Below are 113,863 nucleotides of genomic sequence, written 5' to 3'. Positions count from 1 at the left end.
ATTAAAGATCTGGGTGATGCGCTGGACAAGGCAACGCAGTGCTCCTTCGGACGAGCTTGTTCTTCGGAAAATGGCGAAGAACAGAACCAACCAAATATTGGCAAAGATTTTTCGGATGCTGATAAAGCCGAATTGGGTGGAACGGGGTCCGGAACGCCTGGCGGTTGGGAGCCACAGGATGAGGAAAATGCGCGAGATAAGGAAAACGGTTCAAATAATAATTTTGACCGTTTCAAGAAAGATGATCTTATTTCGTCTGCGAACGAGCCAATTAACGAACAAGGTTTATCCGCTGCGGCCAGAGCATGGGAAAAATACGCAGGTAGACCTGGTGGTGTTTTTGAACCTTTAAAAGGCAATCCAACACAGAAAAGTGAAGCAGCGAATCAGTTTGTAAATGAAGTGCTGAATAATAAAAGTACTATAAAAACAGAACTTTCCAGAGGTGGCGTGGAATATAGGTTGCCTGATGGCAGAGGTGTGCGTTATAACTCAGATGGCTCATTTTCTGGTTTCTTAGATCCTAAAAAGCCGAGATAAATATATGAACAATGATTTTGAATTAACTTTATTCAGTGATTCTAAATATGAAGAAATTACAGCGGAGATCTCTTACAAAGATCAGATTCTTTGCCAACTAAACAAAGATAAAGGCCTGACAATATAGAAATAGAGTTTTTCTCAGATGCCAGGATACTTGCTGAACAGAATGCAATGAAATTTAGTCTAAGCAGTTTTTTGCAAATCCTGGCGGAAGCAACGGAAGAACTGAAAATATCTTAATCAGATAAAATCCCGGCCACCGAGCCGGGATTTTTACATTATTAGTCAACCGCCGGGCGGATGATCATCTGTTCCGGCGTGGTTATCACCTCGACCTTCTGCCCGATATCAAATCCCAGCTCGGCCATCCAGTGGCCGCGCAGGGTGATCGATGGTGAAGGCCAGTGCTTCAGGTGATCGCGGATAAATCCTACGGTATAACGTCTTGATTTAGTTGTGGGCGTGTCGGCCTCTGGCTAGTGATGCGTGCCAGCCATAATCAACTCCTCGTTAATTGCTTGCGGTCAGCGGGCTGGGGTATTAGAGCACCTCAGTTCCGCGCCTGTTAGCTGCTCCGTTTACCCATCACGTTATCCAGCATCTCGGAAATAAACTTCTGCTTCGTCATTGGCATCTGTCGGATCTCATCGATCTGCCTTTCCAGCCGAGGCACCCGTTCAGTGGTTCGTGTGATAAGATCGCGGGCAGCAGGAAACAGCGCGGCAGCAGGCGCGACCGATGCGGTCAGCGGAGAGCTGATGGGTCAGTTGATCATGCATTCGATATATCCGGGTAAACAGGTCAGTGACCTGCAGGAGTCGGATAAGCAGATCATCAGTGCACTGAGTACCCTGGCTGCAGGTCTGGCAGGCGGCGTGACCGGCGGCAGTAGCGCCAGTGCGCTGGCCGGCGCTCAGGCAGGGAAGAATGCGGTTGAGAATAATTTCCTCGGTTCAACATCTTCAGACAAACTCAACAAAGCCATTGAGAAAATTAATAACGGCGATAAAACATTAGCTACTGCTAATGAGCTTATTAAGCTGGAAAATGCTGACAAACGCAGTGATGCGCTGGTTTCTAAATTTACCAAAGACCCTTCTCAGATGAGTGGTACTGAACGTGCTGAACTGGCTGGTTATCTGCGGGTTTATGCATCTGAGATGGAGAAGGAATACGGCCCCGCTGTCTCACAGGAACTGGTTAAAGGTCTGCTGTCCGGGCAGGATTACGTTAAACGTACACCTGATTCTGAAGCCATGTCTAAAGCTCAGAGTATTATGAATACCTGGGGCTATCACAAGTCGAATGCCAGCATAGGCGATGCGCCGTTTATGTTTGGAAGCAGTGTGCTGGGGCTTACGGTGAAAGGTATGGCTGCTAATACAGCAATCGGTGTGGGAGTTAATGCTGGCGTTCAGCTTGCCGGAAAAGATCCGTTCAGTTATGTGGATGTGATTATGGCAGGGGTAACAGCGGCAGCAACGACGGGTAAAGGTATTATAGCTTCAACACCTATCAATATGGGCGGCACAGCAATTGGCAGTAGCATTAAGGGGGAAGAACCAACAAACGCTGTTGCAGGTGCTGGAGCGGGTACTGTTATTGGTGGTCTCGGAGGTGAAGTAATAAAAGGAGCCGCCTCAAAACTAGGAAAAGATGCTATATCTGATTTAACAGGTACAGTTATCGGGGGTTACATCAGTGAGAAAACAGGAAATGCTGTAAAAGATCTTCTCGATAAAAAGGATGATGCGAATGCTAAAAAATAACCTTATTACATTATCTAAGTTGATATTATGCTGCTTGGCTTTGTTTTTAGTTGCTGATACGGCAGTAGTACTTCTTGCATCATTAATTGTATATTTCAAAAAAGATTTTTTTTCATTCAGTTGGCAGGACGTTTTTTCATCCTTTTGTGAATCAGGATATGTTGGAGGCCTTATTTTAGGTGTTGGAATATGGATAAAGGTCACGCTAGAAGAACGTAAGGACCGAAAAAAGCCAGCCAAATAATTCTATAACAAAAATCCTGGCCCTAAAAAAGGCCGGGATTTTTTGCCTGCCAGTCCGAACCGCAGTAAAATCTCAATCACCAGCCGCTCGCGCTCGACGGTGACGAGAACGGACTGTTCGGTGTTAAAGGCCAGATCTTCGACCCAGCAGCCCTTCAGCATGAGTTGCGACAGCGGGTTGCCCTTCATGCCATTGGGGGCGTCGCAGACGGTGTAATGCCGTTGGGGTTCGTTTACTTCAGTTGCGCGGGGTTCTGCTTTAGAATTGCATCCAGCCTGCCGTAACGCATTTGGAAATGCTCACTTCTGAATTAGTATCGTGCTCTGCCATGATTAACCACCTCGTATAGTTGGTTGTGGTTAGCGGGTTGGGGTGTTGGCGCACCACAGCTCAGCTCCTGATATCTACTCTGTTTAACCAATCACATCGTCCAGAATCTCAGTCACAAACTACTGCTTCGCCATTGGCAGTTGCCGGATCGCATTGATCTGCCTTTCCAGCCGTGGCACCGTGCAGTGGTTAGTATGATAAGACCGCGGGCGGCAGGAAACAGCGCGGTAACAGGCGCGACGGGTGTGGTCAGCGGAGAGCTGATGGGTAAATTGATCATGCATTCGATGTATCCGGGTAAAGAGGTCAGCGACCTGCAGGAGTCGGATAAGCAGATCATCAGTGCACTGATTACCCTGGCTGCAAGTCTGGCAGGCGGCGTGACCGGCGGCAGTAGCGCCAGTGCGCTGGCCGGCGCTCAGGCCGGGAAGAATGCGGTGGAGAATAATGCGCTGAGTGATATTGCTGAAAACAAAGCCTCAGGAATATCGCAGCAGGAGAAATATCAGAAAGCGCAGGATTCGTTGGTGAAGGTTACTGAGGAATTCAAGGCTCAAAACTGTGCCGGAATGAGTGCCGAAGCCTGCGGTGCTAAAATGGATGCGCATCGTGATGAATTGCTGAGAGGTGCGGGTCTGGCCGGACTGGATTTTGTGCCGGTTGTCGGTGACATTAAGAGTTTTGCGGAAGCGCAGACGGCGCTGGATTATCTGGCAGCAGTTATCGGGATAATACCGGGTGCAGGGGATGTGGCAGGTAAGGCGATTAAGGCTGCGGAAACGGCGCTGAAGAAAGGGGATGTGGTTGAAGCTTCACGGCTGATTAATAAGGCCAGTGATGAGGTCTCTGCTTATAACGCAGCAGCCTATCCGAAGCTGAAAGACGATCTGATGCAGCAGAACCTGAACAATATCGCTAAGCAGGATCCGAGGTTGGACGCCGTTGTCAGGGGGTGATAATGGAAAACTGAATTATGGTGTTGGTTCTGGAAGCAGAGACGAAGCAGATCGATTAGGTAAAATCTGGGTAGGAGATGGGGCTATACCAACAACGGACGGAAAAGGTCTGGTTAGTGCTGATGGTTTAAGGATATACCGTTATCCTGATTCGAAGCCAAATGCTCCAGAGCATTTGAATCCAACAGGAGTGCAAGCCAACTTCGAAACCTACCAAATAAACCTATCAACTGGTGAAAGGATACGTATTGGTAATGGGCATATGAGTATTAAAAAATGAAAGCTGAATTGAAAACGCTAGGAAATGATTTATTTGATCTGAAACTTTATCTTCCAGAAGAAGCAGATAATTTCATTATGTCATTAACGTTAACAATTGGACCTATCGATGAAACTGGTAGCAATTATTTTTATGTAAAAGTCTGCACCCCCGAATGGCTCTGCAAACATCATTGGCTGCCGGAGTTAATGCGCCACACGCTTCTGGTGCGTAAATACGATCTGGATGAAATCAAAAAGACGATCACAGACTACATCGATCAGTGTGAAGGTGAAGACTGGATGGATATAGCGCAAAAGCTCTCCCGCGTCTTTTCCTGGGAATATGAAGATTACCAGCCCTTGAATGATTAACCAAAATATCCCGGCCACCGAGCCGGGATATTTTTACCTGCCGCTTACTCCACCGCCAGCCGGATGATCAACTATGCGGTGAATGCCAGTCAGGCGCTCAGCTTTGATAAAGAGTCTGTCAGACTGCCGGAAATCCGGCAGCGACTGCCAGCCAGTGATCGATAAATGGAAGCAGGTCAGCGATAAGCAAAGCGCAGACACCGATCAGAAACTGAAAGATAATCCGCTGGAAGCTGTCGTTGTTGATAAAGAACTGGCGCAGGGCGGCGTTGATATGGCGGCGCGTCCTGGCTGGGTAGGAAAGCTTCATGGTGTTGAGGTAATGACAAGCGATGAAGTCAAAGCCTATGTTTAGCAATGGAATGGACAGGATCTAAGAAATATAGATGTAAACAGTCCTGGCTGGACGAGTTTTGCGGCGTTTATATCCGATCCTGAAAATCAGGCTGCTGTAACTTCTTTGGGAATGTTGGGTAAAGACCTCGTCATAATTGCGAAGAATAGTTTGACAACTAAATCTTTGTTTAATGAGATGACCACACAAGGAATTAAATTTACACCTGGAAATGTTGTTAGTGCGGGAAAGGACAATGGCGGGAAAATTAATTTTCTTGAAAAGGAAATTCAAAAAAAGGATTACAACATATTGTGGAACAGAATTGGAGCCAATTTGCTCAAATAGGTGTATCATAAGCATGTATTCCTGATGTAATAATGAAAGCTGTCACTGATGGTAAAGTTGTTGGTTATCAAGGTCCTGGGATTGGCAGGCCCATCTTTGAAACCATGATAAATGGTAAGAAGTACAATATTGCTATCACTGAGGGAACAACCCCTACGTCGTAGGAGCTAACTTGCGAGGCTCGGTAAAATGAAAGAGATAAAATTAATGGCTGACTATCATTGTCATCCATTATGGGGAGGTGGTTCGGGCGATTTTAGTGATATATCACCCGAGGAATTACCAATATCACTGGAGCTGAAAAATAGCCTGAATGAATGGGCTAAACGATATGATGATATTCTCAATGTAGATGATCCTGCATCATCCAGTTTTAAAAGTGAAAAAGAAGAAAAGTTATTTATTGATGATGGGTGTATATTAGCCGAGCATCTTAAAAGAGAATTAGGAAACACATACAAAGTCACATATCACTCTGACTACTAATTAATACAATCCCGGCCAGCGAGCCGGGATTTTTACATTATCAGTCCGCCGCCAGCCGGATAATCATCTGCCCCGGCGTGGTGATCACCTCGACCTTCTGCCCGGTCGCAAAATCCCAGCTCGGCCATCCAGTGGCCGTGCAGGGTGATCGACGGTGAAGGCCGGGGCTTCAGGTGATAGTGGATATATCCCACGGTATAACGTCTTGATTTAGTTGAGGGCGTGTCGGTTTCTGACTTATGATGGGTACCAGCCATAAGCAGCTCCTCGTTAATTGCTTGCGGTCAGCGGGCTGGGATATTCGAGCACCTCAGTTCCGCGCCTGTTAGCTAATCCGTTTACCCATCACGTTATCCAGCATCTCAGAAATAAACTTCTGCTTCGTCATTGGTATCTGTCGGATTGCATCGATCTGCCTTTCCAGCCGAGGCACCAGTGCAATGGTTTGTATGATAAGATCGCGGGCGGCAGAAACAGCGCGGCAGCAGGCGCGACCGGTGCGGTCAGCGGAGAGCTGATGGGTCAGTTGATCATTCATTCGATGTATCCGGGTAAACAGGTCAGCGACCTGCAGGAGTCGGATAAGCAGATCATCAGTGCACTGAGTACCCTGGCTGCAGGTCTGGCAGGCGGCGTGACCGGCGCGGCAGCGCCAGTGGGCTGGCCGGCGCTCAGGCAGGGAAGAATGCGGTTGAGAATAACTCGCTGAGCGGCTGGGAAAATCTGCCGAAAGGCATGATGGATTATGGCCAGGCGATGGCGTCCTGGAATCAGTATGCGGTGGACAATAATCTGACGCCGGAGCAAAACCAGGCGGGGCTGGAGAAGATGGCGAAGGGGGATTTACCGGAAGGTGCCAATATTACTAAAGCTATTGTTGAAGGTTACCAGGATGGTGTGCTGGTAGCGGGCGCGTGGTATCTGGGACCTGCGGCATCAGTCGGTAAAGTTATTGGTGGTGGGGTGTTAGCGTGGAGTGCGAACGGCGGCTATCAAAACAACGATTTGAATAAGCCCGGTAATGAGAATAAATCATGGGATTATTTAGGAAGTGCTACATCATTTACGACAGGAATGTTAGCTCCGGGACGTGGTATATGAGCTAATACCGAAATAGCTATAGGAGGTGCTGTATTTACCGATGGACCTGATGTAGCCGCTCTTACAGGTGCAGGTGCGGGAGCATTATTTGGTGGTACATTTGGGAAATATGGTCCGTTCTCTGGTGAAATCAATGATATTTTTGGCTCTGTCGGTGGTGAGTTTATTAGCAATGAAGTGAAAGATGTCGGGAAGAAAAAATGATAGTAAATAAAATGCGGAAGCCGTCTTTAAAGATGTTTTTAATAAGTGTTATTTATTATTTTATTGCGTTTTTTATCTTTATGTTCACTGCTAAATGTTTGATAAAGATAGGGTATGAAGGGAAAATTGTCTTTATTAAAAAAGACGTCACTGACTTACTGGTAATTAGTGGAATTGTTGGTCTTGCTGCTGGTTCCAGGACGTGGCTCTTTGCTAAACTGGACGACCGTAAAGCCCGTAAATCCCCGCCATCAGATCCCAAAACCTGAATTTAGATCCCGCTCTTGCGCCGGGATCTATTTATCAGCCGTCAGACTTACCCGCAATGCCGTCCCCGCGCTTGATTACCGGCAGATCGCCGGTGTCGTTCAGCGCCCCCGGAAACCCTTCCAGCCACTGGAGCATCTTTGGCCTGTTGACATACGTCACGCTCAGCCTCTTGGCGCAGCCCCACAGCTCGCGACTGTTCTGGGTGGTGATGACTGCAGTCGGGCATCACCCGGATTTTAACCGGCATCCCGTCGGTAAATCCCGCCAGCGGTATCCACTCGCCGCGTAAAAATATTGCGTTATGCACGGTCCGGCTGTAATACCCGCAGCGGGTGGTCGGTTGCGGCGCTTCAGTTGCGCGGGGTTCTGACTTACAATCGCGTTTAGCTATAATAACTACTCCTAACTAGTTGTTGTGGTGAGCAGAGTTATTGGGTGCCAGCCCGACAGCCCTGCGCTGATAAAAATCGTCTATTCTGTAGTAAATCCCTTCTACGACGTCAGTAACTGCGTCATCTTCAAATGCTTAAGCAGGCTGTCCATCAGAACGATCAGCGCCTGCTGATCTTCATCCGATAACGAATCCATCTGCGTCACCAGCGCCTGTAAACGCGGGTTATGTATCTGCGGCGGCGTTATGGGTTCCAGTCCAACCAGCGAATCAAAGCTGGTCTGTAATACCTGCGCAATCCTGACCACGGCGTCAAGCTGGGGAACCGATGCCCCCCGTTCCCAGCGGTTGTAAACCCGGCGGTCAACCTCCAGTAACTCGGCCAGCCGGGCCTGAGTCATTCGCCATCTCCGCCCCGTGCTGCCCCCGCCGGGGGCCTCCCTGCTTAACCCTCTGGATGCGACCCCTGCCGGTTCGCGCTCCGTCCAACCCGCGCCCGCCGCACAAGCAAGTTGTGCAGCGTTCACGGGTTATTGGTAAACCCCGGTTGGGCAATGAAAGGTGGTTAATAAAAACGGTAATGGCAGGGTTGCAGGTACAAACAATCCCTAATAGCATCGATAAGTCAGGCGGCCATGACTTGAAGGTGAAATGATGAAACTTATTGATTATAAAAACAAATCAATCAAGAGGGGAACGGTCTTTAGGCTGCCTGCTGTTTGGCCATATGAAGAATGGGTTGATTTTATGGTCATAGATTTATTTGAAACTCACGGCTTAGTTGTATCTTCTGGTCACAAAGCTGGATTGATTTTAATATCTTTACCAATAGAAAGCGCATCAATCGAAGGTAGAGCATTAAGTACAGAATGGGTTATTACCAATTGGACTAAATGGATATATCCAGAATGTAATATTGAAGATGTTTATATCCTTGGTGAATATGTAGCAACTCCAATTAAATAAACAAAAATCCCGCCTTAACAGGCGGGATTTTTGGGCCTGTCACTCAGCCAGCGCCCGTATTATCAGCTGCCCGTGCTCCACGGCGACCGTCACCGGCTCACCGGTCATAAACCCCACCTCTTCGAGCCAGTCAAGCTTCAGGTTAAGGCTGGGGCAGCGGCTGTAACGGATGGTTCTGCCGGTACGGCGGCACTCATGGCGGATACTGGTATATCCGACCTTAAGCTGCCGTAACGCTTTGGAAATGCTAACTTCTGGCTTAGTCTCGTGCTCTGCCATGATTAACTACCTCATATAGTTGGTAGTGGTTAGCGGGCTGGGGTGTTGGCGCACCTAAGCTCCGCTCCGCGCCGGATATCTACTCTGTTTAACCAATCACATCGTCCAGCACTCAGCCACAAATTACTGCTTCGTCATTGGCAGTTGCCGGATCGCATCGATCTGCCTTTCCAGCCGTGGCACCAGTGCAATGGTTCGTGTGATAAGATCGCGAGCAGCAGGAAACAGCGCAGTAGCAGGCGCGACGGGTGCGGTCAGCGGAGAGCTGATGGGTCAGTTGATCATGCATTCGTTGTATCCGGGTAAACAGGTCAGTGACCTGCAGGAGTCGGATAAGCAGATCATCAGTGCACTGAGTACCCTGGCTGCAGGTCTGGCAGGCGGCGTGACCGGCGGCGGCAGCGCCAGTGCGCTGGCCGGCGCTCAGGCAGGGAAGAATGCGGTTGAGAATAATGCGCTGCACGCTGAGGACGATAAAAAACGGCAGGAGGCGAAATGGTCACTGCCGTATCTGACCGGTGAAAAGAAACAGCAGACAGAGAAACTCATCAGTGACCTGAACGCGAAGAGTGAAGCGTTTGATGCGAATCTGGACGCGGCCTGTAAGAATCTCTCATCGGCTCAGTGTCAGGGGATGCGTCAGGAGCTGGCGGCGATGGGCCGCAGCTATGATGAAAAGCTCGACGGCCAGTACGTCGGCACGATGGGCAGCGTTTATAAGGAAGGTAAAGGCCAGGTTGACGCCCTGCTGTGGCAGTACGCTACCGCTGATGTCAAAGCCGAACGTGATGCTAACGTTAACCGTATCGCTGAAAACTGGAGTGTGAGTAAGGAAACTGCTGCTAATCTGTATGACGGCATGGCGGTGGTGCATACGACGGCGGCGATTGGTGGGGCGGTGTATGGGATGAAAGGCATTAAAGAGCCGGCGGCGATTAAACCGGCAGGGAACGCTTCCTCATTTGATGCTAACGAAATCTGTTTTTCTCAAAATACCGTTTCTAATAATAAAACAGATCGAGGTACAGGTGTGAAATACACTTATGAGGATCTTGTTTCAGGCATGAAATAAGATGGCTGGAAAGGTGAGCCAGTAGATGTTATTAAAATGCCTGATGGAAAATGACCAGTATGGATAATACAAGAATCAGTGCTGCCAGAGAAGCAGGTATAAAGGTTGAAGCGAATGTTAGAAGTTATGATGAAAAATTAACGCCTTCCGAAATCGAGCGCTTTTCAGACAGGAAACGTGGTTTTGTGCCTCAGACTTGGGGAGAGGCGATAACAGGAAGAATAAATAAACAATCCGGCGGATTTAGTAATAGTAATCCTTATGGTTCAAATGAGCCTCCCAGAATTACAGGACGAGGAAAATAACAGATGGGTGTTTATTTATATACACAGAGTGAGCTTTCGGAAGGTTTTAAGTATCCTATTGCTTACACTGAAATAATGAATATGGATGTCATTCCTGATCTAGAACCCTGGTCATTTATTTGCGAATTTCAGGAGTCATCTTCCTTTTGGATGCGAGAAATAAAGGAAAAATATCCTGATAGGAAACTGGTGCCGTTTGCTAAAGTAAATTATTCCGACGATATAGCGTGTTTTGATGGCGGGGACGTATCTGGAAATCCGAAGGTATACTATGTTCATGCCTTTGCTTCCGCAGGCTGGGAGGGCAGAGGATACACAGATGATTTTGATGAATGGCTAAAAATGACACGTCTTGAGTCTGCCCGTTATAAAGCTGAGCGGGCAGAAGACGAAGAATAGCAGGCTATTCCTGGATAAACTGATAAGGAACAGAACTGGTTAACCAAACACCATTCTCAGCCTGAAAAAATTTAAAGCCCTGCTCATACATAGTCAGGGCTTTTATTTTTAGCACTAGCGGTTTTCCATGACGTTGCCCTACTTGTATTGCCGTAACTTCATCGGTGGAAAGGTGTACATACTGACGTGACATAGGTAGCAGACCTTGCTCCCGAATTTCAGATATAAACCGGGTGGCTGTTCCATGATATAAAATATCAGGGGGTGTCTTCTCTTGATAGGCTATATCGACTTGTTGCGTTGAATGCCCTTGGGCCGCCCGAATATGTAATCCATCGTCTGAAAGAATAAATCGTTTTTTATCACTACTGGTAATGACCGCCTGAATAATATCAGGATCAAGTATATAACCTTCCTGTTTTGCACACAGGATCAAATCAGTTATAACTGCCCATCCATCTTTATCCAGGGACAGGCCAACTGCCTCTGGCTGGTGACGCAATATATAGCTTAAAAATTTACTTATATCAGTGTATTTTTTACTCATATTAACAATCTCAAAGAAGTCCCAGCCCTTTCGGCTGGGATTTTACTTATTTGCCAGTCAGTAACCGCCCTGTCTTTGCGGCTTACTGATGACCTCAATCAAATCCGTGACCTGGCACTGCTTACGGGCGGAGAGCTTACAGACCTTCTTCAGGGCCTGCATCAGTGCCGGCTCTGGCTCCTGGGTGGTGAGTACCAGACAGCCGGGCATCACCCGCACCTTCAGCGCCGCCCCGGTCTCAAATCCCGCATCGTTCAGCCAGCCGCCCTTCAGGGTGATAGCCGTTGCCTTGTTACGGGTCTTCCAGTCGCGGATATACCCCACGGTATAGCGACGGTTTTTTAGCTTCGTCGCTTCAGTTGTAACAACTTCTGGCTTAGTATCATGTTCAGCCATAATTAACTCCCAATCAGTTAGTTGTGGTCAGCGGTGCCGGGGTGCTGTAACACTTCGGTGCCGCGCTACTCATCAGCGGTTAGCTGATAATCTGTTTTAATCTGTCCTGCTTAATCGCCATATCCATAACGCGGCAGATAACTTCCTGGTCGTTCGGCTTCAGTGAATCAGCCTGTTTACAAAGCTCTTTTAACCGCTTGTTTTTAATGTCAAAAGCAGGCTGTTTCTGTCCCTGTTCACCAAATACAAGGCGGTCTATAGAGACCTCAAGAACCTGAGCCAGTTTAATCACGTAGTCAAACTGTGGTTTGACCTTCCCCTGTTCCCAGCGGCCAACCATGCGGGGCTGAACTTCCAGCAGGCTGCCAAGTTCAAGCTGTGTAAGCTGGCGTTGCTTACGAATGTTGGAGAGATTTTTACCAAAGTCAGTCATGGATAAACGAAGCCAGTTAAGTTGTTTATGCCACATACTAATCCCTTCCTGAAAAAATCATCTTGAATGCATCATAATGTCCTGTATGGAATAGGTTAATAAAGACCTTGACGTGTTTTTGACAGGAGTTGTGACATGCCCCGCCTCCCGCAGAGAGAACTGGACGAGTTAAAGCGCAACGTGTCGTTAGCGACGCTGGCTGGATCACAGGGGCATAGGCTGCGTAAGCAGGGGCGTGACCTGCGCGGTGATGCTCACCGGGGCGGTAGCGTGTTCAGGCGAAAAAAGTGCGTCGGGGCAAAAAGTTGCTGCCCCGAAAGTGCAGCAGGAAAAACAGCTGTAACCGACTGTCTGCACAGGAAAAAAGGTTGTTCGCCGTCAGGCTTCGCGTCGGATAACGTTGTTGTGGAAAATAATGCGCTGAGTGATGGATTCCAGTTACCGAAGGGATCACAGACTACGGGATGGCGGTGAGATCATGGGGGCAGTACGTACAGGATAATAATATCTCTCAGGAACAGAATCAGGCTGGGCTGGATAAACTGGCAAAAGGTGATTTACCGGAAGGTGCCAATATCCCGAAAGTAATCGTTGAAGCTTATAAAGATGGCGTCCTGGCTGCCGGGGCGGCTTATCTCGGATCTGCTGCAACTTTAGGTAAGGTGGCAGTGAGCGCTGTTATTGCCGGTATCGCGAATGGTAGTTATCAGTTGCTTTATATGAGCAGTCCAGGCAATGAAGGTAAGACTTATGATTACTGGAGTACTGCGACAGCCGCTGCTACTGGTGCTATGGCTCCGGGACGGGGAATTTGGGCGAATACGGGAATTGCGGCCGGTAGTGCTGTGTTTACGGACGGGCCAGATGCTGGGGCTGTTGGTGGAGCCGTTGCAGGTGCGGTGGCCGGAGGATACTTTGGTGAATATGCGCCCAGTTTACTTAAACCTGCTTTAGGGACTTCGTCTGGTTTTTGAGCGGAAGTAGGTGGTGCTAATACATCAGAAATTTTGGGGAACGCAACTAAAGATGCAATTATTAGGGTGGGGGAATAATAAATGAATAAAAAAGCTACATTTTATCTTCTTATTTTAAGCATGTTATATGGGGTTGTCTGTTTTTTCTGCTTAGGAATTGTTTTACGGCTAATCGTTAATTATTTATATATAGGTAATTTTAAAATTGGTTTAGATGCAATATATAAAACTATAGTCATCAGTGGAATAGCTGGAGTAGCCGCTGGTTTTGGCTCATGGATCTTTGCCAGGATAGATGAACATAAAACCCGAAAATCACCGCCTTCCGACCCCAGACCCTGAATAAGAATCACGGCCACCGAGCCGGGATTTTTCAGTTTGATGAATTAGGTTTAAAAAACATAGAGGTGAAAATTACCCATGAATAGCTATGCTCGACTGGTAAAGATAATAGCTGACATGGCTATTTTTCTGGAGTTCTCTGATGAAGAGTCTTTGGATCCTGATATTGCCGTGGGAATGATGGAAAGTATTGCGGCTGAACTACAACTTATAAGCCTTGATGATAAAAAGAAAGTAGCAAATACTTTTTATCTGGTATCAAAAGTATATCAAGGAGATCGTGCAGTCTATATTAAACAACTTCCTGAATCACTTGGCTTGATATAATTGTATGGTAATCATTCCCGCCCATAGTTGGCGGGATTTTTTTTGCCTTGAATCCCTCCAACAGCAGGCAAGATGTGTTTTTAGAGCACCGCCATAATCGGCACGCCAAAAGCGATCCTGTCAGGGCGCAGCCCCGACACCCGAAAAAATGCCATACAAATACGCGGGCAACACTGTTTGTGAGCGTCAAAAATATCACCGCAAATCATCCGCCCTGGCGTAGTCATCACCTCGATCTTCTGTCCGGTCGAAATCTCAATCCGATCAACTAGTGGCCTTATAGAGTAATGATGGATGAAGGTTTGTGCTCCAGGCGATCGCGGATATTTACAGATGCGTGCTCAGCTAAGATGTATAAACAGCTTACTCAGGAGCTACACCAATCCAGTTGTTCGGGATAAATTCTGTTCCTGGTTCGGGTGCTATTGAAACCTTTCCAGCAGCCCTGTCGGCACTGGATTACCAGGCTGCAGCAATCGAAATTATTTCGGCTTCAGTTAACGCCGCCGCTTCGTCACTCAAAGCACCGTTCCTCACGCTGCGGTTACCAGCCCGAAATCCCTGACGTGCCGATCCACCCCGCAAATTTCTGCTCTCTGCCTGGTAAAGGCGCGCCTGCCTGACTACACCTTAAGCATCCTTGTTATCACTGTCCTTTCCGCTGTTTAAGCGGTTTTCAGCCTGCGCGACGGCATCCTGCGGCGCCGGCACCTTTAGCGGTCAGACATGACCTCTGGCCTGATTCGGAGTGAATGATGAAGAGTCGCAACCTGGCGCGATCGGCGGTCGCGTTTGCCACAGTGAGTTGCCTGTGTGTGCCGTTTAACGCTCTGGCGTGGGATAACCTGACGGTTTTCGGCGATAGCCTGAGCGACGGCGGTAATGTCGGGCGTTTTACTTATGATGGCGCGCAACATCCACTGTATGACGAGATCCTTGCTGCACAGTTCGGGCAAACGCTGCAGCCGTCGTCGCGCGGTGGCAGCAACTATGCACAGGGCGGCGGCGTTACCGTGCCGGCGCTGGATGCCAGCCTCAATACGCAAGACCAGCTGGCTACTTATCTGCAATCCACCGGCGGCCGCGCGGATAGCAACGGACTGTACATTCACTGGGTGGGCGCTAACGATATCGCGGCGGCGGTGACCAATTCGCTCACCGCGCGCGAGACTATCAGCAACAGCGCCAGCGCGGCGGTGTCGCAAATCAAAACGCTGTTGGATGCCGGCGCGGGGGCGGTAATCGTGCCAAACGTGCCGCAGCTTGGCTCCACGCCTTTCATGATGCAGGCGGTGCTGAGTGTGCTGGGCCCGGCGGCGCAGTCGGCGATGGTCGCGGCGTTTGCCTCGCTGGACAGCCATGCCACGCCCGACGTGGCTGCGCGCCAGCAGGCGGTGCGCGACGCATTCGATCAGGCCGCCGCACAGGTATCGACCATCCCGGCGCTGCGTGCCGCGCTGGCGCAGCAGCTGTTTTCGGCCTGGCAGTTGCTCAGCGAGCAGGCGACGGCCCTCTCCGATGGCTATAACCAGCAGGAAGAGGCCGGGCTGGTGGCGCTGAATGGCAACATTGTGCGTGCCGACATCGCCGGCCTGTTCAACGAGGTAATTGCCGATCCGCAACGCTATGGCCTGAGCAATACGCTGGGGATGACCTGTCCGGTCGGCACCTCCGCCGCCGAATGCACCTCGTCAACGCCCGGTTTCAGCAACGCGCAGGCCTATCTGTTTGCCGACCGGCTGCATCCCAGCCCGGCGGTACATGCCATGATCGCCGACTATATTCAATCGATCCTTGACGCACCCGCGCAGGTGGCGGCACTGGCACTGGCACCGCTAATGCTGTCGCGGGATATGCAGAACACCCTCGACGGCCATTTACAGCAGCAGCGTCAGCAACCGGCCAGCGCCGGTCAGGTCAGCGTGTTCGGCGGCTATGCCGGTCAGCATATTGATTATCGCGGCGACAGCTTGCTTAACGGCGACGCTGATACCGGCAGCCTGACGCTGGGATTGGGCTATCAGTTCACGGATAACTGGCAGGCAGGTCTGCTGTTGTCGAGCACCGCGCAGCACCAGCATCCTTCGGCGCACTATGATTACAAGCTGCGCGGCAATTTGCTGGCGCTGTATAGCCAGCTGACGCTGCTGGAGCAGGGCTGGATCAATGCGGATGTGCACTATGCCGATCTCGATTTTGACAGCATCGAACGTCGCATCAATATCGGCCCGGCAACGCGCACCGAACAGGGCAGTAGCAGCGGAAAAATGCTCGGGCTACGGGTGCAAACCGGCTGGGATCTGCCGATAGGCGAACACCTTTCCACCGGCCCGGTCGCCAGCTACGCACTGGATTATGTGCGGGCAGGGGGCTACAGCGAAAACGGCGACAGCAGCACCGCCATGCGCTTTTCCGATCAAACCCTGCATTCGCAAATCGGCGCGCTTGGCTGGCGTATCGACAGCAAACTGTGGCCGGTGAATCCGTGGGCGCAGCTCAGTTATAACCACCAGTTTGGCGATACGCAGAACGCGGTGCGCGCCGGGCTGAAGTCAACGCAGACCGGGTTTGTACGCAGCGTCAGCGCCGGTGATAAAAACTGGCTGGATATGTCGCTGGGGGCCAGCGTGCCGCTGGGTGAAACGGTCAACGCCTTTGCCGGGGTTTCAGCGATCGGCGGCAACAGCGCCTATCACCAGCTGAGCTGGAATATTGGCCTGAACGCGACATTTTGACGGCAACGCGCCAGTCGAAAATTTTCATCGGCGCGTTATCTCGCGTAAAAAATTAAACTGATGATCGCGGGAAATATTTTGATAATTCAAGCCATTCTTCTTCGTAAGTCAAATTAATCAGAACGTTCGTACCGGCGATTACCACAATTATTCTGCGATAAATCTGTAAAACGTATTTTTGTCGCTTCGCTTTCCTTCCGGAATCATATCGTTATTCTCTCTCGCCACATCACGCCGCTGAAAAGCTCCCGTATAAACTGGCACAGGTCAATATATTAATTTTCAATCACTTATACTGCTGGTGCTCTGTCGTATTACGTTAATAATTTATGGGGAACACCATGGCGAATACATCTGGCACCACCAGCACTACCACACCTTCCGCTACCGGGACGGTGATTCAATTACATACCATTGACGATTTACGTAAACAGGAACCTGTTTCGATTGGCGAAATTGCGTCGGTGCTGGAATACAGCCGTGGCAGTCGAATGGGCGGCGGCGTGTTTGTCTACGATGCCACCGACAACAGCACGCCCGATGACGGCGGGCTGAATTTCGTGACGTCCGGTAAAAAGCGCTGGAAAAGAGTGGTCCTCGATTACAGCGCGGTCACGGTGGTGGATTTTGGCGCGATAGCTGATGGCACCACCGATTGTATTGATGCGGTGATCCGCATGTTTAAATGGTCGCAGCGTGTATTACCCTCCGCGGGCATTCGCTTTACTGCCGGTGAGTTCAGCCTGTCCGGCTTTGATTTAGCGGAAGTGCTGGGCAGCGACAGAGAGATTAACCGCTTTAAAATTTCCGGCGCGCCGGTCAACTTCGGTTATTTCCCCACCACCACACTGAAATTTAACTGGGGACCGAAACCGCGCAAAACTCATTTCTTCAGCGTGCGCGCACGCTATGTGGAAATTTCCGGTTTTGTGGTGAAAGGCATGAGTTCTGACAGCGGCGAAGACGGCGGCACGGCGTTTAATAATGTCGGCTTCTTTACCAACAGTATTATCGGTGGCCAGTTTCTGCGCGTCAGCAGTATGGAGTTTCGCTACCTCGGCGGGCGGGCGCTGGAACTGATTGATACGCTGGACTGTAAAATCGACCAGTTTTATTCACGTGGCTGTCAGGGCAGTATTGTCTATGCGCGCTGGTCCGATCGGGAAAAAGGCGCCTGGGATCATTCGACCGCGATTGAACTCTCCAACTTTAATTTGCAGCGCAGCACCAGACAGCCGGTATTCGATCTGCCGCGCTGTACGCAATCGTTTATTCGTAATGGCTGGATCGAGCACTCCGAATTCGCCGGCGATCTCACCAATGGTCAGTGGACCATTGAAGGGCTGGTGATTGAATCGACGCAAAATCCCATGAAAATGGGCTATTGCCGCGCGATGATTATCCAGAAAAGCGTGCACCGCGACAGCGCGGGCTTTGATTTCAGCAAAGAGGGTATTGAGCCATGGACGCTGCTGGCGGAGGGCGATCGTGGCGTGATGGAGATTTCCGATCTCGGCGCGATCATTCAGGGATCGCTGAGTTATGACTTCACCACCTCGCAGCATCACATGGATAACCGTGGCAAAGACGCGAAATGGTTTTACGTCGGTGAATTTAATTTTTCCGACGCCACCTCACAAATTCACGTGCGCATTGTCGGCAGCGCGCAGTATGTTTCCCAGTCGGAAACGCAAACCGATTACAGCTACCGGACACCGGAAGGCGTGGCGCATATTTATCTGCAGGCGCGCAACGACGATAACACCATAGGCAGCTGGTACAGCGAAGGCTCCTCACCCGTAATTAAGGTGCATATTGAGGGCAAAGGCGCGCACACCAAACTGTACGTTAAAATTGCGGCCTATACCGGCTTCTCGATTGCGCTGGTGGAAACCAACGGGCGCGATCGCTATCAGTCCGGTCAGTGTTTTATTTTCCGCAAAAGTTTCACCGCCTGCAGTGCGGAAGAAGCCACGGTGCTGGACAACCAGCCGGTCGTCGCCTTTGAACAGCACTGGGTGGGCAATAAAGATGCCGGCTTTGGCTACAACAATAATAAAGAACTGCTGCTGCGTGGGCCGTTTTTTGAACGGCAGGAGCAGGATGCCGCGGGGAAGTGGATCACCCGCCGTTTTCTGAAAGTCCGCGTGAACGGCGTGCCGCGCAGTATTGAATTACTCGATCCGGATAATCCGCGCTAACGCTTCAGACCAGCAGTATTCCTCTGCTGGCCTGAATAATTCATTTTCCCCAGCGCTGACGTAAATAATCGACTGCCTGCTGCGTCTGCGGCTGATTAAGATAATCTTCGCGAAACAGAATGGTGCCGTCGATGTGCGGCAGCGATTCATTCAGATCGAGCTGTTTTTTCAGCTCGGGAACGCCGCCCTGAACCGTCCAGTCCGGCTCACTTTTTGAAGCTTCACCCACCTTATACAGCGCCACGCCAATGTACAGCCGGGTGTGCGTTGGCTGTACTACATTGGCCCACCAGCGCGCCAGGACGTCATAGCGCGCAGCCTGGCGGGCAAACGGCCAGTACAACTGCGGCGCGATGTAATCCAGTAGGCCAAGCTGCACCCAGCGGCGCGTGTCTGCATAAGCTTCATCATAAGCCGCCGCACCGCGCGTATCGGAGCCGGCTGCATCGTGCGACAGATTACGCCATACGCCCGCCGGGCTGACGCCGAACTCAACGCCCGGCTTGAGCTGCTTAATCGTGTGGGAAACCTGTTCGATCAGCAGCTGGGTATTGTGCCGCCGCCAGTCGGCTTTGCTGGCAAAGCCCGCGCCGTACTGGCGGAAGGTGGCGCTGTCATTGAGCGGCGATGCCGCGGTTTCGGTGTAGAAATAGTCATCGAACTGAACGCCATCAATGGCGTAGTTTGACACCACTTCCGCCACGATGCTGGTGATCCAGTCGCGCGCCGCCGGAATGCCCGGATCGAGCACGAAGCGGTCGCTGGCGGTGCGGATCCAGTCGCGATGCAGCACAAACACGCTGGCCGGCTGCAGCTGGAGCGTGTTGTTTAACGCCGTCACGGTGGCAGGTTTGGTATTGGTCGACACGCGATAAGGATTAAACCACGCATGCACCTTCATACCGCGTTTGTGCGCCTCGTCGAGGATAAATTGCAGCGGATCGTAACCCGGATCCTGCCCGATGTTGCCGGTCAGGGTATCGGACCATGGCAGGATGCGCGAACGCCACAGCGCGGTGCCATCGGGCTTCACCTGGAAAAATACCGTGTTAATCCCCAGGCTATGCAGCTTATCCAGTTTGGCCGTCAGTGCCTGCTGCTGCTGGCGGATACGCAGTGCCGGGCTGGCTGTGACGGAGGATATCGGCGGCCAGTCGAGGCGCGACACCGTGGTGAGCCAGACGCCGCGCACTGGTTCAGTCTGCGCTGCGGGTTTGGCCGGAACAGAAGGTTTGGTCGGCGACGGAAACGGGGTGACCAGCGATTTTGGCGGCTCCGAGGCACAGCTGGCCAGCAACAGCACGGCAGACAGCAGACGGGCGACGCGTTTAATGTGGGTAACAGAGAGGTAACGCGCTGAACAGGCTATGATAAACTCCGTTTCTTGTAGTCCGTTATTCGCAGGCGTTCATTCTCTGATCCTCAGACATAATGTCAAGACATTGGCTAAGATGAATGCCGCCGCGGCGCTGTCGCGCGTCCCGCATCTTACAGGAGTTCTCACTATGCAATACGAAGACCTTTATCGCCGCATTGGCCAGATCATTTTTAGCTGTGGCCCCGACGGCGCGCAGGTGCTGGTGGTGCAGGCGGAGCTGTTTGCCGATGAGGAGGGCGGGCAGTTTCAGTTTAACTACCTTGATGAAAACGGCGAACCGGACTGGTTCGAGCCGGACGCGCGCGCGATTGGCGATCTCAGTGCCGCGCTGAAAGACTTTCAGCAATACTTTATCGAACATGAGATGACTGAAGGGCAGCCGGTGTGGACGCACTGCACCGTGACGATTAACGTGGCGGAAGAGTCAATCAGTATTGATGTGCAGTAACGGCGGGCTTCCGTGCCCGTCATGGCGAGCGTTACGAACGCAGCGCTACCATCTCCTCGCTGTTTTTACGCGCCGCGCGCTTGCGGTGCACAATCTGGCTGGCGACCAGCACCAGCAGCGTTAACAGGCCGGTGGCGATAATTTCGGAACGATGCTGCGCATTGAACAGCATTGACGTCAGTACGCCGACAATGAACACCATAGTGGCCCACGTCAGACCCGGGAACAGCCACATGCGATAGCTGAGCTGCTCGCCGCGCGCCTCGCGCTTTTTCCGCAGCACCAGATGCGAAGCGGCAATGACCAGATAAACCAGCAGCGCAATGGCGCCGGAGCTGGCCAGCAGGAACTCAAACACCGCGCTTGGCGCCAGATAGTTGGCGATCACCGCCAGAAATGCTGCGGCGGTAGACATCAGCACTGCGACCCATGGCGTGCCGCTGCGCGTGGTGCGCGAGGCCGCCGCTGGCGCATCCTGACGACGCGACAGGGAATAGAGCATGCGCGACGCGGTGTAAAGCGCAGAATTAAGACAGCTGCATACCGCGATCAGCACCACCACATCGACAATCTGCCGGGCATACGGCACGTTCATCATCTCCATCGCCGTCTGGTAAGACCCGGCTTTCATCAGCGACGGCGTGTTCCACGGCACCAGCGCCACCACCAGAAAGATCGACAGCAGATAAAACAGCGCAATACGCCAGATCACCGAGTTGGTGGCGTGGGTGATTTGCTTGCGCGGTTCGTTAGATTCGGCGGCGGCAATAGTGACGATTTCCGTGCCCATGAAAGAGAACATGGTGGTAAGAATGGCGGCGAGCACGGCACTGATACCGTTAGGCATGAAACCGTGGGTGTCGTACAGATGTGAAATACCCTGCGTGCTGCTGCCGGGCAACAGGCCAAACAGCGCCAGGCTGCCGGCACCAAGAAAGGCGACGATAGCCACCACTTTCAGCAGCGCGAACCAGAACTCAAACTCACCGTAGTTTTTCACGCTGAACAGGTTACTGATGGTCAGGAAACTGGTGATCGCCAGCGTGTATTCCCACACCGCCACCTGCGGGAACCAGCCGTGCAGAATGGTGCCGGCGGCGTTGGCCTCCAGCGGGATCACCAGTACCCAGAACCACCAGTAAAGCCAGCCGATGGTAAATCCAGCCCAGCGGCCAAGGGATTTGTCGGCGTAGGTGGAGAAGGAGCCGGAGTCAGGTGAGGCGACCGCCATCTCCGCCAGCATGCGCATAATCAGCACCACCAGCGCGCCAGCGGCGATATAGGCCAGCAGCACCGCCGGTCCGGCTTCGGCAATCGCATGGCCGGAACCGACGAACAGCCCGGCGCCAATCACTCCGGCAATCGACAGCATGCGCACGTGGCGGGGTTTCAGGCTTTGTGCCAGTACATCGGCATTCTGAGCAGTCATCAATATCTCTCCAGATCGTCTCTCAGGCGGGGCAGGCCCCGCCTGTTATGCAGGTGAAACTTGCCTGCGCGCGGCAGGCAAGCGATCGGACAATGGGTGGAACGCTAAGGCTGGCTGAGCAGGCTGTCGAGAATATCCAGCGCCTGGCGGAACTGGGCATCCGGAATGGTGAGCGGATAGAGGAAGCGGATCACGTTGCCCTGCGGGCCACAGGTCAGCAGCAGCAGACCGCGCGCCATCGCCTGTTGCTGCAGCGCCTGCGCCTGCTGCGCACTGGCAAACTCCACGGCTACCATTGAGCCCAGCGCACGCACGTCGGTAATCGACGCGTTAGCGCGGCGCGCGCGGTGCAGCAGTTCGCTCAGCGTCGCGCCCAGTTCGCTGGCGCGCTGACACAGCTGTTCTTCGTCGATGACATCCAGCACCGCATGCGCGGCGGCAATCGACAGCGGATTGCCGGCGTAAGTACCGCCCAGCCCGCCCGGACCGGGCGCATCCATGATGTCAGCACGACCGCTCACCGCCGACAGCGGCATGCCGCCCGCCAGGCTTTTCGCCATGGTGATGAGATCGGGCTGCACGCTGTAATGTTCCATGGCAAACAGCTTGCCGGTGCGGCCAAATCCGCTCTGTACCTCATCGGCAATCAGCAGAATGCCGTGCTCATCGGCCAGCGCGCGCAGCTGCGTAAGAAACTCTGCCGGCGCGATGTGGAAACCGCCTTCGCCCTGCACCGGTTCCAGTACGATGGCGGCCACATCCTGCGGCGCGATGTCGTGGCTGAACAGATCGTGCAGGCTGGCGATAGCGTCCTCAACGCTGATGCCGGTGACCGCGTTAGGGTAGCGGGCGTGAAACACCGAGGCCGGCATCGGGCCAAAATCGCGCTTATAGGGGGCCACTTTGCCGGTCATCGCCATGGTCATGAAAGTACGGCCGTGAAAGGCGTTACCGAAGGTGATGATGCCGTGACGACGGGTGGCGGCGCGCGCCACTTTAACCGCATTCTCTACCGCTTCAGCGCCGGTGGTGAAAAAGGCGGTTTTGGCTTTACCGGCAATTGGCACCCGCTGATTGATGCGTTCCGCCAGCGCCACATAGCTCTCATACGGCGTGACCTGGAATGCGGTATGGGTGAATTTTGCTAACTGATCGGCAATGGCCTGCACGATGCGCGGATGACGGTGGCCGGTGTTGAGCACCGCGATGCCGCCGGCGAAATCAATCCAGCTATTGCCCTCAACATCACGCAGCGTGGCGTTTTCGGCCTGATCGACATACCACTGACAAAGATTACCGGTGCCGCGCGGCAGCGCGTCATCTTTGCGTTGTTGCAACTGGCTGTTTTTACCTTCCATAACCTTTCCTTAGCGATAAGCGTCTTTACAAATCACGACAAACACGCTTATTTATGCCTGCACTGAGCGCGGTTGCCAGAGCCAATTTCACTGAGAAGGATGGAGCCAATTGCGGAGTTTGTACGCCGATCATGTATTGGAACGACTACAGTTTGTCGCGGAAGGCACGCTGCAGCAGCGCCTGCTGCACTGCATGCAGGCGGCGATTGTAGAGGGCATTTTCCCGCGCGGCTCACGCCTGCCGGCGACGCGTGATTTAGCGCGCGAGCTGGCGGTGTCGCGTAATACGGTGCTCAACGTCTATGAAAATCTGGTCGCGCAGGGATATGTCAGCGCGCGCACCGGCAGCGGCACCTGGATTGCAGAAAACCTGCCGGAAGGGTGCCTCAACAGCGCGCCGGCGCTGCCGCTCAGTGAACCCCTGATGAGTAAACCGGCGGCGATTTCAAAACGTGGCGCCACGCTGCTCGGTCACGCCAATGCCTCGCCTTATCAGTGGGGTGCGTTTGTGCCCGGCGCGCCGGATGTGCGTGAGTTTCCGCATAAGTTGTTTAGCCAGATTCAGTCGCGCCTGAATCGCGAACCCGACATCGAGCGGCTGATTTACAGCAGTAACGGCGGCTGTCCGCAGCTGCGCCAGGCGCTGGCTGAATATCTCAGCGTGGCGCGCTCGGTGCGTGCCGACGCCGATCAAATCATCATTACTGAAGGCATTCATCAGGCGGTGGATCTGGTGACGCGCGTACTGTGCGACGCGGGCGATCCGGTGTGGATCGAGGAGCCAGGTTACTGGGGCACACGCAACCTGTTACGCATTAACGGACTAAAAATTCAGGCCAAAGCGGTGGATGAACAGGGCATTATCCCGGAGCTGGCACCGCGCAGCAAAGCGCCGAAGATGATTTTTGTGACACCGTCTCACCAGTATCCGCTGGGTGTTCATCTCAGTCTGGAGCGGCGCAGACAGCTGCTCGACCTGGCGCGCAAACACAAAAGCTGGCTGGTGGAAGATGACTATGACAGCGAATTTCGTTTCGCCGGCCAGCCGTTCCCCTCGCTGCAGGGCTTTGAACCGGATGCGCCGGTGATCTATATGGGCACCTTCAGTAAAACGCTCTATCCCGCGCTGCGTCTCGGCTATCTGGTGGTACCAAAAGCGCTGGCGCAGCCGCTGCGGGTGGCGGCGGCCGAACTCTATCGCGGCGGCCATCTGCTGGTGCAGCGGGCGCTGGCGGAATTTATTCAGAAAGGCCACTACATGACGCACATCCGCCGCATGCGCAAACTCTATAGTCAGCGCCGGCGCTTTATGATGACGCTGATTGAGCGCTACCTGGGCACAGCCTTTATGCCGGTGGTCAATCATGAAGCCGGGCTACATCTGGTGCTAAATCTGCCCCCGGGCTGCGATGATGTGGCGATTGCCGCGCTGGCGCTGCGACGCGGCGTGAAGGTGCGGCCGCTGTCGCAATACTACATGCATCCGCAGGAGCGACGCGGTCTGCTGCTCGGTTACGCCTGCGTGGATGAGCGCCAGTGCCAGGATGCGTTCGGTGTGCTCAAAGCCTGCCTGGTGGAAGCGGGCATCGCCGGGCGGGGATAGCCCCGGCGTATGCCTTACGCCCGGCCAATGCTGTCCAGTTGCGCAACCACCTCCGGGCTCAGCGTCAGCGCCGCGCTGGCCAGATTCTGCTGCAGATGCTGCGGCGAGGAGGTGCCGGGAATCAGCAGAATATTATCTGAGCGCTGCAACAGCCAGGCGAGCGCCACCTGCAGCGTACTGGCGTTGAGCGTGCTGGCCACCGCGCTGAGCTGTTCCGACTGCAGCGGCGAAAAACCGCCGAGCGGAAAGAACGGCACGTAGGGAATGCCCTGCGCGGCCAGCTGGTCGATCAGCGCATCATCCTGACGATTGGCGAGATTATACAGATTCTGTACGCAGGCAATCGGCGTCATCTGCTGTGCCTGCACCACCTGACTGGCGGTCACGTTACTCAGGCCAATGTGCCGAATCAGGCCACGTTGTTGCAACTTAATCATCGCCTCGATTTGCGGCTCCAGCGATCCTTCTGCTGGCCCATGAACGCTCAGCATCGAGCGTAAATTGACTACCTCCAGCACGTCGAGCCCCAGATTACGCAGGTTATCTTCAACCGCCTGCGTCAGCTCCTCCGGCGTGCTGGCGGGCAGCCAGCCGCCTTTGGCATCACGTCGGGCACCCACTTTGGTCACCAGCAGCAGATCGCTGGGGTAAGGATAGAGCGCTTTTTTGATCAGCTGATTGGTGATGTGCGGCCCGTAAAAATCACTGGTGTCGATGTGATTCACACCGGCAGCCACGGCATCGCGCAGCACCTGTAGCGCGCGGGCTTCATCTTTTGGCGGGCCAAATACGCCGGGACCGGCCAGCTGCATGGCACCGTAGCCGAGACGGGCAACCTGACGGTCGCCCAGCGTATAAGTAGTTGTAGCCTGTGACATGTAAACCTCCTTCATCGGATAGTGTTTAAATTGTAATCACAACGGTGCTGTGCGACTATCCGTGTAAATCAGGACAGACTGTACGGAGTGACGCACAATGGCGCTGGATATGGCGTTGCTGCATGCGGTAGTGGCGGTGGCAAAAGCCGGTGGATTTCGCGAGGCGGCGCGCATGAGCGGCACTAATCCGTCGCGTTTGAGTGATGCGGTGCGCCGCGCCGAACAGCAACTGGGCGTTCGGCTGTTTAATCGCACCACGCGAACGGTGGTGCTGACCGAAGCGGGCCGGGCGCTGATGTCACGGCTGCTGCCCGCCATGAACGAAGTGGATGCGGCGCTGGATGCCCTGAACACGTTCCGTGACACGCCGGGCGGCACGCTGCGGCTGAACGTGCCGGTCAGCGCGGCGCGGCTGGTATTACCGGCGATTGTGCCGGGATTTTTGCAGCGCTATCCGGACATCCGGCTGGAGATTGTGGCGGAAAGTAATGTGCAGGACATTTTTCGCGACAGCTGCGATGCCGGTATCCGTTATGACGATCATCTGGAGCAGGATATGGTGGCGCTGCCGATTGGTCCGCGCGTGCAGCGCTTTGCCGCGGCCGCGGCGCCAGCCTATCTGGCGGCTTACGGTACGCCGCAGCATCCGCGCGACCTGATGCAGCATCGCTGTCTGTATGGTCGTTATGCCACCGGGGTGACGGCCGAATGGGAGTTCAGCCGCGGCGCGGAACGCATCACACTACAGCCGCAGGGGCCGCTGATTTGCAGCATCGGTGCGGCGATGGAGTTGACGGTGTCAACGGCCATCGCCGGTGCCGGCGTGGTCTACCTGTTTGAGGACTGGCTGAAGCCGGCGCTGGCCAACGGTAGTCTGCAACCGATTCTTGCCGACTGGTGGCTCAGCTTTCCCGGCCTGTGGCTGTATTACAACGATCGCCGGCTGATCCCGGCACCGCTGCAGGCGTTTCTCAGCTGGATACGCGAACTCAATGCGACGCCGGGTTGACCAGCAGCCCGGAAACCAGCAGCCGGAAGGCCTGCACCGCACGCGGTAGCGCCGCGACCGGCTCATCGGCAGTGGCAATCCACAGCGCGGCATTGAGCGCGGCGCCGTTGACCAGTTGCGCCGCCGCTTCGGTATCGACCGGTTTCACCGTACCTTCCTCAATCAGCTCCGCCAGCATGGCGGCGGTGGTGCGCAGACAGGCGGTCTGATTAGGCCAGCGCGACGGATCGCCCAGCACCGCCGGGCCATCCAGCAGCATGATGCGCTGGACTTCCGGCTCCAGCGACATCTCGATATAGGTAATGGCTTCCGCCAGAAACGCGTGCCAGCGAGTGTGATACTGCTGCCCGGCTGCGCGCATCTGCTCAAGAATCTCACCATCAATCTGGTCAATAACCGCCTGCAATAACCCTTTCTTGTCGCCGAAATTATGATACAGCGCACCGCGCGTCAGCCCGGCGGCTGCCGTGAGGTCATCCATTGACGCTTCGCTGTAACCTTTCTGCGCAAACGCGCGTCGTGCAGCGGCAATCAGTTTGCCGCGCGTCTCTTCCACCTGGTCTGCCCGTCGTCTGGCTGCCATCGCTGTTCCTTAAATTTTGCATTGACATACGCCGCGTATGTAAAACATAGTAATACATACGCGGCGTATGTTAAAGCGAAAGCGGGCATAGCTAACCCGCTTTCTTCTCTCATCTTCAGGAGTACGATTATGAACAAACGCGATGCTGTTTTTCCAGCGGGCCGTCAGGCGTTGTACAACATCAATAAATACTCTGCGGCGATTCGCTCCGGCGACCTGCTGTTTGTTTCCGGCCAGGTAGGCAGCCGGGATGATGGCACCGCCGAGCCGGATTTCACGCGTCAGGTTAATCAGGCATTTACCAATCTCGCGGCGGTGCTGAAGGCCGCCGGTTGCAGTTTCGATGACGTGGTTGATGTCACTACGTTTCATACCGATCCGGAAGCGCAGTTCACCACGGTGAACGAAGTCCGGCTGCGCTTTTTCGGCGATGAGCCTTATCCCAACTGGACGGCGGTGGGCGTCAACTGGCTGGCGGGCTATGATTTCGAAATCAAGGTGATTGCACGTATTCCGCAGTGAGCCAGCGTGCGGCGATCAGTTTTTAACCTATAAAAAAAGCCGCTAACCGTTGCCGGTTAGCGGCTTTTTTACTTCACGCCTAATCAGGCGCTCAGCAATTGATCAGCAGTTTTTTCTACCAGCGCCAGCAGCAGCTTGATGTCTTCCAGCGTGACGGTCGGGTTCAGCAGCGTCAGCTTCAGGCAGGTCACACCTGCATGCTCGGTCACACCGACGTTAGCGCGGCCAGACTCCAGCAACGCATCGCCGATACGCTGGTTGAACAGGGCGATCTGCGCGCTGTCGCTCAGCTGGGCTGGACGATAGCGGAACAGCACGCTGGCCAGCTGTGGCTGCATTACCAGTTCCAGACGCGGCTCAGATTCAACGAACTGCGCGACGTCCTGTGCCAGGCTTACGCCGTGGTCGATAATCGCGGCGTACTGCTTCTGACCCAGCGCTTCCAGACCCATCCACAGTTTCAGCGCATCGAAACGACGCGTGGTCTGCAGTGATTTGGACACCAGGTTTGGCACGCCAGCTTCTTCATCGAACTCGGAGTTCAGGTAAGCTGCCTGATAACGCATCAGCTCATAGTGACGCGCGTCTTTCAGCAGGAACGCGCCGCAGCTGATGGTCTGGAAGTATTGTTTATGGAAGTCGAGGGTGACGGAATCCACCAGCTCCAGACCATCCAGGTAATGACGATACTTTTCAGACAGCAGCAGCGCACCGCCCCAGGCCGCATCCACGTGCACCCAGATGTTGTGCTCAGCGGCAATGGCTGCGATTTCACGCAGCGGATCGATGGCACCGGCATCGGTAGTACCTGCCGTCGCGACGATCGCCAGGATCTGTTCGCCGTTGGCTTCAGCCTGCGCCAGTTTGGCTTTCAGGTCATTCACGTCCATACGGGCGAACTGATCCGACTTCACCTGCACCACAGACTGATAGCCGTGGCCCAGCAGCGCCATGTTCTTCTGCACGGAGAAGTGGGCATTTTCTGAGCACAGCACTTTAATCTTGCGCAGATCGCCAGTGATGCCGTGCTGCTGCACGGAATGGCCCTGACGCGCATAGAAAGCGTCACGTGCCAGCATCAGGCCCATCAGGTTGCTCTGCGTACCGCCGCTGGTGAACACGCCCGCATCACCGGCCGGATAGCCAACCTGCGCACGCAGCCACTCAATCAGTTTGATTTCAATAATGGTGGCAGAAGGGCTCTGATCCCACGAATCCATGCTCTGGTTAGTGGCGTTGATCAGCACTTCAGCCGCCTGGCTTACCACCAGGCTCGGACAGTGCAGGTGCGCAACGCACTGCGGATGGTGCACCGCCAGACTGTCTTTGAGGAAATATTCAATCGCACGTTCAATCGCGGCCTGGTTGCCCAGGCCGTTTGGATTGAAGTCGAGCGTGATACGCTCGCGCAGTTCGGCAACCGTTTTGCCCTGGTACATCTCAGGCTGTTGCAGCCACTGCACAACCGCGGCGCTGCTCTGGGCAATCGCCTGCTGGTACGCCTCAATGCTCGGGGCCGAGGCGGCCAGAATCGGGTTTACTTCAGACATTTACTCTTCCAGTCAAACAGGTTTGACGCCAGCGCCCAGCAGCGCCTGCTCAAATTTATCCAGGAACACGGCCAGCTCTTCGTTGCTGATCAGCAGTGATGGCAGCAGGCGCAGTACCGCACCGTGACGACCGCCACGCTCCAGAATCAGACCGGCTTCGAAGCATTTTTTCTGCAGCAGTGCAGAGAGTTCGCCGTCGGCCGGGAAGCTGCCCATGTGGTCAGCTGGCTCGTGTGGCTTAACGATTTCGATACCGATCATCATCCCGAGGCCGCGTACGTGACCAATAACCGGGAAGCGTTTCGCCATCGCGTTCAGCTGGGCTTTCAGCCATTCACCCTGTTCTGCCACTTTGCCGGCGATGTTCTGCTCGGTCAGGATCTTCAGCGTCGCCAGACCGGTTGCCATCGCCAGCTGGTTGCCGCGGAAGGTACCGGTGTGGTGGCCAGGTGACCAGGCGTCAAACTGCTTTTTGATACCCAGCACGGCCAGAGGCAGACCGCCGCCCACCGCTTTAGACATCACGATGATGTCTGGCTCAATGCCCGCGTGTTCGAAGGCAAAGAACTTACCGGTACGGGCAAAGCCAGCCTGGACTTCGTCGAGGATCAGCAGAATGCCGTGTTCCTGGGTCACTTTGCGGATGCGCTGCAGCCACTCAGCTGGCGCCGGGTTCACGCCGCCTTCACCCTGTACCGCTTCGAGGATCACGGCCGCAGGCTTACGCACGCCGCTTTCAACGTCGTTGATCAGGTTTTCAGAGTAGTAGGTCAGGGCCTTCACGCCAGCTTCGCCGCCGAGGCCCAGCGGGCAACGGTACAGGTGCGGGTAAGGCATGAACTGCACTTCTGGCATCATGCCGTCAACCGCTTCTTTCGGCGACAGGTTGCCGGTCACGGACAGCGCGCCGTGCGTCATCCCGTGGTAACCGCCAGAGAAGCTGATTACGCCGCTGCGGCCGGTGACTTTTTTCGCCAGCTTCAGCGCCGCTTCAACGGCATCAGCACCGGATGGACCGGTGAACTGCAGGCAGTACTCTTTACCCTGACCTGGCAGCAGCGAGAGCAGAGATTCGGAGAACTGATCTTTCAGAGGCGTCGTCAGATCAAGAGTATGTAACGGCAAGCCGCTGGTAATGACATTTTGGATGCTCTGCAGAACATCAGGATGGTTATGACCAAGTGCCAGCGTCCCTGCGCCAGCCAGACAGTCAAGATATTGTTTGTTTTCAACATCCGTAATCCACACGCCATTGGCTTTGGCAATCGCTAAAGGCAACTTGCGCGGGTAACTCCTGACGTTTGATTCAAACTCAGCCTGACGGGCTAAGAATGCGTCGTTGTTTCCGTTGAATGAGTTGGCACCAAAAGTATCAATACGGACTTTATCCGTCATCATATCTCTCCTTCAACCGGGGCTCGAACAGGCTGGCCGATTGACTAGTTGAACAAAAAAGTATCAGTGGCTCAAAAAACGCGGCCAATATAGAGCCTTTTGACGCACATCACAATGATTAATTTTGTTTAGAATTGTTTATTCTTTTCATATAGGAATCAGGACGTTGGACAGAAACTGGCCACTTATTTTAGCGCCGCGATATGAACAGGCGATTAAATAATCGTGTGAATAAAAAGACTTATGCCCGCCAGTGCCAGCCAAGGACCAAAGGGCAGCACGTGATGCAGCTCGCGTTGCCAGCCTAATCGGGCCAGCAGAACAAATAAAATTGCGCCTGTGCAAGCCAGTAACAGCACAAAGGGTAAAAGCGCCCAGCCAAGCCAGGCACCCAGCGCAGCCAGCAGTTTGGCGTCTCCGCCACCGAGACCGGGGCGCTTTTTTATCAGCTGGTAGAGTCCACCCATTAGCCGCAGTGCGCTGTAGCCGGCTATCGCGCCGAACACCGCGTCATGCAGCGTTCCGGGCAGCCAGTGCAGCGCTTTGAACAGCAGGCCAAGCCACAGCAGTGAAAGGGTGAGAGCGTCCGGCAACAGCAGATGCTCAATGTCGATGAGGGTCAGCGCCAGCAGAATCCAGGCGAGCAGCAGGGCGGCAGGCAGGCGGCTATCGGGCGGCAGCAGCCAGGCCAGCGCCAGGCTGATCGCGGCGGTGAGCAGTTCCGTCAGCGGGTAGCGCAGGCTCACCGGGTGGTGGCAGTAGCGACAGCGTCCGCGCAATAGCAGCCAGCTGAGCAGCGGCAGCATATCGATCGCGCGCAGCGTGGTCTGGCAGTGTGGACAGTGCGAGCGCGGCAGCAGCAGGGTAAGGCCGGGTTGCGGGTTCATTACCTGCTGTGGCAGGCGATAAATGACTACGTTGAGAAAGCTGCCGACGCACAGCGCCAGCAGTGTACCGATCAGCCAGTAAGCGATTTCCATGAGGTTTTCTCCTGCTGTCCATGCAGCGTTGGGTTTTTCTGTCGCCATCAATGACGATCGTGCAGATCATGGCGCGGTTACCGTGGGGGCGCATTTGTGCGTACCGGTATAAACGGGGCGATTTTTTGCCAGGTTGCACGACAGGTTGGCATAAAGGTGCCGCGTAACCCGTTTGCGCGATAAATCGCGCCGCTACCAGTTCTGTGCGGTTTGACGAAAGGTCGCCATAAATGGCGACCCTACAGGTTTCACAGGGTGCGCATTTATGCGCACCGCGATCTGTCGCCAACCCTGGCCGGTGTGCGAGAGGCACAATACGCCGGCGGAGACGGCGTGGCGAGCAGCAAAGCGGCGTTGCAGCGATTTGCAGCAGGATTTACGAGCGGGTTCCAGAGAACAGCGGAGATATAAGCGGGGATGCGTGAATTTCACGGGCTGGCAATGACCAAATCGATGCGAAGACAGGCAAAAATCCATTCGATGGACCAGCTGAGGCGGGCAACAATCTAATCAATACGCCAGCGGAGACAGATAATAACCTTATCTATGCGCCAGCGAATTTACTGGCTCTGTTTAAACTGCTGCATGGCTTCCAGCACATTGCTGGTGGCGAGCGACATCACCCATTCGCTGTTGCGAAACACGTCGTAATGCCCGGCGTTATAGCGAAACACATACAGCTCACCGCGGAAACGCAATCCTTTTGTTTTCACGCCAATGTGATGCCGGCGCAGTGCTGCCTGTGAAAGTCTGTCAGTCGCGGTTCTCATCATCATTCTCCTGTCCAGCCTCTGGCGTCACTATCCCAGGGAAGAATAAGCAGCCAACCTTAGGATAACCTTAAGAACAGTATAGTCTCTTGGTTAATGCATTGAAAAATAGCAACTTTAATTGCCGTGTGTCGTCATGCAGACCCATGATGTCTGACCCGATGCTGATTTCCGGTCCCGGCGCGCAATCTTCTACCAATCTTCAACATCACGTAAAAAAGTCAGCGTGCCGCTTTGCCATTTAATGTTCAGTTAAGTTTTCCCCCGTATTTTGGTTTCTTATAGCGATAAAACAGACCTGCTTAAGTTTTGTTGCTCGCAGATGACAGCAGCACATCAAGCGCACTCGTTTAAGTAACGTTTAAACAAAAGGTTACAGCGTGTTTCATCAGGTTGTCATGCGAGGCAATAACGCTTGTTTTATTTTTCAGCATGTTTTCAGGCACAACAGTAAGGTTATCTTATGAGTTTCCTTCCGTTTTCGCGCCCGGCATTGGGTGAGGAAGAACTGGCCGCGGTGCAGGCGGTATTTGCATCGGGCTGGATTACCACCGGACCGCAGAATGCTGCGCTGGAGCAGGCGTTTTGCCAACTCACCGGCAACCAGCACGCCATTGCCGTCAGCTCTGCCACAGCAGGCATGCACGTCACGTTGATGGCGCTGGGTATCCAGCCCGGCGACGAGGTGATCACCCCGTCGCTGACCTGGGTTTCCACGCTCAATATCATTACGCTGCTGGGCGCCACGCCGGTGATGATCGATGTGGATCGCGATAACCTGATGGTGAGCGCAGAACAGATCGAAGCGGCTATTACGCCGCGCACCCGCGCCATCGTGCCGGTTCACTATGCCGGTGCGCCGGCGGATATCGACGCCATTCGCGCCGTCAGCGCGCGCCACAATATCCCGCTGATTGAAGATGCGGCCCACGCGGTAGGTTGTTACTACAAAGGCCGGCACGTCGGGCAGCAGGGCACCGCAATCTTTTCGCTGCACGCCATCAAAAACATCACCTGCGCCGAAGGCGGCATCGTGGTGACCGATGATGCGCAGCTGGCTGACCGCCTGCGCAGCCTGAAATTCCACGGCCTCGGCGTCGATGCCTACGATCGCCATACCCATGGCCGCAAACCGCAGGCCGAAGTGATCATGCCCGGTTTTAAATACAACCTGCCAGACATCAACGCCGCGATTGCGCTGGTGCAGCTGCAAAAGTTGCCGGCCATCAATGCACGTCGCGAGGCCATCGCCGCGCGCTATTTGCACGAGCTGGCAGATACGCCGTTGCTGCCGCTGGTGCAGCCGGCGTGGCCGCATCAGCATGCGTGGCATCTGTTTATCATTCGCGTGGACGAAGCGCGCTGCGGTATCAGTCGCGATGCGCTGATGGAACAGTTGAAAATCCATGACATCGGCACCGGTCTGCATTTCCGCGCCGCGCACACGCACAAATATTACCGTGAACGCTATCCGCAGCTCTCGCTGCCGGCCACCGAATGGAATAGTGAACGTATCTGCTCGCTGCCCCTGTTCCCCGACATGCTCGATGACGATGTAACGCGTGTGATTGCTGCCTTACGCCACCTTGCGGGAGCCTGAGATGCTGGAAGAAAAACCAATTCGCAAAGTCTCCGTGGTGATCCCGGTGTACAACGAAGAACAGAGCCTGCCGGAGCTGGTGCGCCGTACCGACGCTGCCTGCCGCACGCTCGGTCTTGACTATGAAATCTTACTGGTGGATGACGGCAGCGCCGATCGCTCCGCGCAGATGATCGCCGATGCGGCGGATATGCCGGGCAGTCACGTGGTCGGCGTGCTGCTGAATCGCAACTACGGGCAACACTCGGCGATTATGGCCGGTTTCAGCCATGTTTCCGGTGATGTGATCATTACGCTGGATGCCGATCTGCAAAACCCGCCGGAAGAGATCCCCAATCTGGTCAAAGCTGCGCAGCAGGGCTACGACGTGGTCGGCACCGTGCGTCAGAACCGTCAGGACAGCTGGTTCCGTCGCCGCGCTTCACGCACCATCAACCACCTGATTCAGCGCGTGACCGGCAAAGCGATGGGCGATTATGGCTGCATGCTGCGCGCCTATCGCCGTCACATTGTCGATGCGATGCTCAACTGCCATGAACGCAGCACCTTTATCCCGATTCTGGCAAACACCTTCGCGCGCCGCACCATTGAACTGCCGGTTACGCATGCCGAGCGTGAATTCGGCGACTCCAAATACAGCTTCATGAAGCTGATCAACCTGATGTATGACCTGGTAACCTGCCTGACCACCACGCCGCTGCGTCTGCTGAGTATTGTCGGCAGCTTAATCGCACTGGCCGGTTTCGCCTTTTCTCTGATCCTGATTGTGCTGCGCCTGTTCCTCGGTGCCAGCTGGGCCGGTGACGGTGTGTTCATGCTGTTTGCCGTGCTGTTTATTTTTGTCGGCGCGCAGTTTGTCGGCATGGGCCTGCTGGGCGAATACATCGGTCGTATTTATAACGACGTACGCGCCCGTCCGCGCTACTTCATTCAACGTGTTATCCATCCGCAACAAGATGCCCCGTCTGTACAGGAAATTAAGCAATGAAAACTATCGTCTTCGCCTATGCCGAAATGGGCTGTGCAGGCATCACTGCGCTGCTGAACGCAGGCTATGAAATCAGTGCCATCTTCACCCATGCGGATACCTCGCCGGAGAGCCATGCGTTTCCTTCGGTAGCACGCCTCGCGGCTGAGCAGGGCATTCCGGTTTATGCGCCGGAAGATGCTAACCATCCGCTGTGGGTGGATCGCATCCGCACCATGCAGCCGGATTTTATCTTCTCGTTTTATTATCGCGCACTGCTGAGCGACACGATCCTGAACTGCGCGCGGGTCGGCGCGTTTAACCTGCACGGTTCGCTGCTGCCTAAATACCGTGGTCGTGCGCCGCTTAACTGGGTGCTGGTCAACGGCGAGACGGAGACTGGCGTAACGCTGCACCGCATGGTGAAACGTGCCGATGCCGGCGACATTGTGGCGCAGCAGCGCGTGGCGATTGACCCGCAGGATAATGCGCTGACGCTGCACCGTAAGCTGGTGGCCTGCGCCGGCCAGCTGCTGGAAGGCGCGCTGCCGCCGATGAAGCGCGGTGAGATTGCCGCCACGCCGCAGAACGACGCGGAAGCGACCGTGGTCGGTCGCCGCACGCCGGAGGATGGCCGCATCAACTGGGAGCTGCCGGCGGCTAAAGTGAATAACCTGGTGCGCGCAGTCACCGATCCCTGGCCTGGTGCGTTTGCGTATGCCGGCACGGTGAAATTCGTGGTGTGGAAAGGGCGGGTGCACCAGGATGCGCCCAGCGTTAAACCGGGCACGGTGCTGTCGGTTGAGCCGTTCCTGATTGCCTGCGGCGAGGGCGCGCTCGAAGTGGTCACCGGGCAGAGCGACAACGGTGTTTACATGAACGGCAGCCAGCTGGCGCAAAGTCTGGGCATGGTGCCGGGGGCGCTGCTCTATTCGCAGCCGGTTGCAGCGGTGAAACGCCGCACGCGGGTGCTGATCCTCGGCGTAAACGGCTTTATCGGCAACCATCTCACCGAACGCCTGCTGCAGGATGATAACTTTGAGGTTTATGGCCTGGATATCGGTTCCGATGCCATCAGCCGCTTCCTGGATGAACCGCGCTTCCACTTCGTTGAAGGGGATATCAGCATCCACTCTGAATGGATTGAGTATCACATCAAGAAATGTGACGTGGTGCTGCCGCTGGTGGCGATCGCCACGCCGATCGAATATACCCGTAATCCGCTGCGCGTGTTCGAGCTGGATTTCGAAGAGAACCTGAAGATTATTCGTGACTGCGTGAAGTACAAAAAGCGCATCATTTTCCCGTCGACTTCCGAAGTGTACGGTATGTGTACCGATCAGCATTTCGACGAGGATCACTCCAACCTGGTAGTCGGGCCGATCAATAAACAGCGCTGGATCTATTCAGTGTCGAAACAGCTGCTGGACCGGGTGCTGTGGGCCTATGGCGAAAAAGAGGGGTTGCGCTTTACGCTGTTCCGTCCGTTTAACTGGATGGGCCCGCGTCTGGATAACCTCAACGCCGCGCGTATCGGCAGTTCTCGCGCCATCACCCAGTTGATCCTTAATCTGGTGGAAGGCTCGCCGATCAAGCTGATCGACGGTGGCGCGCAGAAGCGCTGTTTCACCGATATTCGCGACGGCATCGAAGCGCTGTTCCGCATTATCGAGAACAAACACAACAACTGCGATGGCCAGATCGTTAACATTGGTAACCCGGAGAACGAAGCCAGTATTAAAGAGCTGGCGGAACACCTGCTGGCCAGCTTTGAGCGCCACCCGCTGCGCGATCGCTTCCCGCCGTTTGCCGGTTTCCGTGAGGTAGAGAGCAGCAGCTATTACGGCAAAGGCTATCAGGACGTGGAGCACCGCAAGCCGTCGATTAAAAACGCCCGCCGCCTGCTCGACTGGACGCCAACCGTGGCGATGGATACCACCATCGATAACACGCTGGACTTCTTCCTGCGCACCGTTGAGCTACAGGAAAAGCCATGAAGCGAGTGGGTTTGCGTGTTGATGTCGATACCTGGCGCGGCACGCAACTGGGCGTACCGGCGCTGCTGCAGCAGTTCAGCCTGCATCAGCTGCAGGCCAGCTTCTTCTTCAGCGTTGGGCCGGACAACATGGGGCGCCACCTGTGGCGCCTGATGAAGCCGCGCTTTCTGTGGAAAATGCTGCGTTCGCGCGCGGCCTCGCTGTACGGCTGGGATATTTTACTGGCCGGTACCGCCTGGCCGGGCCGCGAAATAGGCAAAGGGCTGGCGTCGATTATTCGCGCCACGGCAGATCACCATGAAGTGGGGTTACACGCGTGGGATCACTTTGCCTGGCAGACCTGGGCTGGCGTCTGGTCGCCACAGCAGCTGAATGCGCAGATTGCGCGCGGTAAAGCGACGCTGGAAGCCATTTTAGGTGACAGTGTCACCTGCTCTGCGGTGGCAGGCTGGCGCGCCGACAGCCGGGTACTGGATGCCAAGCAGCCGTTTGGCTTTCGCTATAACAGCGACTGTCGCGGCAGCGGGCCGTTCATTCCGCGCCTTAACGATGGCAGCTTCGGCACGGTGCAAATTCCGGTAACCCTGCCGACGTGGGATGAAGTGGTGGGCCAGCAGGTCAGCGCGGAGGGGTTCAACGACTTTATTCTCGCGCAGATGCATGCCGTCAGTGGTACGCCGGTCTATACCATTCACGCAGAGGTCGAAGGCATCGTCGGTTTGCCCGCCTTTGCCGATCTGCTGACGCGCGCGCAGCAGCAGGGCATCCGGTTTTGTCCGCTGAGCGAGCTGCTGCCAGACGATCTCAGTACGCTGCCGCAGGGCCATGTGGTGCGCGGGCACATTGCCGGCCGGGAAGGCTGGCTGGGTTGCCAGAGTTAACATTTTACAGGACCCAAGTATGGAAACACCGATGCGCAGCCGCACCCGCATAGTGCTGCTGATAGCGCTTTTTGCTCTCTATTATCTGATCCCGGTGCCATTCCGTGATCTCTGGCAGCCGGATGAAACCCGCTATGCCGAAATCAGCCGCGAGATGCTGCTGAGCGGTAACTGGGTGGTGCCGCATTTTTTTGATTTGCGCTACTTCGAGAAGCCAATTGCCGGTTACTGGGTCAATAATTTTGGCCAGCTGTTATTTGGGCATAATAATTTTGGCGTGCGCGCCGGTGCGATTATCTGTACCACGCTGAGTGCCCTGCTGATCTACTGGCTGGGCAAGCGGATGTTCGCCAGCCGCAAAATAGCGCTCACCGCCAGCGTGATCTTTCTTACCTCGCTGCTGGTTTACGGCATCGGCACCTATGCCGTGCTCGATCCGATTCTGCTGCTGTGGCTGGTGGCGGCGATGTGCAGCTTTTGGTTTGCTGCGCAGGCGCACAGTACCTCACAGCGGCTGACGGGGTATGTGCTGCTCGGCGCGGCCTGTGCCATGGGGTTCATGACCAAGGGTTTTCTGGCGCTGGCGGTGCCGGTGCTGGCGATTGTGCCCTGGGTGCTCTGGCAGCGACGTTTTGGCGAACTGCTGCGCTGGGGCCCGCTTACTGTGCTGGTGGCGGCCGCGATCAGCGCGCCCTGGGCGCTGTCCATTCAGCATCAGGAAGGCGATTTCTGGCACTACTTCTTCTGGGTCGAACATATTCAGCGCTTCGCGGAGAGCGATGCGCAGCACAAAGCCCCGTTCTGGTATTACCTGCCGGTGTTGGTGGCAGGCTGTCTGCCGTGGCTCGGCCTGCTGCCGGGCGCGCTGAGCGGCGCATGGCGACAGCGTCAACCGCACACGGCCGCGATCTATTTGCTTAGCTGGGTTGTACTGCCGCTGCTGTTCTTTAGCATCGCCAAAGGCAAACTGCCGACCTATATCCTGCCGTGCTTTGCGCCGCTGGCGTTGTTGATGGCGCATTATGCGCACGGTAACACCGCGCGCCTGAAACAGGCGTTGGTGGTAAATGGCTGGATCAACCTGCTGTTTGGTCTGGTTGCCACGCTGCTGGTCGTGGTGGTGCTGGCACCCTGGGGGCTGGCGCACCATCCGGTGTACGCGCGCGATGAGTTGCTGCGGGTACTGTGCGCTGCGCTGGCATTTGCCGGCTGGGCGGTGATGGGCTGGCTAAGCCTGAAAACAGGCCGCTGGCAACTGGCTGCGCTTTGCCCGCTGGCATTGGCGCTGCTGGTCGGGTTGGCTATCCCGCAAAAGGTGCGTGATAGCAAACAGCCGCAGAGTTTCGTCAGCGCCGTGCGGCCTCAGCTGGCGCAGAGCCGCTATCTGGTGGTGGACAATTCCGGCATCGCTTCAGCGGTCGCATGGGAACTGCGCCGCAGCGATATCACTTTCTTCGATGAAAAAGGTGAGCTGGAGTACGGACTGGGTTATCCCGATGCAAAAACGCGCTACGTCGACGGGGAAGCCTTCGCCGACTGGCTGCGCCTGCATCGCCGACAGGGTCCGGTAGCACTGGTGCTGCTGCTGAATTCTGACGAAAAGCAAGCGGATGCGCATCTGCCGGTGCCGGACGATGTCTATCAGCAGGGACGGCTGGTCTACTACGGCTACAACGCGACACCATGAATCTGCTGCTGATCCTGCTGGTAAGCCTGCTCAGTTGTGCCGCCCAGCTGTGCCAGAAACAGGCGGCCCACTGCGGCGGGCACCGCCTGTTCGGCTGGCTGGGGCTCAGCCTGCTGCTGCTGGGGACGGCGATGCTGCTGTGGCTGGTGGTGCTGCGCACCGTGCCGGTCAGCGTGGCTTACCCGATGCTGAGCCTGAATTTTGTGCTGGTGGCGGTGGCGGCGCGCGTCATCTGGCGTGAGACCTACACGCGGCGGCAGTGGCTGGGTACGCTGGCGATCGTTGCCGGGGTTGCGCTGATGGGGAGCCATCTGTGAAGGGCTGGCTGCTGGCGCTGGCCAGCGTGCTGCTGGTGTCGCTGGCGCAGTTGCTGCTGCGCACGGCGATGCTCGTGCTGCCACCGCTGGATACATGGACCGCGCTACCGTGGCAGCACGGCCTGATACCGTTAATCGCCGGACTGGCCGCCTACGGCTGCTCAATGCTGTGCTGGCTGCTGGCACTGCGGCTGTTGCCGCTCAACCGGCTCTATCCATTGCTCAGTCTGAGCTATGTGCTGGTGTGGCTGGCCGCCATTTCTCTGCCGGCCTTGCATGAAACCTTCCGCTGGAGCAGTCTCGCTGGCGTCGTATTGATCGTCTGCGGCCTGCTGTGCGTGGCGCTGCCGCGCCGTTAACCGTTAATGCTGCTGCCACGGGTGATATTCACCCTGGCGGCGGCCTGGCGCCGTTTCCGGCAGACGCAGCAGGCCGAACAAAGAAATCACGCCGAGCACTGCAACATACAGCGCCAGACCATACCAGTGGCCGTGGGTCACCTGCAGAATCTTCACCGCCACCAGTCCGAGTACGCCGCTGCCGATCAGCGAACCGATCTGCCAGATCACCGCGATACCGCTGCAGCGAATGTGCGTGGGAAACAGTTCGGGGAACCATGACGCCTGTGGGGCATAACACATGCTGTGACCCAGCGTCAGCGCCACGATCATCGCCAGTTGGGTGAGCCAGTAGCTGTTGTGCGCCAGCGCGAGAAAAAAGGGCACGATCGAGAGCATGATCAGCAGCGTGCCGATCAGGTAAACCGGCTTGCGACCGATGCGGTCGGAAAGGGCACCCATCAGCGGGATCGCCAGTACTTCGAGGATCACCGCGACGATCATGCTGTTCATCAAAATGCCGGCATCAAGCTGATTAGCCTTACCCCAGGCAAGGATGATGACGGTAAACAGGGCGAAGGCGCAGGCTTCGATCAGTTTCGCTGCCACACCGCTGACCATCAGCCGCGGATTACCACGCAGCACCTCTTTTAACGGCCTGGATTCTGCCGCTTTGGTTTCACGAATGGCGGCGAAGACCGGCGATTCATCAATGCGCAGGCGAATAAACAGGCCGACAATCACCAGCAGCGCGCTGAGCAGAAAAGGTACGCGCCAGCCCCAGTCCATCATCTGCTCCGCGCTCAGCGCGGCATTAAGCACAGCGAACAGCGCCAGCGGCAGCAGAAACCCGACCGGAGCACCAATCTGCACCCAGCTGGCAAAGAAACCGCGCCGGGAAGGCTGCGCATATTCGGCCGTCATTAATACCGCGCCCGCCTGTTCGCCGCCGACGCCAAACCCCTGCAGCAAGCGGATGGCAATCAGTAATACCGGGGCCCAGACGCCAATTTTTTCGTAGGTTGGTAACAGGCCAATGCAGAACGTGCCAAGGCCCACGATCAGGATGGTCGCCACCAGCGCCTTTTTGCGTCCCACTTTGTCGCCGATGTGCCCAAACACCATGCCGCCAATGGGACGTGCGAGGAAGCCAACCGCATAAGTGGCGAAGGCAGCGAGTGTGCTGACCAGCGGATCGTGGCTGGGAAAGAACAGATGGCCAAAGAACAGTACCGCTGCCGTACCGTAAGCGAAAAAGTCGTAATACTCTGCCGCCGTGCCTATCGCCGAGGCGCTGGCGACGCGGCGGATCAATGATTTAGGGTGAGCTTCAGCGGTATCAGATTGAGCAAAAGTTGAAGAGGCCATGACAAATCCTGAAGAGGTTAAAGAGCGACTACCATACAAGAAGGCTTGTGCAGTTGTTGCGCGATTGATCACAAAGCGTGGCGACTCCCGGCGTCAAGGGGCCGATCTGCTGCGCTTCCATAACCACCTCGCCCGATCTTCATTCTCCTTATTTCGGCTGATGTAAATCCATCAAAATAAACCAGTCAAAAGGCTTGAACTCACAATTTGAAAAGCAGGTTTCAAATATAAATTAACATGAAATAAAAATGCCGATAGCCTGGACGCGCTGCTTTGTTCTGATGCTTTTCCTAACGCATTTTTTACCAGGAGGTATTATGGAAAAAGAACTTTATCTCTCCACCAACCCCGCGTCCGGCCCCAACAGCACAACAAAAACCGAACCCTTCGTAAAAATCATCGCGCTGGTGGCGACACTCGGCGGGCTGCTGTTCGGTTACGATACCGGCGTGGTATCCGGTGCGCTGCTGTTCATGCGCAGTGATTTGCATCTCACGCCGTTCACTACCGGGCTGGTGACCAGTTCACTGTTGTTCGGCGCTGCCTTTGGCGCGCTGCTGGCAGGGCACTTCGCGGATGCCCTCGGGCGCCGCAAAATCATCATCACGCTGGCCTTTATTTTTGCCCTCGGCGCGGTCGGCTCTGCCTTCGCACCTGATGTGGTGACGATGATTGCGTCACGCCTGTTTCTCGGTATTGCCGTTGGCGGGGCGGCTGCCACCGTGCCGGTGTATATCGCGGAAATTGCCCCGGCGAATAAACGCGGTCAACTGGTGACGCTGCAGGAGCTGATGATTGTCTCTGGCCAGCTACTGGCCTATGTCTCCAATGCCACCTTCAATGAAATCTGGGGCGGCGAACACACCTGGCGCTGGATGCTGGCCATCTCCACCGTACCCGCCGTGCTGCTGTGGATCGGCATGATCTTTATGCCGGAAAGTCCACGCTGGCACGTCATGCGCGGCAACACCGCTGGCGCGCGCAGGGTGCTGGAGAAAACCCGGGCGGCGGAGGATGTAGAGTGGGAGCTGGAGGAGATCGAAGAGACCATCGAAGAGCATCGCCAGCAAGGCAAAGGTCGCCTGCGTGATCTGCGCACGCCATGGTTGCGCAAAGTGTTTTTACTGGGAATTGGCATTGCCGCCATCCAGCAGCTGACCGGTGTGAACACCATCATGTACTACGCGCCAACCATGCTCACTGCCACCGGGCTGAGCAACGATGCGGCGTTGTTCGCCACCATCGCCAACGGCGTGATCTCGGTAATCATGACGCTGGTGGGGATCGTGATAATCGGTAAGGTTGGTCGTCGTCCGCTGGTGCTGATAGGGCAGATGGGCTGTACCGCCTGCCTGTTCTTTATCGCTACGGTGTGCCTGCTAATGCCAGAGTATCACGCCGGTGGTGCGGTTAATCTGCTGCGGGCCTACCTGGTACTGGCCGGAATGCTGATGTTTTTATGTTTTCAGCAGGGCGCGCTGTCACCGGTCACCTGGTTGCTGCTGTCGGAAATCTTTCCGGCGCGCATGCGCGGCATTTGCATGGGGGGGGCCGTTTTTGCCTTGTGGATTGCCAACTTCGCCATTTCCATGGCCTTCCCGCTGTTGCTGGCCGCCTTTGGCCTGGCCGGGGCGTTTCTCACCTTCGCCGTGATCGGGATCGGCGGCGCCCTGTTCGTGCTGCGTGCTATCCCGGAAACCAAAGGGCGCAGCCTGGAACAGGTCGAACACTATTTCTATGAACTGTATGACGGTAAAGACTAAATGTGAGGGCGCTCAGGCTGATGTAAATCACTCAAAGAAGCCGCAGAGCGGGCAAAAAAGATAACTTACTATCAGGGCATGTCAGTACCTTGCAGCAAACAGAACCTTACCCAGTGATTATTATCCAGGAAAGATCATGACCTACAAAATAAGCAGTGACCGATTCTGTGTTAACCGTAAAATTGCCCCTCATCTCAGCATGGCGGAATTCTTCGCGCTGGTGGAACAGCTGGGATTAAATAAAGTTGAAATACGCAACGATATGAAAAGCGGCAGCGTGACCGACGGCGCAGGCGGTGAGGAAGTGCGACGCCTGGCAGCGCAGCATCAGCTTGAGATCGAAACCATCAACGCGGTGTATCCCTTCAACCAGTTAGATGATGCGGTGCTGGAAAAAACGCGCGCGCTGTTAGCCGATGCGCGCGCCACCGGGGCGAAAGCGCTGGTGCTGTGTCCGCTCAATGATGGGACGCCGGTGAGTAATGAGCAAACCGTACAGGCACTGCAAACCCTGGCGCCGCTGTTTGCCGAATATGGTGTTGCCGGGCTGGTTGAACCACTCGGTTTTCCGCAGAGCTCACTGCGCTCCGCCGCGCTGGCGCAGCAGCTTATTGCTCAGGCCGGCGTGCCGTTTAACATCGTGCTGGATACCTTCCATCATCACCTGTACGAAGGCGCCGAACAGGATTTCGCCGGTGGCGTAGACGTGAATCACATCGGCCTGGTGCATCTCTCTGGCGTAACGGATGCGCGCCCGACTCATCAACTCACCGACGAAGAGCGCATCATGCTGAGCGCGGATGACCTGCTGAAATCCCGCGAGCAGGTGCAGCGCCTGGAAGAGATGGGCTATCGCGGTGTTTATGCTTTCGAGCCGTTTTCTTCGGTGATGGAGAGCTGGAGTGCTGAGGATATTGCGCGCGAAATCCGCAGCAGCATTGATTATCTCAACCACTAACCAATCCGGCATTTTGCTGAAGGAACCTCGCATGACACTCAATATTGGTGTAATCGGCACTGGCGCTATCGGCCGTGAACACATTCGTCGCTGCAGCCAGGTGCTGCAGCATGCGCGCGTGGTCGCGCTTAATGATATCAATCGCAACAACTGTGAGCAGGTGATTAGCGAGCTCGGCTTGCAGGCGGAGATTTACGACAACGCGCACGATCTGATCGCCGCGCCGGAGGTGCAGGCCATTCTGGTTACCTCGTGGGGCCCGACGCATGAAGAGTTTGTGCTGGCAGCCATCAAAGCCGGCAAAGCGGTATTCTGCGAGAAGCCACTGGCGGTGACCGCGCAGGGCTGTATGAAGATCGTCGAAGCGGAAATTGCCGCGGGCAAAAAGCTGGTGCAGGTGGGTTTTATGCGACCGTACGACAGCGGTTATCGCGCGCTGAAAGCGGTTATCGACGGCGGCACCCTGGGTGAGCCGCTGATGCTGCACTGCGCGCACCGCAATCCGGCGGTCGGCGATGCTTATACCACCGATATGGCGATCACCGATACGCTGATCCATGAACTCGACGTGCTGCGCTGGCTGCTGAACGATGATTACGTCAGCGCGCAGGTGATTTACCCCCGCAAGACCCGCCACGCGTCATCGCACCTGAAAGATCCGCAGATTGTGCTGCTGGAAACCGCGAAGGGTATCCGCATTGATGTCGAGATCTTCGTGAACTGTGCCTATGGTTACGACATTCAGTGTGAGGTGGTTGGCGAGAGCGGCATTGCCCGCCTGCCTGAACCAATGTCGGTGCAAACCCGCCACGCGGCGCAGCTCTCCACTGGCATTCTGACCGACTGGAAAAAACGTTTCATCGCTGCCTATGACGTTGAGCTGCAGGATTTCATTAACAACGTGCTGTCAGGCAATATGACTGGCCCGTCGGCGTGGGACGGCTATGCCGCCGCCGTGGCAGCCGATGCCTGTGTTGCGGCACAGAACAACGGTGACATTGTCCCGATTACCATGCCGCCACGTCCGGCTTTCTATTGTTAATCCCGCCACATCGCGGCTGGCGCACCCTAACCGGTGCGCTTTTATGTGACATTGTCACCTGTTAACAGCCATCTTCCCGTCAGTACCGCCCGCGCCTCACATTTGTTACCGATCCCGTGTATCATCGCCGCCTTTATGTTGTGCAAGGAAAAGTGTGATGACGGAGAGCGTAATGGCGCGCCGCCAGCCCTCGGTATGGTGGGGCGCCATGATCATCTGTGGGACGGTAGTGGGCGCCGGTATGTTTACGTTGCCGATTGTGATGGCCGGGGCGTGGTTTGGCTGGGCGCTGCTGCTGCTGGGCATAAGCTGGGGCGCAATGCTGCTCTCCGGGCTGCTGTTTATGCGTGTCAGCCTGCATTATCCGCCGGGCGCGGGTTACGATACGCTGACGCGCGATTTGCTTGGGCGCGGCTGGGCCAGCATCAATGGCCTTAGCATCCTGTTTGTGCTGGGCATTCTCACCTACGCCTATATCTCAGCCAGCGGTCCGGTTTACCAGCACTCGCTGAATCAGCTTGGCGTGCCGCTCTCAACCGCCGGGGCCAAAATCGCGCTGACGTTGTGTGTCGCCGCCGTGGTATGGCTCGGCACCACCGGCGTCAGTCGTTTGATGACGTTCTGCGTGCTGGCAAAAATCCTGCTATTGATTTTGCTGTTCGGCGGGCTGTTAACCCAGGTTGACGTGCCCTCGCTGTTCGCTGCCGCCGCGCCGGGAGACAGCTACTGGCCTTACGCGCTGGGCGTGCTGCCGTTCTGTCTGGCCTCTTTTGGCTATCACGGTAACATCACCGGGCTGGTGAGTTATTATCAGCGCCGCGAGTCGCCGGTGACACGCGCGCTGGTGCTGGGCACGCTGATGTCGCTGGCGCTCTATCTGTTCTGGATTGTCTGCACCATGGGGAATTTGCCGCGCGCTGCGTTTCCTGACATCGTGCAGCAGGGTGGAGATATTGCCGCGCTGATGGCCGCGCTGCGCGATCATCTGCATGTGCGCGCGTTATCGCTGATGATGTCGGTGTTCTCACATTTTGCGGTGATTGCCTCGTTTCTCGGCGTGACGGCAGGCCTGTTTGATTTCATCGCCGACCGCCTCGGCTGGGGGCATTCCCCGCGCGCGCGGCTGCAAACCGCGTGCCTGACATTTTTGCCGCCGCTGCTCGCTTCGCTGTGGTGGCCGCATGGCTTCGTCGCCGCCATCGGTTTTGCCGGTCTGTTTGCCACGCTGTGGGCGGTGATTATTCCAGCGCTGCTGGCGCGGCGTGCGCAACAGCGCTTTACCGATCAGCCGCGTACGCCACTGGCGATTGGCCTGGTACTGCTTTTCGGCGCGCTGAATGTGCTGGCATGGACGCTGAGCTGGCTGGGTGTGTTACCGCAATTTGCTGCGGTCTGAGTGGCGAGAGCCATGGGGTTCAGAGGTATTCGTAGCGGCGCGATTTATCGCGCTAATCCATTCGCCGTACCGTTGTAAATTGCGCAATGAATTGCGCCGCTACCCGGCGCTGGGGCTACGACTGGGTTGAATAATTCACTCTGCTCAAGTCAGCGATAAGACCCGGTCCGTTGGGCTGCCAGTTGAGCTGCTGACGCGTCCAGGCACCGCTGGCACGCAGATCCAGCCTGGCGAAAGCGGCGAACCAGCCGAAATGCTCCGCGGCCTGATCGGCTTTCAGCGAAACGGCAGGAATCCCCAGGCCTGCTGCTACGGTTTCAGCAATCAGCCGTGAGGCAATGCTTTCCTCAGCTACCGCATGATACCGTTTGCCGCGTTCGCCTTGCTCAAGCACTTTTACGTACAGCCCGGCGACGTCATCAACGTGTGCCGCGCACCAGGCGTTTTCACCTCCGCCGATATAAGCTGCCGCGCCTTTCTCCCTGGCAAGAGCGATGTAATAGCTGATTAATCCCTGACGTTCGGTGTTGTGAACCTGAGGTAAACGCACCACACGTAGATCGATCCCCGATTCAAGGAGCTTATTGCCTTCCAGCTCCGAGGCGACGCGTGGGTTAGGGTGTGCCGGGTTGAAATTCTGCTCAAGAGCGGGCTGGCCGCTGCCGTCATCACCCATTCCAGTACCAGAAGTGATGAGCAGCGGACGCTGACTGCCCTGCAACACAGAGCCAATCGCGCGAATAACGCGGCGGTCTTTTTCGCAATTTTCGACAAAACGGCTGAAATCATGATCGAAAGCGGTGTGAATCACCGCATCACATTGGTCAATGCCGGCAATCCACGCCTGGGGATCTTCCAGCGTACCGCGCTGGGCTGTGGCGCCCTTATCGTTTAACTGCTGAGCTGTTTCTTCTGAACGTACAAGACCGGTCACCTGATGGCCGCGAGCCAGCAGGTCCGATACAACGCGTGAGCCGATAAAGCCCGTCGCTCCCGTTACAAAAATACGCATAGCCTGTCTCCTGAGTGATTTAGTGCGACAGCGTAAGCGCGGATCTTTTACTATTAAAGTAGTGAGGTTATCAGGGTATAAACATTAACAGGGTGATTTATGACGCTGCTTTCTGAAAATCCGCTGGGTGAGTTTTTAAGGGCACGCCGTCTGGCAATTGACCCGGCTTCGTTTGGTTTTTTGCCCGGCCGCCGCCGTACACCGGGCCTGCGTCGCGAAGAGGTTGCCCAGCTCGCGAATATCAGCCCGACCTGGTACACCTGGCTCGAGCAGGGCCGCGGGGGAGCGCCCTCGCGTGAGGTACTGAACCGCATTGCTGCCGGACTGCGGCTTACGTCTCCCGAGCGCGATCATCTGTTTATCCTCGCGTTTGGGCATCCGCCAGAAAACCGGGTAAGTCGGTCCGACAGCATAACCCCACGGCTGCAACGCGTACTGGAAAGCCTGACGATTCCGGCGATTATCAAAACCGCCACCTGGGATGTGGTGGCATGGAATCACCCGGCGACGGTTGTGCTGAAGGATTATGGGCAACTTCCGCCCGCGCGGCGCAATATTCTGCGCCTGCTGTTTACCGATCAGGAAGCGCGGGGGATGCAAGACGACTGGGAGGGCGTTGCCCGTCTCATCGTCAACGCCTTTCGGGCGGATGCCGCGCGCCTGGGGGCTTCAGAGGAAATTGATCGACTGGTTGAGGAGCTATCCGCTCAAAGTGCTGATTTCGCCCGCCTGTGGCGTAACAACGATGTGGCCGGGCATGGCGAAGGGTTTAAGGTGCTGCATCATCCGCAAATGGGGACGATTGCCCTGGAGTTCTCGACCTTTTCTGTTGAAGGCAGGCCGGATTTAACGATGATGCTCTTTAACCCGGCAACCGATGAAAGCAGAGCGAAAACAGAGCGCTGGATTTCACAGAACCCAGCTCAGCGCGAAAGCTGAGTCAGGCAGTTTTTAATGCGTCAGCCAGCACGCTATAGCAATCACACCAGTCGAAAAAAAACAGGCTTACCCTGTAATGGGCAGGAGAAACGAAATAGAGGTTCTCCTGCCTGATTCAATCGCTTAACGAGGCAACGGTTCAACAAAACGTACTGGTATAAATATACCGTCCGCAGCGCCTTTTTTGCTTAGTTGCCGCGATAGGTGGAGTAGCCGTACTGGCTGAGCAGCAGTGGAATATGGTAATGCTGATCGGCATTATCCAGGTTGAACATCACCGGGATTTCCGGGAAGAAGGTCGGCTGAGCGTTTTTTTTGTAATAGTCACCGGTTTTAAAAATTACGCGGTAAATCCCGGTCTGCGCCTTCTGGCCCGCCGGGTAAAGCGCCGGAATACGTCCCTGTTCGTTGGTGGTGCCCTGCGCCAGTTTCACCCACTCTTCACCCTGTTTCTTATCCAGCTCGACCTCAATACCTGCGGTCGGTACACCGGTTTGCAGATTCAGCACATGCACGCTCAGGGGATTTTTCATCTCAGCGGCCAGGCCGCTCACGCTGAAAGCACAGAGCGCGCCGCCCAGTAAATAATGCTGCAATTTCATCTCATCTTCCTTTTGGTTAATTGGCCGGGAAAGCATAAGACGAAAAGCGTGCAGAGGCGCACAACGGGCTGAAATCTGTGAAATTTCCCAGAACAGGACCGGCAACCGGGCGGCTGCCGGTCAGGGGAACTACTGGTTGCTGATCAGGGTGCCTTTCAGGCCGTGCGGTTCGGAACGTAGATACTGTGGCGGCGCTTTGGCCTGCGCGCCGAGTTCGGCGGCGGCGTGCCATGGCCAGCGTGGGTCATACAGTACCGCGCGTGCCAGCGCGATCAAATCGGCATCCTGCTCCTGCAGCGCCTGCTCGGCCTGTTTCGGTTCGGTAATCAGCCCCACGCCAATCACCGGAATCGAGACCTGCTGGCGAATCTCGCGGGCGAACGGCAACTGATAACCAGGGCCCACGCTGATTTGCTGCTGCGGTGCCAGGCCCCCGCTGGAGACGTGAATGTAGGCGCAGCCTGCGGCTTCGAGCTGCTGGCTGAAAACAATCGATTGCTGATTATCCCAGCCGCCCTCGATCCAGTCGGTGGCGGAAAGCCGCACGCCAACCGGGATTTCCGCCGGCAGCGCAGCGCGCAGCGCCTTAAATACCTCAAGCGGGAAACGCAGTCGGTTCTCTAATGAGCCGCCGTATTCATCGTCACGCTGGTTGCTGAGCGGCGACAGAAACTGGTGCAGCAAATAGCCGTGCGCAGCATGCAGTTCGACCAGCTGAATGCCGATGCGTACCGCGCGCAGGGCGCTATCGACAAAGGCTTTTTTGAGCTGCGCCAGATCCTGTTTGCTCAGTGCGGCCGGCGGACGTTCATCCTGTGCAAACGGCTGCGCAGACGGCGCCACGGTTTGCCAGCCGCCGTGTTCCTCAGAGAGCTGCGCACCGCCTTGCCATGGCGCAGCACAGGACGCTTTGCGCCCGGCGTGACCCAACTGAATGCCAATCGGCAGGGTAGCGTAGCGCCGTACGTCCTGCAGCACGCTGGCCAGCGCGGCTTCTGTCGCGTCGTCCCATAACCCCAGGTCGCCCGGCGTGATACGGCCAATGGCTTCCACTGCCGTCGCCTCGATAATCAGCAGTCCCGCGCCAGAGAGCGCCAGCTGGCCCAGATGAATGCGGTGCCAGGCCGTTGCCTGACCCTCTTCCGCTGAGTATTGGCACATCGGAGCAATCACAATACGATTTTCCAGCGACAACTCGCCAAGCTGCGTCGCGCTAAACAGTAAACTCATGCATACCTCATATCCGCACGTTAATGACTCCCTACAGCATAGGAGCTGCAGCCGGATTTGCAGCAATGCCAGATGTAAGCGGCAATGACACACATTAATTACAACATACTGTTAGTGATTGTTGTAATGGCGCCGGGTTCGGCTAACGTGCCGGTAAAGCTGACTAGCGCCATTAATTCAAACCAGGGGCTGAGGCTCAACAGAATGCAAGCTAAGGCTAAGGGATGCTGAATTGTTGGTAGGGTGTACAAACAAGGATATTTTATAGCGCAAAACCACAGATAAGGGTGACAACGGTGTGCATTTCCGGCGCTCCTGTTTGGTAAAGCGACCGGCGAGCGATCCCGCCGGTCACGCCTGTTACCCTTCACACGACGGTGCTTTCGCTGGCGTCAGAAGATCGGACAATCCAACCCGATGTAGCATTTCGGCGCGCAAACGGTCGATGACCGCAAAGCCAATATTTGCGCCGTCTTCGGACGGATCGTTATGGACACGAAATGGACGCGTACCAAACGGCATACCGACTACATCGGCAATCTGTGCTGCAACGCGCGCGGCATCGGCATCCTCCGGCACTATCTCCGCAAAGGCCTTTTGCACAACATCGCCGAAACCGGCATAAGGACCTGCTTCATACTCCGCGACACGCCCGGTGTCGGCAGGACTTCCTGAATGGGCAAAATGGTTCGTCCTTTTGGTAAAGGCTCCCGGCACGATGATTGTCGTCTCAATGCCGAATCGGCTGAGCTCGCGCGCATACTGAACGGCAAGCGTATCCATCCCCGCTTTGGCGGCAAAGTAAGGGGCCAGATAGGGCGGTGTGCCGCCGGTCACGCTGGAACTGGAAATCCAGACCAGCAGGCCTTCACGGCGGGAGCGCATATGCGGCAGTATGGCCCGGTTGACGCGCTGCGTTCCCAGCACGTTAACGTCATATTGCTGGGCGAACTGCTCTGGCGTGAAGGCTTCGGCCGGGCCGAACATCATGTGGCCAGCATTGTGTACCACCACATCAAGCTTCCCGGCGTCGGATATTACCGTTTCAATGGCAGCATCAACCGATATGTCGCTCTGAACATCAAGTTCCAGCGGCCGGAGGTCAATTCCTTCCCGCGTGGAAAGTTCGCTTAACTGGCGGACATTTGCGGCATTACGACCCGCAATATCCCGCATCGATGCATAAACGGTATGGCCAGCACGAGCCAGCGCTTCGGCGGTCAGGCGACCGAAGCCGCTTGACGATCCGGTCACCAGGATAATCTTCTGAGACATAACAGTACTCCTTTGACTCAATCTGCAGTTTGCGGCTCAGACCATTCCGCCATTGGCGCGCAGGATCTGTCCGTTCATCCAGCTGCCCTGTGGTCCGGCGAGGAAAGAAACAACACTGGCGATATCCTCAGGCGTGCCGAGGCGTTCCAGCGGATTCATTTTGGACATGCGCGCGATCAGTTCATCGCTTTTCCCGTTGAGGAAGAGGTCGGTCGCAGTCGGACCGGGCGCGACGGCATTGACGGTGATGCTGCGTCCGCGCATCTCTTTGGACATGATGGTTGTCAGTGTTTCGACGGCCGCCTTGGTCGCCGCATAGACGCCATAATTCTCAAGCTTAAGCCCGACAACCGACGTGGAGAAGTTGATGATGCGCCCGCCAGAACGCAGGCGGTTTGCCGCTTCGCGCAGGGTGTTAAACGTCCCCTTAAGATTGATGTCGATCTGCTTGCTAAAACTCTGATCGTCGGCGCTGGCCAGCGGAGACAGCATCATTACGCCGGCATTATTGACGAGCACATCAATACCACCAAACGCAGATTCGGCTAAATCGAACATGCGTTTGACCTGGCTGGCATCAGCAACGTCTGCCTGCGCGGTGATGGCTCTGCCACCGGCGGCTTTGATCTCCTCAACCACGGCGGCGGCAGCCTCTGCGTTGCCGGCATAGTTCACTACGAGGGCAAAGCCGTCCGCAACAAGCTGCCTGGCAATGGCGGCACCAATTCCGCGGGATGCACCGGTTACGATTGCAACTTTCTCTGAAGCAGACATAGATATTCTCCCATTTTCGCGCGGTATCGCGCCTGAACAAGGAGAAATCTAGCACTGTATCTTTTCCGGATAATCAGTCACTATCTGGTATCAGAATCCGATAATAACGAACAATGCTATGGACAGAATTGATACGATGCGCGTTTTCACGCGTGTGGTAGCGCGCCGCAGTTTTACGAGGGCGGCGGAAGACCTCGGCCTGCCACGCTCGACCGTAACGGACGCGATTAAGCATCTTGAATCGCGCCTGGGCATTAAGCTGCTGGAACGCACCACGCGTCACGTCAGCCCGACGCTGGACGGTGAAGCCTATTACAAGCGCTGCGTTTCTATACTGGACGATATCGAGGATGCCGAGGGGGCGTTTGCCGGCGCCCGGCCGAAGGGATTGTTGCGTGTCGATGTTCATGGCACGCTGGCAAGACATTTTGTTCTGCCGCACCTTCCTTGTTTCCTCGAAGCTTATCCTGATATCGAAATCTATCTGAGCGAGGGTGACCGGCTGGTCGATCTGGTGCGTGAGGGAATTGATTGTGTTTTGCGTGTCGGAACGCCGCAGGACAGCGATATGATCGCGCGGTGCGTCGCCACGCTGGAAGAGGTCACGGTCGCTTCGCCCGGTTACGTCTCCCGGTTCGGGCTTCCGTCGGATCCGGATGAACTGCATTCCGGCCACAGGATGATCGGATTCCGCACCACGGGCAGCAGCGGTATCCTGCCGCTGGCCTTCAGGGTGGACGGCAAGCGCATCACCACGACGATCAAAACTTCAATTACCGTTAATGCGGCTGATACCTTTGTATCCGTGGCGCGCATGGGACTCGGCATCATCCAGGTGCCGCGTTATCACGTGGAAGATGATCTGAAGACGGGGGCCCTCGTCGAATTGCTCAAAGCCTTTCCACCTGAACCGTCTCCCGTCTCTGTCCTGTATCCGCGTAACCGACAGCTATCGCCCAGAGTCAGGGTCTTCATCGAATGGCTAAAAGAACTCTTCCTGCAGCACGACGTGGATAGCAATGCCGGCAAGTGATCTGTGTGAAAATCGAAAACGGTGCAGAGGAGTCTGGCGCCGTCACAGATTACACAGATATTGATAGAGCTCCGCGTCCCGCTGATCCGGCGTAAAGCGCGGGCAGCTGTGGCACTGCTGGCTCAGCGTGCGGTAGTGCTGCAGTAAACCAAGTTCACGCAGCATGCGCAGCCAGCCCATCGGGCCATAACACTGCTGCTCATAAATTTTGTCGCGGATACTTTTCACATCCACGCGCAGCAGTGCGGCGTTAAGGTCACTGTAATCCGGGTGCTTTTTCGTGCCGCCGACCTGTTTGAACAGGAAATTGCGCTCGTAAAACGCAGCAACCTTCTCTTTAACCTGAATAAAGATGTCATCCACCTGTTCAATGAAAATGGTGTAGATCATGATTTTCAGGTACAGCATAAACACGATGTTTTCACTGTCTGCCTGATAGCGTACCGACAGCGTGCCAAGCTCTACCACTTTGCGCTTTTCCAGCTGCAGGGCGGCCATCTCTTCACGAAAAAGTTTGCTGCACGGCAGACGGTTATTGTGATTGGCGATGACGCTTAGCGTGCCGAGGATATCCTGGCCTTTGCGGGCGAGAAACAGCGTGCTTTCCGGATTCAGCAGCCCTTCGTTATAGAGAAAAATTGAGCGTTTTTCCTTAACGATGCCACTGCGCCGGTACTGTTCGTTGGTCACCTCCATCCCTTTAAGGAAGTCAATCAATCCGCTTGCCGGTGTAATGCTAATGCGCTGATCGATACCATTAAGTATCCTGCACATTCTGTGGGTTCTTTTTGTCAGTACGCCATCAGAGATAGCGCTGCTAATCACTGATTTCCTTGTTAAATGCACTGTAATCCTCAACCAGTCCACATTAAAGTTTCGCTAATATAATAAATATAATTTAATGATTGAATAAATTTTTGCTGCAAATTTAGATCTTCAGAAAAGCGTGGCGGCAGGGGATAAGGCGCGTTACAGGGGAGAAAATACCGGCGGTAACAACCGGAACGACAGCAGGGTTAATGATTAGCGTGATTTAATATTCGTGGCGGGACCAGCAGCATGGCGCTGGCTGATTTCAACGCCTCGTCGCGACAAAGGATTTTAACTGGTCAATAAACGCTCTCAGCGAGGCCGACATATGGGGATTGTTAACGTAATAGAGATTAAGACCTGAAAACACTGCAGACCACTCGCCCAGTACCTGCCTGAGTTCGCCGCGTTCAATCCAGGGTTGGGCGAACTGATCGCTGGCGATTTATGCAGCATTCACCCGTCGTCCAGCGGCCATCGCCACGCGTGACATCATTACCGTCTTTAATCCTGAAAATCCCGTCGCTGATTATGTGCTTAACTTAGCGTTGACACGGCAACAGGGTGAAACATGACGTTTAAAAGGAAAAATGAAGCGGCAATCATTTCAGGTTCCTCGCTGCTGCGCAGTATTTTGCTGTCCGGCGGATTGCTGATATGCGCGATCATTGCGCTCACCCTGTGGACGCTGCGCGAAGACTGGCACGGCGCGGTGCGCCAGACGGAAGAGATGGCGGTCAATCTTTCCCTGTCACAGTCACGTCAGGCGGAAGATACCGTGCTCCAGACCGAACTGGCCCTGCGTGAAGTGCAGCGCGACCTGCAGGCGCAGCCGCTGGAAAAACTCAACGCCGCCAACCTGAGCCAGATTATGCGCGATCTGCAAAGCCGTCTGCCGCAGCTGCATGGGCTGTTTTACTATGATGAGCAGGGACGCTGGATCGCCACCTCCACGCGCAGCGTGCCGGTGGGCACCAACAACTCTGACCGTGAATATTTCCGCTATCACCGCAACAACAGCCGTGACAGTTTGCACATCGGCCCGGTGATCCGCAGCCGCAGCACTGGCGATCTGGTTATTCCGGTTTCTCTGCGCGTCAGCGATGCAGCGCGTGATTTCAAAGGCATCCTGTTAGCCACCATTAAAGTGGATTATTTCCGCCGTTTTTACAGTTACTACGAACTGGGGCCGCGCGACGTGCTGGTTCTGATGCTGGCAGACAGCACGGTGCTTTATGCCCGTCCGATGCCCGACAGCTATATCGGCAAGAGTCTCTCCGCCAGCCATCTGTTCCAGCAGATGCTGGTGAAAGCCGATCGCGGCAGCGGCGAGTGGAACGCGGCGCTGGATGGCCAGGTGCGCATCTTCGGCTTCGCCAGCTCAGAACGCTATCCGCTGGTGGTCGCGGCCGGTTACGACAAGCGCAATCTGTATCTGCGCTGGGTGAAAGGAAGACTGCAGGATATTTCCCTGAACGTGGCGCTGCTGGTCGCGATTATCCTGCTGGGACTGTTTGTCATTCGTCAGGCTCGGCATAGCCAGCATTATCAGGAAGCGCTGCTCAAACTAAAAAACGACCTCGCCGATGCCAATCATCATCTTGATCAGCTGGCGTTTTTCGATGGGCTGACCGGTCTGGCTAACCGCAGACAGTTTGACCGCTTTTTGCAGAATGCTTTGCATAATCTGCGGGAAAAATCAGCACCGGTGTCACTGATATTAATGGATATTGACTACTTCAAACACTACAACGATCGCTACGGGCACGTGGCAGGCGATCACTGTTTACGCCAGGTGGCCGACGCGCTCAAACGCCTTAAGCTACGGCAGAGCGACATGGTCGCGCGCTATGGCGGCGAGGAGTTTGCCATCATCCTCGCCGGTGCCGATCAGCAGGCGGCGCTGAATATTGCGCGTCAGGCAGTACAGGTGATTGCTGACCTGCATCTGCCTCACGCCGCCTCCGCACTGCCCGATGCGCAGGTGACGCTCAGCGCGGGCTGTGCGACCACCTGGCATGACGATCAGGCCGGCAACCTGATCGAGCATGCTGATGCGGCGTTGTACCAGGCCAAGCATAGCGGACGCAATCAGGCGCAGGCCTGGCGGGCAGTGAGTGATTAACGGTTAAAACCAGGAATGAAGCGTGAAACATCGACTTCCATAAACTGCGAGCGCTGGAAGTTGTGTTTCAGGTCATACGGCACCGTACAGTCAAAAATGGTTTTACAGGTAATGCCATGGGCGCGAATCGAGTTGCTGAAGGCCGGATCCTGTGAAGGATCGAGCGGGTGACAGCGCACGCCGGGAATAAAGATGGTATCCGCGTCGCCCTGATAACGCGTGGTCATTGCCCAAATCACGTCATTTAAATCGAACACATCAACATCCTCATCGACCAGGAACACGTGCTTCAGCTCTGAAAAGGCCGAGAAAGCCAGCAGGGCAGCCTGACGCTGGCGTCCCTCATCCTGCGGGCCGCGCTTATTGATTTGCAGCACCGCAACATATTTCCCGGTGCCTGGCGACGGGCAATGTACATTCTTCACCAGACCCGGTAACGCACGCTCAACCATATCGAGAATGCTGGCTTCGGTCGGGATTCCGGCCAGATTGGTGTGCTCGTCGCTCGGTCCGATGCAGGTTTGCAGGATGGGGTTTTTGCGGTGCGTCACGGCTTTGACTTTAATCACCGGCACTGCCGCCTGCGCTTCACCGGTATAACCCGGGAATTCCGGCATCGCTTTACCGCTATGGGTATGCTGATCTTCCTGTACGCGATAATCCGGCACCAGTTCACCCTCAATCACGATCTCTGCATGGGCAATGGCGCGGGCATCAACGGCGACACCCTTAACCAGCTCAACCGCCCGACCGCGCAAGCCCCCGGCTATCGCCAGCTCATCAAAACCGAGCGGCGTGGTCGGCGGCTCGAAACAGGCACCAATTTCGATGGCCGGATCGACGCCAATACTGATGGTAATCGGCAACGCTTTGCCCGCCTGCTCAGCCTTAATGCGGAACTGATCAAGATGGCGGCCTGGCACAAAGTACATCGAGATCTCATCTTTGCCCTGAACACACAAGCGGTGAATAGTGACGTCATGTTCGCCGGTTTCCGGATCGGCGGCATAACACATCCCCATGGTGAAATAGGGGCCGGCATCTTCAGGCGTGTTGGTTGGCGCGGGCAGCAGGCGGCGGATATCAAAACCGTCATCCGTGGCGAGGTGCACCACTTCCTGACAAACTGCCTGCTGCTGGCTTATTTCCACCGGTGCTATGGCGTTATGTACCGATGAACGCAGCAGATGCGCCAGCTTTTCTTTCGGCACCCCTAACAGGCGCGCCACGCGCTGCCGTGAAGCCAGCAAGCCAATCAGTACGCGAAAGTTGGCGTAACCTTTGATGTGATTAAACACCATCGCCGGTCCGGTCTGTGTGGGACGCATCACGGTGCCGCCCGCGCCAACGTAACGATAGACACCGGACAGTTCCGCTTCGGGATTCACCGGTTCATCGGTCTCAATATACTCACCATCAAATTGCTTCAGCAGTTCGATGGCAGAACGCAGATCGTAAACCTCACTGCTGTGCGAAGAGGGAGATGTGTTTGACATAGGCTGTTCCTTAGTTTGAGAGTGTCAGGTCATCACTGGCGGGATGCAAACCCTGCCAGCGCGTGGCGCCAGCAGTGTCGATACCAAGCTGATCCAGCACGCGACCCACGATATGATTTTCCACATCGGCGATCGTGGCCGGATGGTTGTACCAGGCCGGCACAGGGGGAATCAGGCTGACGCCCATGCGTGACAGCGCCAGCATGTTTTCCAGATGAATGGTGTTGAGCGGGGTTTCGCGCGGTACCAGAATCAGTTTGCGCTGCTCTTTCAGGACGACATCCGCCGCGCGGCCAATCAGCCCTTCCGCATACCCGCTGCGGATACCGGCCAGCGTTTTCATGCTGCAGGGAATAATCACCATCCCGTCGGTGACAAATGAGCCCGAAGAGATAGTCGCGGCCTGGTCACCGGCGGGATGAAACACATCGGCCAGCTGTTTGATGTCGTTGAGAGAACAGTTGGTTTCATGTTCCAGCGTCACTTTTCCCCAGCGTGACAAAATGAGATGCGTTTCGATGTGCGGAATGTCCGCCAGCTGCCGCAGTAATCGCAGCGCGAGTGGGGCACCGGTAGCGCCGGTTACGCCGACAATGATGCGCATAAGGCCTCCTGTGAAAGGCAAAATATTTCCGGCGCGTTCCTGCCGTCGCCGTCCTGCAGGCAAAGATAATGCGCTCGCTAATCAGGGTCTAATTGGTATTATGCTTTCATTAATAACGAATCCTTATCAGGTGTGGCATGGATTACCGTAAGCTGCGTTCTTTTCTGGCACTCGCCGATACGCTGCATTTCGCGCGAGCGGCGGCGGCGGTTAACCTGACGCAACCGGCGTTGTCTCAGCATATTCAGGCACTGGAGCAGCAGTGGGGCGTGAAGTTATTTGCGCGCGACAAGCGTAAGGTGAGTCTGACGCGCGAAGGCGCATTGCTGCTCGGGGAAGTCCAGCAAACGGTGCAGCGTGTGGAGCATCTGCAGGACACGATTAAGCAGGTGGCCGCCGGACGACGCGGCATGTTACGCATTGGCTATGTGGGCACGTCCATGCTGGAGCCGGCGCTGGTCAAAATTATCCGTGCCTTCAGACGTGATTTTCCCCAGATCGCGCTGCAACCCGTGGAGTACAGCGTCAACCAACAGCTAAGCCTGCTGGAGAGCGGCGATTTGGATATCGGCATCCTGCGCGGGCCGCTGCCGGAACGTCGCCAGATTAGCCGGCAAATTCTGCATCAAACCTCGCTGTGTGCGGTGCTGGCCGACGACCATCCGCTGGCGCAGCAGGCCTGCGTCTCGCTGGCTGATTTAGCGGCGGAGCCGCTGATCTTGCAGGAAGATCCGGAAGGCATCGGACTGGGTGGCGCGGTACTTAATCTCTATGCCGCCGCCAGGCAGATTTCCGCCAGCGTGCTCCGCGCACGCGATGTGGCCACCGCCGTTGACCTCGCTGCGCTGGGACTGGGCGTGACCTTCATCCCCCACGCCCCGGAGAGATTTTTGCGGCAGGATGTGGCACTGCTGCCGCTGGCGCAGCAGGATGTCACGACGGCACTCTACCTGTGCTGGAAAACCGGCGCGGCTAACCCGGAGATCCGGCGCTTTACCGGGTACGCGCAGTCACACTATGGTGAGGAACCCGCTGCGTAATCAGACGGGCATTCCAGCCTCAGCGGCGTTATAGGGATCAATATGGCGAATTGCTATGCCATATCGGCTAAATTGTGATTCACTGACGTATCTATTGTCAGATTATGCGTGAGAAGCGTAGTCATGAAGCCAACACTGAATCAGCTAATGAGTTTTTGTACCGTGGCAGAAGTGGGGAATATAGGCCGGGCAGCAGAAAAACTGAATATTTCGCAGCCACCGCTAAGCAGACAAATAGCCCAGCTCGAACGTGATGTGGGTGCGAAACTGTTTACCCGTAATGCCAAAGGCATGAAACTTACCTTTGCCGGCGAGCAATTCCTGAAAGATGCTTACGCCGTATTAAGAATGATGCAGCAGGCGTGTAGTAATGTGCAGGCTGTTTCAGAAGGGCAAATGGGATTGATTAAGCTGGGCGCAACCATGTACGCATCGTACTGTGTGGTGCCACAGCTGGTCATGAAACACAGAATGAATTATCCCAGTATTGATCTGCAATTCCAGGAAATGATCCCGACCGGGTTAAACGCTGCGCTAGAGGATGGGCGGCTGGACGTTGCGATCAGCTTTTCGGAAGTTACCAGCTCCGCGATTAACTCGCTGGTGTTATTGTGTGAACCGTTAATTGTTGCGCTTCCTGCGGACCATCCCCAGGCAAATGTCGAAAATTTCACCCTGGAAACGCTGGCCAATGACCCGTTTATCATTGTGCCTCGCCCTATGTCGCCGCTGCTTTATGACAGGATTTTTAATCAATGTCTGAAAGCCGGTTTTAGTCCACATATTGGCGTTGAGGTTTCAGTCCAGCAAACCATCGTTAATTTCGTCGCTCATGGATTAGGGGTAGCCATCATTCCGGCAAGTATGGCGACGGCGCAGATAAGAGGCATTAATTATCGGAAAATTGCGGACGCAAATACCATAGAAAATATTCTGATGTGGTCTTCTAATAATAAAAATCCAGCGCTGGAACACTTTGTTAACCAATGCCGTGCCCTCGCAGAGGAGTTAAGCACGGCATCGGATACCCGCATCAGTTCTTAGCAATCACGATTTCGATCAGGCTGGGTTTACCGCTGGCGATAGCCTCCTCGACAGCCGCAGCGATCTGTGAAGCCACCTCAATCTTACGCGTTTTCAGCCCCAGCGCGGTGCCAAGTGCCTGATAATCAATCACAGGATCTACCAAATCCATGGCGATAAAGCGATTGGTTTGCGCCGAGGTATAATCTTCTTTAGACCGCATAAAGTTCTTAAGAACATTATATTCAGTATTGTTCATCACAATAAAGGTTACCGGCAATTGCTCATGGGCGGCGGTCCACAGCGACTGAGGCGAATACATTGCCGCACCATCCCCCACAAAACAGACAACAGGGGCTTTGCCCAGTCCGAGGGAATATCCCACTGCAGCGGGCATTCCCCAGCCCAGACCGCCACCGCGCATAAAAGCATATTGATCTGCTCTGTTACTCGACAGCGATCTACGCAGCGATTGTGAGGTCGCAATGGCCTCGTCAACAATTGTTATATCCGGACCAATAGCGCGCGCGGCCTCAAATGCGGCGATCAATGGCGTGATCTTCGTGGCCGACTGCTGCTCTTGTACCGACTGTAATAAGTTCTCTTTAGTTTGTTCGAACTGTGCTGCCGCAGCCGCGAAACGACGCTGATAATCCGGGCGATTATGCGCGGTAGCCTCTTTCAGCTCAGGTAGCAGCACCGCCAGCGATAATTTAATATCGCCGAGAGTTGAGAGCTCGCTACGATAAGTTCGTCCCAAATCGCCTGCATCGGCTGAGAGCTGGAACACTTTACAATGCTCCGGCACGGCACGTCCCTCGGTGTAGAGGATGGTGATGAGCGATTTACCGCCGAGCGCAAAGATTGCATCGTATTGATCAAGCGCTTTGGCAATGTCCGTCGCCTGAGTAGAGAGATTGCCTCGCCACAGAGGATGCGCGGTGGGATACGGAATCCGATTCGGCCAGGTTGAGCCATAAACGTCAGCGGCCAGCAACTCAGCCAGTGCGACAACTTCCGCAGCCGCGCCGCTTTGATGAATCTCATCGCCGGCAATAATCGCGACCTTGCCGGGGGTAAAGGCGGCTAATTTTTTGGCTAACAGCGGCAGTGAACCTGCGACCGCTTTACGATCAACGTTAGACGGCGCGCCGATGTCAACGGCGCTCATGGCTTCCATCACATCCATCGGCAAAGAGAGGAAAACCGGGCCTTTGGGCGCGGCATCCGCATCATGAAAAGCACGGCGAACCAGGATTGGCAGCTGGTCAACGCTGGTGACTTCCTTCGACCATTTGGAAAAAATCTTACCCATACTCACTAAATCCCCCAACAGCAGGGGATCGGTGATGCTGTGGCGTAAATCCTGCTGGCCAGCCGTCACTACTAATGGCGTTTGCGAGCAAACCGCATTGTGCAGATTGCCCATGCCGTGACCCAGACCACCGGCCGTGTGCAGATTGAGAAAACCGGGCTTACCGGCGGCCTGCGCGTAACCATCGGCCATCGCAACCGCACTGGCTTCCTGCAAGGCAAGCACATAGTTGATGTTGGGATTTCTGAGCAGGGCGTCCATGAACGGTAATTCAGTCGTACCTGGGTTACCGAACACATACTCAACGCCTTCGCTCTCTAACACTTCCAGCAGGACATCACCACCGCGGCGTACCGGGGTGTCGTTTAATTTTGCAATGGGTTTATTCATCGTTGTTCACCTCTGACTATCGGTTAATAATCCGCCAGTTTCCGGGCTGAATTTATCTTAGAAGCAGGGTGAGCGTTGATTCCAATACTAAGATTGGCCTGTTTGATACCCTAAAAGGTATGGCTATGAAGCAAAGCCGCGTGATTAAAGGTGCCCATTCATCAAATCCACCATCGCCCCGGCATGCGCATCAACGTGGCGAATATAGCGCATCACCGTTTCCGGCTTCTTCCAGGTGCCTTCCTGCATGATCTGCGCGGTGCTGTACTTATTGCTGGCCATATCGATGGCGGCACCGACCCGGGTGCTATGTCCCGACCAACCGCGATAGCGATTCTTATTGGGTTGCACGCCGGTGCCCGGTCCCGCTTCACGCCAGGCGCGGACGAAAATATCCTCCAGCGCGCGAGTCGAGAGCGGTTTATCGCAGACAATCTGCGCCTGGTTGGCGCGGTGCACCGGGCCAAAAATGAACGCGTCGGGTTCTGCGATCAGCCCGGATGCCACCAGCCATTCGGTCAGACGTTGTGATGAGAGATCCCCGAGTGCCTTAATTAGTCCTCCGGTCATCACTATGGTTTTGGTCCAGGCGACATCAAGAATGATACGGTCATCGGCCGAACGCGAAATGTCACGCACCCGCAGGCGGCTCAGTTCACTGATGCGCAACAGCGTGGCGTAAGCCACATGCAAAAATGCCAGATCGCGCTGCTGTTGCAGGCGGTCAGAGCCCGCCCAGCGTTGGTCCAGCGTAAGCAAATCGCGAATGCGAAAGGGGATGGCCTGACCGGCACGTTCACCGGCTATTACCGCGCTGCGATTGATTTTTTTCATGGCCCGGAACACCAGCGGCGAAACATTGGGCGGCACCAGACCGGCGTTACGGTGTAACATGGAAATTAATGCCGCATGAGTCGCGATGGTAGAAGAGGCGCGTCCCGATGCCTGAAGCCACAGCAGGTAATCACGCAGATCGGCAGGATCCATCGGTAAAAATTGCCGGCCATGTTCCGTCGCCCAGCGGCTGCCGATCCGCATAACGCTTAGCAACTGTCGCCACGTGTTATCAGAAAACGCCTCTTTATCACTGACAAATTCTCTCAGGCGTTCAGCAATATCCTCATCAGCACTGTGCATCAGGGCCGGGCTGGCGGTAATCCCGGGCAGGGTATCCGTTTTACTCATTAATTTATGACGTCGCTACGTGAATTCTGTGCATGTAGCAGGGTCATCATCCGCCAGATTTAACGTAGCGGTGCCGGTTTTTTATGCACGGCGTGGCGCGACACACTGCATCATGTTAACCAAAGGTGATGATCCTGCGGATCCTGACTTCATATAATGCCAATTATATGAAGTCAGCTATTCTAATCGCTGAAAATCTGGATGGACAGCGCTAAAGGGGATGGAAAACGGCGATGGTGAAGTTTTTTCAACTGACAAACGCGCCGTCAGCTGTCAGGCTAAGGATGGAGAGTGTGATAGCGCAGATTAGCGCCTGATTTTGCAGGTTTTTTGCCCAACCTTTGCTTACTTTAACTCAGCGCGAGCCTGGTGCAGGCAACATGAAGTTAGCTCATCTTGCTTTGAAATTTAATCACTTTTCCTCACGCAGGGACTCTGACATAACTAAGGTCATGTTAAATATTTTCGACAATATGACCACTGCTGAATTTGCAAACCTGTAAACGTTTTGAGAACTCCGGCAAAGGAGAGAACAGCGTCAGGTTGCAAGCAGAAATCAGGATGCCCGCTCGCGATGAAAAATGATTTTACCTTTAGTATAAAAAGCACGCGCTTCGATGAGAATTACAATCCCTCCAAAGATACGCGCATCACCACCAATTTTGCCAACCTGGCGCGCGGCAGCAATCGTGAAGAGAATCTGCGCAATGCGCTGATCATGATGAATAACCGTTTCAATTCGCTGGCGAACTGGGACAACCCGAAAGGCGATCGCTACGCGGTTGAACTGGATATCATCTCTGTAGAGATGAATCTGGGTGCAGGCGGCGAGGGCAAAAGCTTTCCGGCGATTGAGATCCTGAAGACGAATATTGTTGATAAAAAAACCAGTGAGCGCATTGAAGGCATCACCGGCAACAACTTCTCTTCATACGTGCGTGATTATGATTTCAGCGTTCTGCTGTCCGAGCATAATAAAGGTCGTTCCGGTTTCAGTATTCCGGATGACTTCGGCGTGCTGCACGGCAATATTTTCCGCCATTTTGTCAACTCAGAGACGTATAAAGCCAACTTCCGCAAAGCGCCGGTCATTTGCCTCAGCGTCTCCAGCAAAAATATTTACCGTCGTACCGGTAACCAGCATCCGGTGCTGGGCATTGAGTATCAGCAAAATGAATCTTCATTGACCGATCTCTATTTCGCCAAAATGGGACTCAGGGCGCGTTATTTCATGCCGGCCAACAGCGTGGCGCCGTTCGCGTTCTATTTCGCCGGTGATTTGCTCAGTGATTACAGTAATCTGGAGCTGATCAGCACCATCAGTACCATGGAAACCTTCCAGAAGATTTACCGCCCGGAGATTTACAATGCGAACTCACCGGCGGGCATTGAATATCAGCCAGACCTGTATCACCAGGATCACTCGCTGACCAAAATTGTTTACGATCGCGAAGAGCGTACCCGCCTGGCGATTGAGCAGGGCAAATTTACCGAAGAGCAGTTTATCAAGCCTTACCACAGCATTCTGAAACAGTGGTCTGATCATTTCGCTCTTTGATTAACGAATAAATAAGGTTATTGATTAATGAAAACATTATTACCGACGTCAACGGCTGGCAGCTTACCAAAACCTTCCTGGCTGGCACAGCCAGAGACATTATGGTCCCCGTGGAAATTGCAGGGCGATGAGCTGATTCAGGGCAAACAGGATGCGCTGCGTTTATGTCTGGACGACCAGCAGCAGGCCGGTATTGATATCGTCAGCGACGGCGAGCAAACACGCCAGCACTTTGTCACCACCTTTATCGAACACCTTAACGGCGTTGACTTTGAAAATCGCAAAACGGTGCGCATCCGTAATCGTTATGATGCCAGTGTACCCGGCGTGGTGGGCGAAGTGAGCCGGCAGAAACCGGTCTTTGTCGATGATGCCAAATACCTGCGTCAGCTGACGCAGCGTCCAATCAAATGGGCGCTGCCTGGCCCGATGACCATGATCGACACGCTGTATGACGATCACTATAAAAGCCGTGAGAAGCTGGCCTGGGAATTCGCTAAAATTCTCAATCAGGAAGCGCGCGAATTAGAAGCCGCGGGCGTTGATATTATTCAGTTTGACGAACCCGCCTTTAACGTCTTTTTCGACGAGGTGAATGACTGGGGCATTGCCGCCTTAGAACGCGCCATCGAAGGGCTTAAATGTGAGACCGCGGTGCATATTTGCTACGGCTACGGCATCAAAGCCAACACCGACTGGAAGAAAACGCTGGGTACCGAGTGGCGCCAGTATGAGGAGATCTTCCCTAAACTGCAGAGTTCCGGTATCGATATCGTTTCGCTGGAGTGTCAGAACTCACGCGTGCCGATGGATCTGATTGAACTGATTCGTGGTAAAAAAGTGATGGTTGGCGCGATTGATGTCGCCACCAACACCATCGAAACGCCGGAAGAAGTGGCTGCCACGCTGCGTAAAGCGCTGCAGTTTGTGGATGCCGATAAGCTTTATCCAAGCACCAACTGTGGCATGACGCCACTGTCGCGTCATGTGGCTTACGGTAAGCTACAGGCATTAAGTGCCGGCGCAGAAATTGTGCGGAAAGAACTGCAGGGCTAACGCGTAACGCCTTATTTGTCTCTTACTCAGTCCGCAGGGTTTAAATATCCTGCGGCCTGAGCGTCGGTAATCAACATCCTTGCCGTGCCGCCTGTCTGGCCTCGCTAAATTATCCTTTATAAATACACGCTCCGACCATTACAAATTCCCCATTTTTATCTGATTCCTGCTCTGCATCTACTCCGGCGGGCAGCCTGAATATCATCGTCTATACTCAGCAACGCGAAGTGATATATGCCGCTGCTTTTCACGCTGCGCTGGCGTTAATTTGATTAGCCCGCGCGAACAACAGCCGCATTGACTCATCAGTACACGCTTTTTTCTGTGCTTTCATCCTTAAGGGACTTCCTGGTATGTTGCAATCTCAATCCTCCCGTTTGGGCAGTTTACTGCTGCTGCTGGCGGCACTCATCGGCTTTGCTGTCGCGTTGTATGCCTGGCTCACGCCACTCACCGGTGTTACCGGCACCATTGGCGCGCTGGGCGTCGCCATTGCCAGCGTCGTCCTGGCGGTGCTGACCTTTCTGCTGCGCGCGGCCACCGGCCGTGCCGGGCGCATTTTCCTGATCGTCATCACGCTGCTGCTGCTATGCGCGATCGGTTTTGCTGCCGCGCTGCTGCATCAGGGGATCATTACGCTGGCGATGATCATCGGCCTGATTGGTCTGATTATGCTGGCGCGCAATCCGGCGCATCGTGTTCGCCACGCCACTGCACAAGGAGCTAACCGTGCATAATGAAAAATACATTCCGCTGCTCAAAGTCGGCATGACCGCCCTGGCGCTGCTGATGGCACCTGCCACGCTACGCGCCGAGGATAAAGCCGCTGAGGCGTCGATGGGTACGCAGGAGAAACTCAACGTGGATGCGGCCGATCAGCAGGCGCCCGGCACCACGCACGCCACTGATGATGTCTCCAGCGGCAAGCGCGACGGCGAGAAAGTGGCCTCTGCCAGCCAGCCGGCCACGCCGCTGGTGCCCTCCACGGCGACGTGGGACAGTTTTCACGGCCAGCTCAACGCGCAGAAATACAGCCCGCTGAAACAAATCACCGCTGACAACGTCAGCAAGCTGAAAAAAATCTGGGAGTTTCACACCGGTGACGTTTCGGATGGCAAGGGCGACACGCCGGCGACCGTCTGGTCCGCCACGCCAATTTTTGCCAACGATACGCTGTACATCGGCACGCCATTTGATCGGCTGATTGCGCTGGATCCGGGCACCGGCAAGGAGAAATGGCACTACGACACTAAATCTCCACGTCAGGCGCTGACCCAGCCGGTACTGAAAAATCGTGGCGTCTCTTACTGGCAGGCGAAAAATCCGCAGGCGGGTCAGGCCTGCCAGAAAATCGTTTATATGGGCACCGTTGACGGCAAGCTGTACGCACTGGATGCCGATTCCGGCAAGCCGTGCGAAAACTTTGCAGATAAGGGCGTGCTCAACGTCAACCAGTGGAATACGGTTAACGCTAAATTCCCGCTGTCCCTGCTCCAGCCGCCGACGGTGGTGGGTGATCACCTGATCGTTGGCTGGGCGGGCAAAGACTGGGCTTACGCAGAAGCGCCGCCGGGCACGGTGTTTTCAATCAACGCGCAGACCGGGGCACGTGAATGGACTTTTGACGCCATTCCGGCCAGCATTCGCCAGCGCACCGGTACGGCTAACGTCTGGACCCACATGTCGGCCGACGAAGCGCATGGCCTGGTTTATCTGCCGGTGTCATCACCTTCGCCAAACTACTGGGGCGGCAACCGCGTCGCTCCAATTCCGCTCGGCACCTCCACGACTGCGCTGGATGTGAATACCGGCAAAGTGGTGTGGTCGCGACAGTGGGTGCATCATGATGTGTGGGATTACGACATCAACTCAGCACCGACGCTGATGGACATTACCGTGAACGGCAAGCAGATTCCGGCGCTGATTCAGGCCACCAAGCAGGGCTTTCTGTTTGTGGTCAATCGCCTGACTGGTGAAGATGTCTGGCCGATTGAGGAGCGTCCGGTGCCGCAGGGCGATGGTTCAGTGCAGGGCGAGAAACTGTCGCCAACCCAGCCATTCCCGACCAAACCGGCACCGCTGCTGGATCAATCCAAAAAACCGGCGATCTGGAAGCTGGCCGATATTGTTGGCGCCGGTCAGTGCTCACGCCTGTGGGATAAGCTGAGCTATGACGGCATGTACACACCACCAACCACCCAAGGCGAAGGCGCACTGACCTATCCGGACAGCGCGGGCGGCGTGCAATGGGGCGGCGTGGCGTTCGATCCGCAAAAACAGATCGCCATTGTGAACACCTCACACATCGTGCAATACGTGAAGCTGTACAGCCGCGCCGATTACGACAAGGCCGACAACGGCTCGGGCAACGAGAGTGGTTTCGCCCCGCAGGAAGGCGCGCCTTACGGCCTGCGCCTGATGGTGGCGAACAACTGGCTCGGCATGCCGTGCTGGCAGCCGCCGTTTGGCGAGATCGTTGCGCTCGATATGCACACCGGTGATGTGAAATGGCGTCGTCCGGTCGGCGCGTCGCAGCAGTACGGCTTTTTCATGCCGGAAAGCTGGGGCTCGCCAACCATTGGCGGTCCGGCAGTCACCGCCGGCGGTGTGATCTTTATCGGCGCCTCAATGGATGCCAAAGTACGCGCCTATTCACTGGATAGCGGCGAAGAGCTGTGGTCCGATCAGGTTGAAGCGCCTGCGGTTGCCAACCCCTCGGTGTATGAATATAAAGGCCGCCAATATGTCGCCTTTGTCGCCGGTGGTAACACCATCCTGAAGGATCAGGTTGGCGATCAGGTGGTGGTTTACGCACTGCCGGAATAATACAGCGCAGTCAGCAAACAGAGTGGGGCCACAGCGCTCCACTTTTTTTATGCCTGCAATAAAAACGGCGGCCATTGGCCGCCAAAACCTCAACAGGTGGTTGCCGTTGAGGAAGCAGTGGTACTGATGAATCTTTAACCTTTTACACCGCCCGCCGTCAGTCCGCTCACCAGCCAGCGCTGTGCCAGTAAAAACACCAGCGTGATGGGAATGGCGGACAGCACGGCCGCCGCGGCGAAATCGCCCCACAGATAGTTCTGCGGATTAAGATACTGCTGCATCCCGACCGCGAGGGTATAGCTGTTGACGTCGCGCAGCAGCAGCGAGGCGACCGGTACTTCGGTGACCGCAGCGATAAACGCAAGGATAAACACCACCGCGAGGATTGGCACCGAAAGCGGCAGTAAAACCAGACGAAACGCCTGCCACGGCGTGGCACCATCCAGCGCCGCCGCTTCCTCCAGCGAACCATCGATGGTTTCGAAATAGCCCTTAATGGTCCAGACGTGCAGCGCGATACCGCCCAGATAGGCGAAAATTACGCCGCCGTGGGTATTGAGGCCGAGAAACGGCAGATATTGCCCCAGCCGGTCAAACAGCGCATAAAGCGCCACCAGCGACAGCACCGCCGGGAACATCTGAAAAATTAGCATGCCCTTTAGCAAACTGGCGCGACCGGCGAAGCGCATGCGGGCAAACGCGTAGGCGCAGGTGGTCGAGAGCGCCACAATCCCCAGCGCGCTGATGGCGGCGATCTTCACTGAATTCCACAGCCATAGCAGCACCGGGAAGGGCGGCGGCGTCACGCGACCATCGGCATGGGTGACGCTGAACCCGAGCGCCAGCCGCCAGTGTTCCCATGAAATCTGTTCCGGGATCAGACTGCCGGTGGCGAAATTGCCGCTGCGTAGCGAGATGGCAATCACCATCAGCAGCGGGAACAGAATTGCCGCGATAAACAGCAGCAGCAGCAGATGCGTCAGCAGCAGACGCAGCTTCTGCGATTTCGGTTGTACCATGGCCATAACGCCTCCTTAATCAAACTTCATGCGTAGCGCTTTCAGGTTAATCACCGCCAGCGCACCGACCAGAAGGAAGATCAGCGTGGCGATGGCTGCCGCCAGGCCGAAGTCCTGACCGCCGCCGCCCTCAAAGGCGATGCGCCAGGTGTAGTTGACCAGCAGATCGGTGTAGCCCGCCGGCGTAGTGGTGCCGAGTCGATCGGGGCCACCATTAGTCAGCAGCTGCACCAGTACGAAGTTATTGAAGTTAAAAGCAAAGCTGGCGATCATCAGCGGCAATAGCGGTTTCAGCAGCAGCGGCAGCGTAATCAAAAAGAAATTCTGCAGCGGCCCGGCGCCATCCATCGCGGACGCTTCATAAAGATCGTCCGGGATCGCCTTGAGCAAGCCCATGCACAGGATCATCATGTAGGGATAACCCAGCCAGGTGTTGACGATCACCAGCATGGCGCGCGCCAGCGTCGGATCGCTGAACCACGCTGGCTTAAAGCCCAACAGCGCATTGAGCATGACGTTGATTTCGCCAAAACTCTGGTTAAACAGCCCCTTGAAAATCAGTATCGAAATGAATGCCGGTACCGCGTAGGGAAGAATCAGCATCACGCGATAGATGGCCTTGCCCCGCAGCGCTTCCCACTGCCCCAGACACGCCAGCACCATGCCCACCGCGACCGTCAGCAGCACGGTCAACAGCGAAAACAGCAGCGTCCAGCCAAATATCGCCAGGAACGGTTTCTGAATGCCTTCGTCGGTGAACACGCGGGCAAAGTTTTTCCAGCCCGCGCCAACGGTAAAGCCGGGGCTGAGCTGTTCGCTGGCCCAGCTGCCATCGGCGTTGATCTGCTGATAGAACCCCGTGTCCCGGTTGGCCTGATAGCGGGCGCCGTTTTGCTGATTTCTCAGCTGTCCCGGTGCGTCCAGCACATACAGCGGCCGCGTGCCGGAAAACTGGCGCAGCGAACTCATCACCAGCTCGCGACCGTCCGGCAGTCGGGCAGTTAACTGACTCAGCGCCTGACGGTTTTGGGTAATGATTTTTAAGCTGGCGCGCGCGGTGGCGGGCAGCGCGGCTGGCGTGAGGCTGAGCTGCTGTTCACCACCCAGCGTAAACGGCGCAGACAGGAAGCTGTTTTCGCCCGCGCTGAGCGCCAGCTGCCAGCGTTCGCCCTGCGGATAAAGCGCGAAGTTCATCGCGTCCCCGGCCTGATACTGGCGACTCAGCAGCACCCGCTGCGCGCGCGCCTCACTGAGCTGATTGGTGCTGCTGTAGTTAGTGAAGGCAATGGCGACGGTACAGGCCAGTGGAAACAGGACGAATAGCGCCATGCCTGCCAGTCCCGGATACACATAGCGCCAGGCATAGGCGCGCCGATTGGTGTAAATCCACAGGCCTGCCGCGCTGACTACCAGCGTGACCAGCGCAAACAGGTATTCACCCTGAGCATACATCAGCACCAGAAGGTAGCCGACCAGCAGACAGCCGATCCCGACCAGCAGGCTGCGCAGCACCAGGCTGTGCCGTCTCTTTTGCGGTATTCCTGACATGATACGGTGTTCCTTAACAGCCAGTGGCGAGCCGACAGCCGTCGGCTCCGTAACAGCTTTACTTATTGAGACGCGCCTGCGCATCCTTCAGCGCCGCATCGACGTTTTGACGACCACTCAGCGCATTCAGCGTCGCGGTGCGCATCGCATACCAGAAGGCCGCCATCTGCGGGATGTTAGGCATGATGTCGCCATTACGCGCATTGTTCATGGTGGCGGCGATGCGCGCGTCTTTCTCCAGCGTTTGCTGGAATGACTTCAGGGTGACCGCGCCCAGCGGCTTGTCCTTGTTAACCGCGTTGAGACCGGCGTCAGTTAGCAGGTAATTTTCCAGAAACTCTTTGGCCAGCTCTTTATTAGGACTGGCCGCGTTGATGCCCGCGCTCAGTACGCCGACAAAGGTTTTGGTCGGCTTGCCGTTCAGCGTCGGTAACAGCGTAACGCCGTAGTTGATGCCGCTTTTGTCGATATTGCTCCACGCCCACGGACCGTTGATGGTCATCGCGGTTTGTCCTTTATTGAAGGCCGCTTCGGCAATCGAATAGTCAGTATCGGCATTAAGGATTTTGGCTTTCACCTGATCGACGAGGAACTGCATGCCTGCTTTCGCGCCGGCGTTGTCGACGCCGGTATCTTTCACGTCATAGCCGCTATCGGTCTTTTTGAAAGCATAGGCGCCACCGGCGGCCAGCAGCGGCCAGGTGAAATAGGGTTCCTGCAGGTTAAACATGATGGCGCTCTTGCCTTTGGCGCGCAGCTGCTTATCCAGCGCCGCCATCTCTTCCCAGCTTTTCGGTGGGGTGGGAAGCAGATCTTTGTTGTAAATCAGCGACAGCGACTCCACAGACACCGGATAGCCAATCAGCTTGCCGTTGAAGCGCACTGCATCCCAGGTAAACGGAAACAGCTTTTGCTGGAAGTTTTGATCCGGCGTGACTTCGGCGAGCAGCCCTGACTGGGCATAGCCGCCAAAGCGATCGTGCGCCCAGAAGATAATGTCCGGACCGTCACCCGTGGCGGCAACCTGCGGATATTTCTCTTCCATTTTGTCCGGGTGTTCGACCGTCACGCTGATACCGGTGTCCTGCTCGAATTTTTTGCCTACCTCGGCGAGGCCGTTATAGCCCTTATCACCATTGATCCAGATGACCAGTTTACCTTCTTCAATTTTGGCCACGGCCGAAGCCGAAAACAGTACGGCCGTAAGGGCGGAAAGGGCCAGAACGCGTGCGCCGGTTTTCATTGTCATAACTCCATCCTGTTAGCGGAAGCGGAAATCATTAGTGGCATCATTGTGCGGCGTTATGCCATTTCCTCATCCTCCTGCGCTCTACGCCCAACGGCACTAAGCCGTGATCGCGCTTGCAAAACAGCGCCTTAATACGCGCTGGCGCACACTATTGACGCGTCAGCTCTGCGTGACAGCTCACAAAATTGCCGTGAACGTCGCGCCGGCGCGGCTGGCGTGCGCGTACTCCTCCTCCCGCCTCATCCCCCAGTAAAAACCCACACGGTGGAGGATGCTGCGCCGTCTGCGCCTGCCCATAGTGGTCGCCGGAGTCTGCCTGCGGTGCTGCAGGCAAGCATGAGCCTGCGAAGAGGAAAGCATCATGGCGAGCGTTGCGTTACACCATGTCACCAAGGCCTGGGGTGATACCGAGGTATCAAAAGACATCAATCTGGAGATCGGCGACGGGGAATTTGTGGTGTTCGTCGGTCCATCCGGCTGCGGCAAATCAACGCTGTTACGCATGATCGCCGGCCTGGAAACCATCACTCGCGGCGATCTGCTGATTGGCGGTCAGCGTATGAACGATGTTCCGCCCGCTGAGCGCGGTATCGGCATGGTGTTTCAGTCTTACGCCCTTTATCCGCACCTTTCGGTGGCCGAAAACATGTCGTTTGGCCTGAAGCTGGCTGGCGTAAAGCGTGCTGAGATCCAGCAGCGCGTCAATCAGGTGGCGGAGGTGTTACAGCTGGCGCACCTGCTGGAACGGCGACCCAAAGCGCTATCGGGCGGACAGCGGCAGCGCGTGGCCATCGGGCGCACGCTGGTGGCCGAACCGCGTGTGTTTCTGCTCGACGAGCCATTGTCCAATCTTGATGCCGCGCTGCGCGTACAGATGCGCATTGAAATCTCACGCCTGCATAAACGCCTGAAGCGCACCATGATTTACGTTACGCACGATCAAATCGAAGCGATGACGCTGGCCGACAAGATCGTGGTGCTGGACGCCGGTCGCATCGCCCAGGTCGGTAAGCCGCTCGAACTCTATCACTATCCCGCTAACCGCTTCGTTGCCGGCTTTATCGGCTCGCCGCGCATGAATTTTCTGCCCGTCAAAGTGACCGCCACCGCCATCGATCAGGTGCAGGTGCGTTTGCCCAACGATCAGCTTGTATGGCTGCCGGTGGAGAGCGCCGGCGTCCAGGTCGGCAGCAACATGTCGCTGGGTATTCGTCCGGAACATCTGCTCTCCAGCGACATCGCCGATGTCACGCTGGAGGGCGAAGTGCAGGTGGTTGAGCAGCTCGGCCACGAGACGCAAATCCATATCCAGATCCCCGCCATTCGTCAGAACCTGGTGTATCGCCAGGAGGACGTGGTGCTGGTAGAAGAGGGCGCCCTGATGGGTATTGGCCTGCCGCCGGAGCGTTGTCACCTGTTCCGCGAGGACGGGAGCGCCTGCCGCAGGCTGCATCAGGAACCCGGTGTTTAGCCCTGCAAAACAATAAAAGCAATGACCTCAGGAGATAGAAAATGTTAACTCTGCGCAAACTTCCCGTCGCGATTGCCATCGCAGCGGGTACGCTCTCCGCTCAAGCCATGGCGGTCGATTTTACGGGTTACGCCCGTTCGGGTATCGGCTGGACCGGCAGCGGCGGCGAGCAACAGTGCTTTCAGGCTACCGGCGCGCAAAGCAAATACCGTCTGGGCAACGAATGTGAAACCTATGCTGAATTGAAACTGGGCCAGGAAGTGTGGAAAGAGGGCGATAAAAGTTTCTATTTCGATACCAACGTCGCCTATTCCGTTTCCCAGCAGAATGACTGGGAAGCGACCTCACCGGCCTTCCGTGAAGCCAACGTGAAAGGTAAAAACCTGATCGATGCGCTGCCGGGTTCCACCATCTGGGCCGGTAAACGCTTTTATCAGCGTCATGATGTTCACATGATCGACTTCTACTACTGGGATATCTCCGGTCCGGGTGCCGGTCTGGAAGATGTCGATCTCGGGTTTGGTAAGCTCTCGTTCGCCGCGACGCGCTCTTCCGAAGCGGGCGGCTCTTACACCTTCTCCAGTGACCAGATCCGTGATTACGCCACCAGTACCGCCAATGACGTTTTTGATGTGCGTCTCGCCGGCATGGAAACTAACCCCAATGGCGTGCTGGAACTGGGTGTCGACTATGGCCGCGCCAACGCGCGTGACGGCTATCGCTTAGACGACGGCGCGTCGAAAGATGGCTGGATGTTCACCGCGGAACACACGCAGAGCATGCTGAAAGGCTACAACAAGTTTGTGCTGCAGTACGCCACTGATGCGCTGACCTCGCAGGGCAAAGGCCTGCCACAGGGCAGCAACATCAATAACAACGGCAAGATGTACCGCATCCTCGATCACGGTGCGATCTCGCTGGCCGATCGCTGGGATCTGATGTACGTGGCGATGTACCAGAACGTCGATCTGGATAACAACCGCGGAACTGAGTGGTACACCGTCGGCGTACGTCCTATGTACAAATGGACGCCGATCATGAGCACCCTGCTGGAAGTAGGCTATGACAACGTCAAGTCACAGCAGGTCAGCGAACGCAACGGTCAGTACAAAATCACCCTGGCGCAGCAGTGGCAGGCTGGCGACAGCATCTGGTCACGTCCGGCGCTGCGCCTGTTCGCCACCTACGCCAAATGGGATGAGAAGTGGGGCTACAGCAAAGACGCCTCCGGCGATATCACGTCGCTGGCCGCGGCGGACAGCAGCGGCAACGGTCTGTTCACCAACAGCCGTGGCGACAACGATGAGTGGACCTTCGGCGCACAGATGGAAATCTGGTGGTAAGGCGCTGCGCAGGTTAAGCAAACATCCGCCGTGCGGCAGACGCACGGCGTTTTCGGACAGCGGCGGCCATTGCCTGGCCTACGCCGCTGCCTGACAACTTGTTGGGATAACACAATGAAAAAACATCTTATCGCCTTCTGCCTGAGCAGCGCGCTGCTGACCGGCGTCATTATGCCAGTTCAGGCCGACATCAATCTGGTACCGCAGGATCTTTCCGCGGCACCCGCCATTCCCACCGCCCGGCTGCAGCAGCTCAGCTGGCAGCCGGTGGATGCAACGCGTGCACAAACCACCACGCTGACACAAAGCGCAACGCCGCTGGATGTACGTGGCTTAACAGGGGCCATCGCGGCTTACAGCCTGCCTGCCAATCAGGGCGAGCTGACGGTTACGCTAAGCAGCGAGGTGGTACACAATCAGGTCTTTGCGCCAAATGTGCTGGTACTGGATGAAAACCTGCAGCCGGCCGCGTGGTTTCCGAGCCGCTTCTTTAGCTATCAGCAGCCCGGCGTGATGAGCGCCGACCGGCTGGAAGGGGTGATGAAGCTGACGCCGGTGCCGGGCCAGCAGAAGATCTATTTGCTGGTGTTCACCACCGACCAGGATTTAACCCAGACCACGACGCTGCTGGATCCGGCCAAAGCTTATGCCAAAGGCACCGGCCATGCGGTACCGGATATTCCCGATCCGGTGGCGCGTCACAGTCGCGACGGCAAAATCAAACTGAAAGTAGCAACCAGTTCCGGCTCGTCGATTCTGGTCGGCCCGCTGTTTGGCTCAGCCGCGCCTGCCGCTGTCACCGTTGGCAGCACCCGGCCGGCCATGGCCGCCACGACGGCGCGCGCGCCAGCGCCTGAACCGGCACCGCTGGTGAATGAGACGGAAAGCTATTTCAATCAGAGCATTCGTCAAGCGGTGCAACAGGGCAATATCGATAAAGCGCTGAAGCTGCTGGATGAAGCGGAGCGTCTGGGATCGACATCGGCGCGGCAAACCTTTATCAGCAGTGTTAAAGGCAAGGGGTGAAACTGCCCCGACAGTGCTGAGTTGCCCCACCTGGTGCGCTTCGGCGCACCTTTTTTATGGCACTCCGACCTGCACGCAGCAGGTCGGTTTCGTGCTACTTACGCTGACGCTGACGTGATTGTACCGCCGTCAGCAACGCATCGATTCTGTCATCCTCCGCCATCGCTTCCAGCGTTACGCTTAGCTTACGTCGCCAGTTGGGATACTGATCGACGGTGCCCGGCACGTTGACCGGCAGTGCCATATCCAGCCACTCTTCCGGCTGCAAACCGAGCAGTGCACACTGGCTGCGGGCCAGATAGCGATGGATCGCCTGACTAAGCTGATGACTCATGCGGACGCTGGCCCGCCGGAAGCGGCGGCGCGGCGGCAGATCACCGCTGCGCAACAGCGTACGCAGCAACGCCTGTTTAGCCAGGCGCCGATCGCGATGCAGGCCAGCGAGAATCGCCCGATCGGGGTAAAGCCCCAGCGCACTGCCCAGCCGCAAATCGTCACTTTGCCACCAGCCGCGCAGCGTCGGCATATCATGAGTGGTGGTAACGGCCATCGCCTGACGCGGCCACGTCGCTGGCACGCGGAAGTGGCGCTGCGATTCCTGCTCAAAGTAGAGCACTTTGTAGGAGTACACACCGGCGTCGCGCAGTTTATCAACGATGGCTTCCGGCACGGTGCCCAGATCCTCGCCAATCACCATGCAACGATGGCGCTGGCTCTCCAGTGCCAGAATCGCCAGCAAATCATCCACCGGATAGTGCACATAGGCACCGTGCGCCGCGCTTTCGTCCTTCGGTATCCACCATAAACGCAGCAGCGCCATCACATGGTCAATGCGCAGTGCGCCGCAGTCGCGCATGCTGGCGCGCAGCAGGGCGATCCATGGTTCATAGCCGCGCGCGGCCATCACCTGCGGGTCCATCGGCGGCAATCCCCAGTTCTGACCGAGCGGACCGAGGATATCCGGCGGCGCGCCAACGCTGGCGTCCAGGCAGTAAAGCTGCCGATCGCGCCAGGTTTCCGCGCCATCCGCCGCCACGCCCACCGCCAGGTCGCGATACAGCCCGATCGCCATCTGCTGCTGCTGACACAGCTGCCAGCAGGCGGCGAATTGCTCTGCCGCCAGCCACTGCAGCCACATGTAGAAACGCACCTCGTCGCTGTGCTCGATGCGGAACGCCAGCACTGCCGCACTGTTCGCCTGCTGCCATTCGCCCGGCCAGTGTTGCCAGCCATAACCCGTGCCATCCTGGGCGCTGCGCGCCGCGTGCAGCGCATCAAACAGCCCCTGATGCAGCAGGCTGTCGCCCCCGGCACGCACAAACTCCGCAAACGCCTGCGCCTGTCCATCATCTGCCGTGCGCCGGCGAAACTGCTGCCAGGCAAGCCGCAGTCCCTGCAACTTAAGCCGGGTGACGGCAGTGTAATCCACCCACGCGGCGTCACGCGCTGCCCGAATCGCCTGCTGCGTCTCCTCAGCTTGCCACCAGGCCTGCGCCGCGTCGCTGAGGCCAAAATCTGCCACAGCGCCCACGTCGATATAGAGGATGTTGAGCCAACGCCGGGAAGAGGGACTGTAAGGGCTGGCGCTCTCCGGTGCGGCAGGAAACAGCGCGTGCAGCGGATTGAGCCCGACAAACGCGCCGCCGCGCCGCGCGGTTTCAGCGATCATTTGCCGCAGATCGCCGAAATCCCCGATGCCCCAGTTAGCCGCAGAGCGCAGCGTATACAGCTGAATACAGCTGCCCCACAGCGATTCGCCCGCCAGCAGTTCCGCAGGTTCGTAGCAGCGGCGGGGTGCCACTATAATCGGGCAACAGTGACACTGTAACTTCTGGGTCAATGTCAGCTGGTGATAACCGGCGGGCAACGCGGGCAACACCAACGCTTCACCCGGCTGGCAGCGCCCGGACCAGTTTTCGCCGCTTTCGCTCGTCAGCTGCCATTCCGCGTCGGCGCTGAGCACCGGTGCCAGACTCAGTGGCTGTCCGACATAAAAAATCACCACCGGCGGCAGCGGTGCGGAGCCGTTCGCAGGGGCCTGCATCAGCGCAGCGAGACGCTGTTGGGTAAGAGCAGAAATCTGCCGCGGTTTTCCGTGCGCATCAATATATTCCGCAGCAATAAGCGCGTCAGCACGGCGATCAAGAGCATCTTTGGGTTTCATGGCGTTCCTTAGCGGCTGGCCTGCCAGATACGTTGCTGATAGTCACGAATGGCGCGATCGGCACTGAACATGCCGCAACGCGCGGTATTGAGGATTGCGGCGCGCGTCCAGGCCTCAGGATCGGCCCACAGCGCTTCAACCTGCTGCTGCGCGTTGAGATAGTGGCGAAAATCTGCCAGTACCAGATAAGGATCGCCGCCTTGCGCGCCCAGGCTGTTGACCAGATCGCTAAACGCCGTGCGGTCGCCGTTACTGAAGGTGCCATCTTCCAGCGCGGTCAGCACGCGATCCAGCTGCGCGTCCTTACTGCGCCAGTTCAATGGCGAGTAACCGGCCTGTTTCAGCGCGCTGACCTGCTCTACGGTATGGCCAAAGATGAAGATATTCTCTTCACCCACCTGCTGCGCGATTTCAACGTTGGCCCCATCCAGCGTACCGATGGTGAGTGCGCCGTTCAGCGCCAGCTTCATATTGCCAGTACCGGATGCTTCTTTGCCCGCAGTCGAGATCTGCTCCGAGAGATCGGCGGCCGGGATCAGGCGCTCGGCAACCGACACGTTGTAATCAGGGATAAAAACAATTTTCAGCCGGTCGCCAACGCGCGCATCGTGGTTGATGGTTTCCGCCACTTTATTGATGGCGAAGATGATGTTTTTTGCCAGCGCATAACCCGGCGCCGCTTTGGCACCAAACAGCATCACGCGCGGAGCCAGATTGGCCTGCGGATCGCTGACCAGCGTTTGCCACAGCGCAATCATGTGCAGCAGCATCAGGTGCTGCCGTTTGTATTCGTGCAGCCGCTTGATCTGGACGTCAAACAGCGCATCAGGCTGCACCGCAATGCCGGTTCGGTCGGCGATCCACTCTGTCAGTGCCTGCTTGTTGTGCTGCTTAATGGCGCGATATTCGGCGCGGAAGGCGGCATCATCGGCGAATGGCGACAGATCCTGCAGCGCATCGAGATCGTTAAGCCACGGACGCTGCAGCGTTTTGTTGATCAGCGCCGCCAGCGCCGGATTGCACTGGTTGATCCAGCGACGCGGTGTGATGCCGTTGGTGACATTATGAAACTTCTCCGGCCACAGCGCGTGATACTCGGGGAACAGGTCCTGTACCACCAGACGCGAGTGCAGCGCCGCCACGCCGTTGACTGCAAAGCTGCCGACCACGCACAGATTTGCCATGCGCAGTTGCTGATCGTGCACCAGCGCCAGTTTTGACCAGATCGCCTGATTGCCCGGCCAGCGCGCCTCAACCTGCTGTTTTAGCTGCGCATTGAGCGTATTGATGATCATCACATGGCGCGGCAGCAAGCTGCGCACCAGGCGCAGGCTCCAGCACTCCAGCGCTTCCGGCATCAGCGTGTGGTTGGTATAGGCGAAGGTGCGCTGGGTAATGCGCCATGCGTCCTGCCAGCTGAGCCGGTGCTCATCCAGCAGCAGGCGCAACAGCTCCGGGATGGCCAGCGTCGGATGGGTATCGTTCAGCTGGATCACTTCATAATCCGCTAACGTTTCGATGGCTCGCCCCGCGGCCTGATGACGGCGCAGAATATCCGCCAGCGTACAGGCACACTGGAAATACTGCTGCATCAGACGCAGCTTTTTGCCTGCCTGATGGTTGTCATTCGGGTAGAGCACTTTGGTCAGTTTTTCCGCCTCAATGCCTTGCTGTTCTGCACGCAGAAAATCGCCGTTATTGAAACGCTGGAGATCAAACGGTCGGGCATGCTTTGCCTGCCACAGACGCAAGGGCTGCGTGATGCCGTTGCGGAAACCGACCACCGGCAGATCCCAGGCTTCACCCTGCACAACAAAAGCAGGCTGCCAGTGCGCCACGCCGTCAATGGTGGTCACGCTGCCGCCCAGTCCGACCTGCACGTCAAGCGCCGCGTTGTGGCGAAACCAGGGATAACGATCGCGCTGCCAGTCATCCGGCTGTTCGTGCTGCGCGCCCCCGACAAAATGCTGGCGAAACAGACCGTACTGGTAGTTCAGGCCATAGCCGAGCGCAGGCTGGCCGGTGGTCGCCATCGCATCGAGAAAACAGGCGGCCAGCCGTCCCAGACCGCCGTTGCCCAGTGCCGGATCGGTTTCACGCTCCAGCACGTCACTCAGCGTCACGCCTGCTGCGGCCAGCGTCGCTTTAACGCCGTCGTACCAGCCGAGATTCAGCAGATTGTTGCCGGTCAGCCTGCCCAGCAGAAACTCCATTGACAGATAATTAACGTGGCGCTGTCCGCCAGCGGCCGGCTGCACCGGTATATCCGCCAGCAGTTCGGCCAGCGCGCCGCTCAGCGCATGCCACCACTGGTCGGGGCTCATTTCCTGCACATCCGGCAGGCCAAAACGTCGCCACTGGCGCACCAGCGCGGCAGAAAAACGGTCAGGGTCAAATGTGGGCAGTGCCATAGGGAAACTCCAGTCGAATAAATAGGGTTACAGGCAGTGTGACGCTGCCGCCAGGCGGCTACCTCCTCCTGTAAAAAATTCCGCGGGGAGGACAGGGAGGGTGGAGAGGCTGAGGTAAATCTGAAAGCGCGGCAGGAGTGTGATAACACTCGCTTTTGTAAAGCGTAACTAATCAGTTCGCTTGCATTCAGTAACCGAATCTCCGAACGTGTATGACTATTAATTACGAAGCGTAAAAAAATGATGCGCTGAACGTTAACGGAGAAGCGTGCGCCCATGTTGATACCCTCAAAACTGAGTCGTCCCGTTCGTCCTGAAAGCACGGTTACTCGCGATCGTCTGCTGCAAAAGCTCAGCGCAGCGGCGAATTACCGGCTGGTGCTGATTGCCAGCCCGGCGGGCTACGGCAAAACCACGCTGGTATCGCAGTGGGCGGCTGATAAAAGCGAGCTGGGCTGGTATTCATTAGACGAGGGCGACAATCAGCCGGAGCGCTTCGCCGATTACCTGATCGCCGCGCTGCAGCAGGCTACCCGCGGCGCATGCAGCCGCAGCGAGACGCTGGCGCAAAAGCGTCAGTACGTGAACCTTAATGCGTTGTTCGCCCAGCTGTTCAATGAGCTGGCCGCGTGGCAGCAGCCGCTGTGGCTGATCATCGATGATTATCATCACATCACTAATCCCGCCGTGCATGAAGCCATGCGCTTTTTCCTGCGCCATCAGCCGGATAACCTGACGCTGGTGGTGCTGTCCCGCAATCTGCCGCAGTTGGGTATTGCTAATCTGCGCGTGCGTGAACAACTGCTGGAGCTGGGCAGCCAGCAGCTGGCCTTCACCCATCAGGAGGCGAAACAGTTCTTCGACTGCCGCCTGAGTGCGCCGCTCGCGCCGGATGAGAGCAACCGTCTGTGTGATGATGTAGCAGGCTGGGCGACCGCGTTACAGCTGATCGCACTCTCCACCCGTCAGGGCGCGGCGTCGGCGCAGGACTCCGCTCGCCGGCTCTCCGGTATTAATGCCAGCCACCTTTCTGATTATCTGGTCGAGGAAGTGCTGGATAACGTCGATGCCGCCACGCGCCATTTTTTGCTGAAGAGCGCGTTATTGCAGTCGATGAATGATGCGCTGGTCGCCTGCGTGACCGGTGAAGACAACGGGCGCATGCGGCTGGAAGAAATTGAACGTCAGGGGCTGTTTATTCAGCGCATGGATGATTCAGGACAGTGGTTCAGCTATCACCCGCTGTTCGGCAGCTTTTTGCGTCAGCGCTGCGAATGGGAGCTGGCCAGCGAGCTACCGGCCATTCACCGCGCGGCCGCGCAAAGCTGGATGGCGCAGGGTTTTCCCGGCGAGGCGATTCATCACGCGCTGGCGTCCGGCGATACCGATATGCTGCGCGACGTGCTGCTGCAGCACGCGTGGACGCTGTTCAACCGCAGTGAACTGGCGCTGCTGGAGCAGTCGCTGAATACGCTGCCGTGGCGCACGCTGCTGGCCAGTCCGAAACTGGTACTGCTGCAGGCCTGGCTGATGCAGAGCCAGCATCGATTTTCCGAAGTTAACCGGCTGCTGGCGCGCTTTGAGGAAGGCTGCGACTGCGAAATTGACGCCGCGCTGCAGGGCGAATTCAATGCGGTGCGCGCACAGGTGGCCATCAATCACGGCAACGCCGACGAAGCAGAGCGACTGGCACGGCTGGCGCTGGAAACGCTGCCGGAAACGCGTCGCTACAGCCGCATTGTGGCCACCTCAGTGCACGGCGAAGTGATGCATTGCAAAGGTGACCTGACCAACTCGCTGGCGCTGATGCGGCAAACCGAACAGATGGCGCGCCGCGATGAAGCCTGGCACTACGCGCTGTGGAGTTTGATTCAGCAGAGCGAAATCCTGTTCGCGCAGGGCTTTTTACAATCAGCGTGGGAGATTCAGGAAAAAGCGTTTGTGCTGGTAAGTGAACAGCATCTGGCGAACATCCCGCTGCACGAGTTTTTACTGCGCATCCGTGCGCAGCTGATGTGGGCGTGGGGCCGGCTGGATGAGGCCGAACACGCCGCGCGCGCAGGCATCAAAGTCCTGAAAGGCTATCCGCCCCAGCAGCAAATCCAGTGCCTTGGGCTATTGATTCAGTGCTCGCTGGCACGCGGCAATCTGGATAATGCGCGCAGCTATCTCAGCCGGCTGGAAAACCTGATGAATAACGGCGTGCTGCACAGCGACTGGATTGCCAACGCCGACAAAGTGCGGCTGATCTACTGGCAGATGACGGGCGATGCGCAGAGCGCCAGCCACTGGATGCGCCATACCGATAAACCCGCCTTTGCCAACAATCATTTTTTGCAGGGCCAGTGGCGCAATGTGGCGCGGGCGCAGATCCTGCTGGGCAATCTCAGCCAGGCCGAAGTGATCCTCGATGAGCTGAATGAAAATGCGAATGCGTTGCGGCTGATGAGTGATTTAAACCGTAACCTGCTGCTGCTGAATCAAATCTACTGGCAAACCGCGCGCAAAGCAGAGGCACAGCAGGCGCTGATCGAAGCGCTGAAGCTGGCACGCAGCACCGGCTTCGTCAGCCACTTCGTGATTGAGGGCGAAATGATGGCGCAGCAGCTGCGCCAGTTAATTCAGCTTAATACGCTGAGCGAACTCGATCAGCATCGGGCCCGGCGCATTCTCAGTGAGATCAATAAGTATCACCGGCATAAGTTTGCCCATTTCGATGAGGGCTTCGTCAGCCGGCTGTTGAACCACCCGGATGTGCCGGAGCTGATTCGCACCAGCCCGCTGACGCAACGAGAATGGCAGGTGCTGGGGCTGATCTATTCCGGCTACAGCAACGATCAGATCGCCGGCGAGCTGGACGTCGCGGCTACCACCATCAAAACTCATATCCGTAATCTGTACCAGAAGCTGGGCGTCACCCATCGCGCCGAAGCGATGCACCAGGCGCAGTCAATGCTGAAACTGATGGGCTACGTTTAAGGCAAAAGTCGTGTTGCGGTGAATCTCATTACCTCGCAGAGCGCGTATAACGCTGGGCATGACTTGATATATGCATTAGGGAGTGAAATACTTGTAATGACATTTGTATTTACAAGAGGTGTAGGACATGGGCAGCATCAACCTGCGTATTGATGATGAACTCAAAGCACGTTCTTACGCTGCGCTTGAAAAAATGGGGGTGACTCCCTCTGAAGCGCTTCGTCTCATGCTTGAGTATATCGCCGAAAATGAACGTTTACCGTTCAAACAGACACTGCTGAGCGACGAAGATGCTGAGCTGGTCGAAATAGTGAAAGAGCGGCTTCGCAATCCTAAGCCAGTTCGTGTGACGCTGGATGACCTTTGATGGCCTATTTTCTGGATTTTGACGAGCGGGCACTAAAGGAATGGCGAAAGCTGGGCTCGACGGTACGTGAACAATTAAAAAAAAAGCTGGCTGAAGTACTTGAGGCACCCCGTATTGAAGCGAACAAGCTTCGCGGTATGCCTGACTGCTACAAAATAAAGCTCAGGTCTTCAGGTTATCGCCTTGTCTATCAGGTGATAGACGAGAAGGTGGTGGTTTTCGTGATTTCGGTTGGTAAAAGAGAACGCGCGGAGGTTTATAACGAGGCCGTGAAGCGCATTCTCTAAAACTAAGCCAGGTATTTCTGTTTCACCTTTGAAGTATCATTCTGCTTTAAGCTAACAGACTCATCGTATTGCCACTGACTCTGCTCCAGACGCTCCCCGGCGTACACTGAACCATAACTCAGCTTTGTGCCGCGAGCTGGCGCGTCAGCCACGCATCCAGCTCGCTTTCCGGCAGCGGGCGCGCATAAAAGTAACCCTGCGCCTGATCGCAGCCGTACTCCGCCAGCGCGGCAACGGTGTCGACATTCTCTACGCCTTCAGCCAGTACGGTGTAATCCAGCTGTTTCAGCATGGTAATGATGCTGCGCGCGATAATCCGCGACGCGGTGTCTGAGGCGATTTCGCTGATCAGCGCGCGATCAAGTTTGATCACATCCAGCGGCATCCGTCGCAGATAGCCGATATTGCTGTAGCCGGTGCCAAAGTCATCCAGCGAGATGCCAAACCCACGCAGCTTGAGCATCTCCAGCCCCTGTAGCGCGGCGGGACTGTTAATAATCTGCTCGGTCTCCAGACATTCAATGCCCAGCAGCGAGGTCGGCAGGCGGGCCTGCAGCATCTTCGTTTCCAGCGCATCGGCAAAGCCGGGATCAGAGAAGTCGCGACTGCTGATATTGATGGTCACCGGCAGCTGGAGGGGGCTGTGCTGCAGGCGTTTTAACCTGGCAATCGCCTTGTCGGTCACCCAGCTGGTTAAAGCACTGTGCAGCTCGGTCTGTTCCGCCAGCGGGATAAACAGATCGGGAGCGAGTTCGCCGCGCTGCGGATGCCGCCAGCGCACCAGTGCCTCCAGGCCAACGGGCCGGCCACTGTTCAGGCAGATCTTCGGCTGGAACGCCAGCCACAGGCCCTGATCCTGTTGCAATGCCGCAGCCAGATCGTTCATCAACAGAAAGTCCTGAGTGCGGCGCTGATCGGCTACCAGGCTGAAGCTCATGGCGGGCACCCGGTTGCCAATCGCCTCATGCAGCGCACTCACCGCCCGGCGCAGCACTTCCTGCGCGCGAAGTTCTGCTGGAATGAAAATGACCTCGCCGGTAAAGCAGGTGAGGGCGACAGAGATGCCCGCGTCCAAATCCGCGCTGATCCCTGCCAGGTTTTCTGCCACCGATGCGGCGGTCAGCGGGCTGTTGTCCATGGTGAGAATCGCAAAACGCCCGGTGGCGACGGTATAAATGATGTCGTCCGCACCGGGCTGCAGGCGCAAAGGCAGTAACGTGGTGACGTGCTTCAGCAGGCTTTCCACCGGCCCCATGCCCATGGAGCGCGCCAGCTCATAGGCGCGCGGCATATCAATGCAGTCGATCAGGATCAGCCGCTGCGGCGTCCGGTCCCCGATGGAGGCCAGACGCTGCAGGTCACGAATCAGGCGCTGGCGGTTAGGCAGTGCCGTGACCGGATCGGTGAAGCCGGCGCAGTGCCACGCTTCGAGGAAGGACATCACCAGATCGGCCAGCAGCTGTAATACCTTCACCTGATCAGCGCTGAACGCGTGTGGCGCGACGTCCGTGACGCACAGCGTGCCCAGCACATAGCCATCGCGATGCCTGAGCGGCACACCGGCGTAAAAGCGGATAAAAGGGGCACCGATGATCAGCGGATGGCGGGCAAAACGCGCATCCAGCAGGGTGTCGGAGATAACTACCGCGCCGTCACTGTCTACGGCGTGGCGGCACAGCGAGTCCTCGCGGGACGAGTGCTCCAGCGCAAAATTGTGGGCGGCGCAGATATGCTGATGTTCATCATCCAGAACGGAGACAAAGCTACCTGGAATACCCAGTGCCTGACTGGTCAGCCGGACAAAGTTTTGCAATACGTCGTCACGGCTTTCGTCGCGACTGCGCAGCGCCTTCAATGCCCGTGCGCGGCGATCATCGTCACCGTTGAAATTCATCAGCATAATTTCCTCCGCGCCGGCCTGGTTCCGGTGCGAAATTTAACAGCAAAAAGTACAGTATGCGGCCTGCAACACCCTGCCGCTGGCGTGGTTAATAAGCGTAAATATTATAATGGTCTTTCTCATGGTAGGCTTAACACCGGCATCTGTCATTTTTATTTTCTTTAACGAAATTTTTAAGCAGCGACGATTCTGATAATTTATCGTAATATTTTTATCAGTCTGATAGATAACAGGTTACGCGTCCTTACTGCTAACTCTAATTAAGTAGAAGGTGCAGGTATTAGACATTGCCAATGAAGACGTTATTAATTTCTGGCAGGGTGAGTCGGGTAATAATGCTGATTTTTAGTGATTGATGAGCAAAATAATAGTATCGCTGCGTATTATTATCCTGATAAAAACGCACCTGCCGGTATATTTATTATCCCGGCTAATGTTATATAAGCGTATTGTTCAGTCCGCTCTGTCACCACAGACATCAGATTTCCCCATCAAATTATTCCCCGTTAAGCAAACTCAGCAGGTGTAACACCGTTTTGGCTGGATGATTACGCCGCCAGGCAAAGGCAATGTCGGTGAACAGCGTATTGTTTTCAATGTCACGAAATACCAGCTGTGGATTGTTGACGCAGCACAGCGAAGCCGGCACCAGCGCAATCCCGCAGCCTGCGCCCACCATGCCGAGCGAGGAGGTAATCTGCGGAGCCTGCTGAAAGCGTGTTGCATCAAAGCCGGCGCGCAGACAGGCACTGACGATTAATTCGTACAGGCTGGGCGCCACCTCGCGCGGGAAAATAATCAGTGATTCTTCGGCCAGCTGCGTTAGCGCAACACTTTGCTGCTGGCTGAGCGCATGGCTGGCCGGCAGCGCCACTTTCATCTCCTCGGTAGCGATCACTTTCAGGTTAAACGCCTTACTGCTCTCACACGGCAGACGAATGAACGCCGCATCCAGCAAACCTTCCCCTAAGTCCTGCATCAGCAGCGCCATGTTCTCTTCCCGGGTGATGAGCTCCATCGCCGGGTAGCGCGTTTTGAAGGCGCGAATCAGATCAAACACCGGCGCGCCAAACGCCACCGAGCTGGCAAAACCCAGTGACATCTGGCCGCTCATGCCGCGCGCCACGCCGCGCGCCTTTTCCAGCGCCATATCGGCCAGCTGCACAATCGCTATTGCATCGGGCAGAAACGCGCGGCCCGCATCGGTCAGTTCCACGCCGCGCGTCAGGCGCTTCAGCAACGGCGTGCCGATCTCGTGCTCCAGCCGCTGGATTTGCTGGCTGAGCGGTGGCTGCGACATGCCCAGCAACTCGGCGGCGCGGGTAAAGTGCTGCGTTTCAGCAACGGCAACGAAATAACGCAGGTGGCGAAGTTCCATATCAAAAACGTCTCGAAGTTGGCAGTTTTCACTATTGGATTATGTGAGCCATGTAGCCCACCATGATATTAACACGGCTTAACTATCTGATTGTGAGGCAGCAAATGTGTAACTTTGTATCTGATTGTTCATGCGAAGATCAGCTAAAGGCATCCGTCACTCAACTGGGACAGCAATCACCAGAAAAGGTTATCTATCAGACCTCCCTGATGAGTGCGTTGCTCAACGGCGTCTATGACGGTTCAACCACCGTCGCGCAGCTGTTACAGAAGGGCGATTTTGGCCTCGGCACGTTCAATCAGCTGGATGGAGAACTGGTGGCATTTGACCGGCAGGTTTATCAGCTGCGCGCCGATGGCAGCGCCAGCCCGGCACGGCCTGAACAACAAACCCCGTTCGCCGTGATGACCTTCTTCAAACCGGAACATCAGCACCGCTTTGCGCATACCGCCACGCGCGATGACGTCCATCAGGTGATTGATCGCATCATCACCTCCGATAACCATTTCTGCGCGCTGCGTTTGAGCGGTCGCTTTGCCTCGGTACAGACGCGCACCGTTCCCTGCCAGTGCCGCCCGTATCGCTCGATGCCGGAAGTGCTCGGCAATCAGCCCACCTTCGATTTTCGCCAGCGCGACGGTGAGCTGATTGGTTTCCGCACGCCGCAATATATGCAGGGGATTAACGTCGCCGGCTATCACGAGCACTTCATCACCGACGATCGTCAGGGCGGCGGGCATATCCTCGATTATGTGCTGGAGCAGGGCACGCTGACGTTTGGTGCCATCAGCAAGCTGGTGGTCGACCTGCCACAGGATCGCGAGTTTTTACAGGCCGATCTCAATCCTCAGGATCTGGATGCCGCGATCCGTTCCGTCGAAAGTTAATCGCAGAGGTGATCATGAAACAGCTTAAAACCCAGACGCTGTGGAACAGTGGTGCAGACCTGGTTGTCGCTCAGCTGGAAGCGCAGGGCGTAAACCATATTTTTGGCATTCCCGGTGCCAAAATCGACAAGGTGTTTGATTCGCTGGTAGATTCTTCCATTCAGCTGATTCCGGTGCGTCATGAGGCTAACGCGGCGTTTATGGCCGCAGCAATGGGTCGTCTGACCGGCCACGCCGGCGTAGCGCTGGTGACTTCCGGGCCCGGCTGCTCAAACCTGGTGACCGGCATGGCCACCGCCACCAGCGAAGGCGATCCGGTGGTGGCGATCGGCGGGGCGGTTAAGCGCTCCGACAGTGCCAAACAGGTGCATCAAAGTATGGATACGGTGGCGATGTTTCGCCCGGTGACCAAATTTGCCGTAGAAGTCACTGATGCCTCGGCGCTCGCGGAGTGCGTATCGAACGCGTTTCGCCATGCCGAAAACGGGCGCGGCGGCGCATCGTTCCTCAGTCTGCCGCAGGACATTGTTGACCAGCCGGTGTCAGGCAGCCTGTTACAGCGTTCAGGACACATCACGCTGGGCGCTGCGCCCGACGCGCTGGTGAATGCCGTCAGCCGCGAGATTGCGCGGGCGAAAAATCCGGTGATTCTGCTGGGCCTGATGGCCAGCCAGCCGGAGAACAGCGCGGCGATTCATGAACTGCTGAGCAAAAGCCGTATTCCGGTGACCAGCACCTATCAGGCGGCGGGCGCGGTGCGGCAGGAGCACTTCTCACGCTTTGCCGGGCGGGTTGGCCTGTTTAACAATCAGGCTGGTGACCGCCTGCTCCAGCAGGCGGATTTGATTATCACCATTGGTTACAGCCCGGTCGAGTATGAACCGGCCATGTGGAACAGCAGCAACGCCTTGCTGGTGCACATCGACGTGCTGCCCGCCGAGACCGATAACCACTATCAGCCCGACGCTGAGCTGGTAGGTGATATCGCCGGGACAGTGCGCAAAATCGCCGCGCAAATCACGTCACCGCTGCAGCTCAGCGACGCTGCCGCTACCATTCTGCAGGACCGCCAGCAACAGCGTCAGCTGCTGGCGATGCAGGGTGCCAGCCTCGATCAGTTCGCCCTGCATCCGCTGCGTATCGTCCGGGCGATGCAGGACATCATTAACAGTGACGTCAGCCTGACGGTCGACATGGGCAGTTTTCATATCTGGATTGCCCGTTATCTCTACAGCTTCCGCGCCCGGCAAATCATGATTTCCAACGGGCAGCAAACCATGGGCGTGGCGCTGCCGTGGGCGATTGGCGCCTGGCTGGTCGATCCGTCCCGTAAAGTGGTTTCGGTGTCGGGCGACGGCGGCTTTCTGCAATCCAGCATGGAGCTGGAAACCGCCGTCAGGTTAAAGGCCAATATTCTGCACATCATCTGGGTCGACAATGGCTATAACATGGTGGCGATTCAGGAAGAGAAGAAATACCAGCGCGTCTCCGGTGTGAACTTCGGGCCGGTGGATTTCAAAGCTTACGCGCAGGCGTTTGGTGCCGCTGGATTTTCGGTGAACAGCGCAGCTGAACTGGAACCCACGTTGCGGCGGGCGATGGAGGTGGAAGGACCGGCTGTGGTGGCCATCCCGGTAGATTACAGCGATAACCCGCTGCTGATGGGGCAGCTGCACCTCAGCCAGCTGCTTTGATCGGCTCCAGTCCGGACCGGCCGTCAACGTCACGGCGGTCCGGAATAATGCGCTATTCAGCCCCTGGCTGGCCGTATTGGGTTAAAAGCTCTGCCAGTCCGCGTCCATGCCGTGCCCGGCGGCCACGGGCACAGCAGCCGGACGTTTCAGCGCGGAGACCGTTTTCGGGCGCTCAGCAGGTCGCGCGGACCCGGCCAGTGAAAACTGATTCACCAGGCCGGACAGAGTTTGCGCCTGATCCTGCAATGACGCGGATGCGGCAGAAGCCTCCTCTACCAGCGCCGCATTCTGCTGCGTGACATCATCCATCTGATTAATCGCCAGGTGCACCTGCGAGATGCCGGTGTTTTGCTCTTCGGCGGCGGCAGCGATTTCGCTTACCAGGTCATTCACCTGACGGAACGCGGTTTTCAGTCCTGTCATGTTCTCTTCCACCGCTTCGGCCTGTACCGCACCCGATTCCACCAGGCTGTAGGAGGTATCAATAAGCTGTTTGATCTCCCTGGCCGCCTGGGTTGAACGCTGCGAGAGATTGCGCACTTCACCCGCGACCACCGCAAAGCCCTTGCCGTGTTCGCCGGCGCGCGCCGCTTCGACGGCAGCATTCAGTGCCAGAATATTGGTCTGGAAGGCAATGCCTTCGATCAGCGTGACAATTTCGGTGATTTTTTTCGAACTGGAGCGGATCTCCGCCATGGTGCTGAGCATATTGCCCAGCGACACCGCGCTGGCGTCTGAAAGTTCTGTCGCGTTACCGGCCAGACGATTGGCCTGGCGGGTATTGTCGGCCGTCTGACGCACGGTTTCGCTCAGTTCCGCCATACTGGCCGCCGTCTGTTCCAGCGAGGCGGCCTGCTGCTCGGTTCGGGAAGAGAGATCTTCATTACCCGCGGCGATTTGTGCCGACGCCGAACTGACGGCGTGAGAAGCGGTACTGACCTGCGCCAGCGCGCTGCCAACCCGGTCAAGCAGCTGGTTAAAGGCGCGGGCCATGTTGCCGACTTCGTCTTTTTTTCTGTCATCGGCGGTGACGCTCAGGTCAAGGCTGCTGCCAACGTGATCCATCACCTGCCCAATTGCTTTCAGGCTCTGACGAATGCGCATCAGGGTTAACGCGGTGAGCGTACCCAGTAACAGCAGTGTCAGCGTGACCCCGGCACTCAATCCCCAGAATGTGCGGTGATAGATCTCCTGGTTCACCACGCGCAAGCCGTCACCCAGCGACAAATTAAGCGCCATCTGCTGGCGATAATCATTTTTTAACTGGCTGATGGCGCCGCCAATACCGCTTTCGGCTTCCAGCATGCCGAGCGTTACGTCATCCTGATGAGCATGTGAAGCAGCAAGAAACGCCGGCAACCGCGACTCCACCAGCCGCAGCGTCGCCAGGCCTTTAATGGTGATCTGCTTGTCTTCGTCGCTGGAGATATCATTGGCTAAATAATATTCTGCCAGCGTTTTAATATCGGCCAGGCGCTGGGCGATCTCTTTCTCGACCGGCGGCATGCGCGCATTGTCAGTCTGGCTTTGATGCTTATATAGCGACAGAGAGAGTTTATTGCTGCGATCGATCAGCTCGGATAAATCGCGAATAGAAGGAATTGCGTTAGCCTGTACGTATTCAAAACGGTCCTGAAAACCGCCCAGCAGTCGCACAGAAATAATACCCGTCACCACCAGTGAAGCTGAGAGCAAAATGAAAGCCAGGGTAAGTCTTTGAGTAATATTCATCATCTGTTTACCTGGAAAAAAGTTTAAAAGGAAGAACACAACAACACAGCGTTAATCGGCATCACATCACAAAAGGTTATTTCAAAAAATATGAATAAATTAACTTCTCAGGATCATTAATTTTGAAGTAATTAAAAAACTTTCAAAATGCGTGGCGTATTATTTAGCGCTAATTACCTGCGCCTTACGGTGTGCTATCCACTCACGATACTGGGCCGGCGTCATCGCCATCACCTGATGGAAGGCTTTACGGAAGGCGGTGTCTTCGCTGTAGCCGCACTGCATGGCGGTCTGACGCACGCTGACGTCGGTGCTGGCCAGAATGGTACAGGCCAGTTCAATGCGGATGCGGGTAATAAACTCTTTTGGCGTCTCCTGCGACAGGGCTTTCATTCTGCGCTGCAGGGTACGCCCGGTAACGTTCAGTGCGGCTGCCAGTTGCGCGGCATTGATGGCAGGATTTTCCAGGCGGATGATCTCCTGCGCCCGCACCAGAAACGGCGTGCTGCTTTTCCCCATTCCCGGCGAGCCTGGAAGGTGGGTGTGCAGCACAGGGTTATCGGCCAGCGACATCTCCCGGGTGAGATCCGCCACCGCCTTGCCGGCGCTTTTTTCAATGATATACAGGGCCAGCGATATCCACGAAAAACAGCCACCGCTGGTAATGACGCGATCGTCTTCCTCCAGCGTCTTGCCTTTCGCCAGTCGCGCCTGCGGATAGCGCGCCTGCAGCATATGGCTGACCCACCAGGTGGTGGTGTAGAAACGGTCATTCAGCAAACCCGCCTCGCCGAGGATCACGCCACCGGTGCCAGCAGCAGCAATCCAGCAACCCTGCTGATAGAGTTTGTTAAACCAGCCAGCAGCCTGACGGATACTGTCAAGGTTGATCGGTTGCAGGTCGGGCCCCAGCAACATGCCGGGCGCAATCACCACATCAACCGCACCGGCCCCCTGAAATGAGCTGTCGATGTGAATCAGGCGGCCTTCCGTATCCCACACCGGATCCCCGTTGGCGCTGACAATCAGCGTTTCAAAAGCTTTATCGGGAAAGCGTGCGGCGTGCACGGGGGAAGAGGCAATCGCTTTGTTGGTTATCCAGAAAAGGTCGGTCATTCCGGCAACGGCGGACAGTACGCTGCCTTCCAGGGCGAGTATGGCGATACGCATAAGGGGTTTCCTGTGTTCAGATTGTCGTGATTTGCGTGAAAAATGTGACATTTTCCGCCGCTGAAGCTTTGTGGCCTCAATAGCGGACTCTTAGTTTATCTGGCCCTGGCGGTTGTCATCGGAAAAGAAACCGGCAATACGCGGATATCAGACCAGCAGGGAAGCGGAAAGGGCGCGTGGATGAGGCGATGGGATTGGGCAAAGTCGCGGTGTGTGACAGGCAACAGGGCGCGTAGCCAGCGCCACTATCATTGTGGCGCTGGTCCTGACATTAGCTGAATCTTTCCGGGCGGAAGGTCGCCAGCATCGGGTGTTTAACGCCGGTGAGCATCTCCTGCGTCAGTATCTCACCGAGGATCAACGCCAGCGTGGCGCCGGAATGGGTGAAGACAACAAAACAGCCGGGAACCTGCTGCAGCTCACCGACCACCGGTTCGCCATCGCCAGGAATCGGCTTGAGACCGATTTTCCAGCTGCTGGCTTTCAGCGGTGCACCGTCAGCGATCAGGTTACCCGCTTCGGCCATCAGCTGGTTAATGACTGCAGTATCAATGCTGTACTGCCCGTCGGCCTGCGCGACGATGTGCTCTTCATACCAGTCGTGATCGACGGCGATGGTGTTGCCGGGATTGGGCCGGACCGCCGCGCGCGGCGTATTCATTACCACCTGCAGCCGGTGATCGCCGGGCTGGCTGGTTACCAGCATTGAGACCGGAGAACCGTTGGGGATGTGCACGCCGAGCGGTGCCACCACGTCCGGCGTCCACGGGCCACACGCCACCAGTACCCGATCGGCCAGCAGCTCACCGCGTTTTTCGCTGCGAATGCCGCTGGCCCGGCCGTCTTTGGTGATCACGCTGGCTTTACCGGCGTGCTCAACGATCTCTCCGCCCAGCGCGCGCAATGCCTGAACCAGATGCTCAACCAGATGCGGCAGGCTGACCCAGCCTTCACCGGGGTTGGCAATCGCCACCTGACTCAGACTGGCCGGATTCACCTGCGCATCGACATCACCGACCGTGGCGCGATTGATCAGCTTTGAGTCGTAGCCCTGCGCTTTTTCATAGTGATGACGCGCTTTGGTGCCCGCGTCATCGTCTGCGGCCCAGTAAATCGCGCCGTCGAAGCGCAGCCAGTCGAGCTGCGGATGGCGGGCAAACAGCGTGCGATAGCGGTCAATGCCCGCCATGCGCAGCGCATGGTAAGGCTGCGAACGCTCGCCGGCGGAGTTGAGCCAGGAGAGGGAGCGGCCGGTGGCGCCGGAGCAGAGTGCCGCTTCCGTCACCAGCGTGACCTGCGCGCCCGCCTGCGCCAGTTGCCAGGCGGTTGAGACGCCGAGGATGCCGCCACCCAGCACGATGACGGTTTTTGCCACGGTTTTGTCAGACATCATTCATTCCTTCTGTTAAAAAATGTTCGCCCTTCAGGCAATACGTACGCGATGCTGCCGATGGAGTTGCTCAATAAGCTGTAAAACGCCGAGCGCTTCACGCGCATCAACCGGCGGCAGCCCGCCATGTAACAGGGCGTTGGCTAACAGCTGATAGAAAGCGGGGTAGTGACCACGTTCAATCGGCACCGTTGTGGTTGCCCCGACCGTGCCGGCCCGGGCAACCTTTTCTGCCGGCGTGACGCCGTACTGGCTATCGCCGGGCGACATGCCAGCCGCCAGCTGCGGCTCCTGATTGTCCAGCCCCCAGTGGGTGAAAGCGCCTTTGCTGCCCAGCAGGTGAAAGCGCGGCGCATTCAGTGCCGCCTGGCCATTCATCCACAACCGCGAGCGCACGCCGTTGTGGTGCAGCAATGAGACAAAACAGTCCTCGTCGCTGTCCGATTGCGGGCCGGAATGGCGCGCCAGCTCTGCCGTGGCATGGGCGACCGGGCCAAAGAGCTGGATGGCCTGGTCAATCAGATGGCTGCCGAGATCCAGCAGCAAACCACCGCCCTGCGCCAGCGTGACGCTGTCACGCCAGTTGCCGAATCCCTGCGGTCGCCACCACTCGAAACGCGACTCAAAACTCCTTACGGTGCCGAAGGCTTCCTGGTGCACCAGGCGCTGCAACGTCAGAAAGTCGCCATCCCAGCGTCGGTTATGAAACACGGTGAGCAAGGTATTGGCCTGCTGCGCGGCGGCGATCATCATTTCTGCCGCCTGCACGTCTGGTGCGAACGGTTTATCCACCACCAGATGGATCGCGCGCTGGCTGGCCTGCACAGCCTGCTCCGCGTGTTGCGCCGGCGGCGTGGCCAGCACGATGAGATCGATGCCGATCTCGCCGCCATCAATGGCCTTAAGCAGCGCGGGCCAGTCCGGCAGCACGCGCGCCTGTGGGTAACGTTGCTGCGCCGCCGCTACGCGTTGGGCATCGCCGGTAACGATAACGTCGAGACGATAGTCGGCGTTATGGGCAAGCAGCGGTGCATGAAACACGCTGCCGGCGACGCCAAAACCTACCAGCGCCGTGCGGATTGGGCCGCTAACCTGAAGATGTGTCATTACAGTACCTCCGACAGAAAACGCTGCAGACGCGCGGATTGCGGTCGGTCAAAGATTTGTTCCGGCGTGCCGGCTTCAACGATTTCGCCTTCATCCATAAACACCACCTGGTCGGCCACGCGGCGGGCGAAGCCCATCTCATGGGTCACGACTACCATGGTCATACCGCGCTGGCACAGATCAGCCATTAGCGTCAGAACGCCTTTCACCAGCTCAGGATCGAGTGCCGAGGTGGCTTCATCGAACAGCATCACTTCCGGCTCCATCGCCAGCGCGCGCGCTATTGCCACGCGCTGCTGCTGGCCACCGGAGAGATCGCGCGGCCGGTGATCCGCTCGCTGAGCAAGACCCACTTCGGCCAGCCGCTGACGGGCAATCTCCAGCGCTTCGGCTTTCGGGCGGCCTTTCACTTTCCACGGTGCCAGCGCCACGTTTTCCAGCGCGCTGTGATCGGGAAACAGGTTGAAATGCTGAAACACCATGCCAATTCTCAGCCGCAGCGCATCGGGCTTGTCCTTCAGGACAGAACGCCCGGCCAGTAAGACATCGCCGTTCTTCGGCTCATGCAGGCGATTGATGCCTCGCAGTAAGGTGGATTTTCCCGATCCCGAGGGACCGATGATGCAGGTGGTGGTGCCCGGTTCGATGCTCAGCGACACATTGCGCAGCACCTCAATCGGGCCGTATGCCAGGGTCAGATTGCGCAGCTCGAGGCTGGCGCCGTGAAATGCAGATGGCATGACCATATTAGTGTCCTCGCTCGCTGGTAAGGGAGACCGCCGGAACCACGTTGCGCTTTTGCTGCACTTCATCGAGCTCCTTCAGGCCGCTTTGTGGCGCGGTGGCGCGGCGACGTCCGGTACGGTAGCGGACGTCGATGTAGTTCACGGCGTGGGTGAGCGGCACGGTGATCACCAGATAGAACAGCCCGGCCAGCATCAGGGGTGACAGGTTGCCGCTCAGCACGGCGGCATCCTGACCGACGCGGAACAGCTCACGCTGACCGGTCATCAGACCCAGCAGATAAACCAGCGACGAGTCTTTGATGATGGCGATGAACTGATTAACTATCGCGGGCAACACGCGGCGGATGCCCTGCGGAATGATCACCAGGCGCATCGCCCGGCCATAGCTCATTCCCAGCGCCCGGCAGGCTTCCATCTGCCCCTGTTCCACGCTCTGAATACCGGAGCGGAAAATCTCGCCCATGTAAGCGCTGGCAATCAGGCTCAGGGCAAAAATGCCGAGCGGATACGGCGTCGGACCAAACAACTGATAGCTGAAACGCGCCAGGCCCTGACCAATCAACAGAATGGTGAGGATGGAAGGCAAGCCGCGAAACAGATCGGTATACAGCCGCGCGGGCACGCGCAGCCAGCGCGAGGGCGAGATGCCCATCAGCGCCAGTATCAGGCCGAATAACGTGCCCAGCACGGTGGCCGCCACGGAGATAATGATGGTGTTGACCAGTCCGGTTGCCAGCAGCTGTGGCAGGACGTCCATCATTGATGGAATATCAAAAAACGTACGGGAAAGAATAGTGATCAGATCCATAGCCGATTCTCGGTTGCGGGTGACGGACATGCGCCGTCACCGGATGCAGTCTCACGCATAACGATGCGCAGGGTTATTGGCCGCCGGGCAGATACTGTTGCGGCATTGGCGAACCCGGGAACCATTTCTGGTACAGCTGTTTCCAGGTCCCATCCTGCATCGCCGCTTTGATGGCTTTATCCAGCGCCGCTTTGAACTCCGGCTTGCCTTTGGCGATGGCGACACCCGCAGGCGCGTCAAATGAAGGGATGTTCGCCGCCGTGACCAGCTTAAAGCGGGTGGCATAATCTTTGGCGGCTTCGTAGTCGAGGAACATGGCATCCAGCGTGCCGTTATTCAGCGCGGACACCGCTGCGTTGTTATCGGGGAAACGCACCAGATCGGTCTGTTTGAAGTGCTGCAGCGCATAGTTCTCCTGCAGCGTGCCCTGAATCACTCCGAGCCGTTTATGCGCCAGGGTTTCTACGTTTTTCACCCCGGAATCACTGCGGGTCAGCACTGTCAGATAGCCCGCAAGATAGCCGGTGGAGAAATCGACGGTTTTTTCGCGCAGCGGCGTGATGCCAATCGCGGCGACGCCGGCATCATACTGGCCATTTGCCACCGCCGGCAGAATGGCGGAGAAGTCCTGACCGATAAAATCCACCTGATCGATGCCCATGCGATGCGCCACATTTTTGAAGAATTCGACGTCAAAGCCGGTGAAGTTGCCGTTTTTATCGGTGAAGGTGTAGGGCTTCGCGTCGCCGAGGCTGGCAACGCGGAGATGGCCGGGTTCGATCAAACCCCAGGGATTACTGTCGCTGGCGGCGTGGGCGCTCCAGCTGGAGGAAACCAGTATTGCCGTGCCGAACAGGGCGGCGGTCAGGTGATTGAAACGTTTGTGCGATGTCATAAGGCTCTTCCGTCTGTGCAGGTGAAACTTCAGAGTTCGCCAAGCCGGTTTATTGTTATTGAGACCGGTCTCAACGCGGGGCAAAATGAAACCGGCTCTGGTTGTGAGACCGGTCTCATTCGGATATACTGATATTAAGCACACGCTATCTGCAGCGTCAATTATGTTGTTATCAACTTGTGATTCGAAATAATTATGACCAATGGAAATGCTCGTTCACGCGGTCCGACCGTTGCCGACGTCGCCCGAGCCGCCAATGTTTCCAAAGCTCAGGCGGCACGCGCGCTGGGCGGGTATGGTTCCGTCAGTGAAGACGTGCAGACGCGGGTGAATCAGGCTGCTGAAGCGCTGGGATACCGACCGAACGAGCTGGCGCGCAGCATGAACACCGGCCGCTCCAATACTATCGGGGTGATTGTCGGCGACATTGAAAACCCGCACTTTGGCCTCGCGCTGCGCGGCATGGCGGACGTAGCGCGCCAGGCGGGCTTTCACCTGCTGCTGAGTAACAGCGATGAAACGCTGGATGAAGAGCGGGAAGCCGTGCGCGTGATGCTGGATAAACGCGTCGATGGCATCATCGTCGCGCCGTGCAGCTCATTGTTTGAGGATAACGAACATCTTCGCCAGGTGCTGGCAGAAGGGCGTTCATTAATGATGTTCGACCGGGCAGTGCAGGGGATGGAGGTGGAGACCATCCAGGCAAACTTTGTCGCAGTGGCCAAACAGGCGACGGAACTGTTACTGGCGGCCGGGCATCAGCGTATTGCTTATCTCTCCAGCATGCGCAGCGCTGCACCGTATTCGCCGGCAATCACGCTGGGCCCCACGCCGGTGGCGCAACGTGTTAGCGGAATGATTGATGCTTACCGGGCCGCAGGTAAGGAACTGGATCCAGCGCTGATTCGGCTTAATGCGCTCAGCGAAGCCATCATCGAGCAGATCCTGACTGAACTGCTGGCGCTCGCCGAACCACCCAGCGCGCTGATTGCCTCCGATAACCTGATTGCGATGGGCATCCTGCGCGGTCTGGCCAAACGCGGCCTGCGCGTACCCGAAGATATCTCTTTCGTGATGTACGACGATTTTCCCTGGACCGAGCTGATGTCACCGCCGCTGACCGTGGTCGCCCAGCCGGTGTATGAAATGGGGCGCGAAGCCGCGCGCCGGTTGATTTGCCATATCCGCCAGCAATCCCCCGGCGTCTTACCCGCGTTTGACAGCTGGATGGTGGTGCGCGGTTCGGTGGGGGAAAATCCGTCGGCCCGGTGATACAATGTGCGGCAGCGGGTTTGTGGAATTTCACCTTGCTTTTTTTGGTCGCCATGAATGGCGCCCCTACAGAAAACGGCGCGGTTTTGTTACTTCATACGCCTCAGAGAAACAGTAAATTGTGCGATGCCTCGCAGGACGCGCATTCATGCACACCGGAGAAACATCAAATTGTGCGATATCCCGTAGGGTGCGCATTCATGCGCACCTGGATAACCCTGCATAGGCGTAATCAAGCAGATTCCCCCGTTTCATTAATTCGCCAGAGTGGGTAAGTTTTTATATCCAGTTCCACCATTAATGAGATAGTTGTAATTACCACGAATAAATCTCAGCGCTAGTCAGCAATTATAAAGCAATTCTCTTTTAATTTGAGTTAGCGCAGCACACCACATCAAATTAAGTGCTATCAAAAGATCATTCTCGTTTTATTCCCTCATCAGGAACTTTCTGATTGTTTAAGTGATATTATGAGCAAGCAGGCTTACAAAACATTTACAATCAATTTCACTTAAGCCTTCTATGATGGCAAATACAGGAAAGTTAATGGCGCTAAGCGTCAGTTTATTTACTGCTTCAGCGCTGGCCGCACCGTTGAATCCCGGCGACCGCAACTATATTCAGAATCAGCAGCAACAGCGACTGCAGCAAGACCAGCAGCAGCGAGACGCGCTTTGGAACGCCGCCGCGCCGCAGGCCACAGCATGCAGCGGGGTTATATTACCAGTCGGGCATTTTAACCGAACAGGATTTATCGACTAATGAGCTGGTTATTCCGGTGCTAGAAAGGAAACGCGACGAAATACGCCTCGATGGCCAGCACCCGTGATCGCTGGCCATGTCGTTTCCCGAACTCGACTGTTTTGCAGCGCGGGCTACATTTCACCTCTCGCAAAGCCGGATCTGGAGTATAGGAACGACGCGCACCGATTCAGGCTCGCGGTGCCGACAGGGTGAATTTGTGATATGCGCCCGGACACCGATCCTTTTACTTAAACATTATCGAGAAGCGCGATCTTAACTTATTGAATAAATTTAACTTTAAATGAAAAATAAGATTAACTTTACTTTTTTGATATATTATTCAGGTATGTAAGCATAAACTTTAACTTAGACAAAGAGGATTCCATGATGAATTTTTCGCTTGATAAAAAATTGAAATCATTTGGGTGCAGATTTGGTGCAATATTATTAGGAGTTAATTTAACGACATTTTCCATCTCTGCTTCGTCGTTAATGGCTATTGAGGTGGCTGAAACAGTATCAAATATAAATCACACCTTCGAAGGAATTAATAGAGTAAAAGCCATTTATAAACCAGCGGAAATAGTCGCTTTAATATCTCCACCGTCCAATGGATACTATAACAACCTTGAAGAAAGTTATATCAGTTACGAGAGCAAAGGGTCTGACTGGTTGAAGAGATTTTATATCGACATGAAAATCCCGGAAAATTTATTTATAAAAGAAATCCCACCTCTTGATGGTAAATCTAAAGATGTGAAATACTTTGCTTACATTATCACAAATTTAGATAAAAATTCCTGTAAAATGCTTCATAGTGAGATTAAATCACTTTTTGACTATGAATATATAAACCCGGGCAAGGAAGTCAATACATTAGAGAAAAGAAAGGGTAAATGTGAAGACAAAAAAGACAACGAAATTGTTGTAATGAAATAAGAAACTGCCTGGATTAAAACCTTCTGAAAATAACTAGCTATATCCAGCAAACAAATCGATAGCGCTACGTGAAATCTGACGAAAGCGCTGAGGGATAAACGGGATGTTTTCGCGTAGCGTTGTCATTGTGGATGAGCTAAAGAGATAGTTGAAGCACCGAGGGCGAAGCTAACCGGGTATTCAGTTGTAGGGTGCGCATTGATGCGCACCAGGATAACGCAGTGGTGTCCATCAAACGGACCGGTGGGATAAGTTTTCACATAGTATCGCCGTGGTGGAATGCGTTGTGGGCCTGTTAAGAGGCGTGAAGGGCGAAACTGAAGGATTGAGATACGTGATCAGATATCTTATTTAACATAATCATGATTATGCGCACTTTGGCGCGAAAGGCAAATCAGTAGCATCTATAAACAGCTCCATTAGTTTAAGGCTGCCAGTTATGGCGCATTCACCATATTCAAATCCTCGCTGGCAATAATGGATAACACTTCGTCCAGTTATAATTAGTCTTCGCCAGCATCAGTTCTCCCGCCACCTCAGCAAAATTGATGTCCTGACGTTCATAAAAGAATTGACGCAGAATGCCAGGTAAAAACTCAGCGCTGTAGCGCAGTAACGTGCTGTGCCAGAATGGTGCCGGCAACGGGCTGTTGCCATGCCGCATCAGCAATTCATTTTTCCAGTCTGAATCCAGAATCTTGTCGCAGAATGACTGGCGCATGGCAATCGCAGGCGTATCAGGTATACCCGCAAGCAATAACTGACTGGGCAACGCCACTAAGCGCAGATCCCGGATAAGGATTTTTTTCGCAGCAAATTCCTGCCAGATTGTGGTCATTTGTGCCGCTTTCGCTGGTAAAGGCTCGTTGACGTTATACAGCGGTAAAGTCAGAGGCAAAAAAGTAAAATGAAGGCCTTGCACTGGCAGCGTATCGGCAAGCGGATCAGCCTGTGTGAGTTGTTGTAATTCATCAATCAGACGTAACACCGGTAAGGAAACTGACGGCTTTATCCCTGCGGCAAGCGCCAGTTTTACCGGATCGTAATAGTTCTCTTCACGGATGTTCCCGATGCCTGCATTTTTCGCCCACAGCGCAATGGTGTTCTCGTTTGCAGAACGGTACCGGGTTTGCAGACTGATTGGTTGCATGTCAGACCTTAGGGTATTTGGATGAGCGCAGATAATTAATTATGAAACGTTTTTTAGCAGATACTCCAGCCTGATTGTGGTGAAAACGCGTGATTATCTCATGCCTGTTCAACCCCGCTTAAACGATGCGCGATTTGTCTTCGCTCTGGCGCATCAAAGCGTCTACAATGCCGGCGAAATTTTTACTGATGAGGATACACAATTGGACACCTGTCCCACACGATTACAATCGGTGCCGATGCTGAGATAGCCTCATCGCTGTCTTAGCCCTGCGTTAAGACGGTGGATTTTCCTCCCCCTTTTTCCTGCGTTCTGTCTGGCCCCGCTGTAATCCATTCTTATAACTCTGAGCATTCATTGCCCGCCGGTGATGGAGTGAGGTCTGACATGGACTGGAAAATCTTTTTATTGCGCGTCACGGTCGCGCTGATTCTGGGCGCGCTGATTGGCAGCGAGCGCCAGCTGCGCCAGCGCCTGACCGGGCTGCGCACCAATGCGCTGGTCAGCACCGGTGCCTGTTTGTTTGTGCTGATGACGCAAAGCGTACCGGGAATTGCCGCAGATGCCTCGCGCGTGGCGGCCTATGTGGTTTCCGGCATTGGCTTCCTCGGCGGTGGCGTCATCATGCGCGATGGCCTGAATGTGCGCGGCCTTAACACCGCCGCCACGCTGTGGTGCACCGCGGCGATTGGCGTGTTATGCAGCATGGGCTTGCTGCTGGAAGCAGGCATCGGTTGCGTAGTAATTCTGTGCGCCAACATCCTGCTGCGCGAACTGGCACAGGGCATCAACCGGCAAAGCATCATTACTGCGGAGGACGCCAGCCAGTATTACAAAGTGCAGATCATCTGTCTGGCGACCGATGAGGTACAGGTGCGCAGCCTGATGCTGCACAGCCTTGGCGGCAGCGGTCTGCGGCTGCAATCCCTGCACAGTGAGGATCTGGAACCCTCACACCGCATGGCGGTGAATGCGGAAGTGCTGGGTAAACCCAGCCTGACCGATCAGCTGGAAAATCTGGTCAGCCGCATCAGCCTGGAAAAAGGCGTCAGCTCGGTCAGATGGCAGGTGTGTGAGCCGGAGACCGATTGAGTCGTTAAACGCGATGCGGCTGCGCTACCTGCCAAAGCGCAGCCGCAGCGTTGCCGGCAGCACGGTATGCTGGCTGATGGGTTCATCGCTGTTAATCATGGTAGTGAGCAGCGTAAAACACTCCTGCGCCAGGCGCGGCACATCCTGTTCGACGGTATCGATCGGCAGAGTTAGTGAGTCATACAGGTAGTGGTCGTCAAAGCTGGCCACGCGGATGTCGCTGTGCAGCAGGTGATGCTGGCTCATGTAACGCAACACTCCTTCCAGCAGACCGCAGGCGGCGGTAAAAATCGCTTTGGGCGGACGCCCCAGCCGGGCGCACAGTGCGGCAAACATTTCATAACCGCTGCTTGGGTGATAGTTGCCGTGAATGATCCACTCCGGCCGCGGCGTCACACCTGCCCGTTCGAGACCCTGCATAAAACCGGCCAGACGATCTTTGGTGGGTGACAGACGCGGCTGACCGCCGAGGAAATAAATCTCATCCGGATTGGCGCGCGCCAGCCGTTCCACCAGCTCGGCAGTCGGCGTGACCGAATCGGTCATCACCAGCGGCAGTTGCGTATCATTAACGTAGCGGTCAAACAGCACGATCGGCAGTTGATCGCTCAGTTTGACGTAGTCACTGTCGCTTAACATGCTGGACGCCACAATCAGCCCATCAACCTGACGCGCCACCAGATTATCCACCACCACCCGCTCCTGCCCGGCGTTCTCGTCAGTGCAGGAGATCAGCAGCTGTAAGCCCGCCTCGCGACACAGATTTTCCAGCGCGTGCGAGAACACGGCAAAACCATGGTTGGTGATCTCCGGCACCACTAAACCCAGCGTATGGCTGCGATTATCGCGCAGCGAGCGCGCGTGAATACTGGCCTGGTAGTGATGTTCGCGCGCCAGCGTCAGTACCCGTTCACGCGTCTCTTTCGCCACGCGCAACTCTTTGCCACGGCCATTCAGCACCAGGCTGGCGGTGGCTTTGGACACCCCCGCCAGCGCGGCGATATCCGCTATGGTAACGCGTTTGGTTTTTCTCACGTCAGTGCATCGGTTAAGGAAACAATGACTTATTCTACCATGCCCGGCCGCAACGACCAGTAGCGCGCCGTCACTTCTGCGTGTCCGGTCAGGGTTAATTGCGCCGGATGCGCCGGGAAGTAGCGGCTGCTCATCACCCCTTCCCCTTCATTAATGAAAATCTCGACGCTGGAGTGATCGCACAGTAACTGGAGCTGACTCACCGCGCCGCGCCAGTAACGGAACTGCCACTCGCCGTTTGCCTGACTGCGCCGTGCGAGCCGCAGCCCCTCGGCGCGCCACTCCAGCCGTAGCTGGTCGGCGAAATCCAGGGTGATGTCGCCCTGCCCGCTCAGCAGTAATTCCAGCCGCTGCGCATCAATGACCGGCGCATCGGCGGCTGGCCCCTGATAGTGCTGTTCAGCGCTGCGCAGCGCCTGCAGTTCAGTGACCGGACGCTGGAACAGCCGGCCATCACGCGTGCCCAGTTCGCGCACGCAGGTCATCTGATGGATCCAGCCATTGGCCACCGTGGGCTGCAGCATCTCCTCGCCGTCCGGCACGCCCATCCAGCCCACCAGCAGCCGGCGTCCGTCGGCGGTTAGCGTGGTTTGCGGCGCGTAAAACTCGAAACCGGCGTCAAGCTCATGCAATTCGCCATGGCTAAAGCGGGCGTTAGCATAATCCAGATCGCCGGACAGCCACGCGCTCGGATGTGCATTGAGAAAACGATGCTGTTCCTGGGCAAGCCCCTGCGGGCAGCAAATCAGGAACGTACTATCGCCGAGGGTAAACATGTCGGGGCATTCCCACATATAACTGGCTGCCGCCAGCCCGTTCAGGCCGCTGCCGGCAATCTCGCCCAGATTGTGCCACTGCCGCAGGTCCGCCGAGCGCAGCAGCAATACTTTGCCCTGCTTTTGCAAATCCTGCGCGCCCAGCACCATGAACCAGTGCTCGCCATGCCGCCACACTTTCGGGTCGCGCACGTGTCCGGTATAGCCGTCGGGCAGCGCGATCACCGGCCCGAGTTTGTCAAAGCCGCCCTGCGCATTCTGCACCGCCAGACACTGCCAGGCGGTACGCGCGCCATCGGCAAACTTCACGTTGCCGGTATAGATCAACGTCAGCGCGCCATTGTCATCAACGGCGCTGCCCGAATAGCAGCCGCTGCGGTCATACTCTTCATCCGGCATTAGCGCTATGGGTTCATGCTGCCATTGCAGCAGATCGGCGGAACTCCAGTGGCCCCAGCATTTATGCTGATGCTGACAGCCCAGCGCATTCCACTGATAGAACAGATGGTAACGCCCGGCGAAGTGGATAAAGCCGTTCGGATCGTTAAGCAATCCGGTGACGGGTGCCAGATGCCAGCCCGGATAATGCGGGTCGCTCAGCGCGCGCGGCTGACCGCGCATCACCGCCTGTAAAATATCGGGTAACAATGTAGAAGCCGCCATTATTCCGCGTCCGTTTTGTATTTGAGCAGATAAGAGATCATAAATGCGCTGCTGAACGCAATCACCATGCCAATGGCATAGTTAAGCAACGAACTGGCCTGCACAATCGCCATGCCCGGCAGCCCGGTCAGACCGACAGCCGTCATGTACACATGCACCGACACTACCCAGGCCCCGCCCAGCGCGCCGCCAATCAGGCCGGCGATAAAGGGTTTCATAAAGCGCAGGTTGATACCGAAAATCGCCGCCTCGGTAATACCCAGCAGCGCTGAAAAGCCGGACGGCAGCGAAATCGCTTTGATTTTCACATCTTTGGTTTTGAACCATACCGCCAGACAGGCACCGCCCTGCGCCACGTTAGCCATCGCCCAAATCGGCAGCAGGAAGTTGACGCCAATCGCCGGATTGCCCAGCAGCCCGGCTTCAATCGCATGGAAGCTGTGGTGCACGCCGGTGATCACGATAACTGAGTAAAGCCCGCCAAACACCAGTCCGGCCAGCCAGCCGGCATGGGCAATCAGCGTGCTGAGGACGAATGAAATACCATCGCCCAGCATCCGCCCTGCCGGACCAATCACCAGCAGCGCAACGAAGCCGGCGATAATCACCGTCAGGAACGGCGTCAGGATCAGATCCAGCGCGTCCGGAATCACCCGGCGCAGCTGCTTCTCCAGCACGCTCATAAACCACACCGCCAGCAGCACCGGAAACACCGTGCCCTGGTAGCCGATCATCGCCACTTCGATACCGAAAAAGTTCATGGTATGGAAGCCGGCCGCCACGCCCCAGGCGTTGGTGAGCGCCGGATGCGTCAGGATGCCGCCGAGCGTGGCGCCGAGGAACGGGTTACCGCCAAACTCACGCGCCGCGGTGAAGCCAATCAGGATTGGCAGGATAATAAAGGCCGCCGAGCTGCACATATCCAGCATGATATACAGCGCGTTGTCGGGGTTAACCCAGCCGTAGGTTTTAACCATGCCGAGCAGTCCCATCAGCAGGCCAGAGGCCACAATCGCCGGGATGATCGGTACAAAAATGTTCGACAGCAGACGCGCAATACGCTGGAACGGATTGAGCTTGCGCGCGGCGATGTCCGCGGCTTCAGATTTACTGGTTTCACTGATGCCAGCTTCGCGGATAAACGCGGCATACACTTTATTCACCACGCCAGTGCCAAAAATCACCTGCAGCTGTCCGGCATTGCGAAAACAGCCCTTCACACCCTCCAGTTTGCCAATCGCGGCGGTGTCGGCTTTGGCATCATCCACCAGTACCAGGCGCAAACGTGTGGCACAGTGCGCCGCACTGGCGATATTTTCCCGGCCTCCCAGCAGCGGCAGCAGCGACCGGGAAAGAGTAACAAAATCCATAGTAACCTCTGTTTTTGGTTGTTATGCCATCATGCGCTAAGCGGCCCGCATGCGGGCCGTTTCATCAGAACCAGGTTTCCATTTGCACGCCAAAGTTCCACTCGCCACCGGAATTAAAGCCGGTGCTGCCAAAGGCGTCATCGCTGGCGTAGTTATCCAGACGATGATCCCAGTCCATCCAGCTGGCGAACAGGCGGATTTCCGGACGCTTGAGGAATTCACCCACATCGCTGGCTTTGAGCGTGGGGGCGACGGTGAGCTTGTAGAAGTTGCCGCTGACAGCCTGACGATTGTTATAGCCTTCAGGCCGCAGATCCATGTACTGATATGAGCCTTCATACTGCATCTCAAAGTTCTGGGTAAATGCCTGAATCAGGCGCAGGTTCACGGTGGCCCACTCATAGCTGTCGCCTTTGACATAGCGGTCTTTGCTGCTCTGCGCCAGCAGCGCTGGCGCGATGTGCCAGCCCGCGCCCAGCGGCGTCATGCCGTAGCTGGCGAGCCGCCAGGTGTTCGCCTGCGGCAACAGCGCGCCGTCGGAACCAATGCTCTTCACTTCTGCACCGAGGCCATGACCGTACAGCAGCGCGGTTTTCGCTGAACCTTCCCCCAGGCCGTAGAAGCTGTCGTTGTGCAATCCGACCAGGGCGTGCACACCGTCACTGGCGGCATCACTTTTCACGCGGTTGCCGTCAATATCGGTGCGCTGATCGTTATCTTTCGCGCGCATGCCGCTCACCATCAGCTGCAGTGGTCCGACGAAGTTATTCAGCGACAGGATGTAGTTTTGCGCGGTGTTGTCGTTATTTTCGATGTCCCCGAAGGTGCGGCCATAAATCGACAGGTTGCTGCGGGCGTCATCGCCCCACTTCATGTCGTAAATACCGGCCCCGGTTCCGGCGAGGAACACCACATCGGAATCGATCCAGTGGATGTCGAAGTTATCCCGGTCGAAACGCTTACCGGCCCACACCGTGGAGTCTTTGAACGCACCGGTGAAGGTCGGTAGCTGCCCCAGTTCGACAAACGCCTGACGCAGGTTGAGATCGCTGCTGGCGGCAGTCCAGTCGTTGTAGGTGCGCTGTCCGTCGGCCAGCATCGCCTTGAAGCGCGTGGTGGCACCGTTGGCCAGCGTTTGTTTATGTTCGAGGTTAAGTTCAACGTAGGTATCCGGCTCATTGCCGAGCCGCCCGACGTGACCGCCGGTCTCACCGGCCGGCGTGAGGGTGGGCCCGCCCTGAGTTTTCGCAGCGGAACTGTTCATCAACAGGCCAGAGCGTGCGTAGCCATGAAACTCAAAGCCCTCTGACTCGCTGCTGGCGGCGGGCGCAACAGGCTGAGCGGCGCGCGGTTCGGTCTGTGCCACGGCAACCGGCGTCGGGTTCTGCTGCTGCACCGCAGCCAGCTTTTGCACCTGCTGTTCCGCCGCCTGCGCGCGCTGCTCCGCTAAGCTGGCACGCTGTTCAGCCGCGGCCAGTCGTTTTTCCATCGCCGCCAGGCGCGCTTCAATACTGCTCATGTCGTCTGCCGCCCAGGCTGAGCCTGAGCCTAACACGGTACTAAGGGTTATCGCGATTATGCTTTTTTTCACTGTTTTGCATCCCTGAGGCAAGGCTATCATCAGATGTATTTTTTGCTAAACCGATTTAGGCACCGCATCATAGCGGTGCCATTTTTTAAAGCGCAATGGATTTTGCTAAACCGATTTAGTGGATGTGAGATACATCGCAAAACAGGGAAAACGGCGGGCTCAGATACTATGCTGCTGTAGCTGTTGATAGTTGGGTAACGCGGTCATCGCGCCTTTGGCGGTAGTGGCCAGCGCCCCACACACCTGCGCCGTGCGCAGGCAGGCCGCCAGCTGCGCTTCATCCGCCGGCAGACCCCGCTGCGCCATTTCCCACAGCAGTCCCGCCACGAAGGCATCGCCGGCACCGGTGGTATCCACGCTGATCACCGCGCGCGCTGGATAGTGAGTTTGCCGGCCATTAAAACAGGCACGCACGCCAGCGCTGCCCTGCGTGACTAATAACAATTTAAGAGAGAAGCGCTGCGCCAGTTGCGCGATGCCGCTGTCAATGTCGGCGGTGTCCGTCATAAAGGCCAGTTCTTCCACGGAGAGCTTCACCACATCCGCCCGTTGCAGGGCCGCACTGAGGCATTGCAGCAACTCCGCCGCATCGGACCACAAATCAAGACGGATATTCGGATCGAAGCTGACAAAACCGCCCGCCTCACGCACGCGCTGCATGGCGGTTAACGCCGCCGTGCGCGACGGCTCGGCGAGTAACGCAATCGAACAGCAGTGCAGCCACTCGCCACACTGAAACCGCGGCAAATCGTCTGGCGTGAGAAACAAGTCGGCGCTGGGGCGCACCATGAAAGTGAAGGTACGCTCACCGTACTCATCCAGGGCCACGACCACCGTGGAGGTGCGCTGCTGCACATCTTTGCGCATATGGGAAACATCCACCTTTTCCTGCGCCAGCGTGCGACACAAAAACTGGCCAAAAGGATCGTCACCCACCCGTCCGATAAATCCGCTGTTACCCGCCAGCCGGGCGATACCCACTGCCACGTTGGCGGGCGCGCCGCCGGGACACTGCAACAAACGGCCCGCGTCATCAGGCAGCAAATCCACTACGGCATCACCAAGACACCAGATACGTTTCATCATGATTCAGTCTCACTTAATCGCTAAAACGGTTTAGCAAAGCATTCATATTAATCATGAATATGGGTCTTTGTCACCGTGAACAGTCCGGCAGGCTTCAGACTTGTCCGTTGCTGGGATCGGTTTTCCCCTGCCGCGTGGTCGTCTGCGTATTGACGTCTATGCTTAAAGTTTTCCAAAACCTTATAAAAATCGGTGTCATTGAGATTTCATTTCGCCACTTGTCCGGAGGCAAAGGCATGAGCAACCCACGCGATGAGAAGACGCAGCGGTATTCACCGCAGCAGGAAGAGACAGAGCGAGCCCGGCTGACAGCCGGTGCCGGTTCCGCCGCGCCGGCCCCTGTCACGGTGCCGGTCACGCTGCAGGTGAACGGTGAACCTCAGCAGCTGAACGTCGATACCCGCACCACGCTGCTGGACGCGCTGCGCGAACATTTACATCTGACCGGCACCAAAAAAGGCTGCGATCACGGCCAGTGCGGTGCCTGTACCGTGCTGGTCAATGGCCGGCGCATCAACGCCTGCCTCACTCTCGCGGTGATGCAGCAGGATGCCGAAGTGACCACCATTGAAGGCGTCGGCACGCCTGATGATCTGCACCCGCTGCAGTCCGCCTTTATCCGCCACGACGGCTATCAGTGCGGCTACTGCACGCCGGGGCAAATCTGCTCCTCGCTGGCGGTGCTGCAGGAAATTGCGGCGGGCATTCCCAGCCATGTCACGGGCGATCTGACTGCCGCGCCAGCGCTGAGCGATGACGAAATTCGTGAGCGCATGAGCGGCAACATCTGCCGCTGCGGCGCCTATGCCAACATTCTTGCCGCCATTGAAGAGTACGCCGGAGGCCAGAAAGCATGAGAGCCTTTACCTTTGAACGGGCTGCGACGCCCGCACAGGCTGCCAGCAGCGCGATGCAGCATCCAGGCGCACGCTTTATTGCCGGCGGTACCAATCTGCTCGATTTGATGAAGCTGGAAATTGAAACCCCATCGCACCTGATTGATGTTAACGGACTGGCGCTGGATAGCATTGAACCCATCGCCGGGGGCGGCTTACGTATTGGTGCGCTGGTGCGCAATACCGATCTGGCGGCAGACGCGCGCATCCGGCGCGACTATGCCGTGCTGACGCGCGCGCTGGTGGCGGGCGCTTCAGGCCAGCTGCGCAATCAGGCCACCACCGCTGGCAACCTGCTGCAGCGCACGCGCTGTCCCTATTTTTACGATGTTAATCAACCCTGTAATAAGCGTCAGCCGGGTACGGGCTGTGCCGCACGCGAAGGATTCAGCCGCCAACATGCGGTGGTGGGTGTCAGCGAAGCCTGTATTGCCACCCATCCCAGCGATATGGCGGTGGCGATGCGACTGCTGGATGCGGTGATTGAAACCGTCAGCCCTGATGGCAGCCAGCGCGCTATTCCCATCGCTGAATTCTACTGCGCACCGGGCGACACGCCGCATATCGAAACCGTGCTGCAGCCGGGTGAGCTGATCGTCGCGGTTACCCTGCCTGCACCGCTGGGTGGCACCCACATTTACCGTAAGGTGCGCGATCGCGCTTCTTACGCCTTTGCGCTGGTCTCAGTAGCAGCGGTTATCCTGCCTGAGGGTGGCGGCCGGGTGGCCGTCGGCGGCGTAGCCCATCAGCCGTGGCGCAGCGCGGCGGCGGATGCTCAACTTCCTCACGGGGCACAGGCGGTCTGCGACGTGCTGTTTGCTGATGCGCGTCCCACTGAAGCCAACCGATACAAACTGTTGCTGGCGCAGCGCACGCTCGCCTCAGCGATCGCGGAAGCGAGGAGCAACGCATGAAATTTGACACACCAGCAACCGCCAATCCCATCGACCAGCAGCGCGTCGTCGGCCAGCCGCTGGCACGCATCGACGGCCCGTTGAAAACCACCGGCTCGGCGCATTACGCCTATGAATGGCACGCTGAAGCACCGGATACGGCCTACGGTTATGTGGTCGGCGCACCAGTTGCCAAAGGCAATATTCTCTCGATTGATACCCATGCTGCAGCACAGGCACCGGGCGTGCTCGGCATCGTCACCGGAGCAACCGCCGGCAAGCTCAACAAGGCAGAGCGCAACACCGCGACGCTGCTGGCAAATAATCAAATCGAACACTATCACCAGGCTGTGGCGCTGGTTGTTGCGGAGACTTTCGAGCAGGCACGTGCGGCCGCGCAGCTGGTTAAGGTTAACTGCCAGGCTGAAACGGGGGCTTACGATCTCGCAGCGGCCCAACCTGAAGTGACAACGTCACCCGAAGGTGAGCCGGATAAAACATTGGGCGACGTCGATGCTGCCCTGCACAGCGCAGCCTTTACGCTGGACGCCACCTACACCACGCCCGATCAAAGCCATATGGCGATGGAACCGCATGCTTCCATGGCGCTGTGGCAGGACGATCGCCTGACGGTCTGGACCTCAAATCAGATGATTAACTGGTGCCACACCGACCTGGCGCACACACTCGACATGCCGATGGAAAAGGTGCGCGTGCTGTCTCCTTACGTCGGCGGTGGCTTTGGCAGCAAACTGTTTTTACGAAGCGATGCGCTGCTGGCGGCTCTGGGTGCGCGCGCCGTGGGACGCGCGGTGAAGGTGATGGTGCCGCGCCCGATGATCCCCAACAACACCACGCACCGGCCAGCAACGCGGCAGCGCATCCGATTAGCTACCGATGCGCATGGCCATCTCACCGCCATTGCCCATGAAAGCTGGTCCGGTAATCTGCCGGGCGGAACGCCGGAAACTGCGGTGCAGCAGACTGAATTACTCTATGCCGCCGCCAATCGGCTTACCGGGTTGCGCCTCGCCGAACTCGATCTGCCCGAGGGCAACGCGATGCGTGCGCCGGGTGAAGCGCCCGGTCTGATGGCGCTGGAGATTGCCATGGATGAAATGGCCGCCATCGCCGGTATCGACCCGGTAGAGTTTCGCATCATCAATGATACACAGGTCGATCCGCTGCATCCGGAGCGCTTCTTTTCACGCCGCCAGCTGGTGCAATGCCTGCGCACCGGCGCCAGCAAATTTGGCTGGGCTGAGCGCTGTGCCCAACCCGGGCAGCGGCGCGAGGGGCGCTGGCTGGTGGGCATGGGCGTGGCAGCCGGTTTCCGTAACAACCTGCTGGCGCCCTCTGCCGCGCGCGTGCAGCTGGATGCGCAAGGCACAATCACTGTCGAAACCGACATGACCGATATCGGCACCGGCAGCTATACCATCATCGCCCAGACGGCAGCCGAGATGATGGGCGTGCCGATTGAGCAGGTCAGCGTGCGGCTCGGCGATTCGGCGTTTCCTGTCTCGGCGGGTTCGGGGGGCCAGTGGGGAGCCAATACTTCCACGGCCGGGGTGTATGCGGCCTGCGTCCGGCTACGCGAGAAGGTTGCCGCACAGTTGGGTCTGGATGCGGAAAGTGCAGAGTTTGCCGATGGGCACATTCACGCCAGCGGACAGCGACTGCAGCTTACT

Annotated in this window: 102 protein-coding genes and 6 pseudogenes (1 of these 108 running past the window's edge); 59 read left to right on the top strand and 49 right to left on the bottom strand. The window is 56.5% G+C overall.

The window, feature by feature from the left end; genetic code table 11:
- Positions 1-540, top strand: partial view of a tRNase toxin domain-containing protein gene (locus tag H7K56_RS23320; RefSeq protein WP_497816657.1) — the 3' portion only. Its footprint begins 123 nt before the window's first position; 540 of the gene's 663 nt are visible here — the last part of the coding sequence; its start codon lies beyond the left edge, outside the window; the stop codon is at positions 538-540.
- Positions 541-824: 284 nt separating this feature from the next.
- Here the strand turns inward: H7K56_RS23320 and H7K56_RS07360 are convergent.
- Positions 825-977, bottom strand: a pseudogene (locus H7K56_RS07360) (SymE family type I addiction module toxin); the annotation flags it as partial.
- A gap of 264 nt (positions 978-1,241) precedes the next feature.
- Here H7K56_RS07360 and H7K56_RS07355 point away from each other — a divergent pair.
- Both H7K56_RS07355 and H7K56_RS07350 read left to right on the top strand, forming a co-directional pair.
- A pseudogene (locus H7K56_RS07355) lies at positions 1,242-2,312 on the top strand (VENN motif pre-toxin domain-containing protein); the annotation flags it as partial.
- Entirely contained in the window at positions 2,299-2,556 is a 258-nt protein-coding gene (locus tag H7K56_RS07350; protein WP_072208602.1) for a hypothetical protein, read from the top strand. The pseudogene H7K56_RS07355 and the gene H7K56_RS07350, both read left to right, overlap by 14 nt.
- 2 nt (positions 2,557-2,558) lie before the next feature.
- Here H7K56_RS07350 and H7K56_RS07345 read toward each other — a convergent pair.
- Positions 2,559-2,768, bottom strand: a pseudogene (locus H7K56_RS07345) (SymE family type I addiction module toxin); the annotation flags it as partial.
- Positions 2,769-3,149: 381 nt separating this feature from the next.
- Between H7K56_RS07345 and H7K56_RS07340 the strand changes: the two are divergent.
- The 5 genes and pseudogenes from H7K56_RS07340 (at position 3,150) to H7K56_RS07320 (ending at position 5,643) form a co-directional block, all read left to right on the top strand.
- Positions 3,150-3,842, top strand: a complete 693-nt coding sequence (locus H7K56_RS07340) for a VENN motif pre-toxin domain-containing protein (protein ID WP_241493002.1) — start codon at positions 3,150-3,152, stop codon at positions 3,840-3,842.
- Complete coding sequence (locus H7K56_RS07335) at positions 3,829-4,122, top strand: filamentous hemagglutinin (RefSeq protein ID WP_150360299.1); 294 nt, start codon at positions 3,829-3,831, stop codon at positions 4,120-4,122. The genes H7K56_RS07340 and H7K56_RS07335 overlap by 14 nt, the downstream gene beginning before the upstream one ends.
- Positions 4,119-4,475, top strand: a complete 357-nt coding sequence (locus H7K56_RS07330; RefSeq protein ID WP_104093311.1) for an immunity 8 family protein — start codon at positions 4,119-4,121, stop codon at positions 4,473-4,475. The genes H7K56_RS07335 and H7K56_RS07330 overlap by 4 nt, the downstream gene beginning before the upstream one ends.
- A gap of 84 nt (positions 4,476-4,559) precedes the next feature.
- Positions 4,560-5,350 (top strand): annotated as a pseudogene (locus H7K56_RS23315) (VENN motif pre-toxin domain-containing protein); the annotation flags it as partial.
- Entirely contained in the window at positions 5,347-5,643 is a 297-nt protein-coding gene (locus H7K56_RS07320; protein ID WP_150360298.1) for an immunity protein CdiI family protein, read from the top strand. The pseudogene H7K56_RS23315 and the gene H7K56_RS07320, both read left to right, overlap by 4 nt.
- Before the next feature lie 32 nt (positions 5,644-5,675).
- Here H7K56_RS07320 and H7K56_RS07315 read toward each other — a convergent pair whose 3' ends face one another.
- Positions 5,676-5,900: a SymE family type I addiction module toxin gene (locus H7K56_RS07315; RefSeq protein ID WP_310736059.1), complete on the bottom strand. Its 225-nt coding sequence runs from the start codon at positions 5,898-5,900 to the stop codon at positions 5,676-5,678.
- Between the two features lie 17 nt (positions 5,901-5,917).
- Between H7K56_RS07315 and H7K56_RS23310 the strand changes: the two genes are divergently transcribed.
- From H7K56_RS23310 to H7K56_RS07300, 3 genes are all read left to right on the top strand, one after another.
- The gene (locus tag H7K56_RS23310) at positions 5,918-6,352 is read left to right on the top strand and encodes a VENN motif pre-toxin domain-containing protein (protein ID WP_249042697.1); all 435 of its coding nucleotides are present in this window, start codon (positions 5,918-5,920) and stop codon (positions 6,350-6,352) included.
- The gene (locus tag H7K56_RS07305; RefSeq protein ID WP_255418422.1) at positions 6,304-6,744 is read left to right on the top strand and encodes a VENN motif pre-toxin domain-containing protein; all 441 of its coding nucleotides are present in this window, start codon (positions 6,304-6,306) and stop codon (positions 6,742-6,744) included. The genes H7K56_RS23310 and H7K56_RS07305 overlap by 49 nt, the downstream gene beginning before the upstream one ends.
- A 200-nt stretch (positions 6,745-6,944) precedes the next feature.
- Positions 6,945-7,217, top strand: a complete 273-nt coding sequence (locus H7K56_RS07300) for a hypothetical protein (RefSeq protein ID WP_058776379.1) — start codon at positions 6,945-6,947, stop codon at positions 7,215-7,217.
- A 257-nt stretch (positions 7,218-7,474) separates the two neighbouring features.
- Here the strand turns inward: H7K56_RS07300 and H7K56_RS23485 are convergent.
- Positions 7,475-7,525: pseudogene (locus tag H7K56_RS23485) on the bottom strand (hypothetical protein); the annotation flags it as partial.
- 185 nt (positions 7,526-7,710) lie between these two features.
- Positions 7,711-8,010, bottom strand: a complete 300-nt coding sequence (locus H7K56_RS07290; protein ID WP_058776378.1) for a helix-turn-helix transcriptional regulator — start codon at positions 8,008-8,010, stop codon at positions 7,711-7,713.
- Positions 8,011-8,263: 253 nt separating this feature from the next.
- Between H7K56_RS07290 and imm45 the strand changes: the two genes are divergently transcribed.
- Positions 8,264-8,575, top strand: coding sequence for an Imm45 family immunity protein (gene imm45, locus H7K56_RS07285; protein ID WP_072208605.1), 312 nt, complete (start codon positions 8,264-8,266; stop codon positions 8,573-8,575).
- A gap of 39 nt (positions 8,576-8,614) precedes the next feature.
- On the opposite strand, the gene H7K56_RS07280 is transcribed toward imm45, so the two are convergent.
- Positions 8,615-8,854, bottom strand: coding sequence for a SymE family type I addiction module toxin (locus H7K56_RS07280; RefSeq protein WP_058776377.1), 240 nt, complete (start codon positions 8,852-8,854; stop codon positions 8,615-8,617).
- A gap of 190 nt (positions 8,855-9,044) precedes the next feature.
- Between H7K56_RS07280 and H7K56_RS07275 the strand changes: the two genes are divergently transcribed.
- The 3 genes from H7K56_RS07275 to H7K56_RS07265 are packed head-to-tail and all read left to right on the top strand — an operon-like array spanning position 9,045 to position 10,630.
- Entirely contained in the window at positions 9,045-9,926 is an 882-nt protein-coding gene (locus H7K56_RS07275) for a VENN motif pre-toxin domain-containing protein (protein ID WP_104093310.1), read from the top strand.
- 59 nt (positions 9,927-9,985) lie between these two features.
- A complete protein-coding gene (locus tag H7K56_RS07270) occupies positions 9,986-10,231 on the top strand; it encodes a hypothetical protein (protein WP_146068793.1) in 246 nt (81 codons plus the stop codon).
- A gap of 3 nt (positions 10,232-10,234) precedes the next feature.
- Complete coding sequence (locus H7K56_RS07265) at positions 10,235-10,630, top strand: hypothetical protein (RefSeq protein ID WP_104093309.1); 396 nt, start codon at positions 10,235-10,237, stop codon at positions 10,628-10,630.
- Positions 10,631-10,634: 4 nt separating this feature from the next.
- Here H7K56_RS07265 and H7K56_RS07260 read toward each other — a convergent pair whose 3' ends face one another.
- The 3 genes from H7K56_RS07260 to H7K56_RS07250 all read right to left on the bottom strand — a co-directional run bounded on the left by H7K56_RS07260 (position 10,635) and on the right by H7K56_RS07250 (position 12,042).
- Positions 10,635-11,177: an RNA 2'-phosphotransferase gene (locus H7K56_RS07260; RefSeq protein WP_104093308.1), complete on the bottom strand. Its 543-nt coding sequence runs from the start codon at positions 11,175-11,177 to the stop codon at positions 10,635-10,637.
- Between the two features lie 57 nt (positions 11,178-11,234).
- The gene (locus tag H7K56_RS07255) at positions 11,235-11,573 is read right to left on the bottom strand and encodes a SymE family type I addiction module toxin (protein WP_058776373.1); all 339 of its coding nucleotides are present in this window, start codon (positions 11,571-11,573) and stop codon (positions 11,235-11,237) included.
- 79 nt (positions 11,574-11,652) lie between these two features.
- Positions 11,653-12,042, bottom strand: a complete 390-nt coding sequence (locus H7K56_RS07250) for a helix-turn-helix domain-containing protein (RefSeq protein WP_104093307.1) — start codon at positions 12,040-12,042, stop codon at positions 11,653-11,655.
- Positions 12,043-12,470: 428 nt separating this feature from the next.
- Here H7K56_RS07250 and H7K56_RS23160 point away from each other — a divergent pair, with 428 nt between their 5' ends.
- The 5 genes from H7K56_RS23160 to H7K56_RS07225 all read left to right on the top strand — a co-directional run bounded on the left by H7K56_RS23160 (position 12,471) and on the right by H7K56_RS07225 (position 18,585).
- The gene (locus H7K56_RS23160; RefSeq protein WP_233210698.1) at positions 12,471-12,980 is read left to right on the top strand and encodes an adhesin; all 510 of its coding nucleotides are present in this window, start codon (positions 12,471-12,473) and stop codon (positions 12,978-12,980) included.
- Between the two features lie 81 nt (positions 12,981-13,061).
- Entirely contained in the window at positions 13,062-13,322 is a 261-nt protein-coding gene (locus tag H7K56_RS07240; RefSeq protein WP_150360297.1) for a hypothetical protein, read from the top strand.
- A 78-nt stretch (positions 13,323-13,400) separates the two neighbouring features.
- Positions 13,401-13,649 carry a hypothetical protein gene (locus H7K56_RS07235; RefSeq protein WP_104093306.1) on the top strand — a complete coding sequence of 83 codons (249 nt, stop codon included), beginning with the start codon at positions 13,401-13,403 and terminating at the stop codon, positions 13,647-13,649.
- 752 nt (positions 13,650-14,401) lie between these two features.
- Complete coding sequence (locus H7K56_RS07230; protein WP_375140410.1) at positions 14,402-16,384, top strand: autotransporter outer membrane beta-barrel domain-containing protein; 1,983 nt, start codon at positions 14,402-14,404, stop codon at positions 16,382-16,384.
- Between the two features lie 341 nt (positions 16,385-16,725).
- The gene (locus H7K56_RS07225; protein ID WP_150360296.1) at positions 16,726-18,585 is read left to right on the top strand and encodes a putative phage tail protein; all 1,860 of its coding nucleotides are present in this window, start codon (positions 16,726-16,728) and stop codon (positions 18,583-18,585) included.
- Positions 18,586-18,625: 40 nt separating this feature from the next.
- Here H7K56_RS07225 and H7K56_RS07220 read toward each other — a convergent pair whose 3' ends face one another.
- Positions 18,626-19,918, bottom strand: coding sequence for a glycoside hydrolase family 10-like protein (locus H7K56_RS07220; protein WP_150360295.1), 1,293 nt, complete (start codon positions 19,916-19,918; stop codon positions 18,626-18,628).
- Between the two features lie 172 nt (positions 19,919-20,090).
- Here H7K56_RS07220 and H7K56_RS07215 point away from each other — a divergent pair, with 172 nt between their 5' ends.
- Positions 20,091-20,411 carry a hypothetical protein gene (locus H7K56_RS07215; RefSeq protein ID WP_021312978.1) on the top strand — a complete coding sequence of 107 codons (321 nt, stop codon included), beginning with the start codon at positions 20,091-20,093 and terminating at the stop codon, positions 20,409-20,411.
- A gap of 31 nt (positions 20,412-20,442) precedes the next feature.
- Here the strand turns inward: H7K56_RS07215 and gabP are convergent, their stop codons facing one another.
- Positions 20,443-21,840, bottom strand: coding sequence for a GABA permease (gene gabP / locus H7K56_RS07210; RefSeq protein ID WP_058770212.1), 1,398 nt, complete (start codon positions 21,838-21,840; stop codon positions 20,443-20,445).
- 104 nt (positions 21,841-21,944) lie between these two features.
- Positions 21,945-23,198 (bottom strand): 4-aminobutyrate--2-oxoglutarate transaminase, encoded by a 1,254-nt coding sequence (gene gabT / locus H7K56_RS07205; RefSeq protein ID WP_104187369.1) that lies wholly within the window; start codon positions 23,196-23,198, stop codon positions 21,945-21,947.
- Positions 23,199-23,307: 109 nt separating this feature from the next.
- On the opposite strand from gabT, the gene pdxR reads away from it, so the two are divergent.
- Positions 23,308-24,801, top strand: a complete 1,494-nt coding sequence (gene pdxR, locus H7K56_RS07200; RefSeq protein WP_182688982.1) for a MocR-like pyridoxine biosynthesis transcription factor PdxR — start codon at positions 23,308-23,310, stop codon at positions 24,799-24,801.
- Between the two features lie 14 nt (positions 24,802-24,815).
- Here pdxR and H7K56_RS07195 read toward each other — a convergent pair whose 3' ends face one another.
- Positions 24,816-25,679, bottom strand: a complete 864-nt coding sequence (locus tag H7K56_RS07195; protein WP_150360294.1) for an aldo/keto reductase family oxidoreductase — start codon at positions 25,677-25,679, stop codon at positions 24,816-24,818.
- Between the two features lie 97 nt (positions 25,680-25,776).
- Here H7K56_RS07195 and H7K56_RS07190 point away from each other — a divergent pair, with 97 nt between their 5' ends.
- Positions 25,777-26,688, top strand: coding sequence for a LysR substrate-binding domain-containing protein (locus H7K56_RS07190; protein WP_132463929.1), 912 nt, complete (start codon positions 25,777-25,779; stop codon positions 26,686-26,688).
- Here the strand turns inward: H7K56_RS07190 and H7K56_RS07185 are convergent.
- The gene (locus tag H7K56_RS07185; protein ID WP_150360293.1) at positions 26,669-27,271 is read right to left on the bottom strand and encodes a TetR/AcrR family transcriptional regulator; all 603 of its coding nucleotides are present in this window, start codon (positions 27,269-27,271) and stop codon (positions 26,669-26,671) included. The genes H7K56_RS07190 and H7K56_RS07185 overlap by 20 nt on opposite strands.
- 129 nt (positions 27,272-27,400) lie before the next feature.
- On the opposite strand from H7K56_RS07185, the gene H7K56_RS07180 reads away from it, so the two are divergent.
- Positions 27,401-27,793, top strand: a complete 393-nt coding sequence (locus H7K56_RS07180) for a RidA family protein (protein ID WP_150360292.1) — start codon at positions 27,401-27,403, stop codon at positions 27,791-27,793.
- Between the two features lie 83 nt (positions 27,794-27,876).
- On the opposite strand, the gene H7K56_RS07175 is transcribed toward H7K56_RS07180, so the two are convergent.
- The 4 genes from H7K56_RS07175 to H7K56_RS07160 form a co-directional block, all read right to left on the bottom strand.
- On the bottom strand, positions 27,877-29,343 hold the full coding sequence (locus H7K56_RS07175; RefSeq protein ID WP_058770207.1) for a pyridoxal phosphate-dependent decarboxylase family protein: 1,467 nt from the start codon (positions 29,341-29,343) through the stop codon (positions 27,877-27,879).
- Positions 29,344-29,355: 12 nt separating this feature from the next.
- Positions 29,356-30,738, bottom strand: coding sequence for a diaminobutyrate--2-oxoglutarate transaminase (locus tag H7K56_RS07170; RefSeq protein ID WP_150360349.1), 1,383 nt, complete (start codon positions 30,736-30,738; stop codon positions 29,356-29,358).
- A 215-nt stretch (positions 30,739-30,953) separates the two neighbouring features.
- The gene (locus tag H7K56_RS07165; RefSeq protein WP_150360291.1) at positions 30,954-31,718 is read right to left on the bottom strand and encodes a prepilin peptidase; all 765 of its coding nucleotides are present in this window, start codon (positions 31,716-31,718) and stop codon (positions 30,954-30,956) included.
- A 560-nt stretch (positions 31,719-32,278) separates the two neighbouring features.
- A complete protein-coding gene (locus H7K56_RS07160) occupies positions 32,279-32,494 on the bottom strand; it encodes a hypothetical protein (RefSeq protein ID WP_227746467.1) in 216 nt (71 codons plus the stop codon).
- 457 nt (positions 32,495-32,951) lie between these two features.
- Here H7K56_RS07160 and arnB point away from each other — a divergent pair, with 457 nt between their 5' ends.
- The 7 genes from arnB to arnF are packed head-to-tail and all read left to right on the top strand — an operon-like array spanning position 32,952 to position 40,296.
- The gene (gene arnB / locus H7K56_RS07155; protein WP_150360290.1) at positions 32,952-34,088 is read left to right on the top strand and encodes a UDP-4-amino-4-deoxy-L-arabinose aminotransferase; all 1,137 of its coding nucleotides are present in this window, start codon (positions 32,952-32,954) and stop codon (positions 34,086-34,088) included.
- A gap of 1 nt (position 34,089) precedes the next feature.
- Positions 34,090-35,076, top strand: coding sequence for an undecaprenyl-phosphate 4-deoxy-4-formamido-L-arabinose transferase (gene arnC / locus H7K56_RS07150; RefSeq protein ID WP_021509379.1), 987 nt, complete (start codon positions 34,090-34,092; stop codon positions 35,074-35,076).
- Positions 35,073-37,052, top strand: coding sequence for a bifunctional UDP-4-amino-4-deoxy-L-arabinose formyltransferase/UDP-glucuronic acid oxidase ArnA (gene arnA, locus H7K56_RS07145; protein ID WP_150360289.1), 1,980 nt, complete (start codon positions 35,073-35,075; stop codon positions 37,050-37,052). Before arnC ends, arnA begins: the two co-directional genes overlap by 4 nt.
- The gene (gene arnD / locus H7K56_RS07140; protein WP_150360288.1) at positions 37,049-37,933 is read left to right on the top strand and encodes a 4-deoxy-4-formamido-L-arabinose-phosphoundecaprenol deformylase; all 885 of its coding nucleotides are present in this window, start codon (positions 37,049-37,051) and stop codon (positions 37,931-37,933) included. The genes arnA and arnD overlap by 4 nt, the downstream gene beginning before the upstream one ends.
- Positions 37,934-37,952: 19 nt before the next feature.
- Positions 37,953-39,620, top strand: coding sequence for a lipid IV(A) 4-amino-4-deoxy-L-arabinosyltransferase (gene arnT / locus H7K56_RS07135; protein WP_375140409.1), 1,668 nt, complete (start codon positions 37,953-37,955; stop codon positions 39,618-39,620).
- Positions 39,617-39,937 carry a 4-amino-4-deoxy-L-arabinose-phosphoundecaprenol flippase subunit ArnE gene (gene arnE, locus H7K56_RS07130; protein ID WP_088517260.1) on the top strand — a complete coding sequence of 107 codons (321 nt, stop codon included), beginning with the start codon at positions 39,617-39,619 and terminating at the stop codon, positions 39,935-39,937. Before arnT ends, arnE begins: the two co-directional genes overlap by 4 nt.
- Complete coding sequence (arnF, locus tag H7K56_RS07125) at positions 39,934-40,296, top strand: 4-amino-4-deoxy-L-arabinose-phosphoundecaprenol flippase subunit ArnF (protein ID WP_150360287.1); 363 nt, start codon at positions 39,934-39,936, stop codon at positions 40,294-40,296. Before arnE ends, arnF begins: the two co-directional genes overlap by 4 nt.
- A 3-nt stretch (positions 40,297-40,299) precedes the next feature.
- Here arnF and H7K56_RS07120 read toward each other — a convergent pair whose 3' ends face one another.
- Complete coding sequence (locus H7K56_RS07120) at positions 40,300-41,643, bottom strand: MFS transporter (protein ID WP_150360286.1); 1,344 nt, start codon at positions 41,641-41,643, stop codon at positions 40,300-40,302.
- Positions 41,644-41,960: 317 nt separating this feature from the next.
- On the opposite strand from H7K56_RS07120, the gene H7K56_RS07115 reads away from it, so the two are divergent.
- From H7K56_RS07115 to H7K56_RS07100, 4 genes are all read left to right on the top strand, one after another.
- Positions 41,961-43,406 carry a sugar porter family MFS transporter gene (locus H7K56_RS07115; RefSeq protein WP_150360285.1) on the top strand — a complete coding sequence of 482 codons (1,446 nt, stop codon included), beginning with the start codon at positions 41,961-41,963 and terminating at the stop codon, positions 43,404-43,406.
- Positions 43,407-43,542: 136 nt separating this feature from the next.
- Positions 43,543-44,364 (top strand): TIM barrel protein, encoded by an 822-nt coding sequence (locus H7K56_RS07110; protein WP_058781498.1) that lies wholly within the window; start codon positions 43,543-43,545, stop codon positions 44,362-44,364.
- 31 nt (positions 44,365-44,395) lie between these two features.
- The gene (gene iolG, locus H7K56_RS07105) at positions 44,396-45,406 is read left to right on the top strand and encodes a bifunctional inositol 2-dehydrogenase/D-chiro-inositol 1-dehydrogenase (RefSeq protein WP_150360284.1); all 1,011 of its coding nucleotides are present in this window, start codon (positions 44,396-44,398) and stop codon (positions 45,404-45,406) included.
- Positions 45,407-45,563: 157 nt separating this feature from the next.
- Positions 45,564-46,802: an aromatic amino acid transporter gene (locus tag H7K56_RS07100; protein WP_150360283.1), complete on the top strand. Its 1,239-nt coding sequence runs from the start codon at positions 45,564-45,566 to the stop codon at positions 46,800-46,802.
- A 115-nt stretch (positions 46,803-46,917) separates the two neighbouring features.
- Here the strand turns inward: H7K56_RS07100 and H7K56_RS07095 are convergent, their stop codons facing one another.
- Positions 46,918-47,814: an SDR family oxidoreductase gene (locus H7K56_RS07095; RefSeq protein WP_150360282.1), complete on the bottom strand. Its 897-nt coding sequence runs from the start codon at positions 47,812-47,814 to the stop codon at positions 46,918-46,920.
- 99 nt (positions 47,815-47,913) lie between these two features.
- Between H7K56_RS07095 and H7K56_RS07090 the strand changes: the two genes are divergently transcribed.
- On the top strand, positions 47,914-48,753 hold the full coding sequence (locus H7K56_RS07090; protein WP_021509391.1) for a helix-turn-helix transcriptional regulator: 840 nt from the start codon (positions 47,914-47,916) through the stop codon (positions 48,751-48,753).
- A 188-nt stretch (positions 48,754-48,941) separates the two neighbouring features.
- On the opposite strand, the gene uraH is transcribed toward H7K56_RS07090, so the two are convergent.
- From uraH to H7K56_RS07070, 4 genes are all read right to left on the bottom strand, one after another.
- Positions 48,942-49,355, bottom strand: a complete 414-nt coding sequence (gene uraH / locus H7K56_RS07085; RefSeq protein WP_058770194.1) for a hydroxyisourate hydrolase — start codon at positions 49,353-49,355, stop codon at positions 48,942-48,944.
- A gap of 129 nt (positions 49,356-49,484) precedes the next feature.
- Positions 49,485-50,585, bottom strand: coding sequence for an NADH:flavin oxidoreductase/NADH oxidase (locus tag H7K56_RS07080; RefSeq protein ID WP_150360281.1), 1,101 nt, complete (start codon positions 50,583-50,585; stop codon positions 49,485-49,487).
- 360 nt (positions 50,586-50,945) lie between these two features.
- Positions 50,946-51,860, bottom strand: coding sequence for an SDR family oxidoreductase (locus H7K56_RS07075; protein ID WP_150360280.1), 915 nt, complete (start codon positions 51,858-51,860; stop codon positions 50,946-50,948).
- Positions 51,861-51,896: 36 nt separating this feature from the next.
- On the bottom strand, positions 51,897-52,634 hold the full coding sequence (locus H7K56_RS07070) for an SDR family oxidoreductase (RefSeq protein ID WP_127834909.1): 738 nt from the start codon (positions 52,632-52,634) through the stop codon (positions 51,897-51,899).
- 118 nt (positions 52,635-52,752) lie between these two features.
- Here H7K56_RS07070 and H7K56_RS07065 point away from each other — a divergent pair, with 118 nt between their 5' ends.
- Positions 52,753-53,667 (top strand): LysR family transcriptional regulator, encoded by a 915-nt coding sequence (locus H7K56_RS07065; protein WP_058776352.1) that lies wholly within the window; start codon positions 52,753-52,755, stop codon positions 53,665-53,667.
- Positions 53,668-53,709: 42 nt separating this feature from the next.
- Here the strand turns inward: H7K56_RS07065 and H7K56_RS07060 are convergent, their stop codons facing one another.
- Positions 53,710-54,441 (bottom strand): N-acyl amino acid synthase FeeM domain-containing protein, encoded by a 732-nt coding sequence (locus H7K56_RS07060; RefSeq protein ID WP_127834908.1) that lies wholly within the window; start codon positions 54,439-54,441, stop codon positions 53,710-53,712.
- Positions 54,442-55,048: 607 nt separating this feature from the next.
- On the opposite strand from H7K56_RS07060, the gene H7K56_RS07055 reads away from it, so the two are divergent.
- A complete protein-coding gene (locus H7K56_RS07055) occupies positions 55,049-56,602 on the top strand; it encodes a GGDEF domain-containing protein (protein WP_150360279.1) in 1,554 nt (517 codons plus the stop codon).
- Here the strand turns inward: H7K56_RS07055 and H7K56_RS07050 are convergent.
- Positions 56,599-58,098: a UbiD family decarboxylase gene (locus H7K56_RS07050; protein WP_104093283.1), complete on the bottom strand. Its 1,500-nt coding sequence runs from the start codon at positions 58,096-58,098 to the stop codon at positions 56,599-56,601. The genes H7K56_RS07055 and H7K56_RS07050 overlap by 4 nt on opposite strands.
- A 10-nt stretch (positions 58,099-58,108) precedes the next feature.
- Positions 58,109-58,702, bottom strand: coding sequence for a UbiX family flavin prenyltransferase (locus H7K56_RS07045; RefSeq protein WP_104093282.1), 594 nt, complete (start codon positions 58,700-58,702; stop codon positions 58,109-58,111).
- Positions 58,703-58,839: 137 nt separating this feature from the next.
- Here H7K56_RS07045 and H7K56_RS07040 point away from each other — a divergent pair, with 137 nt between their 5' ends.
- Positions 58,840-59,742, top strand: a complete 903-nt coding sequence (locus tag H7K56_RS07040) for a LysR family transcriptional regulator (protein WP_150360278.1) — start codon at positions 58,840-58,842, stop codon at positions 59,740-59,742.
- Between the two features lie 123 nt (positions 59,743-59,865).
- Positions 59,866-60,786: a LysR family transcriptional regulator gene (locus H7K56_RS07035; RefSeq protein ID WP_150360277.1), complete on the top strand. Its 921-nt coding sequence runs from the start codon at positions 59,866-59,868 to the stop codon at positions 60,784-60,786.
- Here H7K56_RS07035 and H7K56_RS07030 read toward each other — a convergent pair.
- Positions 60,776-62,470, bottom strand: coding sequence for a thiamine pyrophosphate-binding protein (locus H7K56_RS07030; RefSeq protein WP_058770178.1), 1,695 nt, complete (start codon positions 62,468-62,470; stop codon positions 60,776-60,778). The two genes, H7K56_RS07035 and H7K56_RS07030, sit on opposite strands and share 11 nt — an antisense overlap.
- Positions 62,471-62,614: 144 nt before the next feature.
- Entirely contained in the window at positions 62,615-63,655 is a 1,041-nt protein-coding gene (locus tag H7K56_RS07025; RefSeq protein ID WP_150360276.1) for a tyrosine-type recombinase/integrase, read from the bottom strand.
- A gap of 574 nt (positions 63,656-64,229) precedes the next feature.
- Here H7K56_RS07025 and H7K56_RS07020 point away from each other — a divergent pair.
- From H7K56_RS07020 to H7K56_RS07005, 4 genes are all read left to right on the top strand, one after another.
- Positions 64,230-65,213 carry a DUF1852 domain-containing protein gene (locus tag H7K56_RS07020; protein ID WP_021509409.1) on the top strand — a complete coding sequence of 328 codons (984 nt, stop codon included), beginning with the start codon at positions 64,230-64,232 and terminating at the stop codon, positions 65,211-65,213.
- A gap of 27 nt (positions 65,214-65,240) precedes the next feature.
- Positions 65,241-66,269 (top strand): methionine synthase, encoded by a 1,029-nt coding sequence (locus H7K56_RS07015; RefSeq protein ID WP_021509410.1) that lies wholly within the window; start codon positions 65,241-65,243, stop codon positions 66,267-66,269.
- A gap of 353 nt (positions 66,270-66,622) precedes the next feature.
- Complete coding sequence (locus tag H7K56_RS07010; protein ID WP_150360275.1) at positions 66,623-67,006, top strand: hypothetical protein; 384 nt, start codon at positions 66,623-66,625, stop codon at positions 67,004-67,006.
- A gap of 31 nt (positions 67,007-67,037) precedes the next feature.
- Entirely contained in the window at positions 67,038-69,095 is a 2,058-nt protein-coding gene (locus H7K56_RS07005; RefSeq protein ID WP_220496551.1) for a pyrroloquinoline quinone-dependent dehydrogenase, read from the top strand.
- A 134-nt stretch (positions 69,096-69,229) separates the two neighbouring features.
- Here H7K56_RS07005 and malG read toward each other — a convergent pair whose 3' ends face one another.
- From malG to malE, 3 genes are read right to left on the bottom strand one after another with little or no spacing between them, the layout of a single operon-like run.
- A complete protein-coding gene (malG, locus tag H7K56_RS07000; RefSeq protein ID WP_058759158.1) occupies positions 69,230-70,120 on the bottom strand; it encodes a maltose ABC transporter permease MalG in 891 nt (296 codons plus the stop codon).
- 9 nt (positions 70,121-70,129) lie between these two features.
- Positions 70,130-71,662, bottom strand: a complete 1,533-nt coding sequence (malF, locus tag H7K56_RS06995) for a maltose ABC transporter permease MalF (protein WP_150360273.1) — start codon at positions 71,660-71,662, stop codon at positions 70,130-70,132.
- A gap of 58 nt (positions 71,663-71,720) precedes the next feature.
- On the bottom strand, positions 71,721-72,911 hold the full coding sequence (malE, locus tag H7K56_RS06990; RefSeq protein WP_165899346.1) for a maltose/maltodextrin ABC transporter substrate-binding protein MalE: 1,191 nt from the start codon (positions 72,909-72,911) through the stop codon (positions 71,721-71,723).
- Between the two features lie 361 nt (positions 72,912-73,272).
- Here malE and malK point away from each other — a divergent pair, with 361 nt between their 5' ends.
- The 3 genes from malK to malM all read left to right on the top strand — a co-directional run bounded on the left by malK (position 73,273) and on the right by malM (position 76,751).
- On the top strand, positions 73,273-74,382 hold the full coding sequence (malK, locus tag H7K56_RS06985) for a maltose/maltodextrin ABC transporter ATP-binding protein MalK (RefSeq protein ID WP_150360272.1): 1,110 nt from the start codon (positions 73,273-73,275) through the stop codon (positions 74,380-74,382).
- A gap of 41 nt (positions 74,383-74,423) precedes the next feature.
- Positions 74,424-75,725 (top strand): maltoporin, encoded by a 1,302-nt coding sequence (locus H7K56_RS06980; protein WP_021509418.1) that lies wholly within the window; start codon positions 74,424-74,426, stop codon positions 75,723-75,725.
- A 114-nt stretch (positions 75,726-75,839) separates the two neighbouring features.
- Positions 75,840-76,751, top strand: a complete 912-nt coding sequence (gene malM, locus H7K56_RS06975) for a maltose operon protein MalM (RefSeq protein WP_058781477.1) — start codon at positions 75,840-75,842, stop codon at positions 76,749-76,751.
- 94 nt (positions 76,752-76,845) lie between these two features.
- Here malM and malQ read toward each other — a convergent pair whose 3' ends face one another.
- Together malQ and malP are read right to left on the bottom strand one after the other, a co-directional pair.
- Positions 76,846-78,915: a 4-alpha-glucanotransferase gene (malQ, locus tag H7K56_RS06970; protein WP_150360271.1), complete on the bottom strand. Its 2,070-nt coding sequence runs from the start codon at positions 78,913-78,915 to the stop codon at positions 76,846-76,848.
- 8 nt (positions 78,916-78,923) lie between these two features.
- A complete protein-coding gene (gene malP / locus H7K56_RS06965) occupies positions 78,924-81,326 on the bottom strand; it encodes a maltodextrin phosphorylase (RefSeq protein WP_150360270.1) in 2,403 nt (800 codons plus the stop codon).
- Between the two features lie 276 nt (positions 81,327-81,602).
- Between malP and malT the strand changes: the two genes are divergently transcribed.
- The 3 genes from malT to H7K56_RS06950 all read left to right on the top strand — a co-directional run bounded on the left by malT (position 81,603) and on the right by H7K56_RS06950 (position 84,959).
- A complete protein-coding gene (gene malT / locus H7K56_RS06960; protein WP_150360269.1) occupies positions 81,603-84,305 on the top strand; it encodes an HTH-type transcriptional regulator MalT in 2,703 nt (900 codons plus the stop codon).
- A 127-nt stretch (positions 84,306-84,432) separates the two neighbouring features.
- On the top strand, positions 84,433-84,672 hold the full coding sequence (gene relB, locus H7K56_RS06955; RefSeq protein WP_058759167.1) for a type II toxin-antitoxin system antitoxin RelB: 240 nt from the start codon (positions 84,433-84,435) through the stop codon (positions 84,670-84,672).
- A complete protein-coding gene (locus H7K56_RS06950; RefSeq protein ID WP_021509424.1) occupies positions 84,672-84,959 on the top strand; it encodes a type II toxin-antitoxin system RelE family toxin in 288 nt (95 codons plus the stop codon). Before relB ends, H7K56_RS06950 begins: the two co-directional genes overlap by 1 nt.
- A 118-nt stretch (positions 84,960-85,077) precedes the next feature.
- On the opposite strand, the gene H7K56_RS06945 is transcribed toward H7K56_RS06950, so the two are convergent.
- Both H7K56_RS06945 and H7K56_RS06940 read right to left on the bottom strand, forming a co-directional pair.
- Complete coding sequence (locus H7K56_RS06945) at positions 85,078-86,859, bottom strand: bifunctional diguanylate cyclase/phosphodiesterase (RefSeq protein ID WP_150360268.1); 1,782 nt, start codon at positions 86,857-86,859, stop codon at positions 85,078-85,080.
- Positions 86,860-87,355: 496 nt separating this feature from the next.
- The gene (locus tag H7K56_RS06940) at positions 87,356-88,237 is read right to left on the bottom strand and encodes a LysR family transcriptional regulator (protein WP_150059021.1); all 882 of its coding nucleotides are present in this window, start codon (positions 88,235-88,237) and stop codon (positions 87,356-87,358) included.
- A gap of 104 nt (positions 88,238-88,341) precedes the next feature.
- Between H7K56_RS06940 and budA the strand changes: the two genes are divergently transcribed.
- Positions 88,342-89,124, top strand: a complete 783-nt coding sequence (gene budA, locus H7K56_RS06935) for an acetolactate decarboxylase (RefSeq protein ID WP_031280091.1) — start codon at positions 88,342-88,344, stop codon at positions 89,122-89,124.
- A 14-nt stretch (positions 89,125-89,138) separates the two neighbouring features.
- Entirely contained in the window at positions 89,139-90,818 is a 1,680-nt protein-coding gene (gene alsS, locus H7K56_RS06930) for an acetolactate synthase AlsS (RefSeq protein ID WP_021509428.1), read from the top strand.
- Between the two features lie 81 nt (positions 90,819-90,899).
- Here the strand turns inward: alsS and H7K56_RS06925 are convergent, their stop codons facing one another.
- The 7 genes from H7K56_RS06925 to H7K56_RS06895 form a co-directional block, all read right to left on the bottom strand.
- A complete protein-coding gene (locus H7K56_RS06925; RefSeq protein WP_150360347.1) occupies positions 90,900-92,549 on the bottom strand; it encodes a methyl-accepting chemotaxis protein in 1,650 nt (549 codons plus the stop codon).
- Between the two features lie 159 nt (positions 92,550-92,708).
- Positions 92,709-93,719 carry a GlxA family transcriptional regulator gene (locus tag H7K56_RS06920; protein ID WP_150360267.1) on the bottom strand — a complete coding sequence of 337 codons (1,011 nt, stop codon included), beginning with the start codon at positions 93,717-93,719 and terminating at the stop codon, positions 92,709-92,711.
- A 271-nt stretch (positions 93,720-93,990) separates the two neighbouring features.
- A complete protein-coding gene (locus H7K56_RS06915; protein WP_058781470.1) occupies positions 93,991-95,109 on the bottom strand; it encodes an NAD(P)/FAD-dependent oxidoreductase in 1,119 nt (372 codons plus the stop codon).
- 33 nt (positions 95,110-95,142) lie between these two features.
- Positions 95,143-96,216 carry a Gfo/Idh/MocA family protein gene (locus H7K56_RS06910; protein ID WP_150360266.1) on the bottom strand — a complete coding sequence of 358 codons (1,074 nt, stop codon included), beginning with the start codon at positions 96,214-96,216 and terminating at the stop codon, positions 95,143-95,145.
- Positions 96,216-96,962 (bottom strand): amino acid ABC transporter ATP-binding protein, encoded by a 747-nt coding sequence (locus H7K56_RS06905; RefSeq protein WP_150360265.1) that lies wholly within the window; start codon positions 96,960-96,962, stop codon positions 96,216-96,218. Before H7K56_RS06905 ends, H7K56_RS06910 begins: the two co-directional genes overlap by 1 nt.
- 1 nt (position 96,963) lies before the next feature.
- Positions 96,964-97,770, bottom strand: a complete 807-nt coding sequence (locus H7K56_RS06900; protein WP_021509434.1) for an amino acid ABC transporter permease — start codon at positions 97,768-97,770, stop codon at positions 96,964-96,966.
- Positions 97,771-97,843: 73 nt separating this feature from the next.
- A complete protein-coding gene (locus tag H7K56_RS06895; RefSeq protein ID WP_150360264.1) occupies positions 97,844-98,665 on the bottom strand; it encodes an ABC transporter substrate-binding protein in 822 nt (273 codons plus the stop codon).
- 195 nt (positions 98,666-98,860) lie between these two features.
- Between H7K56_RS06895 and H7K56_RS06890 the strand changes: the two genes are divergently transcribed.
- The 3 genes from H7K56_RS06890 (at position 98,861) to H7K56_RS06880 (ending at position 101,620) form a co-directional block, all read left to right on the top strand.
- Entirely contained in the window at positions 98,861-99,937 is a 1,077-nt protein-coding gene (locus H7K56_RS06890; protein ID WP_150360263.1) for a LacI family DNA-binding transcriptional regulator, read from the top strand.
- A gap of 546 nt (positions 99,938-100,483) precedes the next feature.
- Entirely contained in the window at positions 100,484-100,699 is a 216-nt protein-coding gene (locus H7K56_RS06885) for a hypothetical protein (protein WP_021509437.1), read from the top strand.
- 366 nt (positions 100,700-101,065) lie between these two features.
- A complete protein-coding gene (locus H7K56_RS06880) occupies positions 101,066-101,620 on the top strand; it encodes a hypothetical protein (RefSeq protein ID WP_150360262.1) in 555 nt (184 codons plus the stop codon).
- A gap of 457 nt (positions 101,621-102,077) precedes the next feature.
- On the opposite strand, the gene H7K56_RS06875 is transcribed toward H7K56_RS06880, so the two are convergent.
- Positions 102,078-102,770, bottom strand: a complete 693-nt coding sequence (locus H7K56_RS06875) for a hypothetical protein (RefSeq protein ID WP_150360261.1) — start codon at positions 102,768-102,770, stop codon at positions 102,078-102,080.
- Between the two features lie 387 nt (positions 102,771-103,157).
- Here H7K56_RS06875 and H7K56_RS06870 point away from each other — a divergent pair, with 387 nt between their 5' ends.
- Entirely contained in the window at positions 103,158-103,862 is a 705-nt protein-coding gene (locus tag H7K56_RS06870; protein WP_150360260.1) for an MgtC/SapB family protein, read from the top strand.
- 24 nt (positions 103,863-103,886) lie between these two features.
- Here the strand turns inward: H7K56_RS06870 and H7K56_RS06865 are convergent, their stop codons facing one another.
- The 5 genes from H7K56_RS06865 to cscK all read right to left on the bottom strand — a co-directional run bounded on the left by H7K56_RS06865 (position 103,887) and on the right by cscK (position 110,383).
- On the bottom strand, positions 103,887-104,897 hold the full coding sequence (locus tag H7K56_RS06865) for a substrate-binding domain-containing protein (protein ID WP_058770156.1): 1,011 nt from the start codon (positions 104,895-104,897) through the stop codon (positions 103,887-103,889).
- Positions 104,898-104,926: 29 nt separating this feature from the next.
- Entirely contained in the window at positions 104,927-106,336 is a 1,410-nt protein-coding gene (locus tag H7K56_RS06860) for a sucrose-6-phosphate hydrolase (RefSeq protein WP_150360259.1), read from the bottom strand.
- The gene (locus tag H7K56_RS06855; RefSeq protein WP_021509443.1) at positions 106,336-107,706 is read right to left on the bottom strand and encodes a sucrose-specific PTS transporter subunit IIBC; all 1,371 of its coding nucleotides are present in this window, start codon (positions 107,704-107,706) and stop codon (positions 106,336-106,338) included. Before H7K56_RS06855 ends, H7K56_RS06860 begins: the two co-directional genes overlap by 1 nt.
- Positions 107,707-107,770: 64 nt before the next feature.
- On the bottom strand, positions 107,771-109,327 hold the full coding sequence (locus H7K56_RS06850) for a carbohydrate porin (RefSeq protein ID WP_220496542.1): 1,557 nt from the start codon (positions 109,325-109,327) through the stop codon (positions 107,771-107,773).
- A 129-nt stretch (positions 109,328-109,456) separates the two neighbouring features.
- On the bottom strand, positions 109,457-110,383 hold the full coding sequence (cscK, locus tag H7K56_RS06845; RefSeq protein WP_150360257.1) for a fructokinase: 927 nt from the start codon (positions 110,381-110,383) through the stop codon (positions 109,457-109,459).
- A gap of 236 nt (positions 110,384-110,619) precedes the next feature.
- On the opposite strand from cscK, the gene paoA reads away from it, so the two are divergent.
- From paoA to H7K56_RS06830, 3 genes and pseudogenes are all read left to right on the top strand, one after another.
- Entirely contained in the window at positions 110,620-111,240 is a 621-nt protein-coding gene (gene paoA / locus H7K56_RS06840; protein ID WP_082678673.1) for an aldehyde dehydrogenase iron-sulfur subunit PaoA, read from the top strand.
- Positions 111,237-112,193, top strand: coding sequence for an FAD binding domain-containing protein (locus H7K56_RS06835; RefSeq protein WP_150360256.1), 957 nt, complete (start codon positions 111,237-111,239; stop codon positions 112,191-112,193). The genes paoA and H7K56_RS06835 overlap by 4 nt, the downstream gene beginning before the upstream one ends.
- A pseudogene (locus tag H7K56_RS06830) lies at positions 112,190-113,863 on the top strand (molybdopterin cofactor-binding domain-containing protein); the annotation flags it as partial. The gene H7K56_RS06835 and the pseudogene H7K56_RS06830, both read left to right, overlap by 4 nt.

The sequence above is a fragment of the Pantoea dispersa genome (genome assembly GCF_014155765.1).
In the GTDB taxonomy this organism is placed as follows: domain Bacteria; phylum Pseudomonadota; class Gammaproteobacteria; order Enterobacterales; family Enterobacteriaceae; genus Pantoea; species Pantoea dispersa.
This window is presented reverse-complemented; position numbering and strand designations above follow the sequence as displayed.

What these genes read in the sequence shown, in the direction of transcription:
- H7K56_RS07350 (WP_072208602.1), top strand. Translation starts at nt 2,299, where the DNA reads ATGCTAAAAAATAACCTTATTACATTATCTAAGTTGATATTATGCTGC.
- H7K56_RS07340 (WP_241493002.1), top strand. Translation starts at nt 3,150, where the DNA reads ATGGGTAAATTGATCATGCATTCGATGTATCCGGGTAAAGAGGTCAGC.
- H7K56_RS07330 (WP_104093311.1), top strand. Translation starts at nt 4,119, where the DNA reads ATGAAAGCTGAATTGAAAACGCTAGGAAATGATTTATTTGATCTGAAA.
- H7K56_RS07320 (WP_150360298.1), top strand. Translation starts at nt 5,347, where the DNA reads ATGAAAGAGATAAAATTAATGGCTGACTATCATTGTCATCCATTATGG.
- H7K56_RS07315 (WP_310736059.1), bottom strand. Translation starts at nt 5,900, where the DNA reads ATGGCTGGTACCCATCATAAGTCAGAAACCGACACGCCCTCAACTAAA.
- H7K56_RS07300 (WP_058776379.1), top strand. Translation starts at nt 6,945, where the DNA reads ATGATAGTAAATAAAATGCGGAAGCCGTCTTTAAAGATGTTTTTAATA.
- H7K56_RS07290 (WP_058776378.1), bottom strand. Translation starts at nt 8,010, where the DNA reads ATGACTCAGGCCCGGCTGGCCGAGTTACTGGAGGTTGACCGCCGGGTT.
- imm45 (WP_072208605.1), top strand. Translation starts at nt 8,264, where the DNA reads ATGAAACTTATTGATTATAAAAACAAATCAATCAAGAGGGGAACGGTC.
- H7K56_RS07280 (WP_058776377.1), bottom strand. Translation starts at nt 8,854, where the DNA reads ATGGCAGAGCACGAGACTAAGCCAGAAGTTAGCATTTCCAAAGCGTTA.
- H7K56_RS07275 (WP_104093310.1), top strand. Translation starts at nt 9,045, where the DNA reads ATGGTTCGTGTGATAAGATCGCGAGCAGCAGGAAACAGCGCAGTAGCA.
- H7K56_RS07270 (WP_146068793.1), top strand. Translation starts at nt 9,986, where the DNA reads ATGGATAATACAAGAATCAGTGCTGCCAGAGAAGCAGGTATAAAGGTT.
- H7K56_RS07265 (WP_104093309.1), top strand. Translation starts at nt 10,235, where the DNA reads ATGGGTGTTTATTTATATACACAGAGTGAGCTTTCGGAAGGTTTTAAG.
- H7K56_RS07260 (WP_104093308.1), bottom strand. Translation starts at nt 11,177, where the DNA reads ATGAGTAAAAAATACACTGATATAAGTAAATTTTTAAGCTATATATTG.
- H7K56_RS07255 (WP_058776373.1), bottom strand. Translation starts at nt 11,573, where the DNA reads ATGGCTGAACATGATACTAAGCCAGAAGTTGTTACAACTGAAGCGACG.
- H7K56_RS07250 (WP_104093307.1), bottom strand. Translation starts at nt 12,042, where the DNA reads ATGTGGCATAAACAACTTAACTGGCTTCGTTTATCCATGACTGACTTT.
- H7K56_RS23160 (WP_233210698.1), top strand. Translation starts at nt 12,471, where the DNA reads ATGGCGGTGAGATCATGGGGGCAGTACGTACAGGATAATAATATCTCT.
- H7K56_RS07240 (WP_150360297.1), top strand. Translation starts at nt 13,062, where the DNA reads ATGAATAAAAAAGCTACATTTTATCTTCTTATTTTAAGCATGTTATAT.
- H7K56_RS07235 (WP_104093306.1), top strand. Translation starts at nt 13,401, where the DNA reads ATGAATAGCTATGCTCGACTGGTAAAGATAATAGCTGACATGGCTATT.
- H7K56_RS07230 (WP_375140410.1), top strand. Translation starts at nt 14,402, where the DNA reads ATGATGAAGAGTCGCAACCTGGCGCGATCGGCGGTCGCGTTTGCCACA.
- H7K56_RS07225 (WP_150360296.1), top strand. Translation starts at nt 16,726, where the DNA reads ATGGCGAATACATCTGGCACCACCAGCACTACCACACCTTCCGCTACC.
- H7K56_RS07215 (WP_021312978.1), top strand. Translation starts at nt 20,091, where the DNA reads ATGCAATACGAAGACCTTTATCGCCGCATTGGCCAGATCATTTTTAGC.
- gabP (WP_058770212.1), bottom strand. Translation starts at nt 21,840, where the DNA reads ATGACTGCTCAGAATGCCGATGTACTGGCACAAAGCCTGAAACCCCGC.
- gabT (WP_104187369.1), bottom strand. Translation starts at nt 23,198, where the DNA reads ATGGAAGGTAAAAACAGCCAGTTGCAACAACGCAAAGATGACGCGCTG.
- H7K56_RS07195 (WP_150360294.1), bottom strand. Translation starts at nt 25,679, where the DNA reads ATGTCACAGGCTACAACTACTTATACGCTGGGCGACCGTCAGGTTGCC.
- H7K56_RS07190 (WP_132463929.1), top strand. Translation starts at nt 25,777, where the DNA reads ATGGCGCTGGATATGGCGTTGCTGCATGCGGTAGTGGCGGTGGCAAAA.
- H7K56_RS07185 (WP_150360293.1), bottom strand. Translation starts at nt 27,271, where the DNA reads ATGGCAGCCAGACGACGGGCAGACCAGGTGGAAGAGACGCGCGGCAAA.
- H7K56_RS07180 (WP_150360292.1), top strand. Translation starts at nt 27,401, where the DNA reads ATGAACAAACGCGATGCTGTTTTTCCAGCGGGCCGTCAGGCGTTGTAC.
- H7K56_RS07175 (WP_058770207.1), bottom strand. Translation starts at nt 29,343, where the DNA reads ATGTCTGAAGTAAACCCGATTCTGGCCGCCTCGGCCCCGAGCATTGAG.
- H7K56_RS07170 (WP_150360349.1), bottom strand. Translation starts at nt 30,738, where the DNA reads ATGACGGATAAAGTCCGTATTGATACTTTTGGTGCCAACTCATTCAAC.
- H7K56_RS07165 (WP_150360291.1), bottom strand. Translation starts at nt 31,718, where the DNA reads ATGGAAATCGCTTACTGGCTGATCGGTACACTGCTGGCGCTGTGCGTC.
- H7K56_RS07160 (WP_227746467.1), bottom strand. Translation starts at nt 32,494, where the DNA reads ATGATGATGAGAACCGCGACTGACAGACTTTCACAGGCAGCACTGCGC.
- arnB (WP_150360290.1), top strand. Translation starts at nt 32,952, where the DNA reads ATGAGTTTCCTTCCGTTTTCGCGCCCGGCATTGGGTGAGGAAGAACTG.
- arnC (WP_021509379.1), top strand. Translation starts at nt 34,090, where the DNA reads ATGCTGGAAGAAAAACCAATTCGCAAAGTCTCCGTGGTGATCCCGGTG.
- arnA (WP_150360289.1), top strand. Translation starts at nt 35,073, where the DNA reads ATGAAAACTATCGTCTTCGCCTATGCCGAAATGGGCTGTGCAGGCATC.
- arnD (WP_150360288.1), top strand. Translation starts at nt 37,049, where the DNA reads ATGAAGCGAGTGGGTTTGCGTGTTGATGTCGATACCTGGCGCGGCACG.
- arnT (WP_375140409.1), top strand. Translation starts at nt 37,953, where the DNA reads ATGGAAACACCGATGCGCAGCCGCACCCGCATAGTGCTGCTGATAGCG.
- arnE (WP_088517260.1), top strand. Translation starts at nt 39,617, where the DNA reads ATGAATCTGCTGCTGATCCTGCTGGTAAGCCTGCTCAGTTGTGCCGCC.
- H7K56_RS07120 (WP_150360286.1), bottom strand. Translation starts at nt 41,643, where the DNA reads ATGGCCTCTTCAACTTTTGCTCAATCTGATACCGCTGAAGCTCACCCT.
- H7K56_RS07115 (WP_150360285.1), top strand. Translation starts at nt 41,961, where the DNA reads ATGGAAAAAGAACTTTATCTCTCCACCAACCCCGCGTCCGGCCCCAAC.
- H7K56_RS07110 (WP_058781498.1), top strand. Translation starts at nt 43,543, where the DNA reads ATGACCTACAAAATAAGCAGTGACCGATTCTGTGTTAACCGTAAAATT.
- iolG (WP_150360284.1), top strand. Translation starts at nt 44,396, where the DNA reads ATGACACTCAATATTGGTGTAATCGGCACTGGCGCTATCGGCCGTGAA.
- H7K56_RS07100 (WP_150360283.1), top strand. Translation starts at nt 45,564, where the DNA reads ATGACGGAGAGCGTAATGGCGCGCCGCCAGCCCTCGGTATGGTGGGGC.
- H7K56_RS07095 (WP_150360282.1), bottom strand. Translation starts at nt 47,814, where the DNA reads ATGCGTATTTTTGTAACGGGAGCGACGGGCTTTATCGGCTCACGCGTT.
- H7K56_RS07090 (WP_021509391.1), top strand. Translation starts at nt 47,914, where the DNA reads ATGACGCTGCTTTCTGAAAATCCGCTGGGTGAGTTTTTAAGGGCACGC.
- uraH (WP_058770194.1), bottom strand. Translation starts at nt 49,355, where the DNA reads ATGAAATTGCAGCATTATTTACTGGGCGGCGCGCTCTGTGCTTTCAGC.
- H7K56_RS07080 (WP_150360281.1), bottom strand. Translation starts at nt 50,585, where the DNA reads ATGAGTTTACTGTTTAGCGCGACGCAGCTTGGCGAGTTGTCGCTGGAA.
- H7K56_RS07075 (WP_150360280.1), bottom strand. Translation starts at nt 51,860, where the DNA reads ATGTCTCAGAAGATTATCCTGGTGACCGGATCGTCAAGCGGCTTCGGT.
- H7K56_RS07070 (WP_127834909.1), bottom strand. Translation starts at nt 52,634, where the DNA reads ATGTCTGCTTCAGAGAAAGTTGCAATCGTAACCGGTGCATCCCGCGGA.
- H7K56_RS07065 (WP_058776352.1), top strand. Translation starts at nt 52,753, where the DNA reads ATGGACAGAATTGATACGATGCGCGTTTTCACGCGTGTGGTAGCGCGC.
- H7K56_RS07060 (WP_127834908.1), bottom strand. Translation starts at nt 54,441, where the DNA reads ATGTGCAGGATACTTAATGGTATCGATCAGCGCATTAGCATTACACCG.
- H7K56_RS07055 (WP_150360279.1), top strand. Translation starts at nt 55,049, where the DNA reads ATGACGTTTAAAAGGAAAAATGAAGCGGCAATCATTTCAGGTTCCTCG.
- H7K56_RS07050 (WP_104093283.1), bottom strand. Translation starts at nt 58,098, where the DNA reads ATGTCAAACACATCTCCCTCTTCGCACAGCAGTGAGGTTTACGATCTG.
- H7K56_RS07045 (WP_104093282.1), bottom strand. Translation starts at nt 58,702, where the DNA reads ATGCGCATCATTGTCGGCGTAACCGGCGCTACCGGTGCCCCACTCGCG.
- H7K56_RS07040 (WP_150360278.1), top strand. Translation starts at nt 58,840, where the DNA reads ATGGATTACCGTAAGCTGCGTTCTTTTCTGGCACTCGCCGATACGCTG.
- H7K56_RS07035 (WP_150360277.1), top strand. Translation starts at nt 59,866, where the DNA reads ATGAAGCCAACACTGAATCAGCTAATGAGTTTTTGTACCGTGGCAGAA.
- H7K56_RS07030 (WP_058770178.1), bottom strand. Translation starts at nt 62,470, where the DNA reads ATGAATAAACCCATTGCAAAATTAAACGACACCCCGGTACGCCGCGGT.
- H7K56_RS07025 (WP_150360276.1), bottom strand. Translation starts at nt 63,655, where the DNA reads ATGAGTAAAACGGATACCCTGCCCGGGATTACCGCCAGCCCGGCCCTG.
- H7K56_RS07020 (WP_021509409.1), top strand. Translation starts at nt 64,230, where the DNA reads ATGAAAAATGATTTTACCTTTAGTATAAAAAGCACGCGCTTCGATGAG.
- H7K56_RS07015 (WP_021509410.1), top strand. Translation starts at nt 65,241, where the DNA reads ATGAAAACATTATTACCGACGTCAACGGCTGGCAGCTTACCAAAACCT.
- H7K56_RS07010 (WP_150360275.1), top strand. Translation starts at nt 66,623, where the DNA reads ATGTTGCAATCTCAATCCTCCCGTTTGGGCAGTTTACTGCTGCTGCTG.
- H7K56_RS07005 (WP_220496551.1), top strand. Translation starts at nt 67,038, where the DNA reads ATGACCGCCCTGGCGCTGCTGATGGCACCTGCCACGCTACGCGCCGAG.
- malG (WP_058759158.1), bottom strand. Translation starts at nt 70,120, where the DNA reads ATGGCCATGGTACAACCGAAATCGCAGAAGCTGCGTCTGCTGCTGACG.
- malF (WP_150360273.1), bottom strand. Translation starts at nt 71,662, where the DNA reads ATGTCAGGAATACCGCAAAAGAGACGGCACAGCCTGGTGCTGCGCAGC.
- malE (WP_165899346.1), bottom strand. Translation starts at nt 72,911, where the DNA reads ATGACAATGAAAACCGGCGCACGCGTTCTGGCCCTTTCCGCCCTTACG.
- malK (WP_150360272.1), top strand. Translation starts at nt 73,273, where the DNA reads ATGGCGAGCGTTGCGTTACACCATGTCACCAAGGCCTGGGGTGATACC.
- H7K56_RS06980 (WP_021509418.1), top strand. Translation starts at nt 74,424, where the DNA reads ATGTTAACTCTGCGCAAACTTCCCGTCGCGATTGCCATCGCAGCGGGT.
- malM (WP_058781477.1), top strand. Translation starts at nt 75,840, where the DNA reads ATGAAAAAACATCTTATCGCCTTCTGCCTGAGCAGCGCGCTGCTGACC.
- malQ (WP_150360271.1), bottom strand. Translation starts at nt 78,915, where the DNA reads ATGAAACCCAAAGATGCTCTTGATCGCCGTGCTGACGCGCTTATTGCT.
- malP (WP_150360270.1), bottom strand. Translation starts at nt 81,326, where the DNA reads ATGGCACTGCCCACATTTGACCCTGACCGTTTTTCTGCCGCGCTGGTG.
- malT (WP_150360269.1), top strand. Translation starts at nt 81,603, where the DNA reads ATGTTGATACCCTCAAAACTGAGTCGTCCCGTTCGTCCTGAAAGCACG.
- relB (WP_058759167.1), top strand. Translation starts at nt 84,433, where the DNA reads ATGGGCAGCATCAACCTGCGTATTGATGATGAACTCAAAGCACGTTCT.
- H7K56_RS06950 (WP_021509424.1), top strand. Translation starts at nt 84,672, where the DNA reads ATGGCCTATTTTCTGGATTTTGACGAGCGGGCACTAAAGGAATGGCGA.
- H7K56_RS06945 (WP_150360268.1), bottom strand. Translation starts at nt 86,859, where the DNA reads ATGCTGATGAATTTCAACGGTGACGATGATCGCCGCGCACGGGCATTG.
- H7K56_RS06940 (WP_150059021.1), bottom strand. Translation starts at nt 88,237, where the DNA reads ATGGAACTTCGCCACCTGCGTTATTTCGTTGCCGTTGCTGAAACGCAG.
- budA (WP_031280091.1), top strand. Translation starts at nt 88,342, where the DNA reads ATGTGTAACTTTGTATCTGATTGTTCATGCGAAGATCAGCTAAAGGCA.
- alsS (WP_021509428.1), top strand. Translation starts at nt 89,139, where the DNA reads ATGAAACAGCTTAAAACCCAGACGCTGTGGAACAGTGGTGCAGACCTG.
- H7K56_RS06925 (WP_150360347.1), bottom strand. Translation starts at nt 92,549, where the DNA reads ATGAATATTACTCAAAGACTTACCCTGGCTTTCATTTTGCTCTCAGCT.
- H7K56_RS06920 (WP_150360267.1), bottom strand. Translation starts at nt 93,719, where the DNA reads ATGCGTATCGCCATACTCGCCCTGGAAGGCAGCGTACTGTCCGCCGTT.
- H7K56_RS06915 (WP_058781470.1), bottom strand. Translation starts at nt 95,109, where the DNA reads ATGTCTGACAAAACCGTGGCAAAAACCGTCATCGTGCTGGGTGGCGGC.
- H7K56_RS06910 (WP_150360266.1), bottom strand. Translation starts at nt 96,216, where the DNA reads ATGACACATCTTCAGGTTAGCGGCCCAATCCGCACGGCGCTGGTAGGT.
- H7K56_RS06905 (WP_150360265.1), bottom strand. Translation starts at nt 96,962, where the DNA reads ATGGTCATGCCATCTGCATTTCACGGCGCCAGCCTCGAGCTGCGCAAT.
- H7K56_RS06900 (WP_021509434.1), bottom strand. Translation starts at nt 97,770, where the DNA reads ATGGATCTGATCACTATTCTTTCCCGTACGTTTTTTGATATTCCATCA.
- H7K56_RS06895 (WP_150360264.1), bottom strand. Translation starts at nt 98,665, where the DNA reads ATGACATCGCACAAACGTTTCAATCACCTGACCGCCGCCCTGTTCGGC.
- H7K56_RS06890 (WP_150360263.1), top strand. Translation starts at nt 98,861, where the DNA reads ATGACCAATGGAAATGCTCGTTCACGCGGTCCGACCGTTGCCGACGTC.
- H7K56_RS06885 (WP_021509437.1), top strand. Translation starts at nt 100,484, where the DNA reads ATGGCGCTAAGCGTCAGTTTATTTACTGCTTCAGCGCTGGCCGCACCG.
- H7K56_RS06880 (WP_150360262.1), top strand. Translation starts at nt 101,066, where the DNA reads ATGATGAATTTTTCGCTTGATAAAAAATTGAAATCATTTGGGTGCAGA.
- H7K56_RS06875 (WP_150360261.1), bottom strand. Translation starts at nt 102,770, where the DNA reads ATGCAACCAATCAGTCTGCAAACCCGGTACCGTTCTGCAAACGAGAAC.
- H7K56_RS06870 (WP_150360260.1), top strand. Translation starts at nt 103,158, where the DNA reads ATGGACTGGAAAATCTTTTTATTGCGCGTCACGGTCGCGCTGATTCTG.
- H7K56_RS06860 (WP_150360259.1), bottom strand. Translation starts at nt 106,336, where the DNA reads ATGGCGGCTTCTACATTGTTACCCGATATTTTACAGGCGGTGATGCGC.
- H7K56_RS06855 (WP_021509443.1), bottom strand. Translation starts at nt 107,706, where the DNA reads ATGGATTTTGTTACTCTTTCCCGGTCGCTGCTGCCGCTGCTGGGAGGC.
- H7K56_RS06850 (WP_220496542.1), bottom strand. Translation starts at nt 109,327, where the DNA reads ATGATAGCCTTGCCTCAGGGATGCAAAACAGTGAAAAAAAGCATAATC.
- cscK (WP_150360257.1), bottom strand. Translation starts at nt 110,383, where the DNA reads ATGATGAAACGTATCTGGTGTCTTGGTGATGCCGTAGTGGATTTGCTG.
- paoA (WP_082678673.1), top strand. Translation starts at nt 110,620, where the DNA reads ATGAGCAACCCACGCGATGAGAAGACGCAGCGGTATTCACCGCAGCAG.
- H7K56_RS06835 (WP_150360256.1), top strand. Translation starts at nt 111,237, where the DNA reads ATGAGAGCCTTTACCTTTGAACGGGCTGCGACGCCCGCACAGGCTGCC.